At 67.7% G+C, this 111318-nt stretch carries 113 protein-coding genes and 1 pseudogene (2 of these 114 only partly in view); 46 read left to right on the top strand and 68 right to left on the bottom strand.

The window, feature by feature from the left end; all coding sequences use genetic code 11:
- The 3 genes in view from ACWDOP_RS03070 to ACWDOP_RS03080 are tightly spaced (each overlapping or abutting the next) and all read left to right on the top strand, a layout consistent with a single transcriptional unit that may run on beyond the window.
- Window positions 1-294 carry the final stretch of an MMPL family transporter gene (locus ACWDOP_RS03070; RefSeq protein ID WP_456343661.1) on the top strand. It extends 2025 nt beyond the left edge of the window, so the window shows 294 of its 2319 coding nt (coding positions 2026-2319); the start codon falls outside the window, past its left edge; its stop codon occupies window positions 292-294.
- The gene (locus tag ACWDOP_RS03075; RefSeq protein WP_456343662.1) at window positions 291-485 is read left to right on the top strand and encodes a hypothetical protein; all 195 of its coding nucleotides are present in this window, start codon (window positions 291-293) and stop codon (window positions 483-485) included. Before ACWDOP_RS03070 ends, ACWDOP_RS03075 begins: the two co-directional genes overlap by 4 nt.
- Window positions 482-1060, top strand: a complete 579-nt coding sequence (locus tag ACWDOP_RS03080) for a hypothetical protein (RefSeq protein WP_456343663.1) — start codon at window positions 482-484, stop codon at window positions 1058-1060. The genes ACWDOP_RS03075 and ACWDOP_RS03080 overlap by 4 nt, the downstream gene beginning before the upstream one ends.
- A gap of 104 nt (window positions 1061-1164) precedes the next feature.
- Here the strand turns inward: ACWDOP_RS03080 and ACWDOP_RS03085 are convergent, their stop codons facing one another.
- Window positions 1165-1797, bottom strand: a complete 633-nt coding sequence (locus ACWDOP_RS03085; RefSeq protein ID WP_454206944.1) for a TetR/AcrR family transcriptional regulator — start codon at window positions 1795-1797, stop codon at window positions 1165-1167.
- A gap of 128 nt (window positions 1798-1925) precedes the next feature.
- On the opposite strand from ACWDOP_RS03085, the gene ACWDOP_RS03090 reads away from it, so the two are divergent.
- A complete protein-coding gene (locus tag ACWDOP_RS03090) occupies window positions 1926-2417 on the top strand; it encodes a universal stress protein (RefSeq protein ID WP_454206946.1) in 492 nt (163 codons plus the stop codon).
- Window positions 2418-2433: 16 nt separating this feature from the next.
- Here the strand turns inward: ACWDOP_RS03090 and ACWDOP_RS03095 are convergent, their stop codons facing one another.
- Both ACWDOP_RS03095 and ACWDOP_RS03100 read right to left on the bottom strand, forming a co-directional pair.
- Window positions 2434-2937, bottom strand: coding sequence for a hypothetical protein (locus tag ACWDOP_RS03095; protein ID WP_456343664.1), 504 nt, complete (start codon window positions 2935-2937; stop codon window positions 2434-2436).
- A 27-nt stretch (window positions 2938-2964) separates the two neighbouring features.
- Window positions 2965-3831 carry an alpha/beta fold hydrolase gene (locus ACWDOP_RS03100; protein WP_456343665.1) on the bottom strand — a complete coding sequence of 289 codons (867 nt, stop codon included), beginning with the start codon at window positions 3829-3831 and terminating at the stop codon, window positions 2965-2967.
- A gap of 62 nt (window positions 3832-3893) precedes the next feature.
- Between ACWDOP_RS03100 and ACWDOP_RS03105 the strand changes: the two genes are divergently transcribed.
- Window positions 3894-4493: a TetR/AcrR family transcriptional regulator gene (locus ACWDOP_RS03105; protein ID WP_456343666.1), complete on the top strand. Its 600-nt coding sequence runs from the start codon at window positions 3894-3896 to the stop codon at window positions 4491-4493.
- A gap of 200 nt (window positions 4494-4693) precedes the next feature.
- Here the strand turns inward: ACWDOP_RS03105 and ACWDOP_RS03110 are convergent, their stop codons facing one another.
- Window positions 4694-8590 (bottom strand): hypothetical protein, encoded by a 3897-nt coding sequence (locus ACWDOP_RS03110; protein ID WP_456343667.1) that lies wholly within the window; start codon window positions 8588-8590, stop codon window positions 4694-4696.
- 277 nt (window positions 8591-8867) lie between these two features.
- On the opposite strand from ACWDOP_RS03110, the gene ACWDOP_RS03115 reads away from it, so the two are divergent.
- The gene (locus tag ACWDOP_RS03115; RefSeq protein WP_456343668.1) at window positions 8868-9113 is read left to right on the top strand and encodes a hypothetical protein; all 246 of its coding nucleotides are present in this window, start codon (window positions 8868-8870) and stop codon (window positions 9111-9113) included.
- Window positions 9114-9188: 75 nt separating this feature from the next.
- Here ACWDOP_RS03115 and ACWDOP_RS03120 read toward each other — a convergent pair whose 3' ends face one another.
- A complete protein-coding gene (locus tag ACWDOP_RS03120) occupies window positions 9189-9866 on the bottom strand; it encodes a DUF4189 domain-containing protein (RefSeq protein ID WP_456343669.1) in 678 nt (225 codons plus the stop codon).
- Between the two features lie 189 nt (window positions 9867-10055).
- On the opposite strand from ACWDOP_RS03120, the gene ACWDOP_RS03125 reads away from it, so the two are divergent.
- Entirely contained in the window at window positions 10056-10550 is a 495-nt protein-coding gene (locus tag ACWDOP_RS03125; protein ID WP_456343670.1) for a type II toxin-antitoxin system RatA family toxin, read from the top strand.
- Window positions 10551-10879: 329 nt separating this feature from the next.
- Window positions 10880-11359: a hypothetical protein gene (locus tag ACWDOP_RS03130; RefSeq protein ID WP_456343671.1), complete on the top strand. Its 480-nt coding sequence runs from the start codon at window positions 10880-10882 to the stop codon at window positions 11357-11359.
- A gap of 131 nt (window positions 11360-11490) precedes the next feature.
- Here the strand turns inward: ACWDOP_RS03130 and ACWDOP_RS03135 are convergent, their stop codons facing one another.
- Window positions 11491-12195, bottom strand: a complete 705-nt coding sequence (locus ACWDOP_RS03135) for a hypothetical protein (RefSeq protein ID WP_456343672.1) — start codon at window positions 12193-12195, stop codon at window positions 11491-11493.
- 71 nt (window positions 12196-12266) lie between these two features.
- On the opposite strand from ACWDOP_RS03135, the gene ACWDOP_RS03140 reads away from it, so the two are divergent.
- Window positions 12267-12821 carry a DUF6892 domain-containing protein gene (locus ACWDOP_RS03140; RefSeq protein WP_456343673.1) on the top strand — a complete coding sequence of 185 codons (555 nt, stop codon included), beginning with the start codon at window positions 12267-12269 and terminating at the stop codon, window positions 12819-12821.
- An 83-nt stretch (window positions 12822-12904) separates the two neighbouring features.
- Here ACWDOP_RS03140 and ACWDOP_RS03145 read toward each other — a convergent pair whose 3' ends face one another.
- The 5 genes from ACWDOP_RS03145 to ACWDOP_RS03165 form a co-directional block, all read right to left on the bottom strand.
- The gene (locus ACWDOP_RS03145; RefSeq protein WP_456343674.1) at window positions 12905-14221 is read right to left on the bottom strand and encodes a hypothetical protein; all 1317 of its coding nucleotides are present in this window, start codon (window positions 14219-14221) and stop codon (window positions 12905-12907) included.
- 314 nt (window positions 14222-14535) lie between these two features.
- Window positions 14536-15063, bottom strand: a complete 528-nt coding sequence (locus ACWDOP_RS03150; RefSeq protein WP_456343675.1) for a hypothetical protein — start codon at window positions 15061-15063, stop codon at window positions 14536-14538.
- A gap of 193 nt (window positions 15064-15256) precedes the next feature.
- Window positions 15257-15967: a hypothetical protein gene (locus ACWDOP_RS03155; protein ID WP_456343676.1), complete on the bottom strand. Its 711-nt coding sequence runs from the start codon at window positions 15965-15967 to the stop codon at window positions 15257-15259.
- Window positions 15968-16013: 46 nt separating this feature from the next.
- Entirely contained in the window at window positions 16014-16973 is a 960-nt protein-coding gene (locus ACWDOP_RS03160) for an alpha/beta hydrolase (RefSeq protein WP_456343677.1), read from the bottom strand.
- Window positions 16974-17113: 140 nt separating this feature from the next.
- On the bottom strand, window positions 17114-18007 hold the full coding sequence (locus ACWDOP_RS03165) for a DUF4437 domain-containing protein (RefSeq protein ID WP_454206963.1): 894 nt from the start codon (window positions 18005-18007) through the stop codon (window positions 17114-17116).
- A gap of 83 nt (window positions 18008-18090) precedes the next feature.
- Between ACWDOP_RS03165 and ACWDOP_RS03170 the strand changes: the two genes are divergently transcribed.
- From ACWDOP_RS03170 to ACWDOP_RS03180, 3 genes are read left to right on the top strand one after another with little or no spacing between them, the layout of a single operon-like run.
- On the top strand, window positions 18091-18651 hold the full coding sequence (locus ACWDOP_RS03170) for a TetR/AcrR family transcriptional regulator (RefSeq protein WP_456343678.1): 561 nt from the start codon (window positions 18091-18093) through the stop codon (window positions 18649-18651).
- A gap of 39 nt (window positions 18652-18690) precedes the next feature.
- A complete protein-coding gene (locus ACWDOP_RS03175) occupies window positions 18691-19434 on the top strand; it encodes a maleate cis-trans isomerase family protein (protein ID WP_456343679.1) in 744 nt (247 codons plus the stop codon).
- The gene (locus tag ACWDOP_RS03180) at window positions 19434-20285 is read left to right on the top strand and encodes an HpcH/HpaI aldolase/citrate lyase family protein (protein ID WP_456343680.1); all 852 of its coding nucleotides are present in this window, start codon (window positions 19434-19436) and stop codon (window positions 20283-20285) included. The genes ACWDOP_RS03175 and ACWDOP_RS03180 overlap by 1 nt, the downstream gene beginning before the upstream one ends.
- A gap of 90 nt (window positions 20286-20375) precedes the next feature.
- Here the strand turns inward: ACWDOP_RS03180 and ACWDOP_RS03185 are convergent, their stop codons facing one another.
- The 9 genes from ACWDOP_RS03185 to ACWDOP_RS03225 are packed head-to-tail and all read right to left on the bottom strand — an operon-like array spanning window position 20376 to window position 28703.
- On the bottom strand, window positions 20376-21119 hold the full coding sequence (locus tag ACWDOP_RS03185) for a maleate cis-trans isomerase family protein (RefSeq protein ID WP_456343681.1): 744 nt from the start codon (window positions 21117-21119) through the stop codon (window positions 20376-20378).
- Entirely contained in the window at window positions 21116-21766 is a 651-nt protein-coding gene (locus ACWDOP_RS03190; protein ID WP_456343682.1) for a hypothetical protein, read from the bottom strand. Before ACWDOP_RS03190 ends, ACWDOP_RS03185 begins: the two co-directional genes overlap by 4 nt.
- On the bottom strand, window positions 21763-22533 hold the full coding sequence (locus ACWDOP_RS03195) for an SDR family oxidoreductase (protein ID WP_456343683.1): 771 nt from the start codon (window positions 22531-22533) through the stop codon (window positions 21763-21765). The genes ACWDOP_RS03190 and ACWDOP_RS03195 overlap by 4 nt, the downstream gene beginning before the upstream one ends.
- On the bottom strand, window positions 22530-23438 hold the full coding sequence (locus ACWDOP_RS03200) for a hypothetical protein (RefSeq protein ID WP_456343684.1): 909 nt from the start codon (window positions 23436-23438) through the stop codon (window positions 22530-22532). Before ACWDOP_RS03200 ends, ACWDOP_RS03195 begins: the two co-directional genes overlap by 4 nt.
- Window positions 23435-24133 carry a hypothetical protein gene (locus tag ACWDOP_RS03205; protein WP_456343685.1) on the bottom strand — a complete coding sequence of 233 codons (699 nt, stop codon included), beginning with the start codon at window positions 24131-24133 and terminating at the stop codon, window positions 23435-23437. Before ACWDOP_RS03205 ends, ACWDOP_RS03200 begins: the two co-directional genes overlap by 4 nt.
- Window positions 24130-25251 carry an aromatic ring-hydroxylating dioxygenase subunit alpha gene (locus ACWDOP_RS03210; RefSeq protein ID WP_456343686.1) on the bottom strand — a complete coding sequence of 374 codons (1122 nt, stop codon included), beginning with the start codon at window positions 25249-25251 and terminating at the stop codon, window positions 24130-24132. Before ACWDOP_RS03210 ends, ACWDOP_RS03205 begins: the two co-directional genes overlap by 4 nt.
- 12 nt (window positions 25252-25263) lie before the next feature.
- Window positions 25264-26223 (bottom strand): alpha/beta hydrolase family protein, encoded by a 960-nt coding sequence (locus tag ACWDOP_RS03215; protein ID WP_456343687.1) that lies wholly within the window; start codon window positions 26221-26223, stop codon window positions 25264-25266.
- Window positions 26224-26249: 26 nt separating this feature from the next.
- The gene (locus ACWDOP_RS03220; RefSeq protein WP_456343688.1) at window positions 26250-27053 is read right to left on the bottom strand and encodes an oxidoreductase; all 804 of its coding nucleotides are present in this window, start codon (window positions 27051-27053) and stop codon (window positions 26250-26252) included.
- Between the two features lie 45 nt (window positions 27054-27098).
- The gene (locus tag ACWDOP_RS03225; RefSeq protein ID WP_456343689.1) at window positions 27099-28703 is read right to left on the bottom strand and encodes a nitrilase-related carbon-nitrogen hydrolase; all 1605 of its coding nucleotides are present in this window, start codon (window positions 28701-28703) and stop codon (window positions 27099-27101) included.
- Window positions 28704-28959: 256 nt separating this feature from the next.
- Here ACWDOP_RS03225 and ACWDOP_RS03230 point away from each other — a divergent pair, with 256 nt between their 5' ends.
- From ACWDOP_RS03230 to ACWDOP_RS03240, 3 genes are read left to right on the top strand one after another with little or no spacing between them, the layout of a single operon-like run.
- Window positions 28960-30090: a hypothetical protein gene (locus tag ACWDOP_RS03230; protein ID WP_456343690.1), complete on the top strand. Its 1131-nt coding sequence runs from the start codon at window positions 28960-28962 to the stop codon at window positions 30088-30090.
- Window positions 30087-30689 (top strand): neocarzinostatin apoprotein domain-containing protein, encoded by a 603-nt coding sequence (locus tag ACWDOP_RS03235; protein WP_456343691.1) that lies wholly within the window; start codon window positions 30087-30089, stop codon window positions 30687-30689. Before ACWDOP_RS03230 ends, ACWDOP_RS03235 begins: the two co-directional genes overlap by 4 nt.
- 2 nt (window positions 30690-30691) lie before the next feature.
- Window positions 30692-31270, top strand: a complete 579-nt coding sequence (locus ACWDOP_RS03240; protein WP_456343692.1) for a neocarzinostatin apoprotein domain-containing protein — start codon at window positions 30692-30694, stop codon at window positions 31268-31270.
- 54 nt (window positions 31271-31324) lie between these two features.
- Here ACWDOP_RS03240 and ACWDOP_RS03245 read toward each other — a convergent pair whose 3' ends face one another.
- Window positions 31325-32302, bottom strand: coding sequence for a helix-turn-helix transcriptional regulator (locus ACWDOP_RS03245; RefSeq protein ID WP_456343693.1), 978 nt, complete (start codon window positions 32300-32302; stop codon window positions 31325-31327).
- Between the two features lie 61 nt (window positions 32303-32363).
- On the opposite strand from ACWDOP_RS03245, the gene ACWDOP_RS03250 reads away from it, so the two are divergent.
- Window positions 32364-34610, top strand: a complete 2247-nt coding sequence (locus tag ACWDOP_RS03250) for an ATP-binding cassette domain-containing protein (RefSeq protein WP_456343694.1) — start codon at window positions 32364-32366, stop codon at window positions 34608-34610.
- Window positions 34611-35036: 426 nt separating this feature from the next.
- On the opposite strand, the gene ACWDOP_RS03255 is transcribed toward ACWDOP_RS03250, so the two are convergent.
- The 4 genes from ACWDOP_RS03255 to ACWDOP_RS03270 form a co-directional block, all read right to left on the bottom strand.
- Complete coding sequence (locus tag ACWDOP_RS03255) at window positions 35037-35315, bottom strand: hypothetical protein (protein ID WP_456343695.1); 279 nt, start codon at window positions 35313-35315, stop codon at window positions 35037-35039.
- Between the two features lie 180 nt (window positions 35316-35495).
- Window positions 35496-35885 (bottom strand): hypothetical protein, encoded by a 390-nt coding sequence (locus ACWDOP_RS03260; protein ID WP_456343696.1) that lies wholly within the window; start codon window positions 35883-35885, stop codon window positions 35496-35498.
- Window positions 35886-36291: 406 nt separating this feature from the next.
- Window positions 36292-37200 (bottom strand): hypothetical protein, encoded by a 909-nt coding sequence (locus tag ACWDOP_RS03265; protein ID WP_456343697.1) that lies wholly within the window; start codon window positions 37198-37200, stop codon window positions 36292-36294.
- A gap of 68 nt (window positions 37201-37268) precedes the next feature.
- A complete protein-coding gene (locus ACWDOP_RS03270) occupies window positions 37269-37787 on the bottom strand; it encodes a DUF6630 family protein (protein WP_456343698.1) in 519 nt (172 codons plus the stop codon).
- A 289-nt stretch (window positions 37788-38076) separates the two neighbouring features.
- Here ACWDOP_RS03270 and ACWDOP_RS03275 point away from each other — a divergent pair, with 289 nt between their 5' ends.
- The 3 genes from ACWDOP_RS03275 to ACWDOP_RS03285 all read left to right on the top strand — a co-directional run bounded on the left by ACWDOP_RS03275 (window position 38077) and on the right by ACWDOP_RS03285 (window position 39266).
- Window positions 38077-38424, top strand: coding sequence for a GntR family transcriptional regulator (locus ACWDOP_RS03275; protein ID WP_456343699.1), 348 nt, complete (start codon window positions 38077-38079; stop codon window positions 38422-38424).
- Window positions 38424-38876: a hypothetical protein gene (locus tag ACWDOP_RS03280; protein ID WP_456343700.1), complete on the top strand. Its 453-nt coding sequence runs from the start codon at window positions 38424-38426 to the stop codon at window positions 38874-38876. Before ACWDOP_RS03275 ends, ACWDOP_RS03280 begins: the two co-directional genes overlap by 1 nt.
- A 186-nt stretch (window positions 38877-39062) precedes the next feature.
- Entirely contained in the window at window positions 39063-39266 is a 204-nt protein-coding gene (locus ACWDOP_RS03285; RefSeq protein ID WP_456343701.1) for a hypothetical protein, read from the top strand.
- A gap of 96 nt (window positions 39267-39362) precedes the next feature.
- Here the strand turns inward: ACWDOP_RS03285 and ACWDOP_RS03290 are convergent, their stop codons facing one another.
- The 5 genes from ACWDOP_RS03290 to ACWDOP_RS03310 are packed head-to-tail and all read right to left on the bottom strand — an operon-like array spanning window position 39363 to window position 45088.
- Window positions 39363-40790, bottom strand: a complete 1428-nt coding sequence (locus tag ACWDOP_RS03290) for an aldehyde dehydrogenase family protein (RefSeq protein ID WP_456343702.1) — start codon at window positions 40788-40790, stop codon at window positions 39363-39365.
- Complete coding sequence (locus ACWDOP_RS03295) at window positions 40787-41929, bottom strand: FAD-dependent oxidoreductase (RefSeq protein ID WP_456343703.1); 1143 nt, start codon at window positions 41927-41929, stop codon at window positions 40787-40789. The genes ACWDOP_RS03290 and ACWDOP_RS03295 overlap by 4 nt, the downstream gene beginning before the upstream one ends.
- Entirely contained in the window at window positions 41926-43317 is a 1392-nt protein-coding gene (locus tag ACWDOP_RS03300; protein ID WP_456343704.1) for an aldehyde dehydrogenase family protein, read from the bottom strand. Before ACWDOP_RS03300 ends, ACWDOP_RS03295 begins: the two co-directional genes overlap by 4 nt.
- The gene (locus ACWDOP_RS03305) at window positions 43314-44609 is read right to left on the bottom strand and encodes an acyl-CoA dehydrogenase family protein (protein WP_456343705.1); all 1296 of its coding nucleotides are present in this window, start codon (window positions 44607-44609) and stop codon (window positions 43314-43316) included. Before ACWDOP_RS03305 ends, ACWDOP_RS03300 begins: the two co-directional genes overlap by 4 nt.
- On the bottom strand, window positions 44606-45088 hold the full coding sequence (locus ACWDOP_RS03310; protein WP_456343706.1) for a flavin reductase family protein: 483 nt from the start codon (window positions 45086-45088) through the stop codon (window positions 44606-44608). The genes ACWDOP_RS03305 and ACWDOP_RS03310 overlap by 4 nt, the downstream gene beginning before the upstream one ends.
- A gap of 149 nt (window positions 45089-45237) precedes the next feature.
- On the opposite strand from ACWDOP_RS03310, the gene ACWDOP_RS03315 reads away from it, so the two are divergent.
- On the top strand, window positions 45238-46023 hold the full coding sequence (locus ACWDOP_RS03315) for an IclR family transcriptional regulator (RefSeq protein ID WP_454207010.1): 786 nt from the start codon (window positions 45238-45240) through the stop codon (window positions 46021-46023).
- Window positions 46024-46029: 6 nt separating this feature from the next.
- Here ACWDOP_RS03315 and ACWDOP_RS03320 read toward each other — a convergent pair whose 3' ends face one another.
- Window positions 46030-46737: a hypothetical protein gene (locus tag ACWDOP_RS03320; protein ID WP_456343707.1), complete on the bottom strand. Its 708-nt coding sequence runs from the start codon at window positions 46735-46737 to the stop codon at window positions 46030-46032.
- Between the two features lie 96 nt (window positions 46738-46833).
- On the opposite strand from ACWDOP_RS03320, the gene ACWDOP_RS03325 reads away from it, so the two are divergent.
- Window positions 46834-47715 carry a poly(ethylene terephthalate) hydrolase family protein gene (locus ACWDOP_RS03325; protein WP_456343708.1) on the top strand — a complete coding sequence of 294 codons (882 nt, stop codon included), beginning with the start codon at window positions 46834-46836 and terminating at the stop codon, window positions 47713-47715.
- A gap of 61 nt (window positions 47716-47776) precedes the next feature.
- On the opposite strand, the gene ACWDOP_RS03330 is transcribed toward ACWDOP_RS03325, so the two are convergent.
- Together ACWDOP_RS03330 and ACWDOP_RS03335 are read right to left on the bottom strand one after the other, a co-directional pair.
- Window positions 47777-48394, bottom strand: coding sequence for an isochorismatase family protein (locus ACWDOP_RS03330; protein ID WP_456343709.1), 618 nt, complete (start codon window positions 48392-48394; stop codon window positions 47777-47779).
- 11 nt (window positions 48395-48405) lie between these two features.
- A complete protein-coding gene (locus ACWDOP_RS03335) occupies window positions 48406-49620 on the bottom strand; it encodes a CaiB/BaiF CoA transferase family protein (protein WP_456343710.1) in 1215 nt (404 codons plus the stop codon).
- Between the two features lie 124 nt (window positions 49621-49744).
- Between ACWDOP_RS03335 and ACWDOP_RS03340 the strand changes: the two genes are divergently transcribed.
- Window positions 49745-50641 (top strand): hydroxymethylglutaryl-CoA lyase, encoded by an 897-nt coding sequence (locus ACWDOP_RS03340; protein ID WP_456343711.1) that lies wholly within the window; start codon window positions 49745-49747, stop codon window positions 50639-50641.
- Window positions 50642-51196: 555 nt separating this feature from the next.
- Here ACWDOP_RS03340 and ACWDOP_RS03345 read toward each other — a convergent pair.
- The 3 genes from ACWDOP_RS03345 to ACWDOP_RS03355 all read right to left on the bottom strand — a co-directional run bounded on the left by ACWDOP_RS03345 (window position 51197) and on the right by ACWDOP_RS03355 (window position 54844).
- The gene (locus ACWDOP_RS03345; RefSeq protein WP_456343712.1) at window positions 51197-52666 is read right to left on the bottom strand and encodes an MmgE/PrpD family protein; all 1470 of its coding nucleotides are present in this window, start codon (window positions 52664-52666) and stop codon (window positions 51197-51199) included.
- A 181-nt stretch (window positions 52667-52847) separates the two neighbouring features.
- Window positions 52848-53660 (bottom strand): cyclase family protein, encoded by an 813-nt coding sequence (locus ACWDOP_RS03350; RefSeq protein WP_456343713.1) that lies wholly within the window; start codon window positions 53658-53660, stop codon window positions 52848-52850.
- Window positions 53657-54844, bottom strand: a complete 1188-nt coding sequence (locus tag ACWDOP_RS03355) for a CaiB/BaiF CoA transferase family protein (protein ID WP_456343714.1) — start codon at window positions 54842-54844, stop codon at window positions 53657-53659. Before ACWDOP_RS03355 ends, ACWDOP_RS03350 begins: the two co-directional genes overlap by 4 nt.
- Window positions 54845-54984: 140 nt before the next feature.
- Between ACWDOP_RS03355 and ACWDOP_RS03360 the strand changes: the two genes are divergently transcribed.
- Together ACWDOP_RS03360 and ACWDOP_RS03365 are read left to right on the top strand one after the other, a co-directional pair.
- Window positions 54985-56469 (top strand): dihydroorotase, encoded by a 1485-nt coding sequence (locus ACWDOP_RS03360; RefSeq protein WP_456343715.1) that lies wholly within the window; start codon window positions 54985-54987, stop codon window positions 56467-56469.
- Window positions 56470-56749: 280 nt separating this feature from the next.
- Complete coding sequence (locus ACWDOP_RS03365) at window positions 56750-57313, top strand: hypothetical protein (RefSeq protein ID WP_456343716.1); 564 nt, start codon at window positions 56750-56752, stop codon at window positions 57311-57313.
- A 33-nt stretch (window positions 57314-57346) separates the two neighbouring features.
- On the opposite strand, the gene ACWDOP_RS03370 is transcribed toward ACWDOP_RS03365, so the two are convergent.
- Window positions 57347-57931 (bottom strand): GNAT family N-acetyltransferase, encoded by a 585-nt coding sequence (locus ACWDOP_RS03370; RefSeq protein ID WP_456343717.1) that lies wholly within the window; start codon window positions 57929-57931, stop codon window positions 57347-57349.
- A 55-nt stretch (window positions 57932-57986) separates the two neighbouring features.
- On the bottom strand, window positions 57987-58424 hold the full coding sequence (locus ACWDOP_RS03375) for a response regulator (RefSeq protein WP_456343718.1): 438 nt from the start codon (window positions 58422-58424) through the stop codon (window positions 57987-57989).
- Between the two features lie 338 nt (window positions 58425-58762).
- Here ACWDOP_RS03375 and ACWDOP_RS03380 point away from each other — a divergent pair, with 338 nt between their 5' ends.
- On the top strand, window positions 58763-58990 hold the full coding sequence (locus tag ACWDOP_RS03380) for a ribbon-helix-helix protein, CopG family (protein WP_456343719.1): 228 nt from the start codon (window positions 58763-58765) through the stop codon (window positions 58988-58990).
- A 295-nt stretch (window positions 58991-59285) separates the two neighbouring features.
- Complete coding sequence (locus ACWDOP_RS03385) at window positions 59286-59648, top strand: STAS domain-containing protein (protein ID WP_456343720.1); 363 nt, start codon at window positions 59286-59288, stop codon at window positions 59646-59648.
- Between the two features lie 53 nt (window positions 59649-59701).
- Here ACWDOP_RS03385 and ACWDOP_RS03390 read toward each other — a convergent pair whose 3' ends face one another.
- Entirely contained in the window at window positions 59702-60361 is a 660-nt protein-coding gene (locus tag ACWDOP_RS03390) for a DUF2247 family protein (RefSeq protein WP_456343721.1), read from the bottom strand.
- A 168-nt stretch (window positions 60362-60529) separates the two neighbouring features.
- Between ACWDOP_RS03390 and ACWDOP_RS03395 the strand changes: the two genes are divergently transcribed.
- From ACWDOP_RS03395 to ACWDOP_RS03405, 3 genes are read left to right on the top strand one after another with little or no spacing between them, the layout of a single operon-like run.
- Entirely contained in the window at window positions 60530-61078 is a 549-nt protein-coding gene (locus ACWDOP_RS03395; protein ID WP_456343722.1) for an SMI1/KNR4 family protein, read from the top strand.
- Window positions 61075-61548 carry a hypothetical protein gene (locus tag ACWDOP_RS03400; RefSeq protein WP_456343723.1) on the top strand — a complete coding sequence of 158 codons (474 nt, stop codon included), beginning with the start codon at window positions 61075-61077 and terminating at the stop codon, window positions 61546-61548. The genes ACWDOP_RS03395 and ACWDOP_RS03400 overlap by 4 nt, the downstream gene beginning before the upstream one ends.
- Window positions 61549-61596: 48 nt before the next feature.
- On the top strand, window positions 61597-62340 hold the full coding sequence (locus ACWDOP_RS03405) for a hypothetical protein (protein ID WP_456343724.1): 744 nt from the start codon (window positions 61597-61599) through the stop codon (window positions 62338-62340).
- 206 nt (window positions 62341-62546) lie between these two features.
- Here the strand turns inward: ACWDOP_RS03405 and ACWDOP_RS03410 are convergent, their stop codons facing one another.
- From ACWDOP_RS03410 to ACWDOP_RS03420, 3 genes are all read right to left on the bottom strand, one after another.
- The gene (locus ACWDOP_RS03410; protein ID WP_456343725.1) at window positions 62547-63215 is read right to left on the bottom strand and encodes an RDD family protein; all 669 of its coding nucleotides are present in this window, start codon (window positions 63213-63215) and stop codon (window positions 62547-62549) included.
- A 346-nt stretch (window positions 63216-63561) separates the two neighbouring features.
- Window positions 63562-64557: a hypothetical protein gene (locus tag ACWDOP_RS03415; protein ID WP_456343726.1), complete on the bottom strand. Its 996-nt coding sequence runs from the start codon at window positions 64555-64557 to the stop codon at window positions 63562-63564.
- Window positions 64558-64694: 137 nt separating this feature from the next.
- Window positions 64695-66110 carry a YncE family protein gene (locus ACWDOP_RS03420; RefSeq protein WP_456343727.1) on the bottom strand — a complete coding sequence of 472 codons (1416 nt, stop codon included), beginning with the start codon at window positions 66108-66110 and terminating at the stop codon, window positions 64695-64697.
- Between the two features lie 387 nt (window positions 66111-66497).
- Here ACWDOP_RS03420 and ACWDOP_RS03425 point away from each other — a divergent pair, with 387 nt between their 5' ends.
- From ACWDOP_RS03425 to ACWDOP_RS03435, 3 genes are all read left to right on the top strand, one after another.
- Window positions 66498-66752, top strand: a complete 255-nt coding sequence (locus ACWDOP_RS03425; RefSeq protein ID WP_456343728.1) for a hypothetical protein — start codon at window positions 66498-66500, stop codon at window positions 66750-66752.
- On the top strand, window positions 66749-67096 hold the full coding sequence (locus ACWDOP_RS03430; protein ID WP_454209127.1) for a hypothetical protein: 348 nt from the start codon (window positions 66749-66751) through the stop codon (window positions 67094-67096). The genes ACWDOP_RS03425 and ACWDOP_RS03430 overlap by 4 nt, the downstream gene beginning before the upstream one ends.
- Window positions 67097-67617: 521 nt before the next feature.
- Window positions 67618-68844 (top strand): amidohydrolase family protein, encoded by a 1227-nt coding sequence (locus ACWDOP_RS03435; protein ID WP_456343729.1) that lies wholly within the window; start codon window positions 67618-67620, stop codon window positions 68842-68844.
- Between the two features lie 55 nt (window positions 68845-68899).
- Here ACWDOP_RS03435 and ygiD read toward each other — a convergent pair whose 3' ends face one another.
- The 6 genes from ygiD to ACWDOP_RS03465 all read right to left on the bottom strand — a co-directional run bounded on the left by ygiD (window position 68900) and on the right by ACWDOP_RS03465 (window position 73523).
- Window positions 68900-69745, bottom strand: coding sequence for a 4,5-DOPA-extradiol-dioxygenase (ygiD, locus tag ACWDOP_RS03440; protein WP_456343730.1), 846 nt, complete (start codon window positions 69743-69745; stop codon window positions 68900-68902).
- Window positions 69746-69843: 98 nt separating this feature from the next.
- The gene (locus ACWDOP_RS03445) at window positions 69844-70470 is read right to left on the bottom strand and encodes a sensor domain-containing protein (protein ID WP_456343731.1); all 627 of its coding nucleotides are present in this window, start codon (window positions 70468-70470) and stop codon (window positions 69844-69846) included.
- A gap of 94 nt (window positions 70471-70564) precedes the next feature.
- The gene (locus ACWDOP_RS03450) at window positions 70565-70963 is read right to left on the bottom strand and encodes a hypothetical protein (RefSeq protein WP_456343732.1); all 399 of its coding nucleotides are present in this window, start codon (window positions 70961-70963) and stop codon (window positions 70565-70567) included.
- A gap of 73 nt (window positions 70964-71036) precedes the next feature.
- On the bottom strand, window positions 71037-71438 hold the full coding sequence (locus tag ACWDOP_RS03455; RefSeq protein WP_456343733.1) for a hypothetical protein: 402 nt from the start codon (window positions 71436-71438) through the stop codon (window positions 71037-71039).
- Window positions 71439-71657: 219 nt separating this feature from the next.
- The gene (locus tag ACWDOP_RS03460) at window positions 71658-72698 is read right to left on the bottom strand and encodes an NAD(P)-dependent alcohol dehydrogenase (protein ID WP_456343734.1); all 1041 of its coding nucleotides are present in this window, start codon (window positions 72696-72698) and stop codon (window positions 71658-71660) included.
- Between the two features lie 237 nt (window positions 72699-72935).
- Window positions 72936-73523: a DUF4291 domain-containing protein gene (locus tag ACWDOP_RS03465; protein WP_456343735.1), complete on the bottom strand. Its 588-nt coding sequence runs from the start codon at window positions 73521-73523 to the stop codon at window positions 72936-72938.
- A 255-nt stretch (window positions 73524-73778) separates the two neighbouring features.
- On the opposite strand from ACWDOP_RS03465, the gene ACWDOP_RS03470 reads away from it, so the two are divergent.
- Both ACWDOP_RS03470 and ACWDOP_RS03475 read left to right on the top strand, forming a co-directional pair.
- Window positions 73779-74093 carry a hypothetical protein gene (locus ACWDOP_RS03470; protein WP_456343736.1) on the top strand — a complete coding sequence of 105 codons (315 nt, stop codon included), beginning with the start codon at window positions 73779-73781 and terminating at the stop codon, window positions 74091-74093.
- 140 nt (window positions 74094-74233) lie between these two features.
- On the top strand, window positions 74234-75337 hold the full coding sequence (locus tag ACWDOP_RS03475) for a trans-sulfuration enzyme family protein (RefSeq protein WP_456343737.1): 1104 nt from the start codon (window positions 74234-74236) through the stop codon (window positions 75335-75337).
- 183 nt (window positions 75338-75520) lie between these two features.
- On the opposite strand, the gene ACWDOP_RS03480 is transcribed toward ACWDOP_RS03475, so the two are convergent.
- Window positions 75521-77248: a hypothetical protein gene (locus ACWDOP_RS03480; protein ID WP_456343738.1), complete on the bottom strand. Its 1728-nt coding sequence runs from the start codon at window positions 77246-77248 to the stop codon at window positions 75521-75523.
- A gap of 241 nt (window positions 77249-77489) precedes the next feature.
- Between ACWDOP_RS03480 and ACWDOP_RS03485 the strand changes: the two genes are divergently transcribed.
- Window positions 77490-78908, top strand: coding sequence for a HAMP domain-containing sensor histidine kinase (locus ACWDOP_RS03485; RefSeq protein WP_456343739.1), 1419 nt, complete (start codon window positions 77490-77492; stop codon window positions 78906-78908).
- Between the two features lie 225 nt (window positions 78909-79133).
- Here ACWDOP_RS03485 and ACWDOP_RS03490 read toward each other — a convergent pair whose 3' ends face one another.
- The gene (locus ACWDOP_RS03490) at window positions 79134-79487 is read right to left on the bottom strand and encodes a hypothetical protein (protein WP_456343740.1); all 354 of its coding nucleotides are present in this window, start codon (window positions 79485-79487) and stop codon (window positions 79134-79136) included.
- Window positions 79484-79741 (bottom strand): hypothetical protein, encoded by a 258-nt coding sequence (locus tag ACWDOP_RS03495; RefSeq protein WP_456343741.1) that lies wholly within the window; start codon window positions 79739-79741, stop codon window positions 79484-79486. Before ACWDOP_RS03495 ends, ACWDOP_RS03490 begins: the two co-directional genes overlap by 4 nt.
- A gap of 338 nt (window positions 79742-80079) precedes the next feature.
- On the opposite strand from ACWDOP_RS03495, the gene ACWDOP_RS03500 reads away from it, so the two are divergent.
- Window positions 80080-81447 (top strand): hypothetical protein, encoded by a 1368-nt coding sequence (locus ACWDOP_RS03500; RefSeq protein ID WP_456343742.1) that lies wholly within the window; start codon window positions 80080-80082, stop codon window positions 81445-81447.
- Here ACWDOP_RS03500 and ACWDOP_RS03505 read toward each other — a convergent pair.
- Window positions 81431-81970 carry an NUDIX hydrolase gene (locus ACWDOP_RS03505; protein WP_456343743.1) on the bottom strand — a complete coding sequence of 180 codons (540 nt, stop codon included), beginning with the start codon at window positions 81968-81970 and terminating at the stop codon, window positions 81431-81433. The genes ACWDOP_RS03500 and ACWDOP_RS03505 overlap by 17 nt on opposite strands.
- A gap of 554 nt (window positions 81971-82524) precedes the next feature.
- On the opposite strand from ACWDOP_RS03505, the gene ACWDOP_RS03510 reads away from it, so the two are divergent.
- The 5 genes and pseudogenes from ACWDOP_RS03510 (at window position 82525) to ACWDOP_RS03530 (ending at window position 87116) form a co-directional block, all read left to right on the top strand.
- Window positions 82525-82869, top strand: a complete 345-nt coding sequence (locus tag ACWDOP_RS03510) for an HIT family protein (RefSeq protein WP_456343744.1) — start codon at window positions 82525-82527, stop codon at window positions 82867-82869.
- A 169-nt stretch (window positions 82870-83038) separates the two neighbouring features.
- Window positions 83039-83938, top strand: a pseudogene (locus ACWDOP_RS03515) (aminoglycoside phosphotransferase family protein).
- 201 nt (window positions 83939-84139) lie between these two features.
- The gene (locus ACWDOP_RS03520) at window positions 84140-84796 is read left to right on the top strand and encodes a TY-Chap domain-containing protein (protein ID WP_454207765.1); all 657 of its coding nucleotides are present in this window, start codon (window positions 84140-84142) and stop codon (window positions 84794-84796) included.
- Between the two features lie 96 nt (window positions 84797-84892).
- A complete protein-coding gene (locus ACWDOP_RS03525; RefSeq protein WP_456343745.1) occupies window positions 84893-85780 on the top strand; it encodes a hypothetical protein in 888 nt (295 codons plus the stop codon).
- A gap of 121 nt (window positions 85781-85901) precedes the next feature.
- On the top strand, window positions 85902-87116 hold the full coding sequence (locus tag ACWDOP_RS03530; RefSeq protein WP_456343746.1) for a hypothetical protein: 1215 nt from the start codon (window positions 85902-85904) through the stop codon (window positions 87114-87116).
- Between the two features lie 34 nt (window positions 87117-87150).
- Here the strand turns inward: ACWDOP_RS03530 and ACWDOP_RS03535 are convergent, their stop codons facing one another.
- Window positions 87151-88230, bottom strand: coding sequence for a hypothetical protein (locus ACWDOP_RS03535; RefSeq protein ID WP_456343747.1), 1080 nt, complete (start codon window positions 88228-88230; stop codon window positions 87151-87153).
- 258 nt (window positions 88231-88488) lie between these two features.
- On the opposite strand from ACWDOP_RS03535, the gene ACWDOP_RS03540 reads away from it, so the two are divergent.
- From ACWDOP_RS03540 to ACWDOP_RS03550, 3 genes are all read left to right on the top strand, one after another.
- A complete protein-coding gene (locus ACWDOP_RS03540) occupies window positions 88489-89007 on the top strand; it encodes an Ltp family lipoprotein (RefSeq protein ID WP_456343748.1) in 519 nt (172 codons plus the stop codon).
- A 211-nt stretch (window positions 89008-89218) separates the two neighbouring features.
- Window positions 89219-89578 carry a DUF732 domain-containing protein gene (locus ACWDOP_RS03545; protein ID WP_454207755.1) on the top strand — a complete coding sequence of 120 codons (360 nt, stop codon included), beginning with the start codon at window positions 89219-89221 and terminating at the stop codon, window positions 89576-89578.
- Between the two features lie 196 nt (window positions 89579-89774).
- A complete protein-coding gene (locus tag ACWDOP_RS03550; protein ID WP_456343749.1) occupies window positions 89775-90545 on the top strand; it encodes a hypothetical protein in 771 nt (256 codons plus the stop codon).
- 11 nt (window positions 90546-90556) lie between these two features.
- Here the strand turns inward: ACWDOP_RS03550 and ACWDOP_RS03555 are convergent, their stop codons facing one another.
- A complete protein-coding gene (locus tag ACWDOP_RS03555; RefSeq protein ID WP_456343750.1) occupies window positions 90557-91555 on the bottom strand; it encodes a nucleotidyl transferase AbiEii/AbiGii toxin family protein in 999 nt (332 codons plus the stop codon).
- A 262-nt stretch (window positions 91556-91817) separates the two neighbouring features.
- Here ACWDOP_RS03555 and ACWDOP_RS03560 point away from each other — a divergent pair, with 262 nt between their 5' ends.
- Window positions 91818-92585, top strand: coding sequence for a hypothetical protein (locus tag ACWDOP_RS03560; protein ID WP_456343751.1), 768 nt, complete (start codon window positions 91818-91820; stop codon window positions 92583-92585).
- An 86-nt stretch (window positions 92586-92671) separates the two neighbouring features.
- Here the strand turns inward: ACWDOP_RS03560 and ACWDOP_RS03565 are convergent, their stop codons facing one another.
- From ACWDOP_RS03565 to ACWDOP_RS03610, 10 genes are all read right to left on the bottom strand, one after another.
- A complete protein-coding gene (locus tag ACWDOP_RS03565; RefSeq protein ID WP_456343752.1) occupies window positions 92672-98782 on the bottom strand; it encodes an amino acid adenylation domain-containing protein in 6111 nt (2036 codons plus the stop codon).
- Between the two features lie 571 nt (window positions 98783-99353).
- Window positions 99354-99641 (bottom strand): hypothetical protein, encoded by a 288-nt coding sequence (locus tag ACWDOP_RS03570; protein ID WP_454207745.1) that lies wholly within the window; start codon window positions 99639-99641, stop codon window positions 99354-99356.
- Between the two features lie 204 nt (window positions 99642-99845).
- Entirely contained in the window at window positions 99846-101168 is a 1323-nt protein-coding gene (locus tag ACWDOP_RS03575; protein ID WP_456343753.1) for a lipase family protein, read from the bottom strand.
- A gap of 280 nt (window positions 101169-101448) precedes the next feature.
- Window positions 101449-101910, bottom strand: coding sequence for a MarR family winged helix-turn-helix transcriptional regulator (locus ACWDOP_RS03580; RefSeq protein ID WP_456343754.1), 462 nt, complete (start codon window positions 101908-101910; stop codon window positions 101449-101451).
- 134 nt (window positions 101911-102044) lie between these two features.
- Window positions 102045-102905, bottom strand: a complete 861-nt coding sequence (locus ACWDOP_RS03585; RefSeq protein ID WP_456343755.1) for a TIGR03619 family F420-dependent LLM class oxidoreductase — start codon at window positions 102903-102905, stop codon at window positions 102045-102047.
- A 58-nt stretch (window positions 102906-102963) separates the two neighbouring features.
- Window positions 102964-103911 carry an oxidoreductase gene (locus ACWDOP_RS03590; RefSeq protein ID WP_456343756.1) on the bottom strand — a complete coding sequence of 316 codons (948 nt, stop codon included), beginning with the start codon at window positions 103909-103911 and terminating at the stop codon, window positions 102964-102966.
- A complete protein-coding gene (locus ACWDOP_RS03595) occupies window positions 103908-104477 on the bottom strand; it encodes a nuclear transport factor 2 family protein (RefSeq protein WP_456343757.1) in 570 nt (189 codons plus the stop codon). Before ACWDOP_RS03595 ends, ACWDOP_RS03590 begins: the two co-directional genes overlap by 4 nt.
- A 100-nt stretch (window positions 104478-104577) precedes the next feature.
- Window positions 104578-105150, bottom strand: coding sequence for a TetR/AcrR family transcriptional regulator (locus tag ACWDOP_RS03600; RefSeq protein ID WP_456343758.1), 573 nt, complete (start codon window positions 105148-105150; stop codon window positions 104578-104580).
- A gap of 80 nt (window positions 105151-105230) precedes the next feature.
- Window positions 105231-106310: a phosphotransferase family protein gene (locus tag ACWDOP_RS03605; RefSeq protein ID WP_456343759.1), complete on the bottom strand. Its 1080-nt coding sequence runs from the start codon at window positions 106308-106310 to the stop codon at window positions 105231-105233.
- A 13-nt stretch (window positions 106311-106323) separates the two neighbouring features.
- Entirely contained in the window at window positions 106324-106899 is a 576-nt protein-coding gene (locus tag ACWDOP_RS03610; protein ID WP_454207729.1) for a TetR/AcrR family transcriptional regulator, read from the bottom strand.
- A 285-nt stretch (window positions 106900-107184) separates the two neighbouring features.
- Here ACWDOP_RS03610 and ACWDOP_RS03615 point away from each other — a divergent pair, with 285 nt between their 5' ends.
- Window positions 107185-108228 carry a TIGR03857 family LLM class F420-dependent oxidoreductase gene (locus ACWDOP_RS03615; protein ID WP_456343760.1) on the top strand — a complete coding sequence of 348 codons (1044 nt, stop codon included), beginning with the start codon at window positions 107185-107187 and terminating at the stop codon, window positions 108226-108228.
- 18 nt (window positions 108229-108246) lie between these two features.
- Here ACWDOP_RS03615 and ACWDOP_RS03620 read toward each other — a convergent pair whose 3' ends face one another.
- From ACWDOP_RS03620 to ACWDOP_RS03635, 4 genes are all read right to left on the bottom strand, one after another.
- A complete protein-coding gene (locus tag ACWDOP_RS03620; protein WP_456343761.1) occupies window positions 108247-108954 on the bottom strand; it encodes a VOC family protein in 708 nt (235 codons plus the stop codon).
- A gap of 141 nt (window positions 108955-109095) precedes the next feature.
- Entirely contained in the window at window positions 109096-109995 is a 900-nt protein-coding gene (locus tag ACWDOP_RS03625; RefSeq protein ID WP_456343762.1) for an aminoglycoside phosphotransferase family protein, read from the bottom strand.
- 32 nt (window positions 109996-110027) lie between these two features.
- The gene (mug, locus tag ACWDOP_RS03630) at window positions 110028-110591 is read right to left on the bottom strand and encodes a G/U mismatch-specific DNA glycosylase (protein ID WP_456343763.1); all 564 of its coding nucleotides are present in this window, start codon (window positions 110589-110591) and stop codon (window positions 110028-110030) included.
- 445 nt (window positions 110592-111036) lie between these two features.
- Window positions 111037-111318, bottom strand: the 3' portion of a protein-coding gene (locus tag ACWDOP_RS03635; RefSeq protein WP_456343764.1) for a hypothetical protein. Its footprint extends 102 nt past the window's final position; 282 of the gene's 384 nt are visible here — the last part of the coding sequence; the start codon falls outside the window, past its right edge; its stop codon occupies window positions 111037-111039.

Genomic DNA, 111318 nt, shown 5'->3' on the forward strand with positions numbered 1-111318 from the left:
GCGATCAACGAGGGCATCGTCGGCACGGCGCGGGTGATCACCGGTGCGGCACTGGTGATGATGGCGGTGTTCGTCGGTTTCGCGCTGACCGACTTCCCGGTCAACCGGCAGCTCGGCGTCGGGCTCGTGGTCGCGGTGGCCGTGGACGCCACGCTCGTGCGACTGCTGCTCCTGCCCGGGGTGCTCAAACTGCTCGGCACCCGCGCCTGGTGGCCCGCGCCCCGTCCGCAGGTGGCCGCACCCGCGGCGGTCGAGCCCGACCGTGAGCGCGTACTGGAAGGACAACCCGCATGAGCGAGCTCCGATCATCGGATCTGACAGTGGAATTGGATGCGCTGGACCCGGACGCCCGTGCGGATCTGTCCGCACTGTTCGAGCACGCCTGTACGAGGGAGACGAAGGAATTGACCAAGGCGGCCTATGCCTCGCTCGACCTGGTACCGGGTCCGCTGCGGCGCGCGGTACTGAAGGTGGCCGGGCTGTGAGCGCGGGCGAGTTCGGCGCGGAGTTGCGCAAACTGGCGCGGCTGTTGGGGGTCACCCCCGAGCGGATCGAGTACCTCGCGAACGTCCCGCCGCAGCGACTGGCCACGATTCGTATCGCGATGGGGCAGGAACTGCTCGCCCGCAACGCCGATGGCCTGGCACGCATCGCGGGAACAGCCAAGGTGCTGCCCACCGCCGTGGTCGCCAAGGTGACCGAACGCAACGGGCACGCGCTGCTGACCGCGCGGCTCGCGACGGTGATGGACAGCGGCCGGGCCGCGGATGTCGCCCGGCGGCTCTCGGATGGCTATCTGGCGCAGGTGGCCACGCACCTGGACGGGCCGCAGGCGCAGCAGGTCATCGCGCAATTGCCGTACAAGGTGATCGACGCCGTGCGCAAGCAGTTGAGCGCGTCGCGGGATTGGCTGACCCTCGGCGCCATCGTGAGCTGGCTCGGCGCGGACTCCGCGGCACACCTGTTGCGGGCGCTGGGATCGGACGCCGCCGCGGTGCTCGACGCGGTCGACGCGCAGGACCGCGAACGCCTGCGGGCGGTTCTCACTTCGACCGGTTAGACCCGCGCGACCGGTGAAACATCGGGGCCCGGAACCGTCTTGACGGTTCCGGGCCCCGAGTCGTGTTCGCGCCGAACGGTATTCGGACTCGAACCGAACAGTACTCAGATCGGTACGCCCAGCACCGCGGCCAGTGATCGGTGCACCAGGTCGATGGCGCGATCGAGTACCTCACCGAGCGGTTCGGCGAATCCGTTCTCGACCCAGTGGTCGATGGCGGCGACGAAACTCCAGACGCCCTGCGCGGCGATCACCCGGGGCACCAGATCGTGTGGAGCGAGACCGAGGCGGGCGGCGAACACCGCGCGCACCTGCTCCTCGACCTCGCGGACCTGGCGCAGCTGGCCGAGCCGGACATCCGCTTCGGTGGCCATCAGCCTGGTGCGCAATTGGATTCGCCGCTCGTCGCCGGTGCCCATGATCGCCATCACCAGCAGCCGCGCGCCGGCGGTGGCCTGCGCGAGCAGTTCGGCCGGGGCGGTCACCTGCGCGTCGGCGGCCAGCAGGGTGAGGATCTGGGGGTCGATGTCGTCCCAGATGACGAGGCGTTCCTTGGTGCCGAAGTAGCGGTAGACCGTACTGGGGGACACTCCCGCCGCCGCCGCGACCTGTTCCACGGAGACGCTGCGGTACTCGCTCTCCTCGAACAGTCGCAGCGCCACCTCTTGGATCTCGCGCATGGCCTGCGTGCGGCGGCGCTCCATCATGCTCGTTTCGGGGCGCTTGGTCTGACTCACGGGACAAATAGTACGCGCGTCACCGGCACCCTGACAGTCACTTGCAGTTTCGGAGTCACTCGAGTTAGGCTTGGCTAATTAGAAAGTGACTTTCTTTCCAGAAGTCACGTTCACTCGAGGGAGTGGTCATGTCGATCGTGGATGAACGCGCTGTCCTGAAGCTTCGAACCAGCTACCAGTCGATCGTCGTCGCGGTCGACGGCACACCGCGGTCCCGGCAGGTGGTGACCGCGGCCGCGCGGCTGGCCAAGGACGCCTGCGCCGCGCTCACCATCGTGGGCGCGTACGCGCGCAACGGATCCACGCCCAGCGCGATGGCCGCCGACCTACTGCGCGCGGACGCCTACAGCGCCAGCCCGGCCTCGGGCATGGACGAGCTGCTCGGCGACGCCACGATCCAGGCCAGATCGGCGGGCGCCCCGCTCGTGCATCGGCGCAGTGTGTCCGGGGCGCCGGTCGATGTCCTGCTGGCGGCGGCGGCCAACGCCGGGGCCGATCTGATCGTCATCGGCGAGCGCATGTTCGACACGCCCTGGGGGCGGTTCTTCGGTTCCTTCCCCGCCGAGGTGGCGCGCCGCTCCACCGCCGACGTGTTGATCGTCAACGGTGCGCGCGCCTGACCTTCGGGCCCGGAGCTCAGCCCACGACCCCGGGGACCTCCGAATCCAACAGTCGGAGAACGGGATCCAGCGCCCCAGGGGCGTGGGCCAACGCGTTGCTGCTGAACTCGATGATCGCCAGCTCATGGCGCAGGACGTAGTCGAAGAACGCGGCCTCGGGGGAGCCGGCGTAGTGGGCGGCCAGCCGATGGAACGCCGGCAGGTACCGCGTGGTGCCTTCGCGCACGGCACGCAATTGGATCCCGTAGGGCAGCACCCGCAATCCCACCGCACCGGCCGTACCCGCCGCGCTCGCCAGGGAATTGGCGTGCGCGATCGCGAGGCCGGTGCGATCGAGGAAGGCGCCGACACCCGCGTTGGTGCGGATCTCCAACTCGTGCAGGGCATTCCACGCACGACGTTGCGCGTCGTCGGTGGCCAGTCGTTCGGCCGTGCCGAACATGGACGCGCCCAGCTCCTCGGATTCGACGAGGCGGCGCAGGTCGGCGCGGACGATGGGATCGATCACTGGATTGCTCACGGTGTCACCGGTTCTCGGGAGTGGGGATCAGGATGCGGTCAGGAAGTTCTCGATGAGCGCGTTGACCACGTCGGGTCGTTCGATCATCGGCAGATGGCCGGTGCCGGGCAGGATGTCGACGCTCTCCACGCACGGGACCAGCCGGGCGAATCGGCGCAGATCGGCCTCGGGGGCGATGCGGTCCTCGCGGCCGCCGATGACGATGGTCGGGCACGACAGCGCGGTCAGCGCGGGGCGGAAGTCGTAGCCGACGCCCTGCCGGAGGGTGGCGACCGTACCCGAACCGCCCGCGCCGGCCAGAATGTCCCGCACGGCGTCCGGGGACAGCGAGCCCGGATCGGGCGTGTACGGCGACAGCGCGAGGCCGCGCGCCCACCGGTTCGACACCACGAGGTCAACGGCCCAGCGCGGCAGTGGAATACCCACCGTGGCGGCCTCGATCAGGAAGTTCACCAGGGCGGGGTTGCGGAACAGGGTGATCGCGGGCGATCGGAACAGCGCGATCACCGACAGAATCGGCCCGCCCACCAGCACCATGCGCCGCACCGCGTCCGGGCGGCGCGCCGCGTACTCGCAGGTGAGCAGGGTGCCCATCGAATGACCGATCAGGTCCACGCGTTCGGCACCGGCGTTCGCCCGCACGGCGTCGATCACCTCGACGATCGCGCCGACCGTCATGTCGCCGCTGTGCTCCGATCTGCCGAATCCGGGCAGATCCACCGCGATCGTACGGCCGTGCGGCGCCAGCGCGGTCAGGGTCGGCGCCCAATGTCGCCAGCACCCGCCCAGGCCGTGCACCAGGATCCGGACCGCTTCTCCCGCACCGGTTTCGGCGTAGGAGATGCGGCGCTGGGCGACAACGACATCGTGATGACTCACGGCGAACTCGGTCATTCCCGGCACGCTACATAATGAATATTCATTATGTTTCCGTTTCGGACGATAGTGTTCGAACCGTGCAGCAACGACGAACCCAGGCCGAACGCCGGACCGAGACCCGCGGACAATTGCTGGCCGCCGCCGCGACGGTGATCGCACGCCGCGGCTATCTGGCGGCATCGGTGTCCGAGATCGCCAAAGAGGCGGGCTGCTCGACCGGGGCGCTCTATGTCCACTTCGCGGGCAAACGCGAGCTGTTCCTGGCTCTGTTCGACGCCGCCCTGACCAGCTGGGCCGACGGCTACCTCTCGGCCGTGACCAACGTCCGGTCCGCCGATGCGGCCGTGAACGCGGTCGGCGCGCGCTGGGGCAAACTGCAGGACGACACCCCCGAACGCACCCTGCTGTTCATCGAGTTCTGGTCGGCGGCCGTCCGCGAACCCGAGCTCCGCACGGAGTTCGTCCAGCGCCACGGGACGATTCGCGCGACGATCACCGCCCTCGTGCGCGCGGTCCGGGAGGCGACCGGTGTGAAACTCGCACTGTCGGACGAGGAGTACGGGTCGATCATCACCGCGCTGGCCGACGGGTTCGCCCTCCAACGCCTGGCCGACCCGTCGACCGCGCCGGACTCGTTGTTCGTCACCGCCGTGAATTCGGTGCTTGGGCTTCGGTAGATCTCGCGCGAGGTGTGGGTCCACGCCACGACCGAGTTGAGCTGGCCGTTCGCATTTCAGTTGTCGTTCGCCAGCAGCGTCGTCTCGGTCAAGCCCTCACTGCGGGCCAGGTCTGGTGCTCCCGGAGGCGTGAGATTGTTGCGGCTACCCGGAACCGAGATGACGCTGCCGTGCGCTGTTGACCGGTAGATTCCACCGAATCAGGCGGGAAAATCACCGGCTAGGATTCGCCGCCCAGCCTCCTCGAACAGCTGCGGCAGCGGCCGTCGCGGGGCATAGGCGCCCTGCAGCGTGATCTCGCCGTGCTGCGAGCCGGACAGCTCTGACAAACGATGCAGCGCGACCTTCCAGTTCTCGATCCCCGGCTTCTTCCGCCACCAACCCGGCAGAAAAAAGCTCCGGCCCGCGCCTTCGCGTTTCACGCGCTCAACAAGTCCTGCTTTGCGCAGCGTTAGCGAGGCTCGGCGGTGGTGCTCGGGGGACCATCGATTCCAGCGCTGAACGTTCTCGTCGGTCGGGTCGAGCAGAGTCAGCAATTGGAGAAAGAGCGCAGCGGCGTCGCGGTCGACCGCGATGGCAGCGGCGACGGCGTCGACCAGCTCGGGAACGACCTGTCGGGGGTCGGCTTCGAAACCTCCTTCCGGCACGTCTGCGGAGCGGAGGCGGGCTATCACCGCGTCGCAGTCGGGACCGAAGATCCAGTCGAGGTAGTCCAGGGCGGGGCTGTAGGGCCAGTAGTTACAAGCTCGCAACCAGTCGGTGCGGGCGTCCGAACCGAATCGGGCGGGGCGAAACCCGGCCCTCCACGTTTCGTCGTCGTCGGTGACCGCGACTACGAAACCGTCGTCATACCGCAGGGTTCCGTGGTCACCCGCTGTTGGTTCGCAGCCGGTGAGCTCGAACAGCGCCGGCATCCGCCGGTCACGGTCGAAGACGTGCGCCCACAGGAGCAGGTCGGGGTTGCGAAGCTGCTCTCGTAGCAACTCCAACGTGCGGGCAGCGCCGGCTCGCACTGGGTCGCCCGCGGGCAAGTGTGCGTATGCCCACCGGCAGATTTCGACGAGCGCTTGCCACTGCCTGAGGAAGGACTTGTACAGCGGGCCGCCTTGCAGCGTCGGTCTTTCGCCTTCACGCCGCACCATGTCGACCGTGAACCGCTCAGTGAGTATGGCCGCGGACTCCGGCTCTGCGAGTATCGAGCACAACACCGCGCCGGACGAATCTTGCGAGACGTTGTACAGCGTGCCGTGAAATATCCCCGCTTGCGCGAGTGTATTCTCCGGCAACGAGTTTCGACGGCCATAGGCGGACACCCACGCATCGGCCGCGCGGGCGGCGAACACGCGCCATCCGCCCGGCTGCCAGAGTTCGGCCGGGTCTTCGGGAAGAGCGCCTGACAGCAGGGCGTATTGGTCAGTGCGGCGAGTGCCCACGCCCTCGAGCATTTCCATTGCGGCATCCCGCAATGTCGCCCGAGTCAGGCCCAGCAGGTCAATAGCCGCTTCGCTGAGATCGCTCGCGCGCACATACCAGCCGATGAATCCGGCGAGAACCAGATTTGCGCAGGTCTGACTCACTCCGGTGCGCCGCGCGAACTCGGCGGGTGCGGCGGGATCCCACGCCACCGGGCCTCGGTCACGTACAAGTTCGATGAGCGTGCGGATCTGGTCGGCGGCGCCCCAGCGCGCGGTGAGCCGTTTGTTCGTTTCGATGGTGCCGGGAACCGGTGGTTCACCGGAGCCGTTGCATACGGCGATGAAGTCTTTGTTCGCCCTCCAACTTCTATTGAGCACCACTGTGCCGTGGGTGGCCGCGGCGATCCACACATCGTCGACGGCGGTGCTGCCGACGCGGATGTCCGCGTTCGGATCGGCGAAGATCGTTTCCGCCCACACCTCCAGGAATGCGAGCACATAGGGCCGGTGGAATTCGCTGGTGGCAGGGGAAGCCGCCCGCACGGCGACCGCTGCTATGCCGGCGACCAGCGGTTGCCACGCGGCGGCAGATCGAGTGAGCTTGGCGGGGTCGACATCGTCACCGATTGCATAGCCGCGCAGCACATTCGAAATGATCTGCAGCTCCTGCAACAGGATTCCGGAGCGCCCGGTGTCGGGGCTGTGACCGTTGAGCGCGACTTCGATGACACGTTGGTCATCGAGTGGGTGGACATGGACGCCGTCGGTCGCCGAGGGTGTGTCCGCGCTTGGCGCAGGTGTGCGGGCTCTCTCCTCCGCGGGTGCCGGCGCCGAGCTCGCCGGAGGACTCTCCGAGGCACTCTGCCGCGAGGCTGTTCGGGCCAGATCCCATCCGCGCTGGAATAGTTCGGGCAGTGTCACATCCGGGGTGACCCCCTCACTGGTGCCGAACCCGGAGGTGTCCTCGTACGTCCGGTGCAGTTCCTGCTTCCAGAGTTCACATTTGTAGATGTCGTCCCACGGTCCGGGAAGGAACGCGCTGCGGCCTACCCGGCCTCGCTTGTCGTGCACGGCCAGGCCCCGTTCCACCAGTGATTTCTCGGCCTTGCGGTGGCGGGCAGGCGGCCACTGATTCCAGCGCCGAATGTCTTTGTCTTTGGGTGCGATCACGGTAGCCAGTTGCAGGTAGAGCACTGCCGCGTCCGAGTCGACACCGAGTTCGGCCGCCACCTGTGTGGTCAGGTCCGGGGCGCTGAGTGAGGGATCGAGTTCGTACCGCCCATTCGGGATGGCACCGGCGCGCTCGATCAATCGGTCGCACTCGGGTCCGAAAAGCCAGTCGAGGTCCGCGAACAGGAGTCGCATGTTCAGCGGCGCGAGTGCGCGCAATTCCACTGTCCGCTGGTCTGTTCCATAGTGTGCCGGACGAAACTCCATCGTCCAGGAGCCGGTCCCGGACCTTCGCTCGGCGACCAGGAACCCGTCGTCGAAAACTCCTGTCTCGGCGATCCCGGCGCGAGTATGTAGCGCGGCTATCGTCTGTATCGGAATCTCGCCCAGCGAGACCGTTCGATCGGGGTCCCGCAGGCTCGACCGAACTGCGGCCAGCGCGTGCGGAACACCGTCTCGCACAGCGTCTCCGGCGGGCAGATGCCCGTAAGCCCAGCGGCACAGCAGTATCAACGACGGCCAGTACCATTCGACAAGCCGTGGCTCCGCGGCTGGATCGGCTGCGGCGGCGCACAGTCTGATCACACTGTGCGACATGTTCCGCCGACGGCCGAGTCGATAGCGCAACTGCCGAGCGGCCGCAAGCGTCGACTCGGACATGTGCACGCGTCTGCCGTGCGCTGCTACCCATGCGGTGGCGAATCGTGCTGCCAGGTCCCGCATTCCATGTTCTGCCCACATCTGAGCGGGATCCTCCGGCATAGCGTCTGCCCATGCGGAGCCGAGCTGCCGGTTTCGATCCTGGAACTCGGACAGTTCCGTCCATGCGTCTGCCAGCGCCGTCGAGTTCACCCCGACGAGCGTTTTGCCGGCCGCGAGTTTTTCCTTGCCGTTTGCCCAACCGTCGACCAGGCACAGGTGCCCGGCGAGAATCAATGCCGACGCGGTCGAACTCAACCCCGTCGACTCCGCCAGCGTCCGGACCGCCACCGGGTCGGCGGGTATCGGACCGTGCGTGCGGATCATTGCAACCAGTGTTCGAAGCTGCTGTGCATCGCCCCACGCCAGGCGAACCGGTGTCGCGGTGTGAATCTGGCCGAGTGCGGGGGGACCGGTGTGCTCGCGCCAGAGGTCGACGAACTGGTGCGGGTCCGTGCCGACCTCTATCACCACGGCGGTGCCCGACGAATCCGCCATCGCTAATTCGTGGGCCGCTACCGTTCCGAACCGCAACTCCGCGTGCCGATCGGCGAACACGGTGTCGGCCCACACTTCCAGAAATGCCAGCAAATAGTCCCGGTCCTGCTCGGCGATCGCCGAAGACGCCGCTCGCACCGCAACTCCGGCAATGCCGCCGCCGAGGTACTTTCCCCAGAACCGGCCACCGAATTTACCCTCGGCAGACAGGAAGTCAGCCGAAACCGTCTGTGCTACCAGCTGTTTCGAGACCATTTGCAAGGCGGACAGCGGCCTGGCGCTGCTGAGATCCCCGATCCGGTTGTGGCCATACATAGCGCGCACCAACGCAACACGGTCATCCAGTGGGTGTGCGGAATCCGCGTGCTGACCCATTTTCTCCCCAATCGATCCCACAGCTCCGTGCTGCGAGGCGGGACGCTACCAGCGCGTCCCGACACGGGACCGAGCTCCACCACGGCGGGAGTTCAGTCGTTTCGGGGTGTTCCAACGACGGCATGTTCTGGCGGCGAACATCCGAGATCCCGCCGTCGACCCGACCACATATGTCAGTCGCGGTGTCGCCGGGACGCTGTGGGCCTACAGTGCTCGCGTGATCGTGGACGCGCCGGCGCACCTGGTCAGCCAACATGTACCCGCGACTTGGCCATTGGAAGCCATCGACTCCGGTCACACCGCCATCGACGCCGGGGCCGACAATCCCCGAACGCTCGCCGTCTATCTCGCCGCGCTTCAGGTCGACTTTCATGTTGTCGACGCGCCGGAACTCACCGAACAGATCCGCGTCATAAGTTCCCGACTCGCCCGGGCTGCGGCATCGAGCGCGTCAACCGGGTAGGCGGCACTGCTGTCCGGCGAATGCCGCACTCTGGTCGCGATGATCAAGCACACCTCGCAACCGATCTGTCTGAACTCAGCCGGCGTTCGAGGTGCAGATGGTGTCGAGAATGAACAACGGCTCGACAACTCGGATGAGACCGAGCGCGGACGCGGCCACGGTCGTGGGATACGACAGATGGTAATTGCCGTAGTCGATCGCGGCCTGCTCGGCGGCCTGCTTGGTCGGGCCCAGACCCGTCCCGTACACGGGTTCGACCGCGTTCTTCCACACCGACCACTGGTCGATTTCGGCTACCGAGGCACACTCGTTGTGCGCTCTCGCCATGATGAGGCAGCGGTTGTTGCCGCACGCACTGACAGCGGCCATGTCCGCGGCATCCTGTGACGGATAGTCGACCGCCAGCCCGACGCCGGTTCCCCACGAGACTGCGATCGCACCGTAGAGATCTCCGGCGGCGTGCGCCGTCGCCGCTCCCACGATCGTCAGTGCTGCGGCTGTCGGAGCCACCAGAACCAGCGCGCACTTTCCCCGCAACGACAAAAGATCGACCCCCGAAAGTTGGTACAGCGAACGGAAAAGATCATGACCGCGACATAGCCGACTGTCCAAACAGCCAACGCGGACACTGAGGTTCCCCCCTCGTGGGCAGGTCGATCGCTGATCATTGCGCGGCCTGTGGATGGTGTCGCGTGGTCCAGCACCGCCCGCGACCGTGAGCTTCCGCAGTTCAGGAACGATCGCAGTAGCCACCGACAAATGCGACGCGACAACCAGTTTCCCACGAACGAAATCGCTTGAGGTCGTATCGATTTGGTTGTTGTTCTACCGCCGAATCCGTCGCCCGGGACGCCGGTCAGCCCGCCGCCTGGACCGGGGAAGGCTGAATCGCCGGGCGCCGCTACCGGCTCGCAGGCGGTCGCCGGTGTGAGGATGGGACGTATGCCCGTCGTGGAAGCATCCGTCACCGTGCCGATCCCGCCGGCCTTGGCGTTCGCGGTATCCCAGACAACCGGTCAGATCCGCTACCGCTGGGATCCGTTCGTTCGCGAACAGCACTTCCTCGACGGAGCCACCAGCCCGGGCAAAGGCGTACGCACCTTCACCCGCTCCCGCCACCGCCTCACCATGACCAGCGAATACGTGTCCTACCAGCCTCCCACCACCGTGGGAATGAAGATGGTCACAGGACCATGGTTCTTCGACATGCTCGCCGGCGGCTGGCGCTTCACTCCTGCTCCCGAACCCGGCCACACCCTGGCGACCTGGCGCTACAACTTCCGATGCCGGCCACCGTGGCTACGGCCACTGGCCGACCGGATCGGCACCCGCGTCCTCGGTCGCGACATCCGCCGCCGCATCGCCGGATTCGCCCAAGGCTGCACCGACCCCGTCGTACTGAACGCAGCGCGTGCCACGCTGGACGAACAACCCTGATCGACTGGATTCATCCGGCCCCGCGGGTGGACGTGGATGCGAGCAGTCAGGTGGGTCCGACGGTCAGATCCGCACTGATCCAGTGGAAGCCGGGATGGCAGACCACACCGCCCGGACCTCGATCCCAGTACCAGATGTCCGCGACGACAACAGGTTCACGTCAACGCGCCGACGCTCGAACATCGCCGGGCATGCGCATCGTGAGCAGCGGCCGCGCCAAACGCGGATTATCGTGCGTTTCGACTGCCTGAACCACATCGACCGACACACGGCCTCGGGAGGTGCGTTCTGGCGTATGAAATGCCGAGCGCGCCGAGAAGGAGTTGGGTATGGGGTGGAAAGTACAGGGACTGGCCGTTGACAGAGCGGTTGATCCGGCCGACCTTCCCGGGCGACCGTACGAAGTGGGGGAACTCGTCGAGTTCGATGAGGTGTTCAGGCGACCGCACGATTATGGGGTTTCGTCCGTGGGCGGATGGACCTGTATTTCTGATCCGCAGTTTCGTGTGGTCTTCGATGACGATGCGGTACGAGCGCTGTCGTGCACGGGGCGGGCGCTGGCGTGGGTGACCAACAGTGTTTCGACGGTCCACGGGTTCGCCTGGTACGTCGACGGGGTCCCGGTGCGGCGCATCGTCTACGCGGAAGGTGAGGTCGTCGATGAGTACGGAGACCCGCTGACGGATGAATCGTCGGCTCTTGAGCCCGTCGGCGAAGACTATATGTTCGAGATGATGGCGCGGTTGACCGAACTGAAATTCGGTGCAATTGCTGATGCGCCGCAAAGCATCTGGACCTGCGGGAGTTAGCCTGCCCGATCTGACGTACGACATCCGATCGACGCGCTGATCGGCGGATCAGTGAGTTCGATGGCGGGTACCGCGGCCATCTTGAACCGAGCGATCAGCGGCAGTTGAGGATGTTCTTCTACCGAGTACGTCTATTGAGTTGTGGCGGGCAGTGGTTCGACCGGTTGCGGGGCCTCGGAGGCGATGCCCGCCTGCCAGAAGTAGCGGTAGGCCGCGTGGGCGATCTCGGGCGCGAGAATGTTCAGATCGTGTTCGGTCACCGCGTGTCCTCCGGCCGTCCTGGCCAAACTGGTCAGTTCGTCGCGGCTGACATGGTCGAGAACCTCGTCCGTGTCGTCGTCGTAGGCCATGTCCTCGGCGCCGGTGTGTGCCTCCTCGACCCGCCTCGCGAGGCTACCGGGTTGAGCGTATTCACGCAGGCACATGTACAGACCGTCGTCGTGTTCGGTTGGTGTCGAATGCCATCGGCCGTTCTCCCACCACCGCAGGAAGCTGACTGCGTCAGCGGTGAGCACATCGGGGTGGTGCGTCTTCAGTTCGATGGACCGAACCCATTCTGGCGCAGCGGCTCTGGGATCGTATGGCTGGTCCCAGACCTCGTTGTCTCGATCCCATCCGAACAGGATGGCCCGATCACCGGTGTACCGGATCAGGGTGAACCAATTGCCCGCACCGTCCTCATGGTCGAGGCGCCCGCCGGAGATCACCGACGTCGTGCCGATCCGGGAGGCCAACTCGTCCGGGTCGTACACGTCCCCGGGGAATGCGGCGAAGAAGACATCTGTGACGGCCGCAATCACCCAGAGCGCCCGTGGATCCGGCAGTTCCAACTCCATGACCGGCAATCTAATATCCGCCGCCGACACCTTGACGGCTCGGAGACACCCAGCGGCCGTCGCCCTTCGCTATGGCCACGTTCGTCGGCTCAGCCAGCGCGATCAGCGGCAGGAGCGTGCAATTGCACCGGGAAGATCGAACAGGGTGCTCGATTCGGATCGACGATCGATTCATGGTCACACTCCCGCGCTACTTTGAGATCGTGTTCATGGATTTCAACGTCAAGCTCGCCGTGATCGAGGTGCTGATGTACGGGCGCGAACCGAAGCTTCCCCCGTGGTCGCTTGACGAAGCATTACGAGCCCGCGGTATCACCGGCGACGTCTGGCTCTACGCCGACGAGAACTATCCAGACCAGGTTGTACCTGATGCACGGCAGTACTTCGAAAACCTGGACCTGCCAGCGGAGCTGCTCGCCGGCATCGAGGAGTTGATCTTTGACGCCGCGTGCCGGGTGTATTTCGAATGCTCGCCCGATTGGGAGGGCGAGACTGATCAGTTCGACGTCGCCACTCTCGATGATCTATCCCTGCTGCCCAATCTCAAGCGAGTGCTCGGCGCAAGTTGGCTCGCACCGCACCTGCGGGATGTACTCCGTTCTCACGGCATCGAGGTGATCCTCTAGGCATACCGTGGGCGGTTCACCGCGCCTGGCCAAAGCTCTTCGCGCGAACTTTTCACTGCCCGCGGAACTCAAGTCGAGCTGGGCTAGAGATAGTGCAGCTGATCTGGTTCCCAGGTCCAGCCCCAGCCCGTCGGTGTGTGCGCCTTCTTCAACGCGGTGCGCTGACGAGGGTATTGGTGTATCGCCTCCAGCACCGATGGGCGCGGGTCGTTCGGGTTGTGAATCGGGATCCGAAGCAGCAGATGCTGTTTGGGATGGACCAACACCAAATCGCCGTCGGGTGCGCATCCGCGCAGCTCGAAATGAGTCAACGGCCCGAACTCTTTGATTCCGGTGTCGAGGTGAGCCAGCAGGGTACCGTCCCCGGCCCAGATGAAGAGGCCGGACCGGTTCAGGTGGTAGACGAGTCCTCGTCCGGGGTCGGTGGTCACCCGATCGTGTTGCCCGGCAAACGGGCTGTGCCGGTAGGGGTCCAAACCTTCGAGTCGTCCATGGAGCTTGCCCGTGTCGTCGAGGATCGCGAACACAAACGGCAGTCCCCGTCCGCCGCTGCGCAAGGTCTTGCTGAACAGTGGCACGACGAACCGGTCGTCGGCCAACGGCTCGGGAGTGTGCAGTGTCGGTGGGCGGTCCGGACTCATCCAGGACGTTTCCTCACCCCGCGGTACCAGTGCGGCCAGTGTCGGCTGCGGCCGGTGCGCACCGAATACAGGAGAGCTTTCGAACAGGAGGTAGGGCCGTTGATGATGCGGGGTTTGCCGTTCGATGCGGTCATCGAGCGCGGCGAACGTGGTAACCATTGGGCGCGAGGTCGAGGTGAGCGGGTCATCGGCGATACCGAGCAAACTCCGGGTCGAGCCGTAGTAGTACACATCCCATTCCTCCGCCACGCACAGCAGCCGCCCACCCGGGGTTCGCCGGATCGCGGACACAAAAGAATTGGGCACTAAACCATCTCGCTCGGCGGGCGGGACGTCCACGGGCTGGGTATAAGCGGCGTGCACGGCGCTGAGATCCTCGGCCAGCAGATAAGTGTGGTCGTTGTGGTTGCTGATTGTCACTGTGCCGTCGGGAAGTGCGCACACCGTCGCGTCCACACGACGCTCCAGGCGCGAGGGATTGCCGTCTTCATCGGCGCATGCGCCGATCGCAGCGGCAACGGGGGTGCCATCGGGTCCGTACCGGGTGATCACGGAGCATCCCAGAGTCATCGAATCGATGCTCCGCCAAGGCTTGGTACCCGCGTAGATATGCGACAGCGTGATCATGTACTGTCCGTCGGCCGTGAATTGCACATCGCGATGGGTGTACTTGAACTCTGCCGTGGCGCTGTCTGCGGGAGTCACACCGAAGCGCTCGAGCAGTTGGGCGGGTATCGGGATCGGTTGCACGCGGGCCATGGTGACGATTATGCGGACAACCACCGACCAGTGAACCGCATGATCATCGAGGAACTTCAGCCCACTCTCGGGCGCTCTAAGTGCGGCTTCACAACCGCGACCTGTGTGCGTGCCGAACTCGAAGAATGGATCCACAATCACCCGGTACCCGCGCTGGTGAACGGTCCTGGCTCGATTCGTCGCCTGCTCGAGTCCGTGCCCGAGCGTGCAGCAGTCCCTGGCTGTTGGACAGCCAGGTTGCCTCGAAGGATCTAACCTGCAGGCTGTTCGGTGACTTCGTCCGGGAACCGTGGCTGGCTTTCGGTGCCGTGTTGCTATCTGTTCCGTTGCGGCTGGTTAGGTGCGTTGAGACACCACCAGATCGCGCCGGCGAGTATCAAGGCGGGGGAGAGGAGCGGAATGGCGGCAGCGACGGTGAAGTCGGCCTCGGCAAGAACCTTGCTGCCGAGTTCGGCGCGGATGGCGTCGCGTGTGTGTGACCAGATCAGGGTGTAGCCGATCAGGCTGACCGTCAGTGCGCCGACCGCCTGAAGACATGCGAGTACGAGCATCGCCCCGAGTGTCGTGCGGGTCTGGACTCTGTCGAACAGCAGTGTCGCAACGAGCAGCAGGGCCGCCGATCCCGCGAGTACCAGCCACACTCCGGGTGTGCCCAGATCATTGGCGGATTCGAATAATGAGTAGCTCTCCACGTTGCCGGGGTGGTTCATCAGTGGCACATACAGCCCGAACAAGGTTCCGAGGCTGCCCAGCCCCAACACTATTCGGCCTGTCGTGCGTGCGGCACGCCCATCGGCGGTTGGCTGCTCGTCGAGTGTGCGCTCGTCGTCACTGGTAGACACAGGCCGAGTCTGCCAGCCCGCACCTCGCGTGCGCCGACGACCGCCTGCGTGGACCGCGACCCTCTGAGCTTTCACCAGTTCAGTCAGGTCGTCCCGAGGTCGGGGTTTGATCCTGCCTGCAAGTCGTATGTGTCACCGGCGCCACCCTGGCGCATGACCGAATCCGGCGAAGTAGAGCGGGCGCGCAGGCTGCTCAGGGCGTGACCGTGCCGGACAGCAGGCGCAGCAGATGGGACGGTGCGACCAGCGTGCAGTAGTGCTGGCCCTTGAAGGCTTCCGGTATCCCGGGCGTATCCAAGGGCACGAACAGCGAGCTGGACGGGAGGTGCAGTCTGCCGGCGGAATCGATGGTCGCCGTGGGGAAGTCGGTTAGCCACTGCTGGCCGGTCGTAGCCTCGGTGTCCGCATCGAGCACGACGTCGTTGGGGCGGTACTTCAGGGCCTTGCGCTCCTGCGGTGTCAGGGAGCGGGCTACCTCGCGTAGCGTGCGGCGGTTGGCGGCCGCGCAGGTGCCCTCGGGGCCGGCGGTGTTCTCGCCGTACACCGCGTTGATGTGGTCGGCGGACTTCCCCTTGCAGCGCACCTGTTTCGGCAGTGTCGCGCCCGCGTCTTCGTAGGTCGTGTAGTGCGTGACGGTCAGCGGCTGGACCTGTGGCTTCGACGACGCGAAGGACGCGAGATCGGGGTAGGCGGTGTCCTGGAGTTCGCCGCCCCGGCGGTAGAAGCGATTCGAGTGCAGGTTCGCGGACTCGATCTGCGCGCGGCGGCACAGTTCGCCGCTCGTGCCGGCGGCGGTGAGTTCGGTGTCCTCCGGGTCGGCGGCCGCCGGGGGCGCGGTGAGGAGCGCTGTGCCGAAGCAGGCTGCGAAAAGGATTGCGAGGGTGCGGATTACCGGGGCGAGCATATGAAATCTCCGGGGTCTTGGTGCGAGTGACGTCGCGCGGCGCGGCTCAGTAACCGGTCAGGACGCGGGCGGTGGGCGCGGCGGCGATCGGCGCGCCCGCGGTGGCGGGGTAGTAGTCGGACGTGTTCGTCCCGGTCATGTAGTCGTGGGTCCACGCCAGGGCCAGGGTTCGAACCGCGGTCGCGTTGACGGCGGACGGTGTGCCGCACAGCAATTCGCCGAGCAAGTCCGAGCTGTCGCCTTCGGCGTCGGTGTGTGCGCCCGCCTGCAACTCGACGCCGACGAACGGGCGATGCAGCCGGGTGCGCACCGCCAGGGTGCCCAGGCCGAGACTGTTGCACGCCGACGGTGGTGCGGAGATGGACAGCACGGGCAGCCGTGTCGCGTCGAGCGAGGTCAGCGCGCGGTCGATGTTGTCGCCGATGAACGAGCGCACCGGGTCCAGCAGCACCAAACCCCGTAGTGCCGTCCAGGTTTCGGGGTGCAGGGCACGCAGGAGGTCGGCGACGAACAGCACGGCCTCCGCACCGGCGGAGTGCCCGATGAACACCAGATCGGTCGGCAGGGCGGGGGCCGGCCGCTGCGCCCTGCGCGCGGCGTCGGCGAGGCTGGCGGCCAGCGGTCCGGTCGCGTCGCCCGCGCCGCCGAAAAGCGCCGTCACGTTGCGCAGGAATGCGGTGTTGTCGCCGAGGTTCTGCAGCGTGCACCCGGTGAAGTTCATGAACGGCAGGCTGGGTGCGAAGACGAGGTAGCCCGCGTCGGCGAACGCGGTCGCCAGCGCGGCGACATTGGCGTTGGTGCGGGCGAATCCGTGCTGGAGCCAGATCAGCCCGGTCGGCTCGCCGTCCGGCAGGTACCAGGAGGTGTCCTGTTCCAGCACCCCCGCGGCGCAGGGGATGGCGATGGTTCCGCTGAGTTCGGTGGTGGCCGCCGCGGTGGCTCCGGTGCACAGTACGGCGGTGAGCAGGGCGGTGACGGCGGTGAAGGCCGGGCCTCGGTGGAACATGGTGACTCCCACGGCGATTGCCTGTTTCCCTTGAAGAAACGGCGTTTCGTTTATTGGGTGACAATTAGGGGGCACGCGCGGGGTGCTGTCAAGCCGAACCGCCTCGCCGCCGACGACACGACCGCGCGTACCCCCGGGGCCTACTGGTAGGACGGTGTGGTCCACGGCCCGATCGAGCGCGAGCGGACCGGCTCGATGTACCGCGGGGACATGCTGTGCGGGAAATCCGGACCCCAGTTGGTGGCATCGCCGGACATGACCACGCTGGCGTTATCGGTGTACCAGTCGACCAGATCCGCGTCCGAACGCACGATCCAGGTACAGCCCCGCTCGGCGTCGGCGGTGAAGTCCCCGTGCCGAATTCCCTTGGGTCGCCAGAAATACGTTCCCGGCCACATCTTTCCGTAGTTGTAGTCGAAACCCCCGTCCAGGCAGTACGCCTCCTCGCTGCACGGGTGGTGTGCCAGCGGCTCCTCGCGCCAGCCGGGCTTGGCCTTGATCAGCCGGGTGTAGAAGCCGGTCTTCTCGTCGCGGTGCAGCAGCTTGATGTACAGCCCGGGCACGGGGGTGCCACCCAGGTCGAAGCGCATCGGACTGCCGTCCTTGACGTCGATCCACGGCATAGCGGCGGTGTCGAGCACGGTGAGCCGCTGGTCGGGACGCACGGAGTCGAGATCGGCGTCGGCCGGGTCGAACCGCCAGTCGCCGTGTTCGCGGCACAGCAGGATCTCGGTGCCCGCGGTGACCGAGATGGCCGGGGTGAGCACCCCGGCGGGCGCCATCCAGAAGCCTTCGGCCCCGAGTTCGGTGTCGCCGATGGTGACCGACCCGGACAGCACGAACCATTCGGTGTCCGCGTGATGCACCCCGGCCGGGCGGGACCAGTCGCCGGTGAAGCGCACCTTGAGCGAGGCGGACCCGTCCTCCTCGTCATAGCTGAGGTTGCGCTGTTCGGCTGTGCCGGTGGCGTTCTGGAATTCGGCGAGGTGCCAGATCAGATCTTTCTCGTCGACGAGTTCTACGTGTGGACGCATGGGGCGCTCCTCGGAGAAGAAGTATTTCCGATACGGAATGTACTGCTTATCAATAACCAAAACAAGATGTATCGTTTATTGCTGTGAGCCGACCTGGACGCCCCGCCGGACCCGCGACCGAGACCGAGGCCGCGGTGCTGACCGCCGCCCTGGAACTGCTGCTGCGCGAAGGGGCCGTGGCGCTGACTCCGCAACGCCTGCATGCGATTACGGGCGTCTCGCGCAGCACGATCTACCGGCACTGGCCCGGCCCCCGGGCCTTTCTGGCCGCGCTGATCGAGGTCGCGCCGCATCCGCCCGCTCGACCCTCCGGCGACCCGGTCGCGGACCTGCGCGCCGAAGTCGACCTGCTGTGTGATCGCCTGCGGGACAAGCCGGTCGCGGCGTTCCTGCGTGCACTGGTCACCGCCTCGGCGAGCGATCCGGACTGCGCGCTGCTGCGCCAGCGCTACGTCATGGACCTGCTCGCTCCCTTCCGTGCCGCGGTGCGCGTGGTCGGCGTCCACGGCGACGAGGCCGTGGAAGAGGTTGTCATGGCGATCGTTTCGCCGCTGCTGGTGGACGCGCTGCTGCTCGAGCGACCGGCCGACCGCGATCGGGCGCAGCGCGCCGTCGACGATTTCCTGGCCCGGGTCGCCTCCTGAGGGCACCATCCTGATCGAAACTCCGCGAAGGACGGTCGAATGACCAATGTCGTCGGTACGCGCGCCGTCTTCGGCGTGATCGTGCCCAGCACGAATACCGTTGTAGAGCACGACTATTGGCGTGCGGGTCTGCCAGGGATCGCCTACCGGGCGGGGTCGATGTACATCCCGAACCCGGTGATGGGCGACGACGCGGACTTCGAGGCCCTGCTCGGGCAGATTCGCGCCTCCATCGATACCGCGGTCCGCGATGTGCTCACCGCCGAGCCCGACCGGATGGTCATGGGCATGTCCGCAGAGACCTTCTGGGGCGGGGCCGAGGGCAATGCCGCGTTCGAGCGCCGCCTGCGCGAGCGCACCGGGCTACCGGTGACCACCGGTGCGAGTTCGTGCCGAGCGGCGCTGCGCGCGTTGGGATGTCGCCGGATCGCGGTGTTCTCGCCGTATCAGCCCATCGCCGATCGCGAGGTCGGCCGGTTCTTCACCGAAGCCGGCTTCGACGTCGCCGCCATCACCGGCCTGCGCTGTCCCACGGCGATGGATATCGCCAGGGTGGGCGACGACCGCCTGCGGCGAGTGGTCGCCGACCTCGATGCGCCCGGTGTGGAGGCGATCGTTCAGGTGGGCACGAATCTGTCGTTCGTGAACCTGGCCGTGCAGCTGGAGTCCGAACTCGGCAAGCCCGTGGTCGCCATCAACACCGCCACGCTGTGGCACGCACTGCGCCAGCACGGTATCGATGATCGCGTCGAGGGCCTCGGTGCGCTGCTGCGGGAGCACTGATGCATCCCGCGGCGGCCCCGGTGCGTTCGGCGCTGTACGTCCCCGGCAACCGGCCCGAGCTGTTCGACAAGGCGGCCGCCGGTCCGGCCGATGTGGTGCTCCTGGACCTCGAGGACGCGGTACCCCTGGCGGACAAGGAGTTCGCCCGCGAGCAGGTGGCTTCGTGGCTGTCCGGGCGACCGGCCGGGCGGTCGATCTGGGTCCGGGTGAACCCGGGGGAGTTCGGGCACGACGACCTCCGGGCGGTGGCATTGCCCGCGGTGAACGCGGTGTGCCTGGCGAAGACCGAATCCGCCCGGCAGGTTCGAGACGCGGTGCGCGTGCTGCACGACCACGAGCGCGTACCGGACCGCATCGGGGTGTGCCCGCTGCTCGAGAGCGCGACGGCGGTGCTGGACGCGCGCACGATCGCCGCCGCACCGCGCGTGGCCCGGCTGCAACTGGGTGAGGCGGATCTGTGTGCCGAACTCGGCGTGACGCCGGGCGCGGACGAACGCGAACTACTGTGGGCGCGCAGTCAGGTGGTGCTGGCCGCGGCGGCCGCGGGCATCGCCCCGCCGCTGGGGCCGGTCCGTACGGACTTCCGCGATCTCGAGAAACTGCGGGAGTCCACGATCGCGCTGGCACGCATGGGATTTCGCGGCCGCGCGTGCGTACACCCGACGCAGGTGCCGGTGGTGAACGAGGTGTTCACGCCCACCACCTCCGAACTGGACCGAGCACGCGCGATGGTTGCCCGCTTCGAGGACGCCGCCGGCGGGGTGGTCCTCGACGAGGATGGGCGCATGGTCGACCTGGCCGTCATTCGCCAGGCGCACCGGCTACTCGGATCGGTTGGCGGACCGCGCTGACCGGGCGCAACCCCGCCCGGATCGGATGCTGGCGGACCCGCGCCGACCGGCGCGGGCTCGGGCCCCATACCGCGGAACCGCGCACGGCGATCAATGCTCGCGCAGCAGCCCGCCCACGCCCTCGATGCGGTCCTCGATACCGTTGTCGCGAAGCGCCATCCACCAGGTCGCGGCATTGATCGCGATCACCGGCTTGCTCAGCCAGCGCTCGGCCTCGTCGGCCAGGCGCACCATCGACAGGTTCGTACCGCACTGCACGAGCGCGTCGATGTCGTCACCGTCGACCTCGAGCAGCGCCTCCCGCAGTTCGTTCTCGCCGACATGGGCGATGGAAACGGCCGTGGGACAGCGCAATCCCCGAATGTTCTTGACCTCGAACCCCAGTTCGCCGAAGAACCGCACGACGTTCTCGTCCCCGATGGGCTGATACGGCGTCACCAGGCCGATCCGTTCCGCGCCGTAGAGCTGCAGCGCGCGCCGGCATGCCTCGGCCCCCGTCGCCACCTCGAGCCCCGTCGCCTGCTGGATCTGCTCGATGAACTGGCGGTTGCCTTCGATTCCGCCCCAGAAGGTTTCGGCGGACATGCCCATGACCATGTAGTCGGGTTCGCAGGTCAGCACCCGCGCGCAGGCCCCGCCGATCTCGGCGCGGATCTGCTCGAGCAGCCGGGTCATCCCCGCGTCGTCGCTCATGTTCTGATCGCGGATGTGGATGCGGCTGAAGTGGGAGGTCACGCCGGGCACCGTCATGCGGTAGAAATCCGGTTCCACGATGGTGTTGGTGGAGGGCGCGATCACCCCGAACTTGCGGCGCCAGCCCAGGGCGTCGGTCATCGGATCATCTCCTTGCCGGTGTCGGCGGTCGTTCGGGCCGTGGCCGAGATGCGCCACGCGCCGATGAGGAAGGCGACCTGGGCGACGGTGTTGCACGACTGCTCGACCCATTGCAACGCCACCGTCTGGTCCTCGCGCGAGGCCAGCGGCCCGAGGATGAAGAACCCCAGCAGTTGCAGCCCGAACAGCCCGGCGCTCACCGTGTCGCCCTGGGAGCGGGCCCGATCTATCAGGTAGACGCCGGTGATGGTCGCGAAGACCGTGGTGCTCACGAGCATGGGTATCGGGTCGCGCGCGGCCACCGCGCCCAGCGCGCAGAGCGTGAGCAGCGCCGGCACCGTCACCGCGAGCCAGCGCGGCGTCGATCCCTGCCGCAGCCGCGCCAATTCCAGGCACAGCACCCCGAATCCGAGCGCGAGGAAGGGAAACAGCATGCCGCGCAACCACGGCAGATCCGGTCCGCCCGCCGCGGCGATGAGTTTCGCGGTGGCCTTGGCGAATCCGCCCGCGCCGATCAGCACCGCCGCGGCCACCGCGCGAGCGGGCGGCACGATGCGTCCCAGCAGCAGGACCCCGGCGGTGGTGAACAGCACCGGCACGAAGTCCTCCACCGCGAGGGACACCGGGTAGTCGACGTCCGCGCTCATCCGGCGAACAGATCGCGACGCCGGAACGGAGCTGCCGCGAACCGCCCGATCACCTTCGGCGTGGTCAGCCAGCGCACGTGCGCGCCGTTGCGGGCGCGCGAGACCGCGCGTTCGGCCAGCCACGGGGCGACGGTGTCCACGGTGTCGGCGAGGATGTTGAACACCTTGCGCGCCTTGGCGAGTTCGGCGGGGTCGTCGTAGCCGTGGGTGAGCAGATCGGTGGCCACCATGCCGGGACTGAGCAGTCCGGCCGAGACGCCCGGCGGCGCTTCCTTGCTCAGCGCCCGGGTCAGGTAGGTGACCGCGCGCTTGCTCGCGCCGTAGGCGGCCAATCCTGGCACGGTGCGGCCGTCGCTGCCCAGCCCCTCCATGTTCCAGACGTGCCCGCCGCCCGCGTCCGCCATCGCCGCCACCGCCACCGCGGATCCATTGATCACGCCCAGCAGATTAGTGGTGATCACCTGCTGCGCTGTGGCCGCGGGCAGCTCCCACAGCGGTTTTCGATCGTGGGAGATGCCGGCGTTGTTGATCCAGATGTCGACGCCGCCGAATCGGTCCGCGGCCGCGTCCCAGAGGTGCCGCAACTGCTCGCGGTCGGTGACGTCGGCGGTCAGCACCACCGCCTCCCCGGACAGCTCGGCCCGTACCTTCTCGACCCGCTCGGGATCGGTACCGCAGATCGCCACCCGGTGGCCGCCCGCGAGCAGTGCGCGCGCCATCCCCAGTCCGATGCCGCGGGTGCCGCCGGTGATCACGACCGTGCTCATGCTCGCTCCAGGGTTCCGTGCATGACCGCGGTCAGGCCGTTGTGCTCGAACAGGTGGTAGACCACGGCCATGTGCCCGCCCGCGCCCATGCCGGGTTCGGCGTCCAGCATGAACTCGCGGCCGTGCAGGCGACGGCCGTCGGCGGTGTGCAGCCGCACGAAATGCGCGCGGCCGTAGGAATTTCCGTTGCCCCAGATGTCGGGGCCCTCGTGGAACGAGCGCACTCCGTCCCGGCGCACGGTGAACCGTGAACTCGATTCCATCGCCCCGGAGATGGTCAGCCGGTGGTCGGCCACCACCAGGCTGACCGGGTCGATCTCGAGCTCCATGCGGACCGGTCCGAGCGAGCGCTGATCGACGCCCCACAGTTCGAGCTCGCCGGCGTAGCGGCTCTTGTCCTTGGTCGGCACCCGGAAAACCGTGGCACCGCACCGTGTTTCGTGTTCGACGCGGGCCTCGGCCAGGTCCGGGTCGCGGGTGTACACCCCGTTGAAGACCCCGACCATCGCCGGACCCTGGTACAGGACCGACGAATACACCTGGGTGTCGTCGATCGTCTGATTCCATGTGTTGAGCGATACCTGCCAGCCGGGTCCGTAGTAGTTGGCGTCGACGAACCCGCCGTAGGGCTGTCCGGAGCCGAAGAAGTCCGGGCCGGTGTAGACGCGGTCGCCGCCGGTGTCGAGCACGCCGAAGGCGAACGGCGCGCCCAGCGCGAAGCGGCCCGCGAGCGGCCCGCCGCCGGTCAGGCCGCCGTCCATGTAGTAGGTGGTGGTCCCGTCCGTGTGGACCGAGGATCGCCGGATGTCCTCGAAGCCCTGCCAGGTGCCCGCGGCGTCGAACAGGGACGGCCGCCCCACCCACTCGCCGGCGATGCGCTGCTGAAAGGCGCTGGGCGCGTTCATGCCACCAGCTCCCCGCGCACGCGCTCGCACTGTTCGGCCCCGAGCAGCCGGGTGACCTGCGCCCAGACCGGATCGACGGCGGGGCTGAAGAGATTCGCGCGGTTGGCGCGATCCCGGCCGGGCAGATCGGCCTGCACGGCGGGAACGCCCTTGTCCAGCAGCGTGAGCCAGTGCGCGAGGTAGGCGTCCACGGTCTCGGTGAGTTCGCCGAAGGCTTCGGAGGTGGCGCGGCACACCAGCATCCACGGTGACATCATCGCGCGCTGGCGCGGGCCGATCGCGGCGGGGGAGACACCCGTGAGCTGCCACGCCTGTTCCAGCAGTGGCGTCAGCGGCAGGAACGCGGCGTCCAGGTAGTCCAGGTGCACCGCCAGGTCCGCGCGGGGAATCAGGTCCAGGTGCATGGCGTAATACTCACCGGCGAACACCGAGTCCAGCGTGAAATGCGGTACCGCGGAATCGCTTCCGGTGAACGCGAACACCATGTGGCTGTCCAGGCCCAGCGGCGGGACCACCAGATCGACGGTCACGGCCTTGTCGATCGGGCCGCCGCGCAGCACGCGCAGCCGGCCGACCGGGTCGGGGGACATCGCACTGGTGAGCGGGATGTCCTCGGTGGTGTCGAGGTGCAGCGCCGCGGTCAGGGCGTCGAGTGTGCGCTCGCTGAGCGCGGTGGGCAGGCTGGTCGTGGTCATCGGGGATCGCCTCCGGTTCGGGCCTTGTGCACCCAGGCACTGGCCAATTCGGGATTGTCGCGGCGGCCGGGGGAGGGGATGACGGTCGCGGTGCGGCGGGGCGCGTCACCGGTGATGATGTCGTCGCCGCCCACCCACCAGCCCATCTTGATCAGTTCGAGCCGGCGGCGCCGGTAGGCGACCTGCAGGGCGTCGCTGCGCACGTGCAACTCGTCGGACAGATCGAACGGCAGCAGTTCGGGTCGCTGCGCCTCCACGACCGGCCGGTCCTGCAGCAGGATCTTCTCGATCCGCTTGCGGGTGTTGGCGTCGGCCCAGTCCCCGGTGAAGAAGTTCCGGAAGCCCAGGATCTTGATCAGCGTCTTGTCCTGGGAGAGCGGGATATTGAAGTCGTAGAGGATCAGGTCGCCGATCGGCAGGCGCACGTGCAGCTTCACGATGTTCGGCAGGTACCAGGCGTTGGTGACGGTCACGTACTCCGGTCGCGGCCGGCGCCGGGCCAGCACGCCCCACAGGCCCTTGGGCAGCGGCGGGCTCAGTTCGATATCGGCTTCGGCCGACCACTCCGTTTGCCGCACACGGAAATCCGGGATCTCCGGCTTGTCGGGGTTGCCGAAGGATGTGCCGTGGACGAACGGGGTGTGCGAGGCGTCGACGACGTTTTCGAAGGTGCGCTCGTAGTTGGCGTCGATCACCATCTCGTACTGCACGGCCTTGAACGCGGGATCGCTCCACTGCGGGAGATCCGGGATCGGCGGGCGTTCGGCCTCGGGCAGATCACCGAGGAACGCCCAGACCATGCCGTCCTGTTCGCGGGTCGGGTAGTTGTCCACCCGGGCCTTGCGCGGGATGTTCCGCTCGGCGGCGTTGGCCGGGATGCGCACGCACGCGCCCTCGGCGTCGTACTGCCAGCCGTGATACGGGCAGGTGATGCAGTCGCCGGTCACCGTGCCCATCGACAGCGCGCCGCCGCGGTGCACACACAGGTCGGACAGGCACACCACCTTCCCGGCCTGTGTCCGGTACAGCACGAAGTCCTGTCCCAGGCAGGTCACCTTGCGCGGTTCCCGGGTGACCTGATCGGCGAATTCCACCGCGTACCAGAAGTTCTTCAACATCGTCGGGTGCTCCTATCGGCGAATCAGCGTGATGCCGGTCTCGGGTGGCTCGTCGCCGAGCCGGGCCAGTGCGGTTTTCGCCGCGGGATCGCCGCGCAGGTGCGCGTGCAGGAAGAGCGTGGTGAGACGGGCGAACGGCGCGACCGCGTCGATCCCGCCGGGGCCGTCGAGGAAGGCGCGCGCGGCCGTCGGGTCGGCGTCGGCGATGCCGAAGTGATTGGCGCCCGGCACGACCGCCAGCAGATGCTCACCGGCGGGCAGCGCCTCGTCGAAGGTGCGCCGCACGGGGTCGGGGCGATCCGCGCCGTCTTCGCCGTAGCGGTCCGCGCTGCCCCGGATGACGCCGTCGTCGTCGCCCACGCCCAGCAGCACCGGGCAATTCACCTGGGCCGGCAGCACGGTCCCGGGATCCCAGCCCAGCATGGTGGCGACCATGGTGTGCGCGCCCCAGGCGAACACCGCTGCTACGGAGGGGAAGTAGCGTGCGGACTGCAACACGACGGTGCCGCCCGCCGAATGCCCGCCCAGGGCAACCCGTTCCAGGTCGAGCGCGCCGCGCAGGGGTGGTGAAGCGTTCAGCTCGGCCAGCGCCTCGAGTATCGCCCCGATCGCGGGACAGGTGGGCCGGGTGCCGTAGGCGTCGGGGCGAGCGGCGTCCAGGTCGACCCCGGGGGTCAGACCCCGCTGCCCGCCGAACAACTCGGCGACCCGATCCATGGTCACCACCGCGTAGCCCGCCTCGGCCACGGCGGTGGCGTAGCGGCGGTAGGAGTCCTGGCCGACGTTGACCCCGGACAGGAACACCACGACCGGCAGCGGGGTCCGCGCGGGATCGGGAGCGAAGACGCCCGTCAGCCGTTCGGCGTCGTCCCCGCTCGCTGTCGCCGGGTAGTACACCTTGAGATGTGCGGTGTCGAAGGGGGATTCGCCGCCGGTGCGTGCGGCCCACCACAGGGATCGAATCAGGGCCATGCGGTCCTGCCTTTCAGGAAGAGCGTTCAGGGCCGGGGTAGTTCGCGGTCGCCGCCCCAGAGCGCGCGTACGAGCCGGTTGGTGAGTTCGGGTCCGAAGAGCCGCTCGCCCATGACGTTCGCGGGGTCGCGTTCGGCGATGTTGCGCCGCACGGCCAGATCCCGTGCGGCCAGTGCCGGACGGTCTTCGGCCGCAACGGGTTCGGCCGTCGCCACCCAGCCCAGCCACTGCTCGACGCGGGCGGTGAGCAGGTCCGCGACGGTGTCCAGATTGGGCCGGGTCGCGGGGAAGGAGTAACAGTGCGCGGTCGGTGACAGACTGCCTCGAATGAAGCCGGTGCGGCTGGTGAACCAGGTGAAGTCCGGGTGCTCCTGCTTGAAATCGAGCCAGGGCGCGTCGTTCTCGGCGTAGTAGGAGTCGAAATACGCACCGTCGCCGATGATGTCGCCGCGCGGAATGGCGTCCACGTAGAACCAGCCCTCGGGCCACAGCAGCAGCGCCGAACCGAAGTGCGGTACCCGGATCTGCGGGCCCAGCCACGCGGTGAGGTGCAGATTGACGAATCCGGTTCGGGGATCACCGATCCAGGAGTGCACCAGCCAGTCGATCTCGGGTCCGGAGTAGGCGGCGAGGCTGCCCGCGGGGCCGGTGGCCGGGTCGCCGTAGCTTTCCAGGTCCTCGGTGCTCGGATCGCGGACGAGCTCGAAGCGCTCGGCGATGCGGGATCGGAGGCCGGTCAGCAGGTCGCGCCACTCCTGGAACGTCGCGGTGACGTCGGTGCGGGGGTTCTCGTCGACCATCTGCTCGACGTGTTGCACGGTTTCACTCATCTTCGCTCCGGTCGGGTTGTGCGGGTCGTTGTTCCGTGCGCCTTCTCATCGCTGCCCGGTCATGGCGTCCATGGGCCGGCGGGGTCGTCCGGCGACGAGGTCGGTGCCCCGGGAGACCAGCCGGTTGACGGCCTGGGCGGGGCGGATCGTCGCGCGGACGGCGGTGGCGCCCGGCGGGACCGGGGTGACCTCCGGGTGGCTGATCACGCCGGTGAAGGGGCCGCGCCAGGCGGACCACAGGGTGAAATCCGGGCTCAGGCCGTAGATTCCGCCGACCAGCGCCCGATCGGGGGCGAACCCGGCGGCGACGATGTTGAGCCGGTTCTCCGCCGATCGCTCGGGCAGGCCCAGCCGCAGTTCCCACTCCTCGCCCGGAGTGTGGGCCACCGCGACCACGTCGGCGTCCTGCACCGCGGCCAGGCGGAAGGTCTCGGGGAACAGCGCGTCGTCGCCGACCACGAGCGCGAGTCTGCCCCAGGGCAGGGCGAATACGGTGAGCTCGTCGCCCGGTTCGGTCAGCCACGGATGGCGGGCGGTGGGGTGCAGTTGCGGCTGCCGTCCCGCCACTCCGCCGGCGTCGATGAGTACCCCGTGGTGTGCGCCGCCCGCGCGGAGCGAGGTCACCACGCGGCAGGACGTATTCGCGAGTGCGCGAACGATTTCCGGAACGGTCACCGCGGCCAGCTCGGGCAGCACGATCAGATCGAGGTCGGGGGCCATGCGGGCGATGGCGTGCGGATCGGGGACGCTGACGGCCGCGGTGAGATGGTCCGCACCGGGGGCGGCGTTGCGCAGGGCGTCCGCGCGCAACGGGGTGTAGATCGCGGGCCTGCGCGCGGCGATCACGTCGGTGCCGTCGGGCCGGTGTTTGTCATCGGCGCGGGTGAGGTCGATGTCGGCGAAGACGAGGGCCTCACCGGCGGCCGGCGCCATGGCCACGCAGGTCCCGTCCGGTGCGACGATCTGGCTTTCCCCGGCCCCGTGCAGCCGATCCGGGGGCACGCCGAGCCGGTCGGCGATCGCGGGCAGCTGATCGCCGGGCAGCAGCGGGCCGATCTTGTTGGCGGCGACCACCCAGACCTTGTTCTCGGCGGCGCGCACGGGAATGTGCAGGCCCGCTTCGTCGATGGCGAAGGAGTTGAGGCTGTTGAGCAGCAGCTGTGCGCCGCGGACCGTGAGCGAGCGGGTGACCTCGTTGATGACGCCCTCCATGCAGGCGTACATGCCGATTAGGCCGAGGGGGGTCTCGATCACCGGGGAATCGTCGAGTCCGGGGTCGAGGTAATCGTTCTCCGCGCCCATCAGGATCTGTTTGTCGGATTCGCCGAGCAGGGCGCCGTCCGGGCCGAAGAGCAGGCTCGTGCCGGTGGTGCGGCCGTCGTCGCGGGCCAGGGTGACGCCGATCTTGACGTAGATCGCGTGGCGACAGGCGCGGTCGGCGATGGCGGTGAGGAAGGGGTCCTGGATTCGGCAGGCCATTCGGTGCGCGTGAACGCGGTCGTCGTACCAGGATAGGTGGTTACAGAACTCGGGCAGCACCACGAGTTCGGCTCGCGCGTCCGCGGCGGCGTCGATCATGCGCAGGCAGGCGTCGAGGTTGGCCGCGACATCGGTGCCCGCGGCCAGTTGTGCGGCCGCGACTCGGATCATCCGCCGGCCTCCTTCGGTGTGGGATTCTGTTTCGTACATCGAAACAGCGTTTCCAATAGAGCCGATTCTGTACCCGCGTCGGAGTTCTGTCCAGCGCTGGTAGGGATTTTCACGTTCCCGAAATCCCCGGTAACCGAAGTGCCTTGTTGCCGTGTTGTTTCGGCGCGGCCCGGCCTTGACACCCGATTGCGGTGCGGGTTCAATATGGCAATTCCGAAACTGCGTTTCCATCAGCGAAACGCCAGAGGAGGGTGACATGGTGACCTCCGATTCGTCCCGCGCCACCGCGGCGCTGCTCGTTGCCGGGATGTTCGCCGGGCCGGTGGCGGGCGGCGCGCTGGTGCTGCTGGCCAAACCCTTCGGCGGGCTATTGGGAATTCCAGGCGCGGTCGTCGGCTACATTGCGCTGACCGCGCTGCTGTGCGCTTGCGGCGCAGCGCTTCTCGGTCCGCGGCTGACACTCGCGCCGCGTCGTGCGGGACTGTTCGCCCTGGTGAGCGGCGCGGCCATCCTGATCGCCGCGAGCGTGACGCACGTCGGTGTCTTCACCGCCGCGGTGCTGATCGCCGCTCTGGCCGCCGGTCCGGTGCTGGGGTGCGGGCGGGTGAGCGCGGTGGCACGGGGCGGGCGGACGCTCACCGGGTGGCATCTCGCGCAGTGGGGCGGGATCGGCGTGGCAGCGGGGGTGGCGGCACTGTCCGACACCGCGCCCGCAACCGCCTTGCGGGTCGCCGGAATCGCCTGTGTGCTACTGGGCTCGGTAGTGCTGCTGCCAGAATCGGTTGCCGCGCAAGCTGTTTCCATTCGGCGCGGATCAGACGGTGAGTCAACCTCACCCGGGTGGAGCAGGAGGCTGGTCGCCGGATATGCCGGCGTCGGCCTCGCGGTGGGCGGCACGGTGCTGCCGGGCCTGCACCTGTTGCTGTTCCGTTGGAACGCGCTCGATGCCGAGCAGTGCGTGTTGCTGCTGCTGGCGGTGGCGCCGGCGACCGTGGTCGCCGCGCTGCCCGCTGTCGAACCCGATGCGGTACCCCTCGCGCTGATCATGGCGGCCGGGGGAGCGCTGCTGATCGCGACCGCGCCCGGCCGAGTCACTCTCACGCTGGGCCTCGCGGTGACGCTGGGCGCGGCCGCGTGCGGTGCGCGGGCGCTGGATACCGCTGCGGGATTAGTTGTTTCGCCCGCGCGGGCCGTGTACACCGGACTGCTGTCCGTGCTCGCGGCCCTGGCGGGACTTGGTTTCGTCGCGCTGATCGGTGCGAGCGCCGGTACCGGAACGGGTGTGACGCTGCTGTCGCTCCCGGTGCTGCTCACCGCGCTGATGTGCGTGCGCGCCCCACGACCTTTCGCGCCCGCTCGCCTCGCTCCGGAAGGAAACACCCCGTGATCCGTCCCGCCATCGCCCGAGCCCTGACCGTGCTGGCCGTAGTCGCCGGTGCGAGCTGGCAGCCGTCGCTCGCCGCCGCCGATTCCGGTGCGGCCATCACCATCTCCGTGGATACCGATCTCACCGAGGGCCAGCGGATCACCGTGGACGGGCGCGGTTTCCGGCCCGGACTCGCGGCCGTGGCCGTCGGCCTGTGCAAACAGGGTTTCACCAGCGGCATCAAGCACTGCGATCTCGAGGGCGGCGCGACCTTCGTCAACATCTCCGGCGACGGCACGTTCCCGACGGTCACCCTCACCGCGCATCAGCGCTTTCACGACATCGATTGCGGCACACAGCCCTGCGTGATCGCCGCGGCGCCGCTGCCCGGCAGCGAACCCGCCGCGGTGATCGAAGCCAATTCCGCACAGCTCGCGGTGGTGTTCCAAGGAACCCGCCCGCCCGCGGCGGCGCTCCCCGCGCCCGCCACTTCCCGGGACGACGACGTCTCGGGTCCCTCGACGCCACTGTGGACGGCCACCGCCGTCCTGCTGGCCCTGGTTTCCGCCATCGCGGTCGCCGATCGGCGGCGGTCGCGAACGTCCCCGGAGGAGAAATGACAATGAGAAGACTCGATGCGCGGGTCGCGCTGCTCGCGGCCGCCACCGCGGCGGCCCTGACGTGCGGCGCTCCGACGGCCACGGCGGACCCCGTGCTCCAGGCCGATCAATCGACGGGCGTTGCCGCCGGCCAGTCGATCACGGTCACGCTCGCCGGCCTGCCCGCGAACCTCCCGAGCGTCGCCGTCGGCCAGTGCAAGCCGCAGATCGTCTCGCCCGCGGACTGCAACCTCTCGGGCGCCCTGCTCGGCGCGGCGGACGCGACGGGCGCGTGGCAGCCCAACGGCGGCAAACGCACCCTGGTCCTGGCCGCCTCGGTCGGCGCCACCAACTGCGAGTCCGCCCCCGGCGCCTGCACCCTCAGCGTCACCAGCCTGACCAACCCCACCCAGATCCTGACCTCGATCCCCCTGACCTTCGGCGGGGCGCCGGCTCCCACGACCGCACTGGCGGCCCCGGCGGCCACCGAGGACAGCGACGATGGCAGCAACCTGGGGTGGATCCTCGGCGGTGCCGCCGTCGTGGCACTGGCCGCCGCGTTCGGCATCGCCCTGTGGCGGCGGGGCGCGAGCTCGCGCTGATCGGAAGTCTCTGCGGCGGTACCCATCCCCGGCCGGACGGGTACCACATCCGTCCTACGTGGGCCGGGGCTCGGCGGACCGGTGCAGCCGGTCGGCGAGCCGGACTGCGTGATCGCGGAACTCGGCGGGCTCCTCGATAGCGAATTCCGCGCCGATCATTCCGACCTGGAGAATCAGCCAGTGGAACGAATCCACCTGGACGATCAGGCGGCAGCGGTCCTGCCCCAGGGACTCGATCTCGCAGTCCTGGAATTTGAGGACGTCCGCGACGGCGGCGGCGGAGGTCTCGATGGTGATGACCGCACGGTGGCGGCCGGCGCTCAACCCCGCACGCAGATACTCCGCGCCCGACCGGGCCGGCAGTGGGCGCGGGGTGAAATGGCTTGCGGTGGGCACGATCGCGTCGATCCGATCGAGGCGGAAGGTACGCCAGTCGCCCGCCCGGACGTCCCAGGCCAGCAGATACCAGCGCAGGTGGAGGTAGACCGTGCGGTACGGCTCGGCGCGGCGGTGGGAGGTCTGTCCGTCCCGGCCGAGGTAGGTGAAGGTGACGTATTCGTGCCGGGCCGCCGCGGTGCCGAGGATGGTCAGTGCCTCCGGTCGCACCGCCGGTGCGTTCTGTGGTGCGGCCTCCACGGTTTCGCGCAGCGCGACAACGGCCGGTCGCAGGCGATGCGGCAGGAATTGGTCGAGTTTGCCGAAGGCACGGTCGGCCGCGGGGGCGAATCCGTTGCCGCGTACGGGTTCTCGTGGGGCCGTTGCACCCAGCAGGGTCAGGCCGACCAGCGTGGCGACCGCCTCGTCGTCGTCGAGTACCAGCGGCGGCAGGGTCCGGCCGGCGGCAAGTTGATAGAAGCCGCTGGGCCCGGGCTGTGTCGACACCGGGTAGCCGTACTCGCGAAGCCGTTCCACATCGCGGCGCAGAGTGCGCGGGCTGGTTTCGAGCCGAGCGGCCAGTTCCTTACCGCTGAACCGCCGCCCCGTCTGGAGCTGAGCCAGCAGTTCGAGCATACGACGGGTCACATCGGCCATGGCTCCATCATGCCGCTGATTGCGGCCAAGATCCGGCCACATCTGTCGATAGCGTCGAATCATGACCACATTCGCGCAACACCGCTCGGTCCGCATTCGTGGCGCCCGCACGAACAATCTGCGCCGGATAGACCTCGATGTGCCGCGCAACAACCTCGTCGTCTTCGTCGGCGTTTCCGGATCGGGGAAGTCGTCACTGGTCTTCGACACCATTGCCGCCGAAGCCGGATATCAGGTCAACGAGAACTACCCACCGTTCGTGCGCAATCGGCTACCACGCTGGACTCGGCCGGAGGTGGAACACATCGAGGGTTTGTCACCGGTGGTGGTCATCGACCAGCGGCGACTCGGCGCCAATGCCCGCTCCACCGTCGGCACCATCACCGATGTGTACAGCTATCTGCGCCTGCTGTTCTCGCGGATCAGCACCCCGCACGTGGGGGAGTCGAACCACTTCTCGTTCAATGATCCGGCCGGAATGTGCCCGGCCTGTTCGGGATTGGGGCAGACGATGTCCACCGCCGTCGAGCGTGTACTGGACCTGGACAGGTCACTGGAGCAGGGTGCGATCCTGTTGCCGGGCTTCGGCGACGGGCAGTACTGGTACCGGCAGTATGCCGACATCGGCTCGTTCGACGCGACCACTCCGCTGCGCGAGTGGACCGAGTCCGAACGACAGGCGCTGCTGTACGGAGGAACCGCGGCGACACGGCTGAGCACCCGTCCCCCGAAGGACTACGAGGGGGTCATCGAGCGGTTCGAACGGGTCTACCTGCACACCGCGGACGATCTCTCCGAACGTAAGCAGGCCGTGCTCCGGAAGTTCACCCACACCCGGCCGTGCCCGGACTGCGGTGGCGATCGGTTGAACGCCGCCGCCCGCTCGGCCCGGGTGCTGGGCCGCACCATCGTCGAGATGAGCGGCATGGAGATCACCGAACTCGCCGAAGTGGTTGCGGGCGTCTCGGATCCGAGTGTCGCATCGGTGGTGGCCGCCCTGCGCGAGCGACTCATCGCGCTCACCGATATCGGACTCGGCTACCTGTCGCTGGCCCGGCCCACCGGCACCCTCTCCGGCGGTGAATCACAACGCGTCAAGACGGTGCGGCATTTCGGCAGCAGCCTCGTCGAAATGCTGTACATCTTCGACGAGCCCACCATGGGTCTGCATCCGCATGATGTCTGGTCACTGACCGGGATGCTGAAACAGTTGCGGGACAAAGGGAATACCGTGCTTGTCGTCGAGCACGATCCCGAGATCATGCGTATCGCCGACCGGATCGTGGAAATCGGGCCGGGAGCGGGGACCGCCGGCGGTGAGGTGATATTCGAGGGACCGTTCGACGCGCTGCGCACCGCCGACACCCCGACCGGACGGGGATTGCGAGAGCACCGCATCCGACGCGAACACCGCACTCCCACAGGCAAGCTGCGGATCGACAACGCCGAGCGAAACAATCTGCGCGGGCTCACCGTCGATATTCCCACCGGGGTGTTGACGGTGCTGACCGGGGTCGCCGGATCCGGGAAGTCGAGTCTGGTAGCGGAATTGACCGATCGCCATCCCGCCACCGTCGTCGATCAACGTCCGGTCACCACCAATCGGCGCTCGACGCCGATCACCTATGCCGGTATCGCGCCCGCTGTCCGGCGGCTGTTCGCCACCCGCAACGACGTGAGTCCCGCTCTGTTCAGCGCGAATTCGGCCGGTGCGTGCCCCGCCTGTACGGGGCTCGGCGTCAGCTATACCGATCTGGCCTTCATGGACGGCCAGGAAACGGTGTGCGAAACATGCGGCGGACGGCGCTTCACCCCGGAGGTACTCCGGTACACGGTGGACGGTCTGACCATCGCCGATATCGACGACCTCACCATCACCGAAGCCGCGGCGCGCCTGCGGGAACCGGGGGTCGCCGGACCGCTGCGCCGTATCGAGGAAGTCGGCCTGGGCTACCTGCGCCTCGGACAGTCGCTGACCACTCTCTCCGGCGGCGAGTGCCAGCGGCTGAAGATCGGCAAGGAACTGACCCGCCGCGGCGACAACACCCTCTACGTCCTCGACGAACCGACCACCGGCCTGCACCTCTCCGATATCGACACCCTGCTGGAGCTACTCGGCACCCTCGTCGACAAGGGCAACACCATGGTGGTCATCGAGCACAACCTCGATGTCATCCGCCAGGCCGACCACGTCATCGATCTCGGACCCGGGCCGGGACGCCACGGTGGGCAACTCGTGTTCGAGGGCACACCCGAGCGGCTCGCCACGTGTCCGGACTCGAAAACCGGTCGCGCTCTGCGGCGTTGAGGACAACGGGGGTGTCTGGGTCTGCCCCGCAGCGTCATGGGTTCGGGCGGTCCCGGCCTGGCCACACCTGAAAGTTCGCCAGTGCTGGGGTGTTTCAGAGACAGCAGATCCCTCCCGGTTAATGCTCGAGCAGGGGTCTACAGAGGCGATATGGTGCGCTTCTTGGAGGAAACACCCGTGCTGCCTTCGCCCGATTTCCTGCGTGCGGGGATCGACTCCCTCATTCCGTCCCGCAGGTCCAGGTCGTCGGATTCCCGCCCAGCGGCCTGAACAAGTGCTACCGGTCCAGCGACGGTAACTGCGCCCTGGGCGGCAGGGTCCTCGGATACCGCGCCGGTCGAACCGGCCGGCGCGGGCGAGATGAAGATCAACGGCCCGAGTCGATCCGGGGCCGGGCCGCTCCGTCGCCGATGGGATGATCGAATGTCAGCCCTGGCAGCTGGGAGCGGCGCCGCATGGGCCGGGGCGGAAGGCGTCCGGGAACAGGAACACGATAAGATTGATCACCCAATTGTCTTCCCCGGCACGCCGATTGAACAGGTCCAGCACATCGGACGAGCCATCCGCGGATCCGGATGAGCCGGAATATCCCGCTACCCCCTGTACGACGGCGGGCGCGGTGTCCGCGTGCGCGATCGCCGGTGTCCCGACGATCGCGAGCGCGAGGGCGGAGGCGGCGACGAGTTTGGTCGCGGTTGAACGCATCGGAACTCCAAACACGATAGAAACATTGACGTTTCAAACTGTAGGTAGTGAGTGGGTCCCGTGCACGCCCGGAAAAACCGGGGCTCACCGGGTCAGCCACCCCTGAACCGCCTCGGTGCTCGAGCACGCGGAGTGATTGCGGCGGCTCGAACCTTCGATGCGCGGCGACGTGGGCGGAGTTCAGTCGGTCGTGCCGCCCGAGTGCGCGATTGTGCCGACGCCGCCGATCCGGATCGTGACTACGTGCACGATGCCCCAGGCGAGGTCCCAGTAGATCTGCCCGTTCCGGTCCCGCAGACCGTCTGGATACCCGGCATGGACACACGCGGTGGCGCACTCGTCGGATAGCTCGCGGAAGGCGAGGTCGAAGGTGAGGTCGATTGCCTCTCCACTCGCACGCAGCCGGCGAGACAGTTCAGCGAGACGATCGGCCAGATCGTGCCTGCCGAGCTGGACCATATGCTGATGGGCCTCGAACAAGAGCTTGTCCAGCGCGGCGAGCGCTCCCTCGACCGCGGCGGGGTCTTTCCTCAGCTCGTGCAGGCGATATCCGTTTACCTCGAATGTCACCCGTCGAGTGTCACACTGCCCCGGGGAAAACCGGCAGCCGATTTCTCGCCTTCCATGAACGCACGAAAGTGCCGAATTCAGTGCGATTTCGACCGCGCTGTACGACATCGAAATCCTGGTTCATCCGACGCCACGGAACCTCTCCTGCCAACCCTCGTGCCGCTGCTCGCCACTCAGGCCCGCTCGGCCTTGATCCGATCGGCCATGTCAGCGAACGCGTCGATCACGAAGGTCGGCGGTACACCATCGGGTCAATATCAGTGGTGCGGACCGTCAGCCAGTCCATGGTGGGTCCCATCTCGACCGAGATGAAACGCAGCGAACACAGCATCTTACGATTTCCCGCAATACGGGGACCGGTCGACTTGTCGATGTGGGCGGCCAGTTAGCGGACTTGAACAGTGCGTCAGGTTGATTCCGCTCGGCTGGTGGCATATTCAGGGAACCGTTCGCGTAGCGCGATGTCGAAGGCTGTTGCCCGCTCGAGCGAGTCGAACCTGTCGAACAGGTCGCCGCGCAGATACCAAGCCATCAGGTCCGCCGCCTCTGCGGCATGTTCGTGCAGTACGCAGTGGATCACGATCATCCGCAAAAGGTAGGCGTTTGGGCTCGGTCGATAGCCGACCATTATCGAAGGTTGGATCTGTTTGGCCAGGTGGATGAGCTTGGGAAGGCTGTCGCGGTGCGAGAGCCATTCACCGACGGGGCCGTGCAGGCAGCTCATCACCCATTGCGCCGCCTTCGGGACATCCGTCTCATCGCCGAGACCGTTGTCCTGGTCGCCGAGGTCCGCTGGGCCGTGCCAGCCAGCTCTGATGTGGTCTGCGAAGATCGTCAACTCGAGCAGACCGCGGCCGGAACCACCGAAGTCCGGATAGTTGTCAGTCAGCCACGCCGATTCCGCAAGCCCACGGACCACCTCACCAACTTCGATCGAGATCAAGCTCGCATACGCTGACATGCCCACCCAAGATTTGATGGGTGAGAACAGACAGTCGACTGCGATGGTCAGCCCGGGAACGGGAGACGACCTGGCGAACCAGATACTTTCGTCTTCGAACTCCGGCAGGTCACCACCATCGAGGTGAGGGGACAACACGAAGCCTTGCTCGGCCAACAACGGACCGAGTTCATGCGCAATCACCGTCTTGTAGTGATTGATACTGCCGCTCAACGTATCCCGCTCTCCCGCCCACTGCGATGCGGTGCGATGCCGCAACGACACTCCGACCGTAACCAAACGTACTGACATGCCGTTTACAAGGCCGTTCGCACCGGTCAGGCCACGGCCGGCCGAGCGCACTGATCTGCCCATCACATGGCGTTCACGCCGGGGGACAGGTGAGCTGATAGTGCGGCCGATCGCTGTCGATCCCGGGTGAGTCACGGCATCGGTGAACCCGACCGATGTACATGCACCTGTGCCTCTGCCCGTGTGGCGAGTTCCAGGAACCGCTCGACCTTGTCGCTGTTCAGGAATCCGAGAGTGTAGCCATCGCCATCGACATAGATCCCGATCAGGGAAACTCCGAGTTCCAGACACCGATCGGCCAAGGGCCACAAGAAGTCCTGGAGATCGCTCGAATCCCACTCCCGGACATTGCTCCAGTCCCACCAATCCCAGGTCAACCCGGGCGGATAGGTGGGAAGTTCGCGCAGCCAGTCGCGGATTTCATCCGGGTACGACTTCCAGTCGCAGTAGATCAGGGCGCTGCGGAACGGCTCACCGTCCTCGTCGAATCCGTGGAGGGAGTCGACGAGGACCTCTTCGGGGGTGAAGTAGTCTTCGCCTTCGGCGTCCGCGAGTAGCTGTTCCAATCGTGCACGCGCCGAATCCGCTTCGGGTGCAAGCAGTTCGACGATTCCCACCAGCGCGGCGCGCTGTTCCTCCTCGATGATCATGGTCCGGAATCTAGTCGGACACACGGACATGCCGCTGACCGCTCGGATCTGGACTGACCGACGGGGACCTCACACCTTTGACGGACATCCGAATCAGCTGCCCCACCGTGGTGTTCGCTCCCACCGACTTGCTGGCGACGAAACGCTCTCCAACGGTCTTCAGTGCCGGACCGCGATCGAAACTCTGCGAGATGGCCGCGGGCGTGGTTGAAAGTTCTTGTGAATAGGTATATCTCGTAACCTTCCTCCACGACGCAGCCGCGGTAATGGTGCTACTTTCATTGGCACCATGCTGTGGTACATCGATCAAACCTCCAGGCTGCCGCTTCACGAGCAGATCGCGGCATGCGTCCGGCGCGCGGTGGCCAGTGGAGAGTTGGCGATCAACGAAATGCTGCCACCCGCAGCCGAATTGGCGCTCGCGCTCTCGGTGGACCGCAACACCGTGCTCGCGGCCTACCGGCGGCTCCGAGCCGAGGGAGTCGTGGATTTCCGGCGAGGGCGCGGGGTCCGTGTGACCGCGGCCGCTCCGAGGACGGCGCCGGTGGAGCAGGCTGCCCGCCACTTGATCGAGACGGCCCGGGCGAACGGATACAGCAGGGCCGAGGTGCTCGGCTTGATCGAGGAGTTGATGTAGTGCCCGCCGCCACGGTTTACACCTGCCGGGTCACCAACTGGCCGACCTTGTGGATGACCATCGTCTCCGCGCTCGTATCAATTCTCGCCGCTCTCCTGATACCCGGAACCTGGTTCGGCGTGTTGGGTACCGTGCTGTGGGTGCTCGCTGTCGCGATCACGATGGTGCAGTCGAGTCAGCGCGTGAGTACGGGCTCTGCCGGGGTGAGCGTGAACCTGGGGATTCTCGGCGTCCCCCGTGTGGTCATCGCCCGCCCGGACATCGCCGAGCTCGAGAGCGTCCATCTGACGGGCTGGGAGTCGAGCGGCCTGTTCTGGACGCCGAAACGCGGATGGATGCTCACCCCGAACGAGGGCCCCGCGTTGCGGCTGCGATCAACCAGTGGTCGACGGATCACGGTGTCGGTGAAGGATCCCGCCGCCGCGGCCTGGGCATTGGGTATCGCACCCTGACCGTTGGTCGACACGTGATAGCGCATCACCGCGAGACCACGCTCGCGGGCGAATCCGAAGTCATCGCCCGGCCCGCGCGGTGGCGCCGAATCTATCGGCGCATACTGCCCGAGTCGGATTTACAGGTGGTTGCCCGGTACACGGTGGTCGTGATCGAACGGGGAGCCCCATGATGAGGGGACGCGGGTGCACGAAGAAGACCCCGACCAGGCCCAAGCCAGGATCTTCCTGGCCGATCTCGAACGACACGCACGCGTGCTGCTTCAGCGTCGCGCTCAACTACATACCGCGGCTGTGGATCCAGCGCTCGACACCGAACTCCGGCAGATCCAGCGCCAGATCCGCAACATCCGGCACCGCTTCCCGTCTCTGGCACCGCCGGGGAACTGAGCCGGGGGCGCACGTCCACCAACCTCGAATGCCCTGCGGCAACGAATCCGACCCGGCCACAGCGGGTGGCGGTCGAGCGGGAAAGCCGGCGGTGACCTACACGCGCTGGGTCGGGTAGGCGCGGGCGGGCATGCCGGGGCCGCCGGGGCGGAAGGCCGCGGGGGCGTGGATCACGGTGGGCTGGACGTATTCGCGCAGGCCCTCGTGGGCGTACTCGCGGCCGAAGCCGCTGCGTTTCGTGCCGCCGAAGGGGGCGCGCAGGGACATGCCGGTGCGGTTGTGGGTGTTGACGAAGGTGAAGCCCGCCTGGAGGTCGGCCGCCACCTCGAAAGCTCGGTCCTCGTCGGCGGACCAGACCGAGGCGGCCAGGCCGAGGTCGGAATCGTTGGCGCGCAGGACCGCCTCGTCCTCGGAGTCGTAGGTGAGCAGGGGGACCAGGGGGCCGAACTGTTCGCCAGTGACCAGGGCGGCGTCGTCCGGCAGGTCCAGCGCGAGAGCGGGGGTCAGGAAGTAGCCGGGGCCGGCCTCGGGGGCTACGGCCAGCGGAATCATCCGGCCGCCGCGGCGGCGGCTGTCGGCGATCAGGTCCGTGAGGCGTTCGACTGCCGCGCGATTCACCAGCGGGCCCATGGTGACTCGTTCGTCCAGGGGGTCGCCGACGACCAGGATGCGCCGGGCGGCAGCCAGATACGAGTCGAGGAACTCGTCGCGGCGTGCGCGGGGCACGTAGAGGCGCTTGGCAGCCATGCACACCTGGCCCGCCGTGGCGAACGACGCCAGCACGAGGCGTTCGTAATCGTCGGGGGTGAGCGCGAAGTCGTGCAGGAACAGCGCGGGGTCGTTGCCGCCGAGCTCGAGGGTGACCGGGGTGAGCGCGGCCCCTGCGGCGGCGGCGATGCTGCGCCCGGCGGCCTCGCCACCGGTGAAGGCGACCTTGGCCACGAGCGGGTGGGCCACGAGCGCGGTGACGGTGTCGGGGCCGCCGTGAATCACCTGGATGCCGGGTAGCAGCGCGGCGACCGCCGTGATCGCGAGCGGCGCGAAGGGGGAAGGCTTGAGCACCACGGTGTTTCCGGCGGCCAGGGCCGGGCCGAGTTTGAGCACGGCCAGGATGATGGGCGCGTTCCACGGGGTGATGGCGGCGACGACGCCGAACGGCGCGGGAGTGGTGGTGAGACGACCCAGCCCATCCCGCACGACCGAGCCCGCCAGCACGGCGGGCGCGTTGTCGCGGACCCAGCGCAGATACAGTGCCGCGAAGCCGATTTCGCCCCGGCAGTCCACAATCGGTTTGCCGCTCTCGCGCGCCAGCAGCGTGGCCAGTTCGCCCGCGCGGGCCTCGAGCGCGTCGGCGGCCGCACCGAGCGCGGCCAGCCGGTCGGGCAGTGGAACCCGGGACCATTCGAGGAAGTCCCGATGTGCCTGGGCCACTACGAGATCCACGGCCGCGGGCGGGCAGACCGGGACCGAGCCGACGATTTCGGCGGGCCGGGCCGGGTTCTCCCGGATGACGCGCGGGCTCATCGTTCGGCCTCTAGCGAATCGAGCAGGCAGGCGCGACGCAGATACGCGCGGGTGGCCACCGGATCGGCGGCTAGTTCCCGCACGTGCGTGCGGAAGTCGTCGCTCGCACCGCGCAGTCGTTGCCAATTGGCGTGACTGGACCGCTGCACGTGGTCGACCGCGACCCGCCGCCGATGCTCGGCCGCGACATCGAGGCCGGACTCGGGCCCACCGTGCAGCACATCGGCCAGCGCGTCGCCCAGCCGTACCGCGTCGTGGATGCCGCTGTTCATGCCCAGGCCGCCGAGCGGATTGTTGACATGCGCCGCGTCGCCCATGAGCAGCACCCGGCCGACCCGGAAGTGATCGGTCACCCGCTGGTGCACGCGGTACAGGGAGGCGTGCAGCAGTCGCCAGGGCCGTCCCAGATCGGCGACCTCGGTCAAACGGCTTGGCAGCCGCGACAATTCGGCCTCGTCCGCGCTGTCCGCCGCGGTCGGCAGCAGCACCCGCCAGTGCTGCGGGGTGCGCAGCAGGACCAGCCATTCGACGGGGTCGAACACGTAGTTGATCGGGGCGATGCCGGGCAGCGCGGCGGTGAGGTCCTCCTCGACCGAGGCGACCAGGAACCGTTCGGGGTAGGTGCTGCCCTCGAATCGGGCGCCCAGGCCGTGCCGGACCGCTGAATGCGCGCCGTCCGCGCCGATGACCCAGTCCGCGTGCACGGGTCCGCGTGCGGTGTGCAGGATGACTCGTTCGTCACCGCGGAACAGTCCCTCCACGGCGTGGTCGAATCGCACCCGCCCGCCGAGCCTTTCGAGCGCGTCGAGCAGGATCGGCGTGAGTCTGCTCTGTTCGCATTGCACGCGGAACGGATACGGGGTGTCCGCGGCCAGTAGACCGAGGTCGAGGGTGGCGAGTTCGCCGCCGTTCCGTTCGCGGTACTGGAACGTGGACGCCACGATTCCCTTGTCCAGCAGGGGCTTCAGCACGCCCAGCGCGTCGAGCATCTCGAGCGTGGGTGGATGGAAGGTCGACGCCCGGGATTCGGCGGCCAGCTCCGTGCCGGCCTCCAGGACCGTTACCTCGATCCCGCGCCGGGCCAGGGTCAGGGCCGCGGTGAGCCCGACCGGTCCGGCGCCCACGACCACGACGCTCATGAGGTGTGCAGGGCGAAGCGGCCCTCGACGCCGACGACCCGTGCGCCGGTGAACAGGCGCAGCGTCTCGGCGGTGCCTTCTTCACCGAGACCGGAGATACCCCACGCCGGGCGCGGCGTCATGAGATGCAGACTCATGATCGACGAGCCGTTGACCTTCACCTCTCCGGCCCGAATCCGCTGCGCCACAGCCACGGCCGCGTCCTCGTCGCCACCACAGACATATCCCTCGAGTCCGTAGGGCAGCGCGTTGGCGTGCGCGACGGCCTCGTCCACCGAGTCATAGGTGCGCACGCCCGCGACCGGTCCGAACACCTCCTCCAGCAGATCGTCCGCGAGCAGGGTGGGCGCGAAGTAGTTGCCTCCCTCGGGTACCGAACCGAACGACCGGGCCTCCCGGCCGGACACCGCCGCGCGCACCGCCGCCAGATGCCGCGAGTGCACCAGCGGCCCGAATTCGGTCGCGGGATCCAGCGGAGCGCCGATGCGTAAGTCGGACAGGCGTTTCCCTATCGCGTCGAGTAGTTCCGGTGCTCGACCGGCGGGCAGGATGAGCCTGCCCAGGGCGCGGCACCACTGGCCGTTGAGCGTGGTGAGCAGCTCCGCCGCCATCCGGGCCGCGATGTCGGTGTCGGCGTCGGGCAGGACCAGCAGCGGATTGTTGCCGCCGAGTTCGAGCTGACACGGGCGCAGCAGCGGCGCCGAGGCGATCGCCACGGCCCGGCCCCCGGCCAATCCGCCGGTGAACGACACCGCCTTGATCCGCGCGTCCCCGGCCAGCTGCGCGCCGGTCTCCGCGCCGCCGTGCACGAGCTGGAACATGCCGGGCGGCACGTGCTCGGCGATCACCTCGGCCAGCACCACCGAACTGTACGGCGCGAGTTCACTGACCTTGAGGATGACGGGACAGCCCGCCGCCAGGGCGTTGGCGACCTTGTGGGCGGCCATCGGGGCAGGCGCGTTCCACGGGGTCAGGCACAGCGCGGGCCCCAATGGCAGTCGATGCACCTGAACGCCATCGATATCCGCGCGCAGCGCACCCGACCGCAGCTGCGCCGCGGCCAGCCGGAAGGATCCGGACACGATCACGCCTAGCGGAGCGACCTGCGTGATGGGCACACCCGTGGCGTACGAGTCCAGTTCGCTGATCCGGCCCAGTCGGGCGTCGAGGCCGTCCGCGATGGCTTCGAGGGTGTCGGGACCGATGGAACCCGTTGCTCGCGCCGCGACGGACAGCGCTCGCTCGATTCGGTCCGGCGCGGTCGCGACCGCCCGGGACACCTGCGCGCCGGTGGCGGGATCCTCCAGCGCCACACCGAGATCCACTGTGGGCGTGCCCCATTCGCCGTCGACGAGTTCGCGGACGTCGGGTAGCTCCACCCCCGTCATCGCGTCACCTGCGGAGCGGATTGCTGTGCCGTCTGCGGTGCGGTGGTGAACAACTCGTTGGCTGTGGCGTCGGTGACGATGCGAGCGACCTCGAGCATGCCGCGCTCGGCCGGAAAGGTCATCACCAATCCCATCGCCAGGTCGCGCAGCGCCCGCCCGGCGGACCCGTCCATGGAGGCCGCGGAGGTGCCGCCGGCCTTGAGCGCGCCGATCGCGACCTGGAAACAGGCTTCGGTGACCGCCCCCTTGCCCAGCCGCCACTGGGTGAAGACCTCCTGCTTGGGTTTGATCGGCGTCTCGGCGGTCTCGATGGCGAGCTGATAGCGCAGCCACAGGTAGGCGGTGCGCAGATTCTTGGTCATCTCGCCGATCAGCACCTGGTGCACGGGGGAGGAGGCGATCGGTTCGCCGGTGTCGGCGAACGTCTTGCGGGTCGTCGCGGCCAGGGTGTCGTCGTACACCTGCTGCGCGCAGCCCGCGTAGACCGCGGCGATGGCGAGCTGATTGCCGACGAAACTGCCCCGGCTCATGGTGAGCATCTTGGTGAACGCGCCCGGTATCGCCAGCGCCTCGTCGTCGGCGATGTGCACGTTCTCGAGCCGGATGCCGTTGTTGGCGGTGGCGCGCATGCCGAGTCCGTCCCAGGGTGCGCGCACGCTCACCCCGGCGGCGTCGCGGGGGACGAAGAAGGTCGCCAGGCCCTCGGCCGTGTCGTAGCCTTCCAGCTTGGCCGAGGTCAGGTAGTAGTCGGCGACGCCGGTCGCGCAGCCGAAAGACTTCTCCCCGTTGAGAATCCAGCCGCCGGGCACCTTGCGGGCGGTGGTGGCGATGGTGATGTTGGCCTTGGCCGTCTTGACCGATTCCGAGGCGAAGTTGGCCAGCCAGACTCCGTCCGCCATCCGGCGCAGGACCTTCTCGGCGAACGCGCGCACCACCGGGACCTCGTCGTCGGCGAAGAGCCCGGCGTCGATGGCTTCCAGGGGGAGCAGGCCGCGCGAGGCGCTGGTGTTGTGGAAGAAGTAGGCCAGCGCCGTCGACGGGCACGCGGTGCCCATGGCAAAGGTCGCCGCGGCGAGATCGCGCAGCGTGCCGCCGAGGCCGCCGAATTTCTCCGGCACCACCAGTCCGAGCAAGCCCGCGTCGCGCAGTAGCACGACGTGGGCGGGCGGGAAGGTGGCGGTGCGGTCGGCCTCGGCCGCAGCGGCGCGCAGGGCGGGCAGAATCGATTCGACACGATGCGCGCGTTCGAGTTCCGCGGCGGTCATGTCTTCGACGAGTCGTTCGCCGATCATCGGGCAATCCCCTCGTAGTAGGTGCGGTCGTGATAGATGAGCGGGGGAGCGGGGCGGGGGACTGCGGCATCGCGGACCAGGCCCAGCACGATGGTGTGGTCACCGGCGGGATGGCGGGCGGCGACCTCGCAGTCGACCCAGGCCACGGCGTCGGCGAGGACCGGGGCGCCCGTGCACGCCGAACGCCAGCGGCCCACCGCGAATCGGTCCCCTCCGGTGGCCGGTCCGGCGAAGCGGCGGCCGATGGCCCCGTGGTCGTGGCCGAGCACGTTGATCGCGAAAACACCGCTGTCGCCGATCAATCGGCAGGTGGTGCCGTTCGAGGCCAGGCATACCGAGACGAGCGGGGGATCCAGGGCCACACTGGTGAAGGAACTGGCGGTCATGCCGTGCCGGGCGCCGTCGCCGTGCAGGGTGGTGACGACGGCGACTCCGGTCGCCCACTGGGCGAGGACCGGGCGGAGGTCTGTCGAGTCCACGTCTCCTCCGTTTCGATAGTGGAAACGCTGTTACGCACAACGTAACGCCCGTGGTGACGTGGTGCAAGTGAACGAACCGGAAATCCCGTGCGCGACCGGACCGAGCGGGTCGTTTCCCATTGGGAAATCCCGTGCCCTAAGCTGGAGCCGTGTCGGACAACGAGGCCGAGAACCAGAGTCGCTCCATCGCCGCGGTCGAGCGAGCCATGGACGTGTTGTTGCTGTTCGGGCGTAGCGGGCGGGCCGATCTCGGCGTCACCGAGATCGCCAACGAGCTGGGGCTGACCAAGGCCGCGGTGCATCGCATCCTCACCGCGCTGCGCAACCGCGAACTCATCGCGCTCGAGCCGACCACCCGGCGCTACGCCCTCGGGCACGCCGCCATCGCGCTGGGGCGCGCGTACCTCGCCCGCACCGACCTGCGCGTCATGGCCGCGCCGGAACTGCGCAGGCTGGCCGCCGCGACCGGGGAGACCGCGACCCTCTCGATTCGCCGCGGCGACACCCGCATGTACGTGGATCAGGTTGTGCCGGAACAGGAATTGCGCATGGAGGTGGTGCTGGGCGTGCCGTATCCGCTGCACGCCGGCAGTTCCTCGAAGGCGATCCTGGCGGCGCTGCGCAAGGAAGAGATCGACGAGTACCTCGAACGTCACGAGTTGACCCCGTTCACCGAATCGACCATCACCACCCCGCGCAAACTGCGCGCCGAACTCGCCTCGGTGCGCAAGCAGGGCTACTCGATCTCGCTGGGGGAGCGGCAAATCGGCGCGGCCTCGGTGGCGGCGCCGATCCTCGACCACGACGGCGGCGTCATCGGCGCGATCAGCGTGTGCGGACCGCTGGCCCGATTCGAGCCGCGTATCCCGGAGTTGGTGCCGCAGTTACAGAAAGCCGCGGCCGCGCTCTCGGCGCAACTCGGCTACACCGGCTAGTTCTCCTCACAACTGCGCGCCGGGCTTGAACACCCCGAGCGCGGCGGCCGCCAGGACGCTGCCCCAGATCGTCCACACGTAGGGCAGGCAGCCGTCCACGCTGCGGCGCAGGGTCCGCTCGATCCGGTCACTGGACCCCGTGGTGAGTAGTTCGCCGAACGCTGCGCCGAAGGGGCGCAGCGTGATTCGGATGCCGAGGCCGGCCGCGATCGCGGCGGTGTAGAGCAGTATCTTGGCGCCGAGCCACTTCGGGTTGGTGGTCACCCCGAACGGTTCGGCCGCGAGCAGGGCGTATCCGCCCGCACCGCCGATGCCCGCGATGACGAGCCCGCGGATGACGAGATCGGCGCGATACACCGTGGCGATGCGGCCGTGGGTGCGATGTGCGATCACGGTGAGTGCCAGCCAAATCGCGCTGAACACCCAGATCGCGGCCACCGACCAGCCGGGAAACAGGGCGACCCCGAACAGCTCCGCACCGTGCGGCGCGGTGGCCATGAGGGTCACCCCGCTCGGCAGGAACAGCACCAGGCAGATCTTGGGGGCCAGATCCAGCCCGCTCATGATGTTCAGCGCCGTGACCCGGGCCGCCGCATCGAGTTTCGGATCGATCACGAACCGGCTGGAGTAGAAGACGCCCAGGTCTCCACCCAGCCAGAACACGAACAACACCAGGTGCAGCAGGATCAACCAGCCGTAGGGGTGCGGTCCCATTCGAGCTCCCTGTTCTCTTCTGCGAAACGCTGTTTCGGAGTACGCTCCCGACAGTCTCACATCGAAACACTGTTTCCACAAACGAAACGGGATCCCATGCGCACCCTGCTGGCGTCCGCCCTGTCCCTGCTCTTTCTCACCGCCGCGCCGGTCCATGCCGATCCGGGTGTCACCCGGGAGGAAACCCGCGTCGGGCTCGACGCGGCCACGGTCTGGTATCCGGCGAACGCCGGCCGTCGCCTGCCGGTGGCGCTGATGCTGCCCGGCGCGAACATGCGCCGCGAGTACTACTCCCGATTCGCTTCCGCCGTAGCCGATTACGGCTTCGTGGTGGTGATTCCCGAGCGCTATCCGATGCCCGGGTACAGCCTGCCCAGCGAGCAGTCGATCACCGATGTGGTGGGCTGGGCGCGCGAGCGCGCCGCGGACCCGGGATCGCGGGTCGGGGGCGTCGTCGACCCGGAGACCCTGGTCGTGGCCGGGCACTCCTACGGCGGGGCGGCGGCGCTGTACGCGGCCGCGGACCGCTGCCAGATGCCCTTCTGCTTCGGGGTGTCCTATCGGCATCCGCCGCAGCTCAAGGCCATCGTCGGGCACGGCACCAACACGACCATCGGACCGGTCGTCGATGTGGTCGCGGTGCACGGGATTCCGGTGCTCTACATCAACGGCACCGAGGACTCGGTGAGTGAACCCGCCGAAGCGCACGAGAGTTTCACGAAACTCACCGGCGCCCCGACCACCGCTTTCGTGAATCTGCTGGGCGCCAATCACTTCGGGCTGGCCGATGAGGACAACCCGCCCGGGGCGGCGCCCGACGCCCACCCCGGCACCGCCCCGCGCGAGCAGACCGTCGCGGCGGCCGCGCGCTGGACGGCGCAGTGGTTCCTGGCGCAGCTGGGCGATCCGGCGGCCCGGGCGTTCGTCTACGACAGTGGACGGCGCACCGATGCCGCGGTGCGCGTCGAAATGCCCTGAGACCTACGCGGTTTCCACCCGGCCGGCGCCGCCCGACTACGGCGGTGCCGGCCGGCGCGGTTCACAGCAGCAGTTCCCGGGCCTGCTTCACGTCGATGACGTCTGCGTACTTTGCCCCGAGGTCGAACAGGTTCGCCTCGTGCAGCCGCGGGTCCCGATCACCGCAGGCGTCGGCCACCACCTGCGGCCGGAAACCGTGCTGGAGCGCGTCCACCGCGGTGGCGCGCACGCACCCGCTGGTGGTGAGCCCGGTGATGATCAGGGTGTCGATGCCCGCGGCGGTGAGGTTCGCGGCCAGCGGCGTGCCGAAGAAGGCACTCGGGTACTGCTTGACGATGACCGAATCACCTTCGCGCGGTGCGGGTTCGGCGAGGAAGTCGCCCAGCGGGTTGCCCTCCTCGAAGACGGCCAGGGTCGGCACCTTCTGCCGGAACAGGCCGCCCTCGCTCGTTCCGGGGCGGTAGCTGACCCGGGTGAACACCACCGGATACCCACCCGCGCGCGCGTAGTCCACGACCAGCGCGGCCGCGCGCACCGCGTCCTGCACCGGGGCACGCAGCGGCGAGGTGTCGTCGAGATAGGCCGCGCAGACGTCGATGACCAGGACCGCCGGGCGCACCCCGGCGCCCAGTGGGGTGCCGTAACCGGCCCGGCGGGCGTCCTCGTGTAGATCGGACATGCGAAATCCCCTCAGATGACGCCGGTTTCGGCGAGCTTGGCCAATTGGTCGGCGTCCAGACCCAGTAGTTCGCCGTAGACCGCGGCGTTGTGCTCACCGAGTGCGGGACCGGCGTGCCGGACTCGGCCCGGGGTCGCGCTGAGTTTGGGAAACACGTTCTGCATGGGCAGTTCGCCCAGTTCGGGATGGGCGACCCGCACGATCGCCTCGCGCGCGGCGAAGTGCGGATCGGCGAACATGTCGCGCGCGGTATAGATCCGGCCCGCGGGGACCCCGCCCTCGTGCAGCTTCGCCAGCAGCGGCTCGGCGTCGTGTCCGGCGGTCCAGGCGCTGATCAGATCATCGAGTTCGGTCATGCGCGCCCCGCGTGCGGTGTGGCTGCTGTAGCGCTCGTCCACGGCCAGCTCGGGGCGGTTCATGAGCTCGCTCAGCCGGGCGAACACGGTGTCCTGATTGGCGGCGATGAGCACCATCTCCCCGTCGGCGGTGGGATACACGTTGCTGGGCGCGACATTCGGCAGCACCGAACCGGTGCGCTCGCGCTGATATCCGGTGAGCGCGTATTCGGGCAGCAGTGATTCCATCATGGCCAGCACGGCCTCGTAGATGGCGGAGTCGACCACCTGTCCCTGCCCGGTCTTCTCCCGGTGGTGCACGGCGGCGAGGGTGCCGATGGTGGCGAAGACGGCGGCGAGCGAATCGCCGATCGAGATGCCGGTGCGCGCGGGGCGATGGCCGGAATCGCCGGTGGTGTACCGGATTCCGCCCATGGCCTCGCCGATGGAGCCGTATCCGGCGCGCGGGGCGTAGGGGCCGGTCTGGCCGTAGCCGGTGACCCGGACCATGATCAGTTCGGGATTGCCCTCGCGCAGCCGGTCGTAACCCAGGCCCCAGCGCTCCATGGTGCCGGGGCGGAAGTTCTCGATCACGATGTCGGCCTGGGCGATGAGTTCGCGCGCGAGCCGCTGACCTTCGGGGTCGCGCAGGTTGCAGGTGACCGACTTCTTGTTGCGCGCCACCACCGGCCACCACAGCGAGGCGCCGTTCGACTGCTCACGTCCCCACTGCCGCATGGGATCTCCGGTGCCGGGGGATTCGAGTTTGATCACCTCCGCGCCGAAGTCGCCGAGCAGTTGTGCGCAGAAGGGACCGGCCAGCAGCTGGCCCATCTCGACCACGCGCAGATCGGCCAGCGCGCCGACCCCGGGGGTTGCTTCGGCTGTCATGCGGCCACTCCGTTTCGTTGTGCGCCCGATGCTCGCGCGCCGGGCGCCCGAGAACGGTAGGGTGAAAGTGGATACACTGTATCCCTGAGAGAAACGGCGCGGCAAGGTGAGAGAAGGTGTGCCCGTGGACATCACGGTGCTCGAGGTGGCCCCACGCGACGGCCTGCAGAACGAACCGGAGATCGTTCCCACACAGCGCAAGATCGAGTTGATCGAGCGTTCCATCGCGGCGGGCCTGCGCCGGATCGAGGCCGTGAGCTTCGTGAATCCGAAGGCGGTGCCGCAGATGGCCGACGCCGAGGCGGTCATGGCCGGGGTGCCGCGACCGGCCGATGTCTCCTATATCGGACTGGTCTTCAACGAGCGCGGCCTCGATCGCGCTCTCGCGGCGGGCGTGCACGAGATCAATGTCGTGGTGGTGGCGACCGATACGTTCAGCCGCCGCAATCAGGGCTGTTCGACGGCCGAGGGGGTGCGGCGCTGGCACGGCCTGGCGCGGCGGGCCGCGGAGTCGGGCCTGCTCCGGACCGTCACCATCGCCGCGGCTTTCGGTTGCCCGTTCGAGGGCGAGGTGCCCGAGGCGACCGTGCTGGATCTGGTGCGCCGGGTAGCCGAGGCCGGGCCGCAGGAGATCGCGCTGGCCGACACGATCGGCGTCGGCACGCCCGACCGGGTGCAGACGCTGGTGGCCGCCACCGCCGCGCTGGCGCCCGACGCTGTGGTGCGGTGCCATTTCCACAACACGCGCAATACCGGGTACGCCAACGCCTTCGCGGCTGTCGGGGCAGGCGCGCGGGTGCTGGACGCGAGTACGGGCGGTATCGGCGGGTGTCCCTTCGCGCCGGCCGCGACCGGCAATATCGCGACCGAGGATCTGCTCTACGGGCTGCATCGGATGGGGTATCGCACCGGGGTGGGGATGGACGAGGTCGCCGAGACCGGGCGGTGGCTCGGGACGGTGCTGGGTGCTCCGGTGCCGGCGTTGCTGGGTCGGTCTGGAGGCTTCCCGGGCCCGGTATGAACGGTGGCCGAAGGGCCTCACTCGCAGCGCTCGGCCCCACGCCCGCTCGGCGCTGCGGTGGTTCGCCTGTTCGGCCCTGTGCCCACTCGCACGCTCCGCCCGCACGGCTGCCACCGCGACGCCGCGTTACGCCCGCCAGCCCGAGCATGTCGACAGGCACGCCATTCGTCGAACCCGCCGTCACCGTCGGCCGGGCGTCGGGCGGGTTTGGCCACCAGGTCGTTTCGGCGGCCATGTCCAGGATGTCCAGCGGGGCGTGCGATGGCTCGTGATGCTCGAGGTCGGCGGCCGCGGCGAAGGAGGACACGCTGAAACGCTCGCGCGCATACGTGCGGTCACGGTCTCGGTGAAGCGACCGGACATGACGTGCAGGGGCGGTCCGCGAGACAGCTGCACCCCGGTCGAAGCCGCGGTCGGTCGGCGGGCCTGCGCGCGGCTGCTGAAACTCGGAACTTCCTCGCTGCACTCGGCCCCGGGCGTTCTTGGCATCTCACCCTGTGAGCTCGGTGTTCAACTGCCATAGCAGACCGGCCGCACCACTTCCTTCCGTTCGCATCAGGCGCAGGGGATCTGCCTCGGCTCGGTACCGGATGCTGTGCCCCCGAGCGGTTCGATGGCGCCGCGCAGCGGATCGAGCAATTGTCGCAGGTCCTTGATTTCCGCCGTGTCGTAGACGATTCGAGCAATGGCCTCCGCGTCGTCCGCGGACAGCGAGCGGGCGGCGTTGAGCCGGAACTTGGTGGCCAGTTCTGTGGCCGACAGCGGATTGCCGGGGCCGCCGCGGTTGACGTCCACTCGTTCGGTGAGCACCCGCCCGTCTCGGAGCTCGGCGGTGAGGACGGCGGGGAACTGGTGCGGGAAGATGTTGTCGCAGTGGGGATCCGGCACGCAATCGACTCTCGCGGCCAGGGCGAGCCGGTGCGGATCGCGGGCCGCCGCGTCGGTGAAATCCTCGTGGAAGAGCCCGAGCCCGCCACCGCCGATGAGGGCGGCGGCGACCGTGTACGGGCCGGAGAACGCGGCGTGATAGCCCGATTCTGGTGCGCGTTTGTCCGCCGCGGGCTCGCCGATCGTGCGCAGGACCGGGGTGGGTGCGCCGAGGGTGAGGCGTTCCACCTGCTCGGCGGTGACGCCCCGGGCGCGCAGGCGCAGGGCCGCATCGACGCCTGCGTGCGTGAAGTGGTTGCAGGGGTAGGGCTTGAAGAACACTCCGGGCAGCTCCCAGTCCGTTCCCAAACCCTCGGTGACGCTCTCGGCGCGTGCCTGGTCACCGCAGAACGCCTGCAGCAGCCCGAACCGGCCCTCGATGACCGTGGGCGGGCCGGTCAGCCCGTGCCGCGCCAGCTCCGCGGCGGTCACCGCGGCGTGCGCTGCCCAGCCGCAGTGGATCCGTTTCACGGTGCCTCCGGTCCGATTGGCCTCGAGCAGTCCCGAACCCATGCTGGACGCGATGCCGAGCGCGTGCGCGACGCGGGGCGCGTCGAGACCGGCCAGCAGCGCGGCAGCGGCGGCTCCGCCGAGCGCACCGCAGATCGCGGTGGCGTGGAGGCCGCGTTCGAAGAAGACCGAGTTCCCGAGTCGCTCGTCGTAACCGGCCATGCCGACGCGGACGGTGATCTCCACCCCGACCGCGATGGCATCCAGTAGCGCGCCGCCGGTCGCGCCGACCGCTTCGGCGACCGCGAGGGCGGCCGGCACCACCGTAGCCGACGGATGCAGCACCGATGGCAAGTGGGTGTCGTCGAAATCCATTGCGTGGGCAAGTGTTCCGCCGAGCAGTGCCGCGCTCGCGGTGGGTATCCGATCGGGGAGGCCGAGCGCGGTGGACATCGGGCGGCCGCCCCATTCGGTGACAACGGCGCGCATCGCGGCGGCGGCCGGGGTGGACTGCGCCGCGAGGCTGTTGCCGAGGACGTCCAGCAGCCGGCGAGCGGCGTCGGCGCGCAGGGTGGTCCCCACGCCGCCGGGGCGGCGAGCGGCGACGGTGAATTCCGCCAGCTGCTGCACGATTGTGGGGGCGGTCATGGGGTCACCGCCACGAGGGGGCGTACCGGGGAGGCTGTGCCGCCGAATGTGCGTAGTGGCGCCGGCGCGACAACGATCGTGGGGACGCTCATGGGGTCACCGCCGCGAGCGGTGCGCATCGGGGATCCTGTGCGGCCGAGGGTGCGCAGTGGCGCTGGCGGGGAAGCGATCGTGGGAGCGGTCATCGGGTCACCGCCGCGAGCGGGCGCACCGGAGAGCCCGTGCCGCCGACGATGCGCAACGGTGCGAGCACGAACGCGAACTCGTGAATACCTTTCTCCGCCAGCTGTTCCAGGTCCAAGTGCTCCATGATGTAGATGCCGGACTCGACCAGCAGTACCCGATGCACCGGCAGCACGCTGTGTCCTGCGCCAGGGGCGAGGCGTTCGTAGGCGGTGGTGTCGGCGCCGGTGGCGACGACGCCGTGGGTGGCAAGCCAGTGTGCGGCTTCCACACCCACCCCGGGCACGCCGGAGGCCGCGCCCAGATAGGTTGCCGGGTCGCCATAGTGGCGTGCCCATCCCGTGCGGATCAGGACCACGTCACCGGGTTCGAGCGGAAGGTTGCGTGTCGCGCGCTCGAGATCGGCGACGGTGATCTCGTAACCGCCGGGCAGGATGTCCACGCCGTGTGCGGCGGCGATGTCGAGAAGTACTCCCCGGCACAGCATTCCGGGAAGCTTCTCGGCCCCGTGCGCGGCGAAGCTCCCGCCGCGCTGCGCCTCGGCCGCGTCGATGTCCCCGTGTAGCCTGCCGTTCTGGCTGACGTGGCTGAGGGCGTCGATGTGAGTGCCGACGTGGCCGCCGGTCACGATGATCTCGCTGGCCGCCGATCCGCCGTCCGGGCGTACGGTGTCGCCGTGCCTGCGCGCCAGCGACATTCGGAAGCCGGGATGGTTGGGGGAGCAGGGCATGCCGGTGAAGTAGGGCCGTCCGAGTTCGATCAGTCGCACGCCGCCGCGCACCAGTTCCACCAGTGGGTCGCGGGTGGTCATCGGATCACCCCCGCCGTACGCAGGCGGTCGAGTTCCGCGGCGTCGACGCCGTATGCGCCCAGGACCTCGGCGGTGTGCGCGCCCAGCGGCGGTCCCGTCCAGCGAATGCGGCCCGGGGTCTCCGAGAGCCGGAACAGGATGTTCTGCATGCGTATCGGTCCCAATTCGTCGTCGTGGAGTTCGGCGATGGTGCCCAGCGCCCGGAACTGCGGGTCGGCCAGGACGTCGGCGGCGGTGTAGACCGGCGCGACGGCGGCTTCGGCGGCCTCGAACTCGCGCAGGACCGTCGCGGTGTCGCGCTGGGCGATCCACGCCCCGACGGCGGCGTCGAGTTCCTCTGCGTGCCGGGCTCTTTCGGCGCCGCTGGCGAACCAGGGCTGTTCGGTCAGGTCGGGGCGTCCGACCAACCGCAGCACCCGTTCGGCGATGGCTTGCGCGCTGGTGGACACCGCGACCCAGCCGTCGTCGGCGGTGCGATAGATGTTGCGCGGGGCGTTGTTGCTCGAGCGGTTGCCCATACGCGGTTGCAGTTCGCCGAGCTGGTCGTAGGCGATCAGCTGGGGGCCGAGCAGGGTCAGGATCGGTTCGATGATGGCCATGTCGATCTGCTGGCCGCGGCCGGTGGCATCGCGGGCGCGCAGCGCGGTCATGATCGCGAATGCGGTTGTGAGGGCGGTGATTCCGTCCGCGAGACCGAACGGCGGCAGGGTGGGCGGGCCGTCGGGTTCGCCGGTGACAGCCGCGAACCCGCTCATGGCCTCGGCGAGCGTGCCGAAGCCTGGGCGCTGCGCGTAGGGACCGATCTGGCCGAAACCGGTGACGCGGGCCAGCACCACGCGCGGATTGATCTCGCACAGCCGGTCGTAGCCCAGGCCCCAGCGTTCGAGGGTGCCGGGCCGGAAGTTCTCGATCACCACGTCGGCCTCGGCGACCATGCGCCGGAAGATCTCCTGACCGTCGAACGCGCCCAGGTACAGGGTGACCGATTTCTTGCCGCGCCCCAGCATCTTCCACCAGAGTCCGACCCCCTCGCGTTGCGCGCCGTGGCTGCGCACCGGATCCCCGCCGGGATGCTCGATCTTGACCACCTCCGCGCCGAAATCGGCCAGCAGCGTCGCCGCGAGTGGCCCGGCGAACAGGGTCGCCACATCAAGCACCCGGATCCCGGACAGCGGTCCGTCCATCGCGCACTCCCTCTCGTTCTCCCCGTGTTTCGCTTGGCGAAACGCATATGTGTTGGGAGGCATTGACTATCAGCGGATAGTACTGCCATGATCGCCGCATTGGTAAGAGTGTTTCCCAGAGAGAAACTGGAGTCGATGCCATGCCGGCAACAGACCTGCTGATTCGCGGCGCCCGCGTGGTGCGGCCGGGCAGCACCTCCGCCGAACTCCCCGAACCCATGGACATCGCGGTCACCGACGGCCGGATCGCCGACGTCGGCCCCAACCTGGCGACCGGGGGCGCGCGCCGAGTGGTCGAGGCCGACGGCCGCCTGGCGTTTCCCGGCGTCGTCGATGCCCACCAACATTGGGGGATCTATCAGGAGCTGTCCGCCGACACCGAGAGCGAAAGCCGGGCCTGCGCGCAGGGCGGGGTGACCACCGCCCTGACCTACCTGCGCACCGGCCGCTACTACCTGAACCGCGGCGGGCCGTACCGCGACTTCGTGCCCGAGGCGCTGAACCGCATGGACGGCCGGGCGTTCGTGGACCATGCCCTGCACCTGGCCCCGATGACGGCCGAGCACATCGCCGAAATACCGTCGCTGGTCCGCGATTTCGGCGTGACGTCGTTCAAGGTCTTCATGTTCTACGGCGGCCACGGCCTGCACGGGCGCTCCGACGATCAGGCCGACTTCCTGATGATCGGCCCCGACGAGCGTTACGACGTCGCGCATTTCGAGTTCGTGATGCGCGCGATCGCCGAGGCGCGCAGAGTCCTGGGCAACGGCCTGTCGCTTTCGCTGCACTGCGAGACCGCCGAGATCATGGCCGCCTACACGGCGCTGGTCGAACGCGAGGGCGTGCTCACCGGCCTGCGCGCCTACAGCGCGTCCCGCCCACCGCATTCCGAGGGTTTGGCGATCACCACGGCTGCCTACCTGGCCCACGAAACGGGCCTGGCCAACATCAACCTGCTCCACCTGTCCTCCGCGAAGGCGGTCGAGGCGGCGCTGACCATGGCAACGGCGTTCCCGCACATCGACTTCCGGCGCGAGGTCACCATCGGCCATCTGCTGGCCGATGTCGACACCGCGCACGGTCTGGGCGGCAAGGTGAACCCGCCGTTGCGGGAGCGCGCCGACGTCGAGGCGCTGTGGCGGCACCTGCTGGCCGGCGAAATCGACTGGGTGGTCAGCGATCACGCCTGCTGCCGCGCGGAACAGAAGTTCGGCCCCGACCCGGACGACGTGTTCACCGCCAAGTCTGGCTTCGGCGGCGCGGAGTACCTGCTTCCCGGCCTGGTGGGGGAGGCTCGCAAACGCGGGCTGCCGATGTCCCGCGTAGCGGAACTGACGTCCCGGAATCCCGCCCGCCGCTACGGGTTACACGGAAAGGGTGATCTCGCCCCCGGCTACGACGCGGACATCGTGCTGGTGGATCCGGATGCGCACTGGACGGTCCGCGCCGCCGATTCCGAGTCCGCCCAGGAGTACACGCCGTTCGAAGGGTTCGAGATGACGGCTCGGGTCACGGACGTGTTCCTGCGCGGGGAACAGGTGTGCTCGGACGGGCGGGTGCAGGGCGATCCACGCGGGCGGTACCTGCGTCGATCACCCGATACCGCGTCTTCCCCCGGGCCGTAATTCGAGTGCTCGTATGCGCCGCTGGTAACCCACCACACCGCGCTTGCGCCCCATGGGACTTGGTGACCCGGCTGCCCCGTTGACGCAGCAGCGTCGGCCGATGGGGGAGCGACACCGCTGTCTCGGGACGCTGTGTACTGGCGGCGGGTCCGAGTGGAACCCCGCCGGATTGGTGGCGAAGGTTGTCGAGCATCATGTCCACATCGGATTCGCTGGCACCTGGCAGGCACAAGCCGTGAAACCGGCTTATTGTCAAGCCAATCTAGGGTCAGGAGTCCTGATGCGAAGCACCGGTTCAGTCGCTGTCGCGGCGGCCGTGATCACCCTCGCGTTCGCTGTGGGTGCGTGTGGCGAGAAGTCGAGCGATACCAACGCGGGGACCCCGGCGAACTCCACACCTATCGCGCCGGTCACGACGACCGCGGCGTCGAATCCCACGCAGCCCGTACAGGCGAACAAGTGGGAGACTTTCGGTTCGCCGACCGGCAATATCGCCTGCCAGATCTCTGCCGGCTTTGACACAACCCCAGCGAGTGTGCGCTGCGAACTCTTGCAGATTTCCTTCACCCCGCCACCGTTTCCCGCCCGGTGCTACCAAGACGGGGAACCGGTGCCCGGCAGCAGGCTTTATGGCCGGGTCGTCTATTTCTCCACCGAGGAGAAGCCTGGATTCACGTGCGGGGCAAGCGATACCATCGGCGGCGCTGCGAACATGAAGGTCCTGGAATACGGTTCGTCGACCACCTTCGCGGGGTTCACCTGCACCAGCACCCCGGCGGGGATTCGGTGCGAGCGCGGGGCCCAGTACTTCCGGATCGCCAGCGACTCCTATGAATTCGGCTGAGTAATCGACCAGGTTGCGTCTCCTGATCACTCCTTACTCTGCCCAGTCGGCTCGGTGGAGTTCGTACTCGACCTCGCCGTGTTCGATGCCGGGGAGTGGATCGTCGAAGTGCCGGTGGAAGGTTCGAACGTAGGTGAGGCCGGCCTTTTCCATGACCCGTCGAGAGGCAGTGTTGACGGCCATGGTCTGGGCCCAGACCCGCTCGACGCCGAGTTCGGTGAAGCCCTTTCGGATCAACGCCCGCGCGCCTTCGGTGGCGTATTCGCGGCCCCAGACCGAGGGCGTGAGCCGGTATCCGAGTTCTACCTCGGTGACACTGCCGTCCTGCGGTGGTTGCAGGGCCAGCCAGCCCACGAACGCCGCGGTGGATCGTTCGATGACGGCAAAGCGTCCCGCCGGACCCAGTTGGTAGTCGCGCAGGATCCGGGGCAGCACCTCGTGCTCGATCTCGGCTCGCGATGTGGGCTCACGGGTGAGGAACCTCATCACCGCGGGCTCGCTGTCCAGCCGGACCAGATTCTCCACGTCGGCGTCGGTGAACCGACGCAGGACGAGACGGTCGGTCTGCACAAAGACATTCACCGGCAAGGTCCTCCCGACAGCCATGCTGTCGAGCATCGGTCAACACGTCAAACGCTATTCGAACACGACGAGCCCAGAGCCGGCTGCTGCGTCAGAGGTAGTCGGTATCGGTACGTGGGGCATCGTGGTGCAGGCAGGTGTGGATGTGCTCGAGCAGTTCACCGGCGCGGAACGGTTTGGTGAGGTACGCACTCGCGCCCGCGGTGAGGGTGAGGTCGATGAGCTCGGGGTCGCGATCGGTCGACAGGACCATCGTCGGGGTGGGGGCGTAGTGGCCGAGCAGGTCGGTGAGCTCGGCGGGGGAGTGCGCTGCGGGGAGTAGGTCCAGCAGGACCAGGTCCGGATGCCAGTGCTCGACCGCGTCGATGGCGTCGTGGTGGGTCGGCTGGTGGAGGGTGTCGAATCCGGCGGCGGACAGCACCAGCATCGCCATTTCCGCGGCGGCGGCATTCGGCTCGACGACCAGGAGCCGTGCCGTGCCGGAGACGAGGCTGGTGTGGGGCGGGGTGACGGGTCCTGGTCGCTGCATGGTGCGGTAATCCCTACGTGCTGGCCGTGTGCTCGCCGCGGTGAGGCCCGATCAGGGGCTGGAACGGCGAAACTGTCGGTTACCCTGCTCGCCGGTCGTTTGAACCTATGTGGATCAGCTATTGATCAGCAAGTGTGGTGTGAGGAATGTCCCGAGCGCACGGGAACCACTATCTGCGCAGGTAGATGATGATATGCGCGGCGGGGGCGGCTCAACGGACAAGGCCGCAGGCATCGCCTCGGCCTCGGCGCTTCCGATGGGCCGGATACCGGTCATCTCACGAGCTGCCCGAGGCATCCCCAAACCCCGGAGAGTATGACCCACGGTTTGATGACCGTATGGCGAAAGAGAAGATCACCGTCACCCTAGATACAGGTGTGCTCGCCGATGTCACCGCCGACGCCGAACGCGCGGGCCTGACCCGCTCGGAAATGGTGGAAATCGCGCTGCGCAACGAGCACTTGCGTCGCCAACTCCACGCCTACACCACCCACACCGTGTCCGCTTCGGACATCGACGCCTACGCCGCCCGCGTGCACACCGCCAACCGGGCCGCGGGCCTCTGATCACCCTTGGGGACATCTTCACCCGCGCCGAACCCGCCCGGCACTCTGCTACCCGAACTCGTGCAATGGCTTCCGGCCGCCGCACTGGGCACACGGATCGGCCACATTGGCGGCCACACATCGGCACGCGCTCGCACCACCGCCACCGCCCTCATCGCCGAATAGGCTCTCGAGCCCGCTCGGTCAACAGGGTAGAGGTGGACGGGGCCAACCGTGGTCGAGCCGCTCCGGCGTCGACACCTAGTTGTGCCCTTCGACGGTCGGTGGGCGCGCGGGCCCGGCGTTAGGGTGAGCTATGGGTGGTCAGGAACATCGAGCCTTCACCCGCTCGCCGGTACGAATCGTCACCCGCACGTGCGCGGATGATGTGTTCGTCGAACTCGGCGGCGAGATGGACTTCGTCGCGGCCGACGCACTGGGCCAGGCGCTCGACGGTGCGTGCGACCGCGCGGTCCCTGGCGGGCGGGTCCTGGTGGACCTGAGCGGGATCACTTACTTCGGTGCCGCGGCGATGAACGCCATCGAGCACGCCTACCAGTGGTGCCACGCACACGACATCGAGCTCACCGTGTGCGGGACACCACCCGGAGTCACCCGGCACCTGCGGCTGGCGGGATTGGCGCACTGCCTGCCCAGCCAGAGCAGGGGCCGCTCATGATCGACTGACGACCACGCTGCCAATGATCTTGTCGGCGAGGTCCGTCGGGGTCGTCACGATCGCCGGTGCGGGCGCGGCATCGAGCGCCAGAACATCTCGGCGACGGCCGCCGGTTCTGGCGGGCGGAACCGCACGGCTGACGCCGGATCATCGAATCTCTCAGAATCCGCCGGAGAACCCAAACCTACTGAGTCGATCCCTTGCGCTGACTTCGAGGATCGGCGCAAGTAGTGGTAGCGATTCTTGTCCAAGTACTGTTGCCAGCGCTGTTCAAGGCCGGATATCCCGGGCGTTCCACCAGCCGGGGGCGGTGTGAAGGTCGCGAAGTCACCAACTTCCTCCGGGTAGCCGAAGTCCGCGTAGATGAGGTCCACAGCCTTGAACGGCTCTTCGAAGTGATCCCGGTTCTGATGCACCCATGCCAGCGCCAAGTAGGTCCAGACTCGTTCTTCATGGACGGCGAGCTGATCCATGAAGTCAGGGACGCGATCCAGCTCGTCGGACAGCAGTAGCGAGATGTCCTCGATGATATCCATCCGCTCCCGATCGGGAACAACGCTCGTCAACGATAGAGCCACAACATCTTTCGCAGTTATCCAGCGATACCGATACCCGTAGCACAACTCATTCGGCGTCAACTTCGCCCATACGGAAATGAACGATGCGGGAATATTGAACCTCACCGAGGCACTATCGTCGTCGAGTTCGTACACGACTTGAAAGGTACCCGTTGAGGCGCACCTCGTGGTTGTACATGGTGAGCTGGGCGCGGTAGACGCTTGTGACCCGTTGCTGCCGGGTCGATAGCTGATGCCGAATCCCTTCCGGTTCGTGTGGGTCAAGATAGTCGCCAAGAATCCGGAGGGCGATACGCTGCGGGGGTGAGTGCGACAGAAAACGCCAAAGAGCTTGTGCGACAGATCTTCGACGGTGCGGTCGCCCAAGGGTATCGCCCCGAATCTGCCCGCGAGGCATCGGACGAAGAGATCGACCGGATGGCGGCGCGCCAGAACGCTGATGACATCCCAGCCGCGTACCGGGAAGTTCTGAGAATCATGGGCAGAAGGGCATCGCTCTGGTTCCAGGGAATGGCTTTCGGCGTGTTTCTCGACGAGGAAGACAAGACCGTCGCCCTGAACTCACTAGAATACGCGAAGACTGACACAGGATTACGCGATCCCACCGGAATGCTGGTGATCGCAGAAGCTGAAGCGAATTTTCTCGTCATCGATGGAGCCGACCTTCACAAGCCAAATCCACCAGTCTGGACGATAACCGACGGCAACGAAGTAAAACTTGCGGCCGCCTCGGTGACCGACTGGTTCAATGGCAGAGCCGAGAGGCTGTTGGAATTCAAGATGACCCTCGTCAAGTGGCGGGCCAGCGGGCGCCCTGATCTCCTACGGGAGAGAGAGTTCCGGTGGGAATGAACACCGCGCGTGGACGACCGTTCGCCGAAGCGAGGCCATGGCAACGTGACCAGGAAGAACAAAAGACGCACATGACATCGGAAGACATCGCGCCCGATCAGGTGCGGGACATCTTCGTAAGGACCTTGGCGCCAGGGACCACCCACATCGCCGCCTTCCCGGACCCGCTCCCGCTGGGGATCCGGATCGCGTTGGCCGCGCCGGAAGGCTCATCGCGCGAGCGGATTCGAGTCCGCGCCGAGCATGACGAGACCGGCTACTACCTGGACTTCTACCAGGAGAGAAATGACGGGGAAACCTCCTCGCACTACCGAATTCGTGAGGACGGCTCGATCACGCCCCTCGAGAATCTCACCCAGGTGCACCAGCACTTCGCCGATCCCGAACAGAACCGGCAAGAGCAGGAACGCATCGCCGCGCACAACAAGCGCGTCATAGCGATCCTGAAGGCGAAGGATTTTTACCTGTGAGTCGACGGAACCACGGACGTCAGAGTTTCCAGGCTCGAGAGTCGAGGGATGGCAGTGATAGACGGCGCTATGGGCGTATCACCGAGCCGTGCAGCACTGCTGGAGGAAGGCAACCGGCTGCACGCGCTGTATCGGGAGGTGGGGTACACGCCCGAGGGTAAAGCAGCGATCAAGCGTGTGTTCGAGTTGCACGGCCTCTACAAGGCCGCACTGCCCGAGGTGGTCCTGTCCCGTTGTCCGTTGACCGGCAAGGTTGTGCGACGACCGTTCGACAGTGTGGATCTCGATGGCTGGTACTGGGATTGGCGCAATCCCGTCAGACGGCTGGCCAAGGGCGGACCATCCACCTGGCCGACCATGAGTGGAGCGGTCCGGCTCGCGAACACGGTGACGTCCGCGCCTTTCGAATGCATGCCCGGCCCCGATGCGCCCTATGTGCTCCCGGAACTCCTGAACGTGCCCGATGTCCGCGCGGTGGTGGCGCAGATCCCGATCGGCCGGCACACCGGGTGGGCGATGACGTACTTCGGTTCACACCGACCGACCGACGTGCCGCTCGAAAATATTTGGGGCAGCGGCAAATACGACAACTTCCAGACTTTTCCACACACCCTCGACGACTACGATTTCGAGCTGCGACCCTGGATCGACTCGGGCAAGCTGTTGTGGATCGCCACCGGTGACGCGGACGCCACGCTGCACGAAGGCCGCACCGATTGCCCCTACCTGGATTTCGACGCCCAGCGCCGCAACCAGTGGATTTCTCAGGGCGCGGTGCGCACCGATGAGTGACGAAGCACCCCTGCGAGGCTCGGGCAGGCTCGCCATGGCCTGCAGTCGAGGGCGGACGGGATGGTTCGATAGGGGAGAGGGGAGCGGCGGGCGCGCAGGCCCGGCCACGACATCGAGCTCACCGTGTGCGGCGCACTACTCGGAGTCACCCGGCATCTGCGGCTGGCGGGATTGGCGCGCTGCCTGCCCAGCTAGAGCGGGGGCGCTCATAATCGGCGGACGACCACGCTGCCGATGATCTTGTCGGCGAAGGTCTGCTTCTTCCCGTCCCACAGCGGCCACAGATAACCGAGGTAGCAGACCGCGGAATCGACCACGTGGCAGAGGCGTCGGCCCAGCGCGGCACCGAAACCCAATGGCTGCGCGGTCGATTCACGGACCAACCGGATACCGAGAGCCTTCTTGCCCGGCGTTTGGCCGGTGACCCCTTCTCGGTAGACCAGGAAAAATCCTGCACCGATCACCAGCAGCAGCGTGAGCGACAGCAGGGCGACGCCCACTCCGCTGAGTCCACCGCCACCACAGTCGATCGGCTGGAACGACCCATCGAGCTGCTGTTGCAGCCCGCAGCTCCGTGACTCCACACCGACGGTAAGAGCCAGTGAAACGAGTACGGCAGCGGGAATGGAGATCATCGCTCCGTCCAGCAGCGCGGCTCCCACGCGCGCAGCCCACCCTGCATATACGGGCGGCGGTCCCGCGTTCCAGTTGTTCTGTGCACCGGGACCGTAGGCGGGCGGTGCGCCGTACGGGGTCTGCGTGTAGTCGGCGTACGGCGGGTGGACCGCGCCGTGCGGCGGAACCGGCTGTGGTGTGCCGTCGTGGAATTGGCCGTGCGGAGCGTACGGCCGTGGGACTCCCCCTGGATAGTTCACGGTGCGAACCTTACTGGCTCCGCCGCTGCCCTTCAGCCGGGCTGGTACGGGTATGCCACACAGGGAGTAGAAGATGCCGCGGAAGCCTGCTGGGACGAAATGAGCGTCCTGCCCACTAGAGACAAAACGTCACTGTGACGAATAACCCAGGGGGCGGAGGCAACCCAGACTCCGACAAACCCTGCGGCTCGCATCATTAGAACGTTGATATCAAAGCAGTACGACCGACTTCGGCAGTCATGGCAACCACACGCACTTAACCGCCAGCGCGATCGGATCATCGTCGCAAACGAAACATGATGACATGCAACGCCGTACGAGTGCCGATAATCTATCTTATGTAAAGTCAGGTAGATGTGAACTTGGGACAATCGATCTCGTGGCCATTGCACCGCATCCCCTCGATGCCGGCTTCCCGCAGCCGAGCTACCGCTCCCGCTGCGTACTGTTCAGGGCTGTGCAGGATTGCACCGAGGTCGCCGAGCGTGCCCGCGAGTATGTATGCGCCGCCGGCAATCTCGTCGTCCGTAGGTATTTCCACGATCAGTTCGTAGCAGCGTTGTTCGCCTATGTGGCGAACAACGAGCGCCGCCGACGTTCCGTGGGTCCAGGTCAGTGACAGGGGCTCGATTTCCGGGGCTATGGCTGTTCGGCGGGCGACTGCGGTGGCGAGCGCCTCGAAGCAACTCCCCATCCGGGCATCTTCAGGTGGCCGAGTGACGGTGAGAGGCCGGTAGCGGCCGCGTGATTCGCTGCGTGGTTGGTAGAAGTCGGCGAAACGTGGATTGTGGTAGACGGTTTCGACCCGAGTGCCTACTCGATCGACCATCGACACTCGCAGTCCCCGGTACCGGATACGGAACGAGACCCAGTCGAAATCGGCGGGGGCCGCCAGGCTTTGGCTGGCGCTGTCGAGGAAGCAGGAGAACAGCCAGCGGGGCGACGGCTCGTCGGGATCTGCGTCAGGACCTTCACTGAGGTAGAAGTGATCGATTCGGGGCAACAGAACCGTCAGCCATGCGACCGCTTCCCCGTAGGTCAGCACCGCGTTCGATACGCAGGCTCCGACAACTGGCGAGTCGACCGCAACGAGCACGCTCAGCATGTACACCGGACCAGAACCGGCGAAGGTTCCGAAATCCTGAACCGGACGGCCGCCGACCTCGGCCACTACCCCGAGCTGCGGGTCGAGGATCGAGCGGGCTCGAATGCGATGGCTGCGTCGCAACCCGCAGGTGTCCAACTCAGCGATGTCGTCGTCCAGCGCCGCAGACCACCCGGCCAAGCGTTGTGCCAGTTCCTTCCGGAGGTGTTCGGCCGGGCGATCCGGCGGAGTGGCCATCGCCGAATCCTAGGTCGTCAGCAATGATCGGCCGCGTCCCTGCGCGCCGGACGCGTCTGTCGCCTATCCCCCGGTCTGACCACGCGTCGAAGCCTCGCGCGGACACTGTCAGCCCGAGGCCTTGTCATGCGCGGTTCTCAGCTGCCGCTGGACCCGCTGCCACTCGACGGGAAACCACTGCCGCTGGACGGCGGTTCGACGACGGGCGCCTTCCAGCCGACCGGCAGGTCACCGATCCGGATCCGCTGCGGATGATCTCCCACCGGAACGGACACGATCTTGGAGCCGGTGGCGAAATCGATCGCGGTCACCTGGTCGGCGGCGCTTTCGGAAATGACGCACGCCTTGCCGTCGCCACTGACAGTGGCCCAGTACGGCTTGGCCGCCGGAACCAGTGGTCCCTCCCGCAGATCGTTCAACTGCACGATGGTCGCGTAGTCATCCATCGTGCCGGCGATGCAGAGCTTGTTACCCGTCGGATCCATCGACATCCCGTGGTGGCGGGAATCATTGACCCAGTCCCGGCGATCAGGGCTGGTCTCAGGGTTCTTCGGCAGCTCTTTGAGGCGCAGGATCCGGTCGGCGGCAATGTCGTATTCGAGGAAGCCGTTGAAGAACGACACCTGGAAGTACAGGAGGGTCTCATCGGGACTGAAGGCCACGGGCCGCACCGCATCGGACAGATCGCTTCGGCCGAACGCGTTCAGACGCTCACGCATATCGATGACGCGGACCAGCTGATAGGTGTTCGCGTCGACCACGGTGATCTTGCGATCGCCCTTGCTCGAATCCTGTTCCGGGGCATCCTGATCGGTGTTGACCTCACCGATGGACATATTCCACAGTTTGCCGTCAGCGGTGAAGACGTTCTCGTGCGGCTTGTCCCCCGTGCCGAACTTCCCCAGCTCCCTGCCGCTGTGGATATCGAGCACGTGAACGGTATTGCTGGTCGAGGCGGAGACCGCGACTCGGTTCCCGTCCGGCGAGACCGCCATATGGTCGGCACGGAAGCCCGATACGGGGAAGCGCCACTTGACCTTTCCCGTCGCGGTGTCGATGGAGACGACATCGGCGAAACTCGGCCGCGACACCACGATCGCGTCTCCGCTCGGGGTGGTGTACATATCGTCGATGTACTGGTCGTGGCCTTCGCCGACGGTCTGCCGGATCCCGAGAAAGAAGGCGAGGCGGATCGGATTGAGGTAGATCTCTCGCAGGCGATCATCCTTGTCGGGGATGAGATTGATGCGACCGACCTTCGCGAAGTTCCCGGTCGATTCGATGACGTCGGCGACCCCTTCCCAGTTGTTGCCGACCAGCATCACTTCCCTGAGCCCGGGATCCGCGCTCGCCGGCCCGGCCCCGAACGCGCACGCCGCGATCGCCGTACTCACGGCCAAAGCGGTTGCGGCGCTTCGCCACACTTTCCTACGACACCGCTCCGGGTGCGAAACGCGCATGAGCATCCTCCAGATAGCCCGCGTGGGTCCCGCCCCGCACCACGCTGGGCCGTGACAATCACGGCCCACCAAATTGAAATTGTTGGTTTTCAAACTTCGATAGCGCATCGTAGGCAGATGTGAGGGGCTCCACAAGTGGAGGGGCGCGCCGGCGATAGTTGCGTCGGCGGCCGGGGTGGACACGAAAACGTCATCGGCCGAACAGCTTTCGATCCCAGCCGCAGGGCGTAGCGGTAGCGGGTCGCTTGCCCGCCGATCTTCGCTCCCCCGACGCGCCAGCCTCCTCGCCCGGGCCCTCTTTGTAAGGGCTGTCTTTTTTTCCTTATGGCCACCGCCCCTACGTGACAATGTGAATCGCCGGTAAGTCATTCGTAGATGCGCATATTCCCATGTTGGTATTTGTAACTCGGCTCGTCGACAAGAGCCCGGGCTCGGGCTGACCGAAGGCTCCCAACCGAGAGGACTGTTAGGATTCCTATTATGAAAACGAGTACGTCGATCAGCATCGACCCCGGCGTGCTCAACGACGCCCGGGAAGCGGCCGCTGCCGCGGGTGAAACGGTCAGCACCCTGACCGAGCGGGCGGTCCGGAGAGAGCTGCTGCGCATCGCCGCCAAGGCTGCCGCGGAGTGGGAGCGCAGCCGCGGCACCGACACCGCGGAGTACGCCGAGCAGTTGCACGCCGAACAAGCCGCCAACATCTCCGCCGCTTACGGGGCGGGTACGGCGAAGTGATCTCACGCGGCGAAGTCCGCTCGTATCTGCCGAACGTCGCGGGGCGTAACCAGCCCTCCAGCATGGCCGGGTCGAAGGTGCTGATCATCTCCAGTACCGACGCCAACGAATGGCTGCCGACCGTGCTGACGTTGCCTATCTACACCGACACCGCGGACATTCCCCCGCAGATGATGAGTCTCGCCGTTCCGTTCGGCGACCTCGATCCCCTCCCCCGCGCTGCCGTTCTCGTGTACCGGCCGCTGACGATCTTTCGCGGCTGGCTGACCGAGCCCGAGGGTGTCGTGTCTCGGGCGACCATGCGGCAAGTGTTCGCGGCGATGGTGCGATACATCGACGAATAGCCCGAGCAGCTGCGGCAGATCGATGCGGTGCGAAGTGGTTTCGCCGGCATCGAACTGTGTCGAGTGAGCCCTCTGCGGCACCGCGGATCGTGGAGCGTCTGCGTTCGATCGCCGGCAGCTAGGGCTCGACACGATCACCGCCACATCGGTGGTTACCCGGTCGCGCCCGCACGGAGTCGTACAGTTACGGCCGCGGCAATCATCTCGCCGATCCCGAGACAATCTCCACACCGAATTCGACGATCGAACGTTTCGAAGGACGTCTCGATCCCTGCTGATCTCCCGATGCGGTGCTGACATCGACGAAAGGGAAAGGCTTGTCGCAACGATCTCGGCCACATGCGGAGTGCCACTGCCGATTTGCGGCGGGGTTGACGCGGCGGAACTTCCTCGCCGCGCTCGGAGCGGCGTCGATCGCCACGCTAGCAGTAACCTCCTGTGCGTCCGAGGAGTCCGGATCGGCGGCTACCACCAGCGCGGCGCCCGCGCCGGTTCGTAAGCCGGACAGCCTGTTCCGGAATGTGCGCGTGCTCGACGTCCGGCAGGGACGGCTGGGTGACCCGACCGACGTTCTGGTCCGCGGTAATACGATCTCGGCCATCGGTACGGGTCTGCCGGGCACCGAGCAGACCGAGATCATCGACGGCCGCGCCCGCACACTGATGCCGGGGCTCATCGACAACCACGTGCACCTGGTGTTCGGCAGCGCCACGATGGCCGATCTGAACGATCCCGACAAGGACCCGGAGTTCTACGCCCGCGCCGCACTCACCTCGGCGAACGAGATGCTGATGCGCGGATTCACCGCCGTCCGCGATATGGGCGGCCCGATCTTCCCGCTCAAGGCCGCCATCGACGCCGGTAAGGCCACCGGCCCGCGGGTGTGGCCGTCCGGGGCGATGATCTCCCAGACCGCGGGTCACGGGGATTTCCGCACACCGCAGGAGAAGTCACGCCGATTCACCGGCAAGCAGTCCCGGGCCGAGGAGATCGGCGCGACCTTCATCGTCGACGGACGCGACGAGGTACTCACCGCGGCGCGGGAGAACCTGCGCATGGGCGCGAGCCAGCTGAAGCTGACCGCCGGCGGAGGCACCTCCTCGGCCTACGACCCGATCGACGTCGCCCAGTTCACGCTCGACGAGCTGCGCGCCGCGGTCGACGCGGCGAGTGATTGGAACACCTACGTCGCCGTGCACGCGTACACGCCCAAGGCGGTGCGCCGCTCGGTCGAAGCCGGTGTGCTGTGCATCGAGCACGGGCAACTGCTCGACGAACCGACCATTGATCTGCTGGCCGAACGGGGCGTGTGGCTCAGCGGCCAGTACCTGCGGCCCAACTCGGACAGCATGTCCCCCGAGCGTCGCGCCAAACGCGAAGGCATCGTGGCGGGCAACTCGGTCGTGTGGCCGATGGCGAAGAAGGCCGGGGTCAAGCTGGCCTGGGGAACCGATTTCCTGTTCGAGCCCGAATCCAATGTCGAGCAGAACAAATTCCTGCTCCAGCTGAGCGAATGGTTCAGCCCGGCGGAGCTGGTTCGCCTCGCGACCGTAGACAACGCCGCCCTGCTGGCGCTGAGCGGGCCGCGCAGCCCGTACCAGGGGCGGCTGGGCGTGGTCGAACCCGACGCCCTCGCGGACCTGATCCTGGTCGACGGTGATCCGCTGGCCGACGTCAAGGTGCTCGGTGATCCTGCAGGGACATTCGACGTGATCATGAAGGACGGCGTGATCTACAAGAACACCTAGGGCGTGCAGGTTTCCTGTTCCGGCGCGTGGCACACCGGAACAGGGAACCCCCTGGTCAGAGGTTGATGTCCACCGCGGGCACGTCGTCCGGCACTGCGGCCGCCGCGCCGGTCCCCACCGAATCCGCTCCCGGGCAATCGATTCCGAGCGTGTAGGCGGTCATCGACAGCGAGCCCAGGGAGTAGCCGCCGACCAGTTCGTGCATCGGCTGATCATCGGCCAGGCCGGCTATGTAGATCAGCGGCAGGTAGTGATCGGGAGTCGGGACAGCGGCGGCGAAGTCGGGGTGGTCCACCAGGCCGGTGACGTCGGTCGAATTGCCGTTCAGCAGCAGCTCTTTGGCCGCGTCGTCGAATCGGTGTGCCCAGTCGAAACCGGTGTCGGGCCTGCTCGGGTCGAGGGCGCGCAGATTGTGGACCACGTTGCCGCTGCCCAGGATCAGCACGCCGTCCTCGCGCAGCGGGGCGAGTTTGCGACCGAGTTCGAGGTGGTGGTCGAAGTCCTTGAAGGCGTTGATCGAGAGTTGGACGACGGGGATCGACGCGTCGGGGAACGCGTGGACGAGCACCGACCAGGTGCCGTGGTCGATCCCCCAGCTGTCGGTGTCCGCGCCCACCCACATGGGGTCGGCGGCCTCGGCCACCTGCTCGACGAGTTCGGGCAGGCCCGGCGCGGGATACTGCACCTCGTATAGCTCGGAAGGAAAGCCGTAGAAGTCGTGGACGGTGCGCGGGCGCGGCATCGCGGTCACCGCGGTGGCATTGGTGTACCAGTGCGCGGAGATCACCAGGATCGCGCGCGGGCGCGGGACGGTCCGGCCGAACACCCGCCAGGCTTCGGTGTAGCGGTTGCGGTCGACGGCGTTCATCGGGCTGCCGTGGCCGATGAACGCTGCGGGCATGACGGTGGGCGACGGGTTCGAGTCGGTGATCGAAATGGTGAATCCTCCCTCGCTGCAGCACTATCGGCAAAGTTACAGCAACTGCCCCGGCGTCGGGCCTAGGCGCGTCCGCGCACGACGGCGAGCCGGGACAGCAGGGTCTGGGCGACGCCGGCCTGCAGGGCGGCGCTGCCGCGTTGGACGGGGTACACGGTGAGCAGGGCGACGACACCGATGATCGTGTTGAAGACGGTCCGGTTGTGGGCGGTGTCGGCGCCCATGATCGTCTCGACGACGATGTCGCGATTGTCTTCCAGGGGAAGGAACCTGCCCCAGAGCCAGTACGTCAGTCCGCCCAGCGTCAGTGCCCACCACACGATCGGCAGCACGAACGTGATGATCGCGATAGGCAGGTTGATGATCGCGTACAGCAGGTCCAGCCAGCTCTGCCCCTGCCGAATCGGGGTGGTGATCCGGCGGAACCAGCCCGCGCCCTCCGGCGCCTCGGCGTACCGGGGACGCGAGACCGCGGTGTCGGTCAATTGCTGGAGGCGGACGCGCTCGATGTCGGCGAATCCGCGCGCGATCAGCAGCGTCAGCGCTAGCAGCGGAATGCCGACGAAGATCACCGCTGTGCCGAGGCTCGCCGCGAACAGTGTCACGAGGAGGCTGAAACTGATTAGCGCCAGGGGAAATCCCACGAACGTGTACGCGAAGTCGAGCGCTAGGCGGCGGAGGATCGTCATGCGGCCAACGCTAGGAGCGCACCGCGCAACGCCCCATCCAACTCCGGTACGGGATCGGTCTACCACCGGGGAGGGACGAACCGGCGGTTCGCGCTTACATGTACAAACCCTTGGCGCGCAGGATCTCTATGACCCTCCGGTTGTGCTCGCCGCGGCGCTCGCGCTCCTGCTTCGCCTGCTCGGGATCGTCGATGTGCCGGTGCACCAGGATGAGATTCTCCAGGCGCGTGACCAACCCGTCCTCGCGAATCCGACAGTGCGAGGCAGTTTCCCCGTCGTTGCCTTCCTGATAGAAGTCGAGGAAGTAGCCGGTCTCGTCGTACTCGGCACGCACGCAAATCCGTTCGCGTGATGAGCCCTCCGGTGCGACCAGCCCGATCGGGACCGCCAGTCGCAACGGATCCGGGAACGCGGAGATGTGGCTCGTCGCCTGGGACAAGGTAGCGGCGAAGACCTCCCGAACCTGATCGGGCACCACGTCTTCCGCTGTCATCACCACCTCCTACGAGCGCCCGGCGACATCGGCGCGACCACAATCGGCAGCGAGGGCGTGTCGGCTCGGCGAGTCATTCACCGGGTGCCACCGAACCGTCGAATTCCGCCAGAATCGTCCGAACTCGAAACCGGGAGAACGCGAGATTGCCGACCGTGTCATCGAACATCGCGTGCACGAATAGTCGCGCGGGATAGTCGGCGCGGACCGGGACCAGCAGGTGGTAGCTCCCAGCACGGCACACAATCAGCTCGTCCAGGTCGCCGTGCTCGGCCGCGGACAGCGCCGCGTTCGCCGCGACCGCCCGCATGACTTCGGTTGCCATGGCGGCGTTCTCGTGGTCGTCGACCATCGGGTGGTTGCCCGCCGCGGCGATCAGCAAACCACTGGATCCATCAATCAGTGTCACACTCAGCGCGCCCGGGATCTCCATGACCTGTCCCATGCACCGCTCGATCTCCGCCACCCCACCCACCCACCATCCATCGACGTCCGGAGCCTCGCACTGTACCGACCGTGGTGCGGGCCGTCTCCTCGGACGGTCGCTATGTCGCGTTCGGGCGTCCACCCGGTTGGGGCGGAGCGGTGCGGATATGAGTCGGCACAGTGTGCATGGTGTATCACCGGGCGCGCCTACGAGGGCAGGGTGCTCGAACGAACGCCAACCGACCGAATTCGACGCCGAACCGGTCGCTCAGGGAACGATGACAGCGCGGCCGCGCAGCGTGCCCGCGGCCAGGCGGCGATAGGCCTCGGGGGCGTCGTCCAGGCTGAAGCGCTCGACCGCTATGTCGAGGACTCCCTCGTGCGCCAGGTCGATGAGCTCGATCAACTCGCTGCGGGAACCCCAGTACGGCGAGGTCACCGCGGATTCGTACGGGCTGATGCCGAATCCCACTCGCGCGGCGGCTTTTCCGTCACCGAGCCCGACGATCGTGACGTCAGAATCGATGCCGGCCACGGCCATCGCGGTGTCCACCGTCGGCTGGTAGCCGACGAAGTCCAGCACCAGGCTCGCGCCCGCGGCGCCGGTGATCTTGCGGACGTTCTCGGCTGCCTTCGCGTCCGAGAGCACGGCTTCGTGCGCGCCCACCGACCTGGCGAAGTCCAGCTTGTCGTCGCTGACGTCCAGGGCGATCACCCGGGCCGAGGACAGGTGCCGCAGCAACTGGATGGCGACATGGCCGAGTCCGCCGCTGCCGATCACCACCGCCCAGCTGCCCGGCCGGAGCTTGCCGAGGGAGCGCTTGATCGCGTGGTACGGCGTCAGCCCGGCGTCGGTGAGCGGAACCGTCGCGACCGGGTCGAGGTCGCCGATCGGAACCAGGTGCCGCGGCGAGTCGACGATCATGTACTCCGCGATCGCGCCCGGCGCGCCCAGACCGGGCGGGTAGATACCCAGCTCGGCAGCGCGCGAACAGTAGTTCTCCAGCCCCTGCGCGCAGAACCAGCACACCCCACACCCCCACGGCCCGTACACGACCGCGTTCGTGCCGACCTCGAGACCCTGCACGCCCGCGCCCACCGCCGCGACCGTGCCCGCACCCTCGTGCCCGAGCGTCAGCGGAAGCGGGAACGCGAACACCTCCGCCGGCATCGACATCACGAAGTCGTCCGAGTGACACACCCCCGCGGCGGTCACCCGCAGCAGCACCTGCCCCGGCCCCGGCTCGGGCGTCGGCACCTCCCGGACCTCGGGCTCGGCACCGATCTGTACGTACTGCAGGGCCTTCATAGCGCTTCCTTCCGGTCGGACGACGTTGGGTGCGCACCGCGGGAGACCAGGCGGCCGGCCTTCAGGCTAACTCACAGCAAATACCCTGCGGGTTCCGGCGGCGTTTCGCGCCGGGCGGGTGAGGATGGACATCGCCCGCCGTCCTATGAGCCGCTCGTTCTCGCCGGGGTGCTCGGCCAACGAATCAACCCTCGGCCGCGGAACTCGCCGTCGTCAGTACCGACGCGAGTCCCCCGCTCACCGGTGCAGCCGCCGTGCGAGCTCAGGCGGGACCGGATAGACACGCTCCTCGGGGAGTAGTGCCGCAGCGGCGTCGTACCTGCCCCTGGCGCGTAGGTCCGATATGTCGCGCACCTTCGAGGTCAGGTCCGCGATCTCAATGACCCACTCGTCGACGAACCGCTCGACGATGTGCCGGCTCAGGCCGACCTGGATCGAGCGGGTGTCCGAGCTCGCGCCGGTGAGTGTCCGCTCCGGGTCCCATTGCACGGTGACGATCGCGTGCTTGATCTGAGCCTTCCAGTCGGCGCGGTCGAGATACACGCCGGGCACGTAGCTGCTCAGAACCGCCTGCGACAGAGCGCTTTCCCAGCCTTCGCGGGTGATCCGGACGGCGAGGACTCGTTCCTGGCCCGGCTTGCGTCCCCAGTCGCTGCGCTCCATCATCCACAGGAACGACGGCTTGATCCATGTCATGCGGTTGGTCGAGAACGGGGGCACGAAGCGCTGTGCCAGCACCGCAGGTTCCGCGATCGCCGGGGAGTACGCCTGGTAGACGACTATCGACTCCTCGTCGTGGTCGGCTCGAATGTCGTGAACTGCCATGGATCCCCCGTTCGATGCGGTCCTGGGCCGAAATCGGTTTCGAACCATAGTGTTTCGCCATCTGGACCGCAGCCGATTTTGTGCCGGATATGCGGGAGAGATCGATTCCGAGGGTGCGTAGCCTTCATCGGCCATGCGCCCGAGCACTCGCGATCCCGGGTGTCACAGCGTGCTGTTAGCGTTTGCGCCGCAAGCGGATTCACCCGGGTGCCGCCCGCTCGCGATCGATGTTCGAACCGGAAGGAAAGTTGTCTCATGAAGCTGGTTATCGCCGGAGCACTCGCGGCCGTCGCCGTTGTCGCCGGAGCCGGGAGTGCCCAGGCGCGGTCGTACGACCCGGACACGGTGATCCTGAACGCCGAGAACGGCGCCATCACCATGACGTATGGGGCGTACGTGGATTGGCTCGCCGAGAACGCGGGCGAGGTCCGGCCCGAGGTCCAGCAGGCCGGTGGGTGCGCGGCCTACCTCGCCAAGACCGGAAACCCTGCCCGCATGAAGGAAGCCGCGCCGCTCGGGATCGATCCGTTCATCGCCGCGTGCAAAGAGGCTCTGGGACTTCAGGCCTGAGACTCCCCGCCGCGTTCGCACGGCAAGGTCGGTAGGTTCCGGACGGAATCCGCAGCACGACAACCGGGGATCGCGAGATCACCGCAGCGGATCGTGAACCTGTGCAGCGGCGGCGGCACCCCGCTGCCTACAGTTCAGGCATGACGCCTGATCTGGATCCCTCCACCGTTGTCGTGCACGCCGGCCGGCCCGCTCGGGTCCCGGACGCGCCGATGGGCGGGTCACCCGTCTTCAGCTCGACCTACGTCGCGGGTGGCGACACGGGTTACGGCCGCTTCGGCAACGACGCCTGGACAGCGCTCGAGGACACCCTCGGCGCGCTGGAAGGCGGCCGCTGCCTGAGCTTCGCCTCGGGGATGGCGGCCGCCGCCGCGATCTGCGACCTCGTACCGGTCGGTGGACGGGTCGTCGCGCCGCAGCACGCCTACAACGGTGTGCTGGCGCTGCTGGATCAGCAAGCGGCGACGGGGCGCCTCACCGTCGACCGGGTCGGCATCGTCGACGCCGCGGCGGTGTCGGCCGCGGTGGCCGGGGCGGACATGCTGTGGCTCGAGTCGCCCACCAACCCGGCGTTGGAGGTCGCGGACCTCTCCGCGCTCGCGGCGGCGGGCCGGGCCGCGGGCGCAACGGTGGTCGTGGACAACACTTTCGCCACGCCACTGCTGCAGCAGCCGCTGTCGATGGGCGCCGACATCGTGCTGCACGCGGTGACCAAGTTCATCGCGGGTCACTCGGACGTGGTGCTCGGCGCCGTCATCACGAACTCGGACGAGAAGTGGTCGGCGCTGGAACTGCGGCGGAGAAGTCAGGGCGCTATCCCCGGCCCGATGGAGGCGTGGCTGGCGCTGCGCGGACTCCGCACGCTCGCACTGCGTATGGAGCGGGCCCAGTCCAATGCCGCGTTCCTGGCGGCACGCCTGCTCGAGCACCCGCGCGTGAGCCGAGTCCGCTATCCCGGTCTGCCCGACGACCCCGGCCACGCCCTCGCGGCCACCCAGATGTCCGGCTTCGGCGCGATCCTCGCCTTCGAACTCGGCGGTGACGCGGCCTACGCCCAGCTGGTCTGCGAAAGCACCGAGCTCTGGGTCCACGCCACCAGCCTCGGCGGCGTGGAGTCGATGCTCGAACGCCGCCGCCGCTGGCCCATCGAGGTCTCGACCATCCCCGTGGACCTCATCCGCCTGTCGGTCGGCATCGAGCACCCGGAAGATCTGTGGGCCGACTTGGCGCAGGCCTTGAAGTAGCTCCACGACCCGGTTCACTCCGGTCCCGGGTGTGCCTACTCGGCTGCGCGCAGGTACACCCGGGCTCCCGGCAGGTCATTGAGGTGCTGTGCGATCGGACCCCGAATTCGCATGGCGCGCATCGCGTCTTCGACGGTGTTCCCTACGGGCCGGGCGGGACCCGCATTCCCGGTCACGTCAGAATCAGCCGCACGCCACCAGCGTGCAGGGTTCGACCAGGTACACGAACGAATCTAGGGGGCGTACGTACACCCGGTGGGACACCGAGTCCGCGGTGATGCCCTCAGCGTTGCGTCGCATTTCGATCGTGCCTTTAACACTGCGAGAGGCGGTGTCGATGACGGTCAGGCGGGTGGGGCCGTCACCGCCCGAGTACGAGGCGTACACGTGGCCCAGGGCGGGGTCGATCGCTATCCAGAACACCTCGTGGCCGACGTCGATGAGCTGACTCGTCCCGGTCGTGAGGTCGAGCGCGACCACGCTGGTCTTCGCGGACATATACGCGACGTTCGTCTTGGGGTCTATGACGATTCGATCGCTCGAAACCGATGTATCGATCTGGCGCACTATCGATTTGGTGTGGGGATCGATGACCCGGACGTTGCCGGAGCCGTTGAGGTAGACCAGGCCCGTGTCGGGGTCGGTGGTCACGTCCAGGCCGTTGCCCCGGGCCACGATCCGGCCGCTGATCTGGACGGTGGCGGCATCCACGATCGTGGCGACCACCACCGAACCGGTTGCGGCGTCGACGGTATCGCCGTTCGCCTGCGCTATGTAGACGTCGTGGGTGATCGGGTTCACGGTCAGACCGCGAACCCCGGACGGCACGACCACCGACCCGGCCACCGCGTGCGTGCCCGGGTCGATCTTGATCAGCGCGGTGTCGCCGAGCAGCCACAGGGTGCCGGTCTCCGGGTCCGCGGCCATCCCCCGCACCGCCTTCTCCACCGGGATCTCGGCGATCGTCGTCTTGGCCGCGGTGTCCACGACCGACACGGTGCGGTCGGCGCTGTTGTAGGCGTACAGGCGGTTCCGGGCTGGATCGGCGGCCAGGTACCCGACGCCGCCGGAGTAACCCACGGCGATCTTCTCGAAGTCGGGGCCGGTCTGGTCGTCGCTGGAAGACAGCACACCTACACCGGTGAGCACGGCGCCGACCAACACGACCATCCCGGCAATGAGCCATGGCAGCCACCGTGAAAAGTTCCTGGACGGTGCGGGATTCGATCGTGGCGCAGTCGGCCGCGGCGGGTCGTATGTGCCGTGGGGCGCAACCTGGCCAATGGGCGTGACGGGAAGTCGAGGGTCGGCGCCACCGTTCGGCGCTGGGCTCGGCTTGGAGAAGTCGATGCCACCCCGGGCCGGTGCTCCCGTCGCGGCAACCGGCGACAGCTCGGCAGGCGCCGGCGCGAATCCCACTGCGGCGTTGGCATGTTCGTACGCGCTCGTGGTCAGCCGGAGCCGATCGGCGGGATACCCGACCTCGTACGCGGCCGCGACGAGCACCTGTGTCTGCTGGGCGGACCACTCGCGAGGATGGACGAGCTCGAGCCCTCCGGGCAGATTCCACCCGCACTCAGGCTGTGCCCGCGCGATCACCGAGCGCAGCACCGCCGCCACCAGGGCCTGCACCGGTACTGTGGTCCCGCCCAGCTCGCACGTCGGCCGACCACTCTCGATCCACCGGTTCGGTTCCGCCGCATACCGGGAGGGGTCAGTTAAGCCGTGTTCGCGGGCCACCTCCCCCACTTCGAGTCCTGCCGTCGGCGAGAGGTAGACCCCCGCTGGCATGGCCGTCCCAGCATCGGTCAGGCGCAACGGCCGCACCGTTCCGTCGACCCCGCACAGTGCCGCCGACGTCTCCACCGGCCCGAATTCCACACGCAGCCACACCGGCTGACCACTCCCCACCACGTCACCCCTTCAACGACCGGTCAACTCGGCGAGCATAGCTGGACGGTCGGGCGCCTCGAGCCAGCCGTTGTGTGCACCCGCTCCGAGATCCGCCAGTCGGAAATCGACGCAGCCCGGGAGTGACAGCCGCTCGCCGCCGGTGCTCTCAGACTTCTCTCAGCAGCGATCGGCACACTGACCGGCATGGGACGTCGGGGGGTCGAATCGTTTCTCTCGCCGCGAATCCGGATCTCGGACCATGTCTGATGCACGGGTACCGCCGACGGCGGGCAGGTCCGGGCGGCAGGCGCCGATCGGCGGGTCGATCACCCTGCACCGGCGGGTCACGCTGCTGGCGGCCTCGGTAGTCACGGTCGCGGTCGCGGTTACCTCCATCGCCGCGTACTCGCTCGTCGCGCGCAGCCTCTACGACGACGTCGACACCCAACTCCGCACCCGTGCAACGTTCATGATCAGCAAGAACGTCGACCGGATGACCTACCTGGAAGCACGCACCCTGGGCAGCCTGTTCTCCGACGACATCGGCGTCACGCTGATCTACCCCGGCGGCGGGTCGAGCGGGCTGGTCATCGGGTCGGACACCACACCGCCGCTGGGCGATCCGGAGATGGCGGTGGCGCGCGGCGAACTCGACTTCTCGCTGCGCACCATCGGCGATCGGCGGGTGCTGGCCCAGCACATAAATTCCGGGGTCACACTCGTCATCGAGCAGCGCCTGCAGCCCACCCGCGACATGCTCGACCGGCTCGCCTGGCTGCTGTTCCTGGTCGGCGGCTGCGGCATCCTGCTGGCGGCCGCGGCGGGAACGGCTGTGGCACGCACCGGATTACGGCCGGTAGCGCGTCTGACCTCCGCGATTCAGCGGGTCGCGCAAACCGATGACCTGGCACCGATACCGGTGTCCGGTGACGACGAACTCGCCACCCTCACCGAACGATTCAATACGATGCTGCGCGCGCTCAGCGACTCCAGGGAGCGGCAGCGGCGCCTGGTGGCCGACGCCGGTCACGAGCTCAAGACGCCGCTGACCTCGCTGCGGACCAACGCCGAGCTGCTGATCGCCTCGGATCGTCCCGGCGCGCCGTCGATTCCGGACGAGGACATGGCCGAGCTGCGGGACGACGTTATGGCACAGATCCAGGAACTGTCCACGCTCGTGGGCGATCTGGTGGATCTGGCGCGCGAGGATGTACCGGACGCGCAGTTCGAGCGGGTCGATGTCGCCGTCGCGGCCGAACGGGCGCTCGAGCGGGTGCGCCGGCGGCGAGGCGAGGTCGAGTTCGACGCGGAGCTACGACCGTGGTGCGTCTACGGCGACCAGGCCGGCCTCGAACGGGCGCTGCTGAACGTGATGGACAACGCCGCCAAATGGAGTCCCGCCGGGTCTCAGGTGCGGATCGCCATGGTCGCCAACGGCCGTGGGCTGCTGGAGTTCACGGTGGACGATGCCGGGCCGGGGATCGAGCCCGGCGATCGCGAGCTGGTCTTCGAGCGCTTCTACCGCGCGACCTCCGCGCGTTCGATGCCGGGGTCCGGTCTCGGGTTGGCGATCGTGAAGCAGATCGTCCTCAAGCACGGGGGGACGGTCGCGGTGGAGAGTTCGGCGCGGGGTGGGACGTTGATCCGGATCGTGCTTCCAGGAGAGCAGATCGGCTGAGGCCGCTGGCAAGACGCACTCGAGGTCCCGCTGGCCGCGCAGTCCGAAACAGTCTGCGCAGAACCAAGGAGACAAGGAGCGGCACCGGTTCGATGTGGGCAGAACGCAACGCAACTGGCCGAACTGCGTATACAAAACCTGGACCCCCGCCTTCATAGCTCATGCCAACTACGCTCGGGCTTCCGCATAGCCTGGGAACCGTTCACGCAGGTCCCGTCACCGGGGCTACTGGATTCCGATCGTGAGTGGTTTCAGAGTGCCAGCCGCGTCGCCGTATTTTGCGACGGTGTACCCGCATCCGGTGTCCACGCAGACAATGTCGGCGAACTTGACCAAAGCCGGAATGTCGCCGTCTTCGAAATGATCGACACTCGGGGCGATCACGGCGCTGACGGATTCGTTGTACGCGTAGTTCATCAGGCGATTGATGACGGCCCCCGGCCGGTTCGAGTCGCCGTAGTACATGAGGACGACAGACCATCCGAAGCGTTCAGCCAGTGTGTGGATGCTCGCTTGGTCTTGCTGCCACGCCGCGCCTGATACTTCGCGCCGAAGGAATCCGATCACGAATTCGGTCATGATCGCGCCTCGAGGTAGCCGTGATAGGCGGGCTGGGTGAGCGCTCGTCGTCCGCGTTCGGTCGCGCGCCAGCGCGCGGGGCCGTGCAGAGTGCCCAGCACGAGTCCGCTTCGGGACAGGCGCATCAGGGCCCGGCGTATCGAGGACTCGGAAAGCCCGGTCGTGGTGCCGAGTTGCCGCACGGTCATGGTGTGGATCGGTTCCAGGAGCGAGAGCGCTCCGAGCACTTTCACCTCGTGTTCGGCGAATGCCATCGCTACCTCCGTCGGCTCAGTGGAGAGGGGGCGGCCGGATGCTCCGCAGCCAGGCGGGCTTGGATGTCAGCGACGGTAAGCCGTGCGCCCGAATCGGCAGGGGCGTGAACGATACGGCCGAGGGCGGCGGTCGCGCAGACAGCTAGTGAAACGAGCGTGATCGCGAGAATGAGATCCATGTCCAGCGCTCCTTGATGCTCGATAGGTTCGGACGTAATCAGTCCACCCGATGCCTCGTCTCAGCTGGGAGATGTGCGGCGAGGGCGGGTGTGTGCGCAGGGGGTGTGCACGGGCGGCGATCCATAGCGTGTCTGCATTGCCGCTGTCACACTGCCGATATGGGGCGTCGTCCGAAACAGCCGAACCGGCAATTGGAAGAGTTGGTCGAGGAGACCGGTGGCGTCCGTAAGGCACTGGCGCGCCGGGTCGTCGAGCGGGGCCGCGGCCTCGGTTTGACGCTGGGCTACGACCACACCTCGGTGGGCCGATGGCTACTGGGAGAACAACCTCAACCGCCGGTGCCCCAGCTGATCGCCGACGTACTGACCGAGCTACTCGGGCGGAGAATCACCCCGGCGATGTGCGGCATGTCGGCGTCCACGGAAGCGGGTGCGGATCTCGGCCTCGAATTCCCGCTCAGCCTCAGTTCCGCCGTCGATGCCTCGACCACATTGTGGCGCAGCGACATCGAGCAACGCCGCTTCCTCCGTGACACCTCATACGCGGTGGCGGTCTATCCCGCGGCTTCCATGCGTTGGTTGACATTGCCGGGCCCCGAGCATCCGATGTCGAGCGGTTCGTCCCGACGTGTGGGCCAGATCGATGTCGATGCTGTCCAATCCATGGCGACCGCTTTCCGGGACCTGGACAACAAGGTCGGCGGCGGCAAGGTCCGCACGACAATCGTCCAGTACCTGCACAGCTCGGTCGCGCCGCTCCTGCGAGGCAGCTTCACCGAACACATCGGCCGCCAACTGTTCGGCTCCACGGCCGAACTCGTACGCCTGGCAGGCTGGGCAGCCTACGACCAGGAAGACCACGGCCTGGCCCAGCGCTACCTGATCCAGTCCCTGCGCTTGGCCCGGGCAGCCGGCGACGGAGCACTCAGCGCCGAGATCATGGCCGCGATGAGCCACCAGGCCACCTACGTCGGCCGTCCCGGCGACGCCGTCGATCTGGCCCGCGCCGCACAAATCGCGGCACGCGGAGCCGGTTTGGCCGCGCTGGAATCGGAATGCCTCATGGTCGAAGCCCACGGACACGCGGCCCGACAGGACGCAGCTTCGTGCGCGACAGCGTTGACCGTGGCAGAGCGCGCCTTCGAACGTGCGAAACCTGGCGAGCAACCGGCCTGGTTGGCCTACTTCGACCGCTCGTACATGTCGGCGAAAACCGCGCACTGCTTCCGCGAACTCGGAGACAACGCACGCACCGCACGCCTGGCCGAGCAATCGCTGACCATGTCGCGCGGATACCAACGCGGACGAGCCTTCAACCTGAGCTTGCTCGCCTCAGCACTGGCCTCGAGCGAGCCACGCGAAGCGGTCCGTGTCGGTCGCGAGGCACTCGAGATCGCGCTCGATCTCGCCTCGCGCCGCAGTTGGTCCTACCTGCGGGATCTGCGCTACCGGCTGCGGCCTTTCGAGGCGTTGGCCGAGGTGTCGGAGTTCCGGCAACAAGTTCACGAACTCACACGGCGAGGGTGAGCGCCCGGTAGATAGCGACTACTGTTGCCGCGCCGACGATTTCACCGCGATCGATCATCGCAGCTGCCTGTTCGAGCGGCACCCACCTGACGTCCTCGGCCTCGTTGACATCAGGTGCGGTGTCAGTGAGGTCCGCGCCGCGGGCGAGGTAGACCTGCTGGGGCTGGTCCAGGGTGCCGATCGCCGGCTGGTACGTGACCAAGTGCTCCATGGTGCGCGGTCGCCAGCCGGTTTCCTCTTCCACTTCGCGCGCTGCCGCTACCGCGACGTCCTCGGCATGATCGACGTATCCGCCGGGCAGCTCCCACACCCACCGGTCGATGATGAACCGGTGCCGGTACATCAGCAGTGCCTCGCGATTGTCGTTGAGCACCAACGTCATAGCGCACTGCGGCATCCGCGCGACGTACTGGGTGAAGCGGATACCGTCCGGCAGTTCGATATCGACGGTGGAGAGCCGGAGGTGCCGATTCTCATCGATCAGGCGCTCACCGAGGATCTTCCATTGAGTCGTCCGCTCCACGCTTCAGACATTACGTCGCTGCAGAGTTGAAGGGGCGGGTAAGCGTGCATCTATGGTTGTTTCGCTGAGGTTCGAGACCGGCGTGGCGGTGGTCAGGTCGAAACGATCCAACCCAGGGTCCAGGCGGTGCTGAATACCCAGATGAGCGCGATCGTGTAAATAACCACGCGCCAGGCTGTGCCGCGTTCGCTGATACGTTTGCCACGATTCATGTCTGAGACTCTCCGTTGTCGGCCGGGACCAGGTCGCGGTGCCGACTGTGCGGTCAATGATGGTGGCTCGGGTACGTGGTTTCAAGCGCGGTGTTCTGCCGGGGATATCGGTTCATCGCTTCAGCAGTTGTACGGCTTCGATCGCGCTCAGGGTGGACAGGCGGACGGCGTGGTCCGAGCGCCGTTCAGGTGGGCATGATCGAAGTCGCCGACCTCGCCGATCACGACGCATCCACCACCGAATCCAGCATCCGGCATGTCGCATCCGGAGGGACCGATTGGGTTGAGAGCCTCTGCAGCACAGCATCATTGAGCACTGCTCGAACTCCGTAGAGTCGTGGTGTGATCGAACCTGATTGGTACTGCGCCGAGGTAATCCCACGCTTGATCGACGTCGAAGTCTTGGTCGAGACCGAACACGCCCTCGCCTTCCGCCCGCCGATGCCGGGGTTCGGTACCGAGCATGTCATCGTGGTGCCCAAAGACCATGTTCGCTCCCTCCTGGAGCTCGAACCAGGACTCGGTGCGCACCTCTTGGCGGTCGTGCAAGAAGTCGCGGCCGGAGTTGTCGCCGAGCACGGCGGCTGTCAGGTACTGACAACGCTCGGCGACGAGCAACACAATCGCCATCTTCACGTACACGTCGCGGCGGGCAAGGGCGTTGCACGGTTCGTCGGGCGGGACTGATCACGGCTGAAAGCTCGAAAGCGTCAACGCACTCGACGGCCGATGGCTCGCTGACAGAATCCGCAGCGCTGAACCGCTGACGTGGAACGCTCGACCCCGCATTTCCCTCACCTTGCCTGGCTTACCAGAGCCTCCGGTCGCGGTGTGGTTCTCGGTACCGTGGGTTCGCATGAGCGCCACCGAGCTCGAGATCACCGCGAACCTCGTCCGCGATTTGCTATGGGAACAGCATCCCGATCTCGCGGACCTGACCATCCGCGAAGTGCCCGGTGGCTGGGGCAATCAGATGTGGCGCCTCGGAGACGAGCTGGCCGTACGCATGCAGCGCATGGACCTCACCCCCGACCAGCAACTGGAGGAAAGACGGTGGCTACCCGTACTGGCTCCGAGATTGCCTCTGCCGGTACCGATCCCGGTGCGGTTCGGCGAACCGTCCGCACGCTTCCCCAAGCACTGGACCGTGATGACCTGGGTCCCCGGCCGGCCGCTGGACCACACCAAGATCAGCCGCGGCACCCACGCGGCCGACACCCTCGCCCGCTTCCTGCAGGCACTGCATGTACCGGCAGCCCCCGATGCGCCTGCGGGGAGAGACCGTGGGCGCCACCCCCGAGACTGCACCGACAGCTTCGAGAACCTCGTCCGGGCCGTCGCTCCCGACCTGATCGCCGCCCACAGCCTCCGGAGAGTCTAGTCCGAAGCGGTCGCCGCGCCCGCGTGGGCCGGCCCACCGCTGTGGGTACACGGCGATCTACACCCCGCGAACGTCGTGGTCTCGGACGGAACGCTCTCGGGCATCATCGACTTCGGCGACATGTTCGCCGGCGACCCGGCGTGGGACCTCGCCGCCGCATGGGTGCTGCTGCCCTCGGACACCGCTGAACGGTTCTTCCGCACGTACGCGCACGCCGACAAGGCCACGATCCGACGTGCACGCGGATTGGCCGCGATGAAGAGCCTGTTCCTGATGCTCATGGGGCAGAACGGAAATCGCGGCCTTCCCGGCGGCAAGACGCACTGGGGTCCTGCTGGCCGCGCAGCGCTCGATCGTGTGCTCGAGGGATCGTGATCCTGCCGAACTAAGCACTCTCGTGACAGCGAGCAGGCGGATCGCATCGTGTTGGCGTGAAGGCGGTGGCCGCCTGTTCATCGTCGGTCTTCGAACTGTGTTGGCGTCCAACGACATCCAGTCACAACGGAAGGCAAGGGCCGGGAGTTGTCCCCCGTATCGGGTACGGTCGTGTGCGCTGATCGAGATCGAGGGGTTGACGTGGGATTGGACATCGCTGCGGAATTCGGGGAGTTGGGTTCGCTCTCTGCTGCAGATGAGGTGTGGGAGTGGTATTCGGCGGCATTGGCGTGGTCGTTGTACACGCTGCCCTACCGCGAAGCCATGATCCTGTCGACACCGATTGGATACGTCCAGTTCCACCGTGCGGACGACGGCGTGGAGTGCGAGGTCTCCTCGAACGAAATGCTGGGAGAACAGAGAATCTCACGCGATGGTGAGGCAGCCTTGGCTGCTCAGGGATGGGCGTCGCCGCAGCCCGAGATTCGTGGCGCCTCGGGCAACTGGGCCCGTGAGATTCATGCCCCTGCGGAGTTCGAGGAGTACGAACACGTTGCCGCGCTTGTTGTCACCGCGCTACGGAACGTGCTGGAGTTGCCACTTCCATTCGAATTGGATGTTAGAACACCCTTTTTCGATACAGACAGCACGGACGAGATTCGAGGGCGGTGGCTGCTCGCACGGCCGGACGGATATTCAGCTGAACAGCTTCGGACCGCCACACCGACGCAGTTGCGACGATTGACAATGGCGGGATGGGCCGCGCTGGAGCAAAGCAAGCGGCCACGGCATAGGCGTCTGGGCTGGACCGAGACGGTGGTCGAGGGCGGTGTACGGATGGTCACTTTCGACGATTGACCACTACGTATAGCGAGTCTTGTACGGTGCGTTCGAGTCGAACGCCGCATTCTGGGGTTTAATATGGGTTACGACGTCAGTTTTCATCCTGTCGATATGACACTGCTCGAGCAACGGGTCATCCCGTTCTTGGCCGGCCACGGCGAGGACGACGGCTTGGATGATCTGGTTCTCGACGCGGTGCGGCAGGCCAGAGTCCGATTCCGTGCCAATGCATGGGGTTTGGGCCTCTACAACTTGGGCGCGCGACTGGATCTCGATCCCGCGCTCTACCTCTGGGGGCGACCGTTCTTCGTCACCGCGGATACGCCCGAGGCCGTCGCCGAAACCGTTGTGCGATACACCAAGTGCACCCCCGAAGAAGTCGACGACCTGGCGCGCAGCCAGATCGCTCAGCTTGACCCCCACCTGCTCAACCACATTGAGCCAGATATGACTGGCAATCTACCCAGCGATGGGCGGATAGCTTTCGGCCTTGTTCTGAAACTCGACGCACTTCGCGAGGCCGCGCAGACCATCCGTGCGGGCCGGTCGATGATCCGAGACCGGAGCGGCAATGCGATCTCAGCCGCGGACGCGCTCAACAAATGCGTCCAGTTCCACGCAGTCGAATTCCTGGCCGCGTTGCTCCCCGGCTGGATCACGCGAGGACGGGTCTGGCCGACCGAATTTGACGCGCCACTGTCGGACAACGCGCCCGTTTTCGGTTCGCTACCTACGGAATTCCCGGGCCTCGATTGGACATCCGACCGGACGATCAACACAAACTACGAGATCGGCGGATATTCACCCCCGGGTGAAGTCCGAGGCTTGCGAGAGTGGCTGTCCGACAATGCTTCAACGCTTACCATCGAAGCCGACAAGTGGAACGACCGCTTCTACGTTCGCAAACTCGATGAAGCCTTGGCGCTGACAGGGCTGACGGGATCGGCATTCGTCGAAGCCACCGATATCTACATCCCGTCGATGGGCACGATCAACTGACTGTCGACCGAGTCGAAGTCCTGAAATGCGGACGGCTCCATCGATATCAGCGTGCATGGTGGGGTGGTGCGGCAGCAATGGGTCCGGCGGGATCCTGGTACCCGAAACTGATAGGAGTGAGATGAAGGACATCGAATCCGTACTTGCTGCGGATTCTCTACCCGGCCGTGGCAAGCGTCAGCGCATCTTCGACCTGCTCTCTGTGCAGCCACGACTCGGGGCCGACGCCGCGGTGCGCTATCTTGCCGAAACCGAGAATGAGGACGGGGCCAGCTATGTGGCCCAGTACCTCGCCCTGATCCCTGGTATGGCGGCGGAGAAGACCCGCGCCGCTGTACACCTTCGACGTTCGCCGGCCTTGGCGCGGGAGGCGTCATGGCTCGTTCCCTGGCTGCCCGAGGATCTCCTGAACGCCTTCATCACCGACTATCTGACGGCCGCCGAACTCGGCGAATCAGCGGACGACGCTGTCGTCTACTGCATCGGCCTCTACCACCCGCAGCTCGTGCGTCCCCACGCCAGTCGCCTAAATTCCCACCTACTTCGTGCGCTGCTGTCCGGTGCGCCGGACGAGCTGGCCGACGCCTTCCTCGAGGTCTGGTACCAGACCAACGATTTCTCACGGTTGGAAGCTCTCGCGCTGATCCGCACCGACCATGCGCGCGCACTGGTGCGCAGCGCCCACGGACCGGCCGAGAGGTTCGGGGATTGGGAGACGTTCATGGAGCTGGCCGGCACACTGCCGGACTCCGGTAAGCCGTCCGGATTCTGGCCCGCCTCCATGGGTTTCATCGCGGACAAACAGCAAAGCCCCCATACTGTCGGTGGTCGATTCCACGGCGAAGTCCCGATCTGCTTCGGATGTCACGCACCGGCCGAACGCATACTTCAACTCGCCGCACACTCGCTCCCGTTCCCGATGAAGAACGACCCGTCATTCTTCTGGTACGCCTGCGACTGCGACACCATGTATTCGACAACCCTGCGCATCACACCCGAAGGCACACACGTCTACTTCGGCCCGTCCGCGCCCAGCTCCGGCAGCACCGGAATGGTGCCCGGCGGGGAACGTTCACTCGTGCTGGAACACCATCCCAACCAAATCGGCATCAGCGACGAATCAACCGACGAGAGCAGTCAACACCAGGTCGGCGGCCTCCCCCACTGGATCACCGTGGACCGGCACCCACGCTGCCCCGAATGCGGCGACTACATGCCCTTCCTCGCCTCGATCGGAGGCAACCTCACACCCTTCGGCTACCTGCCGTTCGACGGCACACTCTACTGTTTCTGGTGCGACGACTGTTGCGTCTCGAGCACCAATTACCAGTCCTGACAACGGAAAACGCCAGGGAGAGTGTGAACTCTGGTCAAGGGTTCTCCTCCAGGGTCAGGCCGTAGTAGTCGACGCGATAGCCGGCCACCGACTGCGCGTGGTCGCTCAGGCTGAGGTCGTGCGGGGACGCGACGCCCAGGCCGCGCAGGGTGTCGACCACCATCCGAGCCAGTTCGGGACCGTTGACTTCGCCGATGCCGAAATCGCCGGAGTGATAGGGGGATTCGGTCCAGTGTTCGAGCACAGCGGGCCGGGTGGACTCCGGAATCCAGCCGAGGGAAACGGGGTCGGGGATGTCCGCGCCGAGATCCTCGGTGTCGTACGCGACCTCGAGGCGGTCGCCGCACGCGATGTGGAGGACCACGGGCCCCAGGGTGCCGGGCACCAGGGCGTGGAAGCCGAAGTCCAGTTCGATGTCGAGTGCGTGGGTTTCAGCGGGGAGATTCCAGAGGAAGTCGGTGAGGGTGTGGCGGAAGACATCCCAATCGTCGGTGCGCCAGCGTCCGGGGAAGCCCAGGCCCGCATTGGCGGGATCCCGATTCGAGCCGAAGAAGCCACTGACGGCGTAGTTCTCGCCGTGTCCCTGCCGCCAGAACCAGTTCTCCGCCGGATCGGTCGGCTGCAGCAGCAACTCGGGACCGTGCTCGCCGGCGCGCAATTCGAGGGTGTCCGCCTGCTGACGCCAGCGGCGGAAAGGGCTGCCCCACCGCGGAGCCGAGTCGTAGAACGGACCGAGCCCGCCGTACACGCCCATGATGGGAGCCGTGCCGAACTCTCGGGTCAGCGCCTCACCCGCCGCACGGAACGCAGCGGCCTTTCCCGCCGCTCCGCCTTCCGGGACCGCGATGGGCACGTACAAACCCACGTAGTCCTCGCCGTCGTGCACAAAATCCTTCTCGAAGCGGTCCACTCGCCGCAGCCGAGGCGCCCACTGCGGCAGGTTGTCCGGGCCCACTCCCCCGATCAACTGCACCCCGTCGGCGGTCTCCTGCCACTGCCATCCGAGCCCCTCCACGAGTCGCCGTAGCGGCTCCGCTCGCCAGTCACCGGTTTCCGCACCCCGTAGTTGCCGCGCGAGATCGACCACACGCGCCGCGTCCCAACCCACCGTCATTCCGAACTCCCCGATTCGCTCAACGTATATGGGAGACCCTGCCATACCGGCCCGACAAACCAGGCGGTTGCGACTGTCGTTGCGCGGACTCCGCGCCGGCACGGGCCCCGCAGTGGCTCAGCGGACATGGGCTGCCACCCGACCGACATCCCGTGCCTAACTGGCACTCACCGCACCGAACCAGCTAACACCGCTCCGGCGTCAGCAGATGGCACGACTGCATGATGCTCCACCCATCAACCTGACGAATGGACACTCGTGAACACACCCACCCGCGTCGAGCCGAATTCCACCCCACAGCCCAGCTACTCCTCGGCCGCGCCGAAGAAGTTGAAGAAGCGGGTGTGGCTGGTCGGCGCACCGGTGCTGGCTCTCGCCCTGGTGGCGCCCGCGTGGAGCGGCGGCACGGCCGCGGCCGACGTCGCTCGGCCGGATATCTCGGCGCCCTCATCGGCACTCGCGATCGGATTCTCCCCGGCCAAGCAGGATCTCACCTCCGGCCAGCGCAACGCCATCCAGTCCGCCCAGCAGTATCTCGACTTCTCCGCCTTCTCCCGCAGCGGTCTGATCGACCAGCTCGAGTACGAAGACTTCTCTACCGCGGACGCTACGTTCGCGGTGGACAGCCTGGACGTGGACTGGAACGAGCAGGCGGCCAAGAGCGCCAAGCAGTACCTCGAGTACACCTCGTTCTCTCGGTCCGGACTGATCGATCAGCTGGTGTACGAAGGCTTTACGCGCGCGCAGGCCGAGTACGGAGCCAATGCCGCCTACTGACAATCTGTTTCGTCGGTAAATCCTATTGGCAAGAAGCGAGCACTGCGGCGCACGGCCGTCGCAGTGCTCGCGGTTCATTCCCCCTACCTCCGCAACTCGCAACGAGGCGCTCGAGACCCGAGAGCTGCTCCCGGGCAAGGTTCGGGCGCCTCATTTACGATCTTGGTGGCGATCACAGGGTCGCGCAGTTATCCGAATGATTGGAATCGTCTTGCTCTACTCGAAGGTCGCCACCGGGCTCGTCGCCGCGGCCGCCACTGTTCTGCTCGCCGCCCCCGCCTCGGCATTGCCGTCGGCAGAACTTCAGCCGATCGCGGGCCCGCACAACTACGGCCCGCTCCAGGATGCGCATTTCGGGTTCCTGCTCATCCAGCGGGAGGGCATTACGGCACTTCCCGAACTCATCTCGGATTTCCAGGGTATTGCCGAAGGTGGTCATGCCGTCTGCGATCTGCTCTCGGAGGGCATCTCGAAGAACGGTCTGGCTGCCTACTTGAGCGACGGGGCAGACGATTTCGGCACGGCGCTGGCCTTCGTGAACGCCGCCGAGACCGCCTACTGCCCCGGCTGAAGCCGGGACAACAGCGGACCATCCCGCCAGCGCCCTGGGAAGTCCTGCCCCGAACACCCACGAGCGCCGACATGACGGCAGATTCGCGGTATTCCGGCTCAACTGCTGAACCGAGGGTGCTCAGGGCCGGATGCCGGTCCCGGCCGGCCGGGACACCATCCGCCGAAAACCAAATGGACCGGCATAGTTTCATGGGGTGAGTGCGGGAGACGCACCGAAACGAGTGGGGGATATATCGATGACCGCTGCCGTAGCCGAACTCGTCGCCAAGCTGCGATCGCTGGCGGCCGAGCGACCGGACCTGGTTACCTTGTTCCGCGGATTCACCGAGGCGGAACTCGACGACTTTCCGGTGCGCCTGCCCGAGCCGGAGCGCACATTGCTCGGCCAGGTCGGCGCCATCTGGGTGAATGGACAGGGATTCGGACCCGGCGCCGACAACGTGTTCATTCCGGCCGAGCTGTCCGAAGAGCCCTGGCCGCGGCTGGACTGGTGGTCCTGCGACGGTCCGTTGGAAGTCGGTTCGTTGCGGACCTCACTCGAGGTGCATGATCCTTGCAACGGTGACTTCTACTACCTCGATGTCGATCGCGACACCGGTGCGTGGGGACCGATCCTGGCCTGCTCGACGGACTATGACGACGCCTACGCGTACTTGGCGACCTCGCTGATGAGCTGGTGGGAGCGTATCGCGGACGTGCTTGCCACCTCGCAGACCGAGCAAGAATGGGATTCGGTGTTGCACCCGTGGAGCTTTCGCGATCCCGGCCTCGAACCGCAGGCCTGGCGTGACCTGCGCACCGGACTCTCGCCGGCCCAGCAGGCCGCATTGGCAGACCTCGACGACGACGCGCAGGTGATCGACCTGCACCGCCTCACCCCGCCGGTATCGTTGGAGGTCTACGCCCCGAACACCCTCGAATGCCGGCTCGACGGCCGATTCGCGATCATCCGGCTCCGCGACTGACCCGAAGCTGCTCAGGGCCGAAGTGGAGTGAGCGCGCGGGCGAGGCGTTCGAGCCATTCGCGCAGCGAGCCGGTCACGTGAGGGTGGTTGTGCTGGAAGGACTCCCAGTTCACCACCCAGGCGAGGATGTCGTCGTTCTCGAAATCGGGGGCCGTGTCGCCGAGGACCTTGCGCAGCAGGGGCAGGGTCAGGTGGGTGCGACGAGACTCGGCCAGCAGGACGGCGTCGTAGAGGTCCTTGCCCTGCCCGCCGTCGGGGGTGGCTCCGTAGCTGCGGGGCTGACTGGATTCGGTGTAGAGCCACAACAGTTTCCAGGCCAGTGACGCTTCACGGCTGGCCGTGGCACAGGGAATCGGGGTCCCGCCGTCGCCGCGGGGCACCAGCGTCCAGACCGGGGCGTCGGGCAGGGACTGGCCCGCCGCGAAATCCAGTTGGACCGCGCCGGCCATCGGGTCGGGGCCGGCGGTGTGCCACGGCACCACGACGCGGACGCCGGGGGTGTCGTAGTAGTCGAGGGTGCCGGTCGGGTCGCCGTCGATCTGGTCGCCGTCGAGGATCACACCCGCCGGGGCGGTCGGACGTTCACGGATCGTGTCCGCGAGGTCGCCGAGAAGTGGTGTCCAGGTGTAGGTTTCGAAGCAGTCATCGGGATCGACCCAATGCAGGCCCTCCGGCGGCAGGATCGGGCGCAGCCCGAAGGTCTCGAACTGCTCGTCCTCCCACATCTCGTTGGTCACCGCGCCGAAGGCGGCTTCGGGCCAGTGCTGCACCCAGGACAGGTCGTCGACCCAGGGGTACGGGTCACCCGGGTCGGGCGCGGCACAGCCTTCGGCTTCCGGCAGGATCCAGTCCAGATCCGCAGGGGGCCTGGCGGTTTCACCGACCCACGCAGCCATGGTCATGCTGCCGCGCAGCACCAGGCTACGGCCCCAGGAGGATTCGGCGATCAAGGCGAGCGTGTGATCCAGGGCCGCGCGGTGTGCGGCACGGAATCTCGGTGAATCCTGCACGATGCCGACGGTAGAACAGCGGTCCGACACGACGGCCGGACGTGATGCTCACCCGCTGTGCCGACCAGGCTCGCACGGCGTCGGAACGGCCACCGTTGGCTATCGCGGCAGAAGCGGGTCGCCGGTGTCAGCCAAACGCCTTGTTGCGCTACATGGTCCGACTCCCGGCAATAGCGTGGCCGTGGTCGAGTTGGTGGACGCTGATCAGCTCTGGGACTATCGGATCGGCGTTCGGTAGCAGGGCCGGCGGGAGGAGTCGCGGATGGCCACGGCGCGGCGGTTCTGGATCGAATTCGACCCGCACGAGCGGGTTGACGCCCGGTTCCGGCGGGGTATCGGTGTGACCGGCTTCGACGTGCGGGATTGCTTGTCGATGGTCGCCGAACTATTCCCCGGCAGAATGCTGCCACCCGTGCAGCGAATTACCGTCGACGTCTCGCTCGCCGATCAGCTACCGGCGAATCCCCGCTATCTCGGCGTTTCAGTGTGGCGCGGAGTCTGGTATCCGCCCGTGAACCTCGGGATCGGGCCGAGGCACACCATCGACCGACGGGGAACGCCCCGCGACTATCCGGCCCCTGTCACCGCGTCCCACCACGGAGTGCCGGCTAACGCGAATCCGCGCACGAAAACCACATGGTGGGGCGAAATCCCGCATATCGAGGGCCTGCTGTGGCCGCTGGTGGACATGCACCACGCAGAGAACAGCCGCGGAATGCGCGAGTCCGCCAGGGTGCTGCGCCACGCCTGCGCCGCGGATCCGACCTACGGGACCCTGGTGCGCGAAGCACTCGACTTCATGATCTGGTGGCGGCCGACACCGGACGAATGGTTCGATCCGACCGAAACCAGGTTCACCGGCCGGCATGAACTCGACGAGTACCTGCGAGCCTTCCGCGACTACTTGTTCGGAACTCGCCCGGAGCCGATCTGTCCTCCCGGCAGCGAACCGCTGTCACCCGAGGACGCGTGGCTCGACGCTGTCAGCCGTCTACGCATCACCCGTCCGGGCGACGACCCACCGCGATAGCCACAGTGGGCTGCGGGGGCGGGCTATCGCCCCGTCGGCCGCGGTTTTCATCGCCCGACAGCAGGACGACCGGCGGTTCTGACGCGCTACACCGGGGCCAGTCGCTGCTCCTCGCCGCCGCGCGCGGCCACCGGCAGCCGACTCAGATAGCGGTCCAGCACGATCCGGTCGATGACCGGGCACTCGATCTCCGAATCGACAAGCGCCGCACGGGTGTTCACGTCGGACCAGCGGGCGTGGGCGGCCAAGCCGGCATAGGTGGGTGACAGCAGGGCGGCACGGGCCAGAACATCGCGGTCGGCGGTCGACTCCGCCGCCTGTCGTTCGAGTTCGTGCAGGACCTCGTCCAGGGGCGCGGTCCTTACATCCACCCCGCGCGCACGCAGGCCGTCCAGCACCGCCGAGACCGGCGTGGGCACGTGGTTCACCAGGTGATAGACGGTGTCCCGATGCGGACCCGTGCCGATCGCGACGATCGCGCGCGCAACGTAGTCGACCGGGACCAGGGAGATCGTCGCCTCGCCCACGTCCGGCGCGAGGCCCAGGGCGGCCGCGGCGCCGATCATGGTCCAGAACCCGTCCTGCGGATTGCTGATCGCGTGCACGGTGTGCGCGCTGACGGTGCCGGGGCGCAGGATGGTCACCGGCAGGCCACGCTCGCCCGCCTGGCGAATCAGCTCCTCCCCCACCCACTTCGAGACCAGGTAGCCGTTGTCCTGGAGTTGATCTGCGGTGATGCGGTCGGACTCGGCGACCACGTCGGGCCGGGGTCCGGACGGTATCGCGGCGCCGAGGGTGGACACGAAGTGCACGGGTTTGGCGCGCCCGGTGGTGGCCAGGCGCAGCACCGTCCGGGTGCCCTCGACGTTCGCCGCCCGCAGGCGCTCGTAGGGATCGACGTGATTGACGCGGGCGCCGTTGTGGAAGATCACGTCGATCCGCTCGGTCAGGAACGCGAAACCGCCTGCCGCCATGCCGAAGTCGGGTAGAGACAGATCCCCGCAGAGAATGCGCAGGCGGTCGGAGATACCGTCTGTGCGCAGGCCGAACTGCTCGAGCGAGGCCAGGACCCGTTGGCGGGCTTCGGCTTCGGAGCCGGCGCGCACCACACACCACACCCGGGCCTCGGTGCGGCGCAGGAGTTCGTCGAGCAGGTGCGCGCCCAGGAATCCGGTCGCGCCGGTCAGCAGGATCTCCGCGGCCGGTCCCGGGTTCGGTGGCAGGCACCCGACCGGGGAGATCCCGGGTTCGAGCACGGCGTCGACCGCGGGCGTGGCGGCGACCTCGGGCGCGGGCGGGCTCGTGAGGTACGCCGCGAGTCCCGCGACCGTGGGCGCGCTCAGGATCGCCCGCATCGGCACGTCCAGGTCCAGGCGGGCCGAGAGGTGGCGGTGCACGTCGAAGACGCCCAGCGACGAACCGCCCAGATCGAAGAAGCTGTCGGTGACCCCGACCCGCTCCAGACCCAGCACCTGCGCGAAGACCTCCGCGATCGCGATCTCCACGGGAGTTTCGGGGGCGGGTGCGTCCGACTCGGACAGGTCATCGACGGTGGGCACCGGCAGCGCCGCGCGGTCCACCTTGCCACTGGAATTGGTGGGGAACACCGCGAGCACCGAGATCACCGCGGGCAGCATGTACCCCGGCAGCACGTCGGAGAGACTGCGCCGCAACGCCTTCGGGTCCACGTCCGCGCCCGGCGCCGGAACCACGTAACCGAGCAGACGGACGTCGCCGCCCGCGCGCTGGGCCGTCACCGCGGCCTGGGCGACGGCCGGGTCGGCGAGCAGCGCCGACTCGATCTCCCCCAGCTCGATGCGGTGCCCGCGCACCTTGATCTGCAGATCGGTGCGCCCGAGGAAATCGAGCTCACCGTCGGACCGCAACCGCGCCAGATCGCCACTGCGGTAGGCGCGCGACCCGGGCGGCCCGTAGGGATCGGCGACGAACCGGCCCGCGGTCAGGCCCGGCGCGCCGCGATAGCCGCGCGCGAGCTGGACACCGGACAGGAACAGCTCGCCGACGACACCGCGCGGGACCGGGCGCAGACGCGCGTCCAGCACCCGGCACTGCGAATTCCACGCGGGCACCCCGATGGACAGTCGCGGTTCGTCCAGATCTCGTTCCCGCACATGATGTTCGGTGATGCTGACCGCCGCTTCGGTCGGCCCGTACAGGTTGTGTACCTCCGCGGAGCAGATCCGGGCGAAGGTCTGCACGGTCTCCGGCGGCAGGGCCTCGCCGATGACGAACAGCGCGCGCAGCGATCGCAGCGCCGCGGGTGTCCGATGCTGGGCGATCAGGGCGGCCATGGCGGGCACGACGTCGGTGAGGGTCACCGCGTACGTCTCGATGGCACGGCAGATCGCGTCGGGGTCGCGGTGTTCGCCGGGCCGGGCCAGCGCCAGGCGGGCGCCGGCCCACAGCGGCACGAAGTAGCCCCACAGCGAGACGTCGAAGGTGGCGGCGGTCTTGTGCAGGTACACATCTCGCACACCGATCGCGTAGCGCCGGCACATCCACGCCACCTGATTCGCGATCGCGGCATGGGTGATCACCACGCCCTTCGGGCGGCCGGTCGAGCCCGAGGTGTACATGACGTAGGCGGCGTGATCGGGCCGCAGCGGCCCGGCGCGTTCGTCATCGGACACCGGGTCGCCGGGGTAGGCGCTCAGGTCGAGGGTGTCGATCAGGTGCGCCTCGACCAGGGTGAAATCGTCTGCGGTGGTGGACAATACGCAGTGCGGTTGCGCCGATTCCAGCACGTACCCGATGCGATCGGCGGGGTGTTCGGGGTCGATGGGCACCCAGGCGGCGCCGGCGTCGACGACCGCATGCATGGCGACCACCTGGTCGATCGAGCGGTGCATGGCGAGTGCGACGATCGACTCCGGGCCCACCGCCCGGTCGGCGATCAGCCAGCGCGCGAGGCGGGCGATCCGCTCGGACAGCTCCCGGTAGGTGATCGACTCGCCCGCGCACATCACGGCGATGTCGTCCGGGCGGCGGGCGGCGTGCCGCGCCACCACTCCGGACAGGGTGTGCACGTCGAGTTCCCGCTCCGCGCCGTGGCTCGACAGCTCGGCGTCGTCCTCGCGCACGAGTTCGAGATCTCCGACCCGGCGCCGCGGGTCCTCCAGGATCGATCGCAGCAGCCGGAGATAGCCGTCCAGGAAGCGCTCGACGGTGGACTTGTCGAAAAGATCTGTGCTGTAACCGAACCGGATCCCGATAAGGCCGGGCGCGCCGTCCTCGCCGCGGGTGTCGATGACCCCGATGTGCAGGTCGGACTTCACGGTCTCGGCCGCGACGTCCAGCATCGAGGTCGTGGCGCCGGGCATGGACAGCGCGGCCTGAGTGAAGTTCTGGAACGCGAAACCGACCTGGTACAGCGGATGCCGCCCGGGCGATCGGACCGGGTCGACGGCGTCGACGACGAGTTCGAACGGCACTTCCGAATGCGCGAAATTGGCCAGGTCCCGGGTTCTGGTGCGGGCGAGCAGATCGATGAAGCTCTCGTCGAGATCCACGCTGGTCCGCGACACCGTCGTGTTCACGAACATGCCCGCGACCCCGTCGAGGGCGGGTTCGGACCGCACGGTCATCGGGACGCCGATGGCGATGTCCGAGGTGCCGGACAGCCGGGCCAGCAGCACCGCCAGCGCGGTGCGCATCACCATGAACAGGCTCGCCTGCCGGGCGTTGGCCAGGTCCAGCAGCTCGGTGTGCGTGTGGGCGGGCAGCGTGCGGTCCACCGTGGCTCCGCGTAGCGAGGCCACGCTGGGACGGCGCCGGTCCGCGGGCAGGTCGAGTTGGTCGGGCAGACCGTCGAGCTCGGTGCGCCAGTATCGAAGCTGTTGCGACAGCAGCGAATCCGGGTCCTGGAGCGAGCCGAGCAGTTCGCGTTGCCACAGCGCGTAGTCGGCGTACTGCACCGACAACGCCTGCCAGGCGGGTGCGACGCCACCCAGCCGCGCGCTGTAGGCATCGGCCAGGTCGCGTGCCAGCGGCGCCATGGACGAGCCGTCCGCGCAGATGTGGTGCAGCGCGCACACCAGCACGTTTTCGGTCGGCGTGCGCAGCAGTCGAACGCGCAGCGGCACCTCGGCGGTCACGTCGAAGCCCTGCCAGAGCAGCTCGCGGACCCGGGCAGGCAGGTCGGCGTCCGCGAGGTCCTGCACCCCGAAACGGTCGAGCAGGGCCTCCGGGGGTTCGATGTGCTGGTGCGGTCCCTGGTCGTCGGCGGGGTAGCGGGTGCGCAGCGCCTCGTGCCGGGTCACCACGTCGAGCAGGGCGCGGGTCAGGCTCGGTTCGTCGACGCCGTCCAGGCGCAGGGCGAAGCCGATGTTGTCCACCGCGGCCGCGGTGTCGAACTGATTGCGCAACCAGAAGCGAAGCTGGTTCGCCGACAACGGGATCCGCTCCGGGCGCACCCCGGACAGCAGCGGCGGGCGGGCGGTGTCGAAGTGCCTGGTGCGGATCGCGGCGGTCAGCAGGGTCGCGGTGCGGTACTCGAACAGCAGCTGCGGTGGAATCCGCAGGTTCCAGATCTCGCTCAGGCGGGCCGCGGCCTGGGTGGCCAGCAGTGAGTTCCCGCCGGAGGCGAAGAAGTCGCTGTCGCCGTCGACATCCCGGGTTCCAAGCACCCGGGCGAACACCTCGCGCACCAGGTCCTCGCCCACCCCGCTCGCGCCCGCGATCGGTGCGGACCTGGCGGTGTGGGCGGCGAGGGCGGCCCGATCGACCTTGCCCGACGGCGTGATCGGGAACTCGGCCAGCACGCGAATCGAGTTGGGCTGCATGAAGGACGGCAGTTCCGCGGCCAGCGCGGCGCGCAGCTCGGCGACGACCGTGTGCGCGGGCGTGCGCTCGGTGCGCACGAACGCGACGAGTTCGACGCTGCCGGTCGAGGTGGTCCGGTCCACCGTGACCGCGTCCACGACGCCCGGCAGGCGGGTGAGGGTCGCGTCGATCTCGCCCAGTTCGATGCGATGCCCGCGGATCTTGACCTGGTGGTCGCCGCGGCCGCGGTATTCCAGCTCGCCGTCGCGGTTGGCCCGCACCAGGTCTCCGGTGCGGTACATGCGCGCGCCGGGCGGGCCCAGGACGTCGGGCACGAAGCGCGTCGCGGTCGGTTCCGGGTGACCGGGATATCCCCGGGCCACCGCCGGTCCGCTCACGTACAGCTCTCCCACGCCGCCGGGCGCGACCGGGCGCAGCCGCGTGTCCAGGATTCGGTGGTGCAACCCGTCCACGGGACGGCCGATGGGCACCGGGTCGGCCGCGCGCAGCGGGCCGGTCAGGCTGGCCGCGATCGTGGATTCGGTGGGTCCGTAGATGTTGTGGAATCGGCGGCGCGGGGAATTCCAGCGCCGCACCAGCGCCGGCGGGCAGGGTTCGCCGCCCACCGCGATCGTGGTCAGCGCCTCCAGCTCGCGGGCGTCGAGGCTCGCCAGGACCGACGGGGTTAGGAAGGCGTGGGTGATGCGGTGCCGGTGCAGGAAGTCCGCCAGCTCACCGCCACCGAGGATGGTCTGCGGCGCGACGACCAGGGCGGCGCAGGAGCCGACGGCGAGCAGTAGTTCCAGAATCGAGGCGTCGAAACTCGGGGAGGCGAAGTGCAGCACGCGCGCGTCCCGATGCACCGACAGCGAGGTACGCAGATCTGCGGTCAGCGCGGGCACCCCGGCGTGGGTCACGCCGACGCCCTTGGGGCGGCCCGTGGAACCGGAGGTGTAGATGAGGTAGGCCAGGTTCGCCGGGCGTGGCTGCGCGCGCCGGTCCGCGTACGAGATCGGCCGTGCCGATTCCGCGTTCAGCTCGGCCGTCACCCGCGGGTCGTCGAGCACGAGCCAGTGGATGTGGCCGGGCAACTCCTCGAGGTACCGGGCCAGGGTGATGCCGAACGCGCAGCCGCTGTCGGCGAGGAGGTAGTCGACCCGCGCCCGCGGGTAGGCCGGGTCCACGGGTACGAACGCGGCGCCGGACTTGGTGATCGCCCAGGTCGATACGACCGAATCCACCGAGCGGGGCAGCACGATCGCCACACGGTCCTCGGGTCCCGCGCCGAGCGCGCACAGCGTGCGGCCGAGCCGGTTGGACTCCTCGTCCAGCTCCCGGTAGGTCAGCGAGCGGTCCGTCCCGACCAGCGCGACCCCGTCCGGGTGCTGGGCGACGGCGGCGCCGAGCAGCGACACGACGCCGCGCCCCCGCAGTTCGCCGTCGCGACGCCTCCGCTCCGCCCGAGGTGTCGCCGGCAAGCGGTTGTCGCGCATAGAGATCCTGTCGTGAGCATGCTGTTCGCTGAATTCTGACAGCAGACATCGTGGTGGATTCCCACCCGAGAAAAGACCGCCGGATTCGCGCGACACTCGCGCCCGAATCCACGGGGTTCCCCGCCCCCGACGGCGTGGCCCAGCATCGACACTTCTGACTGTGTCGGGACATCATGTTATCGATCGTGATCCATTGCAAGCCCGTGGGTGCGGCTGGTTGGTGCGCGGCAAATCAGCACGCACCCAAGGGGATAGAGACCGTGCTGCGGCCTGCTGTGATAGCTATACGGTCTGAGTGTCCGGCACGTATGTCACCCGACCCGAGTCGACCCCGGGCGAAACCCGCCGTCCCCCCGCGCCGAACGACGCCGCCGGTGTGATGCGCGAGTACGAGCTATCGGTCAGACACCGTGGGCGGCAACCCACTCGTGAACGCTCGTCCTCCTATCCGGATCAATCGTGCGCGGCCCCCGAAACCGGCGGTGAGTGCCGATCAGCAGACGGTGCCCTGCCGAACCGCGGCTCTGGTGTCGAAGCTCTCTGGGTTCACCGCCGTGCGCACGACGACCTGTTTGGCGGTGTCGACCAGGAAGGTCCAGCCGCCGGACAGCACGGTGCCGTTGGCGTCGATTCTGTTGACCTGCACGTACTTACCGTTGTCGGGACGGCGGGCGGTGAACCGGCCGAACCGGGTCTCGGGCGCCTTGGATCGCACCAGGGCTATGGCCGCGCTCGCGTCGATCTCGGACAGTTCCGACACCGGGGTTGGGTTCTCCTGCATGGGTCCTCGTCTCCTGTCCGAAGGTGCGTTCGCAGCTCAGTTCATACCGGAACCGGGCTCGCGGCGCAGCATTCACGGTCGCGCAATGATGCACACGATGCGAATCGGCGGCGAACCCGAGGTGGGTTCGCCGCCGATTTCACTGCGCGGAGGTGTGCTACCGGGTCACCGTCGACCCCTCGTGGCGGCGGTGATCCGAGACGGTCAGTCGATCGTGCAGCCTTGCAGGGGAACGTCATTCAGGCGATCCAGGAGGTAGTTGATCGCGTTGTTGGTGCCGAACCCGTCGATCAGCTCCGGCCCGAAGTGGTTGGGCAGGGTGGCTTTCGGCAGGATCGGGGGCAGATGGTTGGTGCGGAAGGTCACCGTCGCCCCCGCCCCGCACCAGGTGTCCGCGAGCGTGCGGGTCTGCGCGTACGGGACGGTGTCGTCGTTGATGCCACTGGTGATCAGGACCGGGCTGCGCGGGGTCAGGGTGCCGATGCGCTGCTGGGCCAGGATCGTGGACACCTCGGGGATCTCACGCAGGTGCTCGGTGAGCGGTCGCTGATCGACCGTCAGACCGGTGGTGCGCAGGAACGGATGCCGCATGATCACATCGGCGATGCACTCGTTCTCCAGCGTCGACAGCAGGGCCTTGCCCTCATCGGTGGTGCGCGCGTCCAGAACCGGCTTCAGATCGGGGTAGCGGGCCATGAAGCCGTTGAGCGCGAAGCCGATCGCGCCGCCGATCAGGGCACCCTCGATCTCGCCGAGAATCTCGGACAGGTCCGCGGTCGGCGCGCCCGCCCAGGTGCCCTTGAGGTTCAGCTCGGGGGCGTACGTCGGGTGCATCTCCGCGGCCGCGGCGGTCGCGCCGCCGCCCTGGGAGTAGCCCCAGAACACGATCGGGGTGTCCGAGCCGGTGCCGGCGAGCGTGTTCGCCGCGCGGGCGGCGTCCAGGACCGCGTGGGCCTCTTCGATGCGGTTGGCGTAGGTGTGCACCCCGGGGGTGCCCATGCCGATGTAGTCGGGCACGAAGACCCGCGCGCCCAGGTGGTTCCACGCCATCGCCGACAGCGCTTCCTGGTTCGCGGACAGCGTCGGCGGGGTGATGGCCAGGTACATGCCGAGGGTGAACGCCTTGGACAGCGCGCACTGATCACCCTGCCCGGTGGTGCCCGGGGCGATGACCACCGTCGGGCGCGGGCCCTTCCCCTGCCAGGGCTGGGTGGCCTCGATGTAGGTGCCCGTGACCGCGATGGGAGCGTTGTCCTGGGTGCGGGTGGTGTACATGACGGTCTTGGCGGCGAGGGGCCACTGTCCGTCTCCCCCGGGCTGCGCCAGGTAAACCGGCAGATCAGCGGTCTTGATCACGGCTCCGGCGGCGGTATCGAACTGCGCGGGCGGGAGGTAGAAGTCCTCGGCGGGCGCGGCCTGCGCCGGGGCGGCCACCGCGCTCACGAGCCCGGCTCCCACGCACATCGCCGCGGTCATCGCCATGAGGCGCCGAACCGCGCGGCGCCGCGCTGTTTTTTCGACTGACATCGTCGTCGTCTTTCTCTGCAAGATCGGAACAGCTGTGGCGCAGGCCGGCAGGCGGTACTCGTGGTGTCCGCTGCCGGGACGAGGCCTGCGCGGCCGAGGGGTGCGGGTGGGCACGCCGGCTCGACGACAACCCGGTGTGTTTCGCACGGGCCGCGCACAGTTGTGTTGCTGGTAACTCAGTTACCGGTAACGAAGTTACTATAGCTCGAGGTGAGCCACAGCACTCCCCCCGCAATCGCGAGGTACGGCACACACGCGGGCACCCGCGCGGCGCACTGTCCTAGGGCGCCGGGCTCCCGTGCTGGCGGGGTCGCATCCGCGCGTCGTACCGCTCGAGGGCGGAGTTGAACCGGGCGAGGTGGTCCACGAGTGCGGCGACCTCGTGCTCGGGCCAGTCGGCCAGGATGGCCCCAAGGTGATGCACGCGCGAAGTCCGCTCGACCTCCATCTTCGCCAGACCCGCACCGGTGCAGCGGAACTTGCGGGCGATACCGCCGTCGGGGTCGGGAATGCGTTCGAGCAGACCGGCTTTCACCATCGCGGAGGTCTGGCGGTTGAGCGTGGACACGTCCAGGCCCAGGGCGTCGCTGAGCTGACCGATGGACATCGGCCCGCTACCGCTGAGCCGGTGCAGCAGCACGTAGGCGCTGCGGTCCAGCTGCCCGGCGACGCGCCGCGTGACGAGGCTGTAGCGACCGAGCAGCATCGCCTCGAACTCGAGCGCCCCGATGGGAGTGGTCACCTGGCTCCGTCCCGCGAACCGGATCGACCGGCCCGGCCGATTGCCCGCCCACTGTACCGCCGGTCGTCCCGGGCGGGCGCCCCGTGCGCTCGGACCGCGCGGCCCCGGATGGTGAGACCGCCCGGGCCGCAGCGCTATCGGTCGAGTTTCAGGTCGTGGCGGAAGCGCTCCATGTCGGCGATCTTCTGCGCGGTCGTCGCGTCCGGGCCGGTGTAGAACATCCACGGCATGGTCAGGATGTGGGTGATGCCGCCGGCTTCGGCGCGGGCGTAGTCCTCGATGGTCAGCGCGTCGGTCAGCGGAGCCATGACGGTGAAATCGTCCATCGACAGACCCGCCGCGGTGCGGAGCGCGCGCAGCTTCGCCGCGATGGCGACGGCCTTGTCGGTGGTGGTGAGATCGCCGATCCAGCCGTCGTAGCGTGCCGCGCGGGCCAGCGCGATGTCGGTGAGACCGCCGACCAGCACCGGGACCGCGGGCGCGGGCGGGCTCATCGCGAGCCGGGGAGTGTGGAAGAACTCGCCGTCGAATTCGGTCCAGCCCGGCTCCCACAGGCGGCGCATGAGTTCGATCTGTTCCTCGGTGCGGGCGCCCCGGCGGTCGAAGGGCCTGCCCAGGAGCTCGAATTCCTCGCGGCACCAACCGACTCCGATACCGAGTTCGACGCGCCCGTCCGCCAGCACCGCGGCGGTGCCGATCGACTTGGCCGCGGCGTAGGGTTCGCGCATCGCGGGGATGTACACGGTGGTGACGAAGCGCAGGCGGGTGGTGACCTGGGCCAGGGCGCCGATCAGCACCCAGGGATCGGGCCAGTCCGCGAAGGGATCCCAGCGGCGCTTGCCGCTGCGGGTGTAGGGGTAGGGCGTCTCCAGCTCGGCGAGGTTCACGACGTGATCGGGCAGGCCCATCCCGTCGTAGCCGAGAGCGTCGGCGGCGCGGGCGATCTCGGGAATCTCCCGGGTCGCCAGGAAGCCGGTGCTGATGTAGTACCGCATCGTTGTCTTTTCTCGAACGGGGGCGCCGTCGACGGATCGACGGAGCCCGCCGGGATGTTCACGCCGCCGGGAAACGGACCCCGGTGAGTTGCTCGGCGACCTCCCACAACCGGGCGCCGGCGGCCGGATCCTGTGCGCGGCGCGAGATGGTGACCGGGACCGGTGGGCCGATGAGCTCCCAGCGCCCGCCGGGGCCGAAGAACTCGCCGCCTGCGACGTCCGGGTCCAGGGCCGCGCGCAGGATCGGTTCGGCGCCTGCCACCGTGCCCTGGGTGAACCAGCCTGTCAGCCAGGTCATTCGAGGGTTGTACACGAGCCGAACCAGGGGATTCTGTTCGCGCAGAATGCCGGTCCGCACACCGCCGGGGTGCGCGGCCAGCGAGATCGCGCGGGAGCCGGAGGCCGCCAGCCGCCGCTGGAGTTCGATCATGAACGTCATCGACGCCAGCTTCGACCGCGCGTAAGCGGCCTCCGAGTCGAAGCCGCGCTCTAGCGCCAGGTCGTCGTAGTCGAGGGTCGCGGTGCGACGACGGTGGGTGAGACTGCTGACCGTCACGATCCGCGCGGCGGGGGCGGCGGACAGCGCGTCCGCGAGGTGCCCGGTCAGGGCGAAGTGCCCGAGGAAGTTCGTCACGAAGTCGAGTTCGAAACCCTCCTCGGTCACGGTGCGCTGTTTGGCCATCACACCCGCGTTGTTGATCAGCAGGTCGATGGCCGGCCACTGCTCACGTAATCGATTGGCGCACCGTGCGACCGAGGTGAGACTGCTGGTGTCGAGGTCCTCGACATGCACGCTCGCGCCGGCGGCACCGGCGAGGATGTCCGCGCGGGCCGCCGCGGCGCGCTCGGCGTTGCGGCAGGCCAGCACGACCGTCGCGCCCCGATGTGCCAGGGCCCGGGCCATTTCCAGCCCGATGCCCGTGTTGGCGCCCGTCACGACCGCGACGCGCCCGCTCTGGTCCCCGGCGCGGTCGAGGGACCAGTGCGGCTCGGGTGCGCCGGTCACAGATCAACCGCCGGGATCGGCCACAGCGGGCTGCTCATCTGCTCCAGGCCCGGGTAGTGGCCGGGCTGGGGACCGCTGGTCGCGGCCTTGACGCGGGCGTCGAGTTCGGGGGTGTTGGTGCGGTCCTTGAACATTCGGCCGACGGTCTTGGCGGCGATGCCGGCGTCGAAGATGTCGCGCTGCCAGGACCAGGTGTTGTTGCCGCTGTACTGGAACCAGCTGCAGCCCAGGCTGGGGATCTCGTACGGCGCGCCCGAGGGATCGGTGAAGGTGCTGCGCTGGCGCCAGAAGCCGACGACCTGGCCGTTCTGCTCGTCGATGACCGCGCTCTGGTAGGGGTAGACCCAGCCCTGGAAGCCGAGCATCTCGGTGCCCAGGGCCAGCTCCCGGATCTCGTCCCGGCCGGTGGCCATGAACTGGTCCGTGGCCGAGTAGGACCAGCCGTAGGACGCGTCGGGTTCGTAGTGGTCGGCCATGACCGACCAGTCGCCGAGTTCCTGGGCCCGCCGGTTGATCTCCAGCCAGCTCTGCCAGAACGATTCCAGTTCGGCGCGATCGAAACTCATGGTGGGTGTCCTCATCTACTTCGGTGAACCGCAACGCGGTTCGGTACAGCGGGGCGCCGGGGCGGGCTCGTGGCGCGCACCGGGCGGTGGATCGAAAGGGTCAGGGACGCAACAGCAGGTGGGCGATCGAGCTCAGGCGGCTCGCCATCTCGGGGTAGGAGAAGTAGCCCATGCCCGCCTGCACCATCGCACCGCTGACCGCGATGTCGAGGGCGGTGAGCACGTCGGCGGGGCGGTCGCCGGCCGCGCGGCGGGTGCGCGCGCTCATGGCGGCGCCGATACGCGTCCGTACCCGCGCGACATCGGGATCGCGGCTCAGCACCGCCGCCGAGGCCGCGATGCTGAGCTCGGGTTCGGCGGCCGAGAGCGCGGCCAGTTCGGCGAACACCGCGTCCAGGCGCTCGAGCGGGGTGCCGTCCGCGAGCGGGGTCTCACACCAGGCGCTCACGCGCCGCCAGTAGATCTCCGAGACCAGGTGTTCCTTCGCGGAGAAGTAGCCGTAGGCGGTCGCGTGGGTCACCCCGGCACGGCGGCAGACCTCGCGCATCGACAGCTGTTCGAATCCCTGCTCGCGCAACACCTCCAGGCCCGCGTCGAGCAGCCGCTCGACCGTCTCGGCCGCTCGGCCGCGCAGTGCGCGCCGTCCTACGTCTGTGCTCGTGGCCGCGTCCATCGCTCAATATTTACACCTGGCTAGCCACCTGTAAAGTACCAATATGACGGACCGCAGAGGGGGCGTCCGACGGGTGCTGTCTAGACGAGTTGCTGTGTGAGAGCGATGGTTTCGAGATGACGGATGGCATGGCAGCCCCGCTCGATCATGGTGAGCATCATGTCGTCACCGCGTTCGGTGGTGGCGGTGAAGGCGTAGCCGAAGGTGGTCAGTAGCGGGATCTGGAGCATCCCGAGCCGGTAGTCGGTCCAGCAGCGGTCGAGGGTGAAGTCGCGCACGCCGTGCTCGAGCAGCCGGCGGTGATACGCCTCGACGAGGCCGGCTTCGCCGCGTTCGCGAGCGGCAGGATCCATGCTCGTTGCCAGGAAGTAGGCGAGGTCGCGGGCGGGTAGTCCGACGGTGAGGGTTTGCCAGTCCACGACCGTGACGGTGTGGGCCACGGCGTCGAACAGGAGGTTGTCGAGCCGATAGTCGCCGTGCAGCAGGCAGAAGCGGTCCGCGTCCAGGCCGAGCCAGGGCTCGATGAGGTTCGCCGCCTCGGTCAGCACGGTTCGGTCGGCGGCGCTCATGCGGTCGCCCAGACCCGACAGCGTCTTCTCCAGGGCGATCCCGGCGAGTGCGCCCATACCGCGGGCGAAGTCGGCATCGGCTTTGGGCATGGCGATGCCCTCGAACGACAGCCACGCCGGATCGCACCAGCGCGGCCCGTGCAGATCCGCCAGCGCCCGCACCGCCAGCCGGGCGTCCTCGGTGCCGCAACCGCGCAGCTGATCGCCCTGCGCGGCCGGGGCCAGATCTGCGATGAGCAGCACGAATTCGGAACCGTCGGAGGATATCTCGCAGTGGAAGACCTCGGGGACGGGTACCGCCACGGTGTGGGCCACGCGGGTGTAGAAGGCGTGTTCGGCGCGGTATCCCAGGGCGGCGCGTTCGCGCACTCCCGGCTCCTGGGAGGGCAGCTTCGCCACCAGCGATACCGGATGCGACCCCGCGGCGGCGTAGGCCGGGGTCAGGCGGTAGGTCGCGCCGGTCTGGCCGGTGCCGATGGGCTCGACGCGCACCGACGAAACCTGCACGCCCAGAACGGCGCCGAGCCATTCGGGGGTGAGGTCCGCCGGACTCGACGGCAGCGCGGTGGAGTCGGACGAGGCAGTGGTCATGATGGTTCCTTGCCTACCGGGCGGTGACGACCGGATCTGTTCGCGCGCCGAGCAGTTCTTCCGCACGGGTCAGCGCCATGCCGTGGATGAGCCAGCGGACGGTGGTGGCGAAGACGCGGGGGTCGTCCCACTCCCCCGGCGCCGCTATGTCGGACAGGCTCATGCTGAGGGTGACGTGGGCGAGAATGCCGCCGATCTCGATCGCCCGGGCGCGGCTGAAGCCGTCGCGTTCGAGGACAACCAGCAGTCGTTCCGCGTAGTCGATGACCACGCCGCGGTCGGCGACGGTCATGAGTTTGCACAGCTCGGGCTGCTCCAGCAGCGCCCCGCGCAGTGCCAGGCACCACGATTGGACGGCCACCTCCCAGACCGCGTCGGCGTCGAAGGAGATCTCGAGCCGGGCGAAGGCGTGGGCGACGACGCCGCGGGTGAGCTGCTCGGCCGAGCCGACCTGTTGGTAGAGCGTGGAATTCGAGCAGCGCAGCTGAGTGGCCAGGGTGCGGATGGTGAGTCCGGCCGCGCCCTGGTCGGCGAGGATGCGCAGGGCTTCGTCGTAGATCGTATCCGAGCTCAGCAGGGGTTTCGCCACGATGACGCTTCTCTTCCACTCGAACCGGGGGCGGAAACGACGTTACGTTAACAGTCGTGATCGCGGGCGAGAAGCGGGAGAACCGAGCGACAGGGATCCTTGCGACCGGCCGGCCCACTCCGTTCACCACAGATTCTGACGAAACCGCACAATCGACCGATAACGCTGTTATTTTGTCGCGTGTCGGACAACGACTCGACGCCTGTCGCCCGGGTTCCGTCGAGCACGGATCGGCAGATGGCGCGGAAAGCGTTGGCCCGCGCGGCATTCGGTAGGGAGACGTGCATGGCACAGGTTCACGAGGAACTCGGCTGCTACCTGCTCGGGGGCGCCGGGGGCGCCGGACCCGCGACCCTGATCCACGAGGCCGAACAGGCCGAGGAGCTCGGCGTCGGCACGGCCTTCATCTCCGAACGGTGGAACATCAAGGAGGCGTCGTCCCTGGTCGGCGCGGCCTGCGCGGTGACCACACGGATGCGAATCGCCACCGCCGCGACCAATTGCAACACCCGGCACCCGCTGGTCACCGCCTCGTGGGCCACGACCATGCACCGGTTGTCCGGCGGCCGATTCACCCTCGGCATCGGTCGCGGGGTGGCGCCGATCCACGCGGCGTTCGGCATTCCCGAGGTGACCACCGCGCACATGGAGGACTGGGCGCGCGTCACCCGGCGACTCTGGCGCGGGGAGACGATCATCGGCCACGACGGCCCGATGGGCCGCTACCCCGTGCTGTTCCTGGACGCCGACTTCGACGAGGACATCCCCCTGGCCCTGGTCGCGTTCGGGCCGCGCACCCTCGCCCTGGGCGGGCGCGTGTTCGATGACGTCATCCTGCACACCTACTTCCCGCCGGAAACCCTGACCCGCTGCGTGGCGACGGTGAAACGGGCGGCCGAGCAGGCCGGTCGCGACCCCAACTCGGTCCGGGTGTGGTCGTGCCTGGCCACGGTCGGCGATCACCTGCCCGAGGCCGACCGTCTGCGCAAGACGGTCGGCCGGCTGGCCACGTACCTGCAGGGCTACGGCGACCTGATGGTTCGCACCAACGACTGGGATCCCGCTGTGCTGCAGCGGTTTCGAGACGATCCCGTGGTGGGGTCCGTGCCGGGCGCCATCGACGCGAAGGCCACCGTGGACCAGCTCGAGCACATTGCCGGTCTACTTCCCGGCGACTGGCTCGCGGCGGCGGCCACCGGATCCCCCGCCCGCTGCGTGGCACGGATCCGCGACGAGTTCGCCTACGGCGCGGATCGGGTCATCCTGCACGGTGCGAGCCCGGACGAACTCGCACCGGTGCTCGCCGAGTACGGATCGCCGGGCAGCTGACTCCGATTCCGGTGCCGCTCAGCCGTCTACGGCGAGTTCACCCGCGCGGCGCAGTTCGTCGGCCAGCTCCTCTCGCTGGTCCGCGCTCAGCTCCAGCCCGCGCACCCGGTTCAGCAGGGTGGCGGCGAATCCTCTGTCGCCCTGGCGGATCGCCACGTCGGCGCGCAGCACGAGCAGCCGCACGAGCTGTACCGCGGTGGGCTCCTCGTCGGTGCGGCCCAGCGCGCGGTCCAAAACCTTGACCGCCGCTTCCAGGTCCTGCTTGGAGTCGGCGAAGAGCGCGCCCATATGCACTGCCCGCGCGAAGGTTTCGCGCGGGACGGGCCGATGCGATTGGTCGGCACTGATCGCCTGGCAGATCTGCAGGGTGTTGCCGCCGGGGTCGATCAGCAGGAACTGCCGCACGCCGTAGGACATGTCCTGCAGCGAACCCACCCGCGGCGTCCCCTCGAGCGGCACTCGCCCGAAGTGGGCCGCCAGCGCCTCGGTGAACACGGCGTACAGGTGGTCGACGCGGTCGGTGTGCACGACGCAGCCGTGGGCCGAGGTCGCCGGGTCGAAGTGCCTGTCCCCGTGGAAGTTCAACTCGATGCCGCCGCGCCGGACGCTCAGGAACCGGTAGGGCGAGGTCTGCTGGAAGGTGATCTCGAACCCGAGCGCGGTGTAGAACTCCGCCACCGGCTCCACGTCGCGGGTCTTGAGCCCGGGGATTGTTCTCTCGGTCATCTGCTCGAAGGTAGAGACCGGATCCGGGATCGGCACATGGGTGTGAGAAGAACTGTATTTGCTGGTCAGCGACGGAAAATTGCTATCTGGAGGTGAATCCGCGCGCCGCTTCTCCCCTGTGTGCGCAGGATCGGGCGCTGTTCACCGCATCGGCCGATCGGTCAGGATCCCGTCGACGAGCAGCAGGATGCGCGTCCGCTCGGCATGGTCGGTGGCGGGGCACGCCTCGAGCGTCAGCAGTGCCTTCCACAGCGCCCAGCCCCGCGCTCGCGCCCAGGTGTCCTCATCGTGGCCGACCGCCGCGCGGAAAACCTCGCGGCTCGGCCCGGAGAACATCGTCCACGCCGGTACCAGGTCGCAGGCGGGGTCGCCCACACCGCAGGTGCCGAAGTCGATCACCGCGGTCAGCTTCCCGGCCTCGAGCAGCAGGTTGCCCGGTGCGAGGTCGCCGTGGAACCAGACCGGGCTCCGCGTCCATTCGGTGGCCAGCGCCTCGTCCCACACGGTGGTCGCCGCGGCGGTGTCGATTCCGTCGAGCGTGGCGAGCAGCGCGCGAGTCTGCCCGTCGTAGACCCGCGGCGGCCGTCCTCGATGGAAACTGTGCGCACCGGCCGCCGGCCCGCCGGTGGTGGCGCAGCGCTGCAGCGCGCGAAGGAATTCCGCGACGGCGACCGCGAAGTCGACGGGGTTACCGATGGCGGCCCGATCGGCGGATTCACCCGCGATCCAGCGCCGCACGGACCAGGGGAACTCGTAGCCGAGACCCGGTAGGCCCTCGCCGAGGATGGTCGGTACCGAAACCGGTAGCGCCGGTGCCAGTGTCGGAAGCCAGCGGCTTTCCTTGGCGACTGCGGGGGCGTAGCCGGCCGCGGTCGGCAGCCTGACGCTCATGTCCTCGCCCAGGCGATAGGTGCGATTGTCCCAGCCGTCGTGCGGCACCGGCCTGATCGGCAGGTGGCTCCACCGTGGAAACTGTTGCGCGATCAGGCTTTCGACGAGTCGCGCGTCGATGCCCGCGCGTCCATCGACCGCTTCGGTCATCGGCTCCTCGTATTCGCTAGGGGTACAGCGTTCTAGGCGTCGCCGATCGCTTCGCGCAGCGCGCGGAACTCAGCGGCGAGGGCATCGAGGGTGTAGTGGGCGTTGAGGCCACTGGGGTTGGGCAGGACCCAGATCGCGGTGTCACCGATGCGCTCGGATTGGGGGCCGATCGTGGTGCGCGGGCGGCCGAAGGCCGTGCGGTAGGCGCCGATCCCGAGCACGGCCAGCACCGCGGGTGTGTAGCGCTCGACCCGATCGACCAGATCCTTTCCGCCGGCACGCAATTCGTCTGCGGTGAGTTCGTCCGCCTTCGCGGTCGTGCGCGCCGCCACGTTGGTGATGCCCAAGCCCAACCCGAGCAGCTCCTGCTGCTCGTCGGGTCGAAACTGGCGCGGGGTGAAACCGGATCGGTGCAGGGCGGGCCAGAACCGATTGCCGGGGCGGGCGAAGTGGTGCCCGGTGGCGCCGGACCACAGGCCGGGATTGATTCCGCAGAACAGCACCCGCAGCCCGGGCCCGATCACGCTGGGAATGGTGGTGTCCTGCGCCGCGGCCAGGTCCGCGGGCGAGGGCCGAGCTGGGGATCCGGAAGCCATACCCCCAGTCTGCCCATGTACCGGCCACCTGGGACCGGCGGGGCTCGCGAACCGCGACGCGCTCATGGGTATCACGGGGACAGTCGCGGCCGGGCCGGCGATCCCCCAGTACCGCCGGAACCGGTCCGCGAACTGTCGACACCGCGCCACGACCGGTTCTCGCATCTGCCCTGCGACTCGTCGTGAACGCTGACTTCGCGCACTGCGCGGCGGTCGCGAACGACCATCACTATGTTAGTACATATTCCAGACAGAATCGGCCACTGATCCGGTTCATTGTTCACTTCCACGGATATATGTGTCCGCCCGTTCCATCTACATCGACGCAATCAAACCGGTCGTCGTAGCCGTGGCCGTGGCCGTGGCGGTGGCACAGCCTGTCTCCACCCCTTGGAGCATCGAGCGGGAGGACCGGCTGCGCGCGAGGGGCTTTCGCGCCCCGGGGTCACCAGTTGTAGGCGAAGGCGTTCAGGTCGTCCAGATTCTGCTGCGCCAGTCCGGTATTGGCGTCGGCCGCGGCGATCGCGGCCCCGGCGGCCGCTCCCGCGCCCGCGCCGATCGCCGTACCGATCGCGGCGGTGGTGGCGGTCACCGGAACACCGGCCACGACCGCCAGCCCGGCGCCGAGTCCCGCGCCCGCCAGCGCACCGGCGCCCGCGCCGACCGCGGGGCCGACCACGGCGCCGATCGCCGCTCCCGCCGCGGCACCGGCCGTCGCACCGATGAC

This window comes from Nocardia sp. NPDC003693 (genome assembly GCF_053981095.1).

What these genes read in the sequence shown, in the direction of transcription:
- ACWDOP_RS03125 (WP_456343670.1), top strand. Translation starts at nt 10,056, where the DNA reads ATGCCCGTCGTGGAAGCATCCGTCACCGTGCCGATCCCGCCGGCCTTG.
- ACWDOP_RS03180 (WP_456343680.1), top strand. Translation starts at nt 19,434, where the DNA reads ATGCATCCCGCGGCGGCCCCGGTGCGTTCGGCGCTGTACGTCCCCGGC.
- ACWDOP_RS03165 (WP_454206963.1), bottom strand. Translation starts at nt 18,007, where the DNA reads ATGCGTCCACACGTAGAACTCGTCGACGAGAAAGATCTGATCTGGCAC.
- ACWDOP_RS03330 (WP_456343709.1), bottom strand. Translation starts at nt 48,394, where the DNA reads ATGTCCGATCTACACGAGGACGCCCGCCGGGCCGGTTACGGCACCCCA.
- ACWDOP_RS03625 (WP_456343762.1), bottom strand. Translation starts at nt 109,995, where the DNA reads ATGACCGAAGCGGTCGATGGACGCGCGGGCATCGACGCGCGACTCGTC.
- ACWDOP_RS03205 (WP_456343685.1), bottom strand. Translation starts at nt 24,133, where the DNA reads ATGACCACGACCAGCCTGCCCACCGCGCTCAGCGAGCGCACACTCGAC.
- ACWDOP_RS03200 (WP_456343684.1), bottom strand. Translation starts at nt 23,438, where the DNA reads ATGAACGCGCCCAGCGCCTTTCAGCAGCGCATCGCCGGCGAGTGGGTG.
- ACWDOP_RS03100 (WP_456343665.1), bottom strand. Translation starts at nt 3,831, where the DNA reads ATGACCGAGTTCGCCGTGAGTCATCACGATGTCGTTGTCGCCCAGCGC.
- ACWDOP_RS03445 (WP_456343731.1), bottom strand. Translation starts at nt 70,470, where the DNA reads ATGACGATCCTCCGCCGCCTAGCGCTCGACTTCGCGTACACGTTCGTG.
- ACWDOP_RS03360 (WP_456343715.1), top strand. Translation starts at nt 54,985, where the DNA reads ATGCCGGCAACAGACCTGCTGATTCGCGGCGCCCGCGTGGTGCGGCCG.
- ACWDOP_RS03265 (WP_456343697.1), bottom strand. Translation starts at nt 37,200, where the DNA reads ATGGGCAGATCAGTGCGCTCGGCCGGCCGTGGCCTGACCGGTGCGAAC.
- ACWDOP_RS03275 (WP_456343699.1), top strand. Translation starts at nt 38,077, where the DNA reads ATGCTGTGGTACATCGATCAAACCTCCAGGCTGCCGCTTCACGAGCAG.
- ACWDOP_RS03605 (WP_456343759.1), bottom strand. Translation starts at nt 106,310, where the DNA reads ATGACCACTGCCTCGTCCGACTCCACCGCGCTGCCGTCGAGTCCGGCG.
- ACWDOP_RS03215 (WP_456343687.1), bottom strand. Translation starts at nt 26,223, where the DNA reads ATGGCCCTGATTCGATCCCTGTGGTGGGCCGCACGCACCGGCGGCGAA.
- ACWDOP_RS03465 (WP_456343735.1), bottom strand. Translation starts at nt 73,523, where the DNA reads ATGGCAGTTCACGACATTCGAGCCGACCACGACGAGGAGTCGATAGTC.
- ACWDOP_RS03130 (WP_456343671.1), top strand. Translation starts at nt 10,880, where the DNA reads ATGGGGTGGAAAGTACAGGGACTGGCCGTTGACAGAGCGGTTGATCCG.
- ACWDOP_RS03110 (WP_456343667.1), bottom strand. Translation starts at nt 8,590, where the DNA reads ATGTATGGCCACAACCGGATCGGGGATCTCAGCAGCGCCAGGCCGCTG.
- ACWDOP_RS03460 (WP_456343734.1), bottom strand. Translation starts at nt 72,698, where the DNA reads ATGAAGGCCCTGCAGTACGTACAGATCGGTGCCGAGCCCGAGGTCCGG.
- ACWDOP_RS03570 (WP_454207745.1), bottom strand. Translation starts at nt 99,641, where the DNA reads ATGCAGGAGAACCCAACCCCGGTGTCGGAACTGTCCGAGATCGACGCG.
- ACWDOP_RS03185 (WP_456343681.1), bottom strand. Translation starts at nt 21,119, where the DNA reads ATGACCGACGCCCTGGGCTGGCGCCGCAAGTTCGGGGTGATCGCGCCC.
- ACWDOP_RS03175 (WP_456343679.1), top strand. Translation starts at nt 18,691, where the DNA reads ATGACCAATGTCGTCGGTACGCGCGCCGTCTTCGGCGTGATCGTGCCC.
- ACWDOP_RS03355 (WP_456343714.1), bottom strand. Translation starts at nt 54,844, where the DNA reads ATGGACGGACCGCTGTCCGGGATCCGGGTGCTTGATGTGGCGACCCTG.
- ACWDOP_RS03595 (WP_456343757.1), bottom strand. Translation starts at nt 104,477, where the DNA reads ATGAGTTTCGATCGCGCCGAACTGGAATCGTTCTGGCAGAGCTGGCTG.
- ACWDOP_RS03525 (WP_456343745.1), top strand. Translation starts at nt 84,893, where the DNA reads ATGACACTGCTCGAGCAACGGGTCATCCCGTTCTTGGCCGGCCACGGC.
- ACWDOP_RS03475 (WP_456343737.1), top strand. Translation starts at nt 74,234, where the DNA reads ATGACGCCTGATCTGGATCCCTCCACCGTTGTCGTGCACGCCGGCCGG.
- ACWDOP_RS03600 (WP_456343758.1), bottom strand. Translation starts at nt 105,150, where the DNA reads ATGGACGCGGCCACGAGCACAGACGTAGGACGGCGCGCACTGCGCGGC.
- ACWDOP_RS03270 (WP_456343698.1), bottom strand. Translation starts at nt 37,787, where the DNA reads ATGATCATCGAGGAGGAACAGCGCGCCGCGCTGGTGGGAATCGTCGAA.
- ACWDOP_RS03135 (WP_456343672.1), bottom strand. Translation starts at nt 12,195, where the DNA reads ATGGAGTTGGAACTGCCGGATCCACGGGCGCTCTGGGTGATTGCGGCC.
- ACWDOP_RS03220 (WP_456343688.1), bottom strand. Translation starts at nt 27,053, where the DNA reads ATGAGTGAAACCGTGCAACACGTCGAGCAGATGGTCGACGAGAACCCC.
- ACWDOP_RS03295 (WP_456343703.1), bottom strand. Translation starts at nt 41,929, where the DNA reads ATGAGCGTCGTGGTCGTGGGCGCCGGACCGGTCGGGCTCACCGCGGCC.
- ACWDOP_RS03530 (WP_456343746.1), top strand. Translation starts at nt 85,902, where the DNA reads ATGAAGGACATCGAATCCGTACTTGCTGCGGATTCTCTACCCGGCCGT.
- ACWDOP_RS03450 (WP_456343732.1), bottom strand. Translation starts at nt 70,963, where the DNA reads ATGACAGCGGAAGACGTGGTGCCCGATCAGGTTCGGGAGGTCTTCGCC.
- mug (WP_456343763.1), bottom strand. Translation starts at nt 110,591, where the DNA reads ATGGCTTCCGGATCCCCAGCTCGGCCCTCGCCCGCGGACCTGGCCGCG.
- ACWDOP_RS03345 (WP_456343712.1), bottom strand. Translation starts at nt 52,666, where the DNA reads ATGACCGCCCCCACAATCGTGCAGCAGCTGGCGGAATTCACCGTCGCC.
- ACWDOP_RS03305 (WP_456343705.1), bottom strand. Translation starts at nt 44,609, where the DNA reads ATGATCGGCGAACGACTCGTCGAAGACATGACCGCCGCGGAACTCGAA.
- ACWDOP_RS03585 (WP_456343755.1), bottom strand. Translation starts at nt 102,905, where the DNA reads ATGCGGTACTACATCAGCACCGGCTTCCTGGCGACCCGGGAGATTCCC.
- ACWDOP_RS03490 (WP_456343740.1), bottom strand. Translation starts at nt 79,487, where the DNA reads ATGACCGAATTCGTGATCGGATTCCTTCGGCGCGAAGTATCAGGCGCG.
- ACWDOP_RS03255 (WP_456343695.1), bottom strand. Translation starts at nt 35,315, where the DNA reads ATGCGTTCAACCGCGACCAAACTCGTCGCCGCCTCCGCCCTCGCGCTC.
- ACWDOP_RS03485 (WP_456343739.1), top strand. Translation starts at nt 77,490, where the DNA reads ATGTCTGATGCACGGGTACCGCCGACGGCGGGCAGGTCCGGGCGGCAG.
- ACWDOP_RS03325 (WP_456343708.1), top strand. Translation starts at nt 46,834, where the DNA reads ATGCGCACCCTGCTGGCGTCCGCCCTGTCCCTGCTCTTTCTCACCGCC.
- ACWDOP_RS03365 (WP_456343716.1), top strand. Translation starts at nt 56,750, where the DNA reads ATGCGAAGCACCGGTTCAGTCGCTGTCGCGGCGGCCGTGATCACCCTC.
- ACWDOP_RS03405 (WP_456343724.1), top strand. Translation starts at nt 61,597, where the DNA reads ATGGCAGTGATAGACGGCGCTATGGGCGTATCACCGAGCCGTGCAGCA.
- ACWDOP_RS03075 (WP_456343662.1), top strand. Translation starts at nt 291, where the DNA reads ATGAGCGAGCTCCGATCATCGGATCTGACAGTGGAATTGGATGCGCTG.
- ACWDOP_RS03335 (WP_456343710.1), bottom strand. Translation starts at nt 49,620, where the DNA reads ATGACAGCCGAAGCAACCCCCGGGGTCGGCGCGCTGGCCGATCTGCGC.
- ACWDOP_RS03575 (WP_456343753.1), bottom strand. Translation starts at nt 101,168, where the DNA reads ATGTCAGTCGAAAAAACAGCGCGGCGCCGCGCGGTTCGGCGCCTCATG.
- ACWDOP_RS03195 (WP_456343683.1), bottom strand. Translation starts at nt 22,533, where the DNA reads ATGAGCACGGTCGTGATCACCGGCGGCACCCGCGGCATCGGACTGGGG.
- ACWDOP_RS03240 (WP_456343692.1), top strand. Translation starts at nt 30,692, where the DNA reads ATGAGAAGACTCGATGCGCGGGTCGCGCTGCTCGCGGCCGCCACCGCG.
- ACWDOP_RS03425 (WP_456343728.1), top strand. Translation starts at nt 66,498, where the DNA reads ATGAAAACGAGTACGTCGATCAGCATCGACCCCGGCGTGCTCAACGAC.
- ACWDOP_RS03380 (WP_456343719.1), top strand. Translation starts at nt 58,763, where the DNA reads ATGGCGAAAGAGAAGATCACCGTCACCCTAGATACAGGTGTGCTCGCC.
- ACWDOP_RS03140 (WP_456343673.1), top strand. Translation starts at nt 12,267, where the DNA reads ATGGCCACGTTCGTCGGCTCAGCCAGCGCGATCAGCGGCAGGAGCGTG.
- ACWDOP_RS03415 (WP_456343726.1), bottom strand. Translation starts at nt 64,557, where the DNA reads ATGGCCACTCCGCCGGATCGCCCGGCCGAACACCTCCGGAAGGAACTG.
- ACWDOP_RS03190 (WP_456343682.1), bottom strand. Translation starts at nt 21,766, where the DNA reads ATGAGCGCGGACGTCGACTACCCGGTGTCCCTCGCGGTGGAGGACTTC.
- ACWDOP_RS03250 (WP_456343694.1), top strand. Translation starts at nt 32,364, where the DNA reads ATGACCACATTCGCGCAACACCGCTCGGTCCGCATTCGTGGCGCCCGC.
- ACWDOP_RS03290 (WP_456343702.1), bottom strand. Translation starts at nt 40,790, where the DNA reads ATGAGCCCGCGCGTCATCCGGGAGAACCCGGCCCGGCCCGCCGAAATC.
- ACWDOP_RS03370 (WP_456343717.1), bottom strand. Translation starts at nt 57,931, where the DNA reads ATGCTCGACAGCATGGCTGTCGGGAGGACCTTGCCGGTGAATGTCTTT.
- ACWDOP_RS03145 (WP_456343674.1), bottom strand. Translation starts at nt 14,221, where the DNA reads ATGGCCCGCGTGCAACCGATCCCGATACCCGCCCAACTGCTCGAGCGC.
- ACWDOP_RS03300 (WP_456343704.1), bottom strand. Translation starts at nt 43,317, where the DNA reads ATGACGGGGGTGGAGCTACCCGACGTCCGCGAACTCGTCGACGGCGAA.
- ACWDOP_RS03495 (WP_456343741.1), bottom strand. Translation starts at nt 79,741, where the DNA reads ATGGCATTCGCCGAACACGAGGTGAAAGTGCTCGGAGCGCTCTCGCTC.
- ACWDOP_RS03615 (WP_456343760.1), top strand. Translation starts at nt 107,185, where the DNA reads ATGGCACAGGTTCACGAGGAACTCGGCTGCTACCTGCTCGGGGGCGCC.
- ACWDOP_RS03560 (WP_456343751.1), top strand. Translation starts at nt 91,818, where the DNA reads ATGGCCACGGCGCGGCGGTTCTGGATCGAATTCGACCCGCACGAGCGG.
- ACWDOP_RS03160 (WP_456343677.1), bottom strand. Translation starts at nt 16,973, where the DNA reads ATGTTCCACCGAGGCCCGGCCTTCACCGCCGTCACCGCCCTGCTCACC.
- ygiD (WP_456343730.1), bottom strand. Translation starts at nt 69,745, where the DNA reads ATGCCCGCAGCGTTCATCGGCCACGGCAGCCCGATGAACGCCGTCGAC.
- ACWDOP_RS03620 (WP_456343761.1), bottom strand. Translation starts at nt 108,954, where the DNA reads ATGACCGAGAGAACAATCCCCGGGCTCAAGACCCGCGACGTGGAGCCG.
- ACWDOP_RS03155 (WP_456343676.1), bottom strand. Translation starts at nt 15,967, where the DNA reads ATGCTCGCCCCGGTAATCCGCACCCTCGCAATCCTTTTCGCAGCCTGC.
- ACWDOP_RS03500 (WP_456343742.1), top strand. Translation starts at nt 80,080, where the DNA reads ATGGGGCGTCGTCCGAAACAGCCGAACCGGCAATTGGAAGAGTTGGTC.
- ACWDOP_RS03225 (WP_456343689.1), bottom strand. Translation starts at nt 28,703, where the DNA reads ATGATCCGAGTCGCGGCCGCACAACTGGCCGCGGGCACCGATGTCGCG.
- ACWDOP_RS03210 (WP_456343686.1), bottom strand. Translation starts at nt 25,251, where the DNA reads ATGTTGAAGAACTTCTGGTACGCGGTGGAATTCGCCGATCAGGTCACC.
- ACWDOP_RS03320 (WP_456343707.1), bottom strand. Translation starts at nt 46,737, where the DNA reads ATGGGACCGCACCCCTACGGCTGGTTGATCCTGCTGCACCTGGTGTTG.
- ACWDOP_RS03375 (WP_456343718.1), bottom strand. Translation starts at nt 58,424, where the DNA reads ATGCAGCGACCAGGACCCGTCACCCCGCCCCACACCAGCCTCGTCTCC.
- ACWDOP_RS03385 (WP_456343720.1), top strand. Translation starts at nt 59,286, where the DNA reads ATGGGTGGTCAGGAACATCGAGCCTTCACCCGCTCGCCGGTACGAATC.
- ACWDOP_RS03230 (WP_456343690.1), top strand. Translation starts at nt 28,960, where the DNA reads ATGGTGACCTCCGATTCGTCCCGCGCCACCGCGGCGCTGCTCGTTGCC.
- ACWDOP_RS03245 (WP_456343693.1), bottom strand. Translation starts at nt 32,302, where the DNA reads ATGGCCGATGTGACCCGTCGTATGCTCGAACTGCTGGCTCAGCTCCAG.
- ACWDOP_RS03090 (WP_454206946.1), top strand. Translation starts at nt 1,926, where the DNA reads ATGTCGATCGTGGATGAACGCGCTGTCCTGAAGCTTCGAACCAGCTAC.
- ACWDOP_RS03400 (WP_456343723.1), top strand. Translation starts at nt 61,075, where the DNA reads ATGAACACCGCGCGTGGACGACCGTTCGCCGAAGCGAGGCCATGGCAA.
- ACWDOP_RS03350 (WP_456343713.1), bottom strand. Translation starts at nt 53,660, where the DNA reads ATGACCACCCGCGACCCACTGGTGGAACTGGTGCGCGGCGGCGTGCGA.
- ACWDOP_RS03535 (WP_456343747.1), bottom strand. Translation starts at nt 88,230, where the DNA reads ATGACGGTGGGTTGGGACGCGGCGCGTGTGGTCGATCTCGCGCGGCAA.
- ACWDOP_RS03470 (WP_456343736.1), top strand. Translation starts at nt 73,779, where the DNA reads ATGAAGCTGGTTATCGCCGGAGCACTCGCGGCCGTCGCCGTTGTCGCC.